This window comes from Sinorhizobium glycinis (genome assembly GCF_001651865.1).
Taxonomy (GTDB): Bacteria; Pseudomonadota; Alphaproteobacteria; order Rhizobiales; family Rhizobiaceae; genus Sinorhizobium; species Sinorhizobium glycinis.
The window spans coordinates 340,622-454,990 of sequence record NZ_LPUX01000061.1; the positions used below are offsets into that span (position 1 = coordinate 340,622).

At 59.7% G+C, this 114,369-nt stretch carries 103 protein-coding genes, 1 other RNA gene and 4 pseudogenes (2 of these 108 only partly in view); 64 read left to right on the forward strand and 44 right to left on the reverse strand.

Translation table 11 applies throughout. The features are described 5' to 3' along the window. A protein-coding gene (locus AU381_RS17150) for a hypothetical protein (protein ID WP_064242945.1) crosses the window boundary here: on the forward strand, positions 1-13 show its end. 227 nt of this gene lie to the left of the window's left edge; only the last 13 of its 240 coding nucleotides appear in the window; its start codon lies off the left edge, out of view; it ends in the stop codon at positions 11-13. Positions 14-340: 327 nt separating this feature from the next. Here the strand turns inward: AU381_RS17150 and AU381_RS17155 are convergent, their stop codons facing one another. The 4 genes from AU381_RS17155 to AU381_RS30330 all read right to left on the reverse strand — a co-directional run bounded on the left by AU381_RS17155 (position 341) and on the right by AU381_RS30330 (position 4,612). After that, on the reverse strand, positions 341-2,176 hold the full coding sequence (locus AU381_RS17155; protein ID WP_064242946.1) for an aminopeptidase P family protein: 1,836 nt from the start codon (positions 2,174-2,176) through the stop codon (positions 341-343). A 527-nt stretch (positions 2,177-2,703) separates the two neighbouring features. After that, positions 2,704-3,579, reverse strand: a complete 876-nt coding sequence (locus AU381_RS17160) for a 50S ribosomal protein L11 methyltransferase (protein ID WP_064242947.1) — start codon at positions 3,577-3,579, stop codon at positions 2,704-2,706. Between the two features lie 136 nt (positions 3,580-3,715). Beyond that, on the reverse strand, positions 3,716-4,315 hold the full coding sequence (locus AU381_RS17165) for an SCO family protein (RefSeq protein WP_064242948.1): 600 nt from the start codon (positions 4,313-4,315) through the stop codon (positions 3,716-3,718). Between the two features lie 138 nt (positions 4,316-4,453). Further along, the gene (locus tag AU381_RS30330) at positions 4,454-4,612 is read right to left on the reverse strand and encodes a hypothetical protein (protein WP_082910104.1); all 159 of its coding nucleotides are present in this window, start codon (positions 4,610-4,612) and stop codon (positions 4,454-4,456) included. 245 nt (positions 4,613-4,857) lie between these two features. On the opposite strand from AU381_RS30330, the gene AU381_RS17170 reads away from it, so the two are divergent. The 4 genes from AU381_RS17170 (at position 4,858) to AU381_RS17185 (ending at position 8,661) form a co-directional block, all read left to right on the forward strand. Further along, positions 4,858-6,927, forward strand: a complete 2,070-nt coding sequence (locus tag AU381_RS17170; protein WP_064242949.1) for a methyl-accepting chemotaxis protein — start codon at positions 4,858-4,860, stop codon at positions 6,925-6,927. Positions 6,928-6,929: 2 nt separating this feature from the next. Then, on the forward strand, positions 6,930-7,394 hold the full coding sequence (locus AU381_RS17175) for a chemotaxis protein CheW (RefSeq protein WP_037415530.1): 465 nt from the start codon (positions 6,930-6,932) through the stop codon (positions 7,392-7,394). A 287-nt stretch (positions 7,395-7,681) separates the two neighbouring features. Then, on the forward strand, positions 7,682-8,065 hold the full coding sequence (locus AU381_RS17180) for a hypothetical protein (protein ID WP_064242950.1): 384 nt from the start codon (positions 7,682-7,684) through the stop codon (positions 8,063-8,065). Between the two features lie 293 nt (positions 8,066-8,358). Next, positions 8,359-8,661, forward strand: coding sequence for a hypothetical protein (locus AU381_RS17185; RefSeq protein WP_064242951.1), 303 nt, complete (start codon positions 8,359-8,361; stop codon positions 8,659-8,661). Between the two features lie 66 nt (positions 8,662-8,727). On the opposite strand, the gene AU381_RS17190 is transcribed toward AU381_RS17185, so the two are convergent. Together AU381_RS17190 and AU381_RS17195 are read right to left on the reverse strand one after the other, a co-directional pair. Further along, the gene (locus tag AU381_RS17190; RefSeq protein ID WP_064242952.1) at positions 8,728-9,228 is read right to left on the reverse strand and encodes a CreA family protein; all 501 of its coding nucleotides are present in this window, start codon (positions 9,226-9,228) and stop codon (positions 8,728-8,730) included. 187 nt (positions 9,229-9,415) lie between these two features. Then, positions 9,416-10,654, reverse strand: coding sequence for a GGDEF domain-containing protein (locus AU381_RS17195; protein ID WP_064242953.1), 1,239 nt, complete (start codon positions 10,652-10,654; stop codon positions 9,416-9,418). Positions 10,655-11,081: 427 nt separating this feature from the next. Between AU381_RS17195 and AU381_RS17200 the strand changes: the two genes are divergently transcribed. Further along, positions 11,082-11,543 (forward strand): GNAT family N-acetyltransferase, encoded by a 462-nt coding sequence (locus AU381_RS17200; protein WP_064243133.1) that lies wholly within the window; start codon positions 11,082-11,084, stop codon positions 11,541-11,543. Between the two features lie 9 nt (positions 11,544-11,552). Here AU381_RS17200 and AU381_RS17205 read toward each other — a convergent pair whose 3' ends face one another. The 3 genes from AU381_RS17205 to AU381_RS17215 all read right to left on the reverse strand — a co-directional run bounded on the left by AU381_RS17205 (position 11,553) and on the right by AU381_RS17215 (position 15,598). Next, positions 11,553-14,216 (reverse strand): ATP-dependent helicase, encoded by a 2,664-nt coding sequence (locus AU381_RS17205; RefSeq protein WP_064242954.1) that lies wholly within the window; start codon positions 14,214-14,216, stop codon positions 11,553-11,555. A 127-nt stretch (positions 14,217-14,343) separates the two neighbouring features. After that, a complete protein-coding gene (locus tag AU381_RS17210) occupies positions 14,344-14,754 on the reverse strand; it encodes a carboxymuconolactone decarboxylase family protein (protein WP_064242955.1) in 411 nt (136 codons plus the stop codon). A 22-nt stretch (positions 14,755-14,776) separates the two neighbouring features. Then, positions 14,777-15,598 (reverse strand): cyclase family protein, encoded by an 822-nt coding sequence (locus tag AU381_RS17215; protein ID WP_064242956.1) that lies wholly within the window; start codon positions 15,596-15,598, stop codon positions 14,777-14,779. Between the two features lie 272 nt (positions 15,599-15,870). Here AU381_RS17215 and AU381_RS17220 point away from each other — a divergent pair, with 272 nt between their 5' ends. Then, complete coding sequence (locus tag AU381_RS17220) at positions 15,871-17,067, forward strand: efflux RND transporter periplasmic adaptor subunit (RefSeq protein WP_064242957.1); 1,197 nt, start codon at positions 15,871-15,873, stop codon at positions 17,065-17,067. Further along, a complete protein-coding gene (locus AU381_RS17225) occupies positions 17,064-20,219 on the forward strand; it encodes an efflux RND transporter permease subunit (RefSeq protein WP_064242958.1) in 3,156 nt (1,051 codons plus the stop codon). Before AU381_RS17220 ends, AU381_RS17225 begins: the two co-directional genes overlap by 4 nt. A 34-nt stretch (positions 20,220-20,253) precedes the next feature. Here the strand turns inward: AU381_RS17225 and AU381_RS17230 are convergent, their stop codons facing one another. Further along, the gene (locus tag AU381_RS17230; protein ID WP_064242959.1) at positions 20,254-20,694 is read right to left on the reverse strand and encodes an anthrone oxygenase family protein; all 441 of its coding nucleotides are present in this window, start codon (positions 20,692-20,694) and stop codon (positions 20,254-20,256) included. A 422-nt stretch (positions 20,695-21,116) separates the two neighbouring features. Between AU381_RS17230 and AU381_RS17235 the strand changes: the two genes are divergently transcribed. Both AU381_RS17235 and AU381_RS17240 read left to right on the forward strand, forming a co-directional pair. After that, positions 21,117-22,523, forward strand: a complete 1,407-nt coding sequence (locus tag AU381_RS17235; protein WP_064242960.1) for an FAD-binding oxidoreductase — start codon at positions 21,117-21,119, stop codon at positions 22,521-22,523. A gap of 63 nt (positions 22,524-22,586) precedes the next feature. Then, positions 22,587-26,330, forward strand: a complete 3,744-nt coding sequence (locus AU381_RS17240) for an AsmA family protein (protein WP_064242961.1) — start codon at positions 22,587-22,589, stop codon at positions 26,328-26,330. A gap of 129 nt (positions 26,331-26,459) precedes the next feature. Here AU381_RS17240 and AU381_RS17245 read toward each other — a convergent pair whose 3' ends face one another. The 4 genes from AU381_RS17245 to ssrA form a co-directional block, all read right to left on the reverse strand. Next, positions 26,460-26,690 (reverse strand): ribbon-helix-helix domain-containing protein, encoded by a 231-nt coding sequence (locus AU381_RS17245; RefSeq protein WP_064242962.1) that lies wholly within the window; start codon positions 26,688-26,690, stop codon positions 26,460-26,462. Between the two features lie 97 nt (positions 26,691-26,787). Further along, positions 26,788-27,015 (reverse strand): DUF4169 family protein, encoded by a 228-nt coding sequence (locus AU381_RS17250; protein ID WP_064242963.1) that lies wholly within the window; start codon positions 27,013-27,015, stop codon positions 26,788-26,790. Between the two features lie 15 nt (positions 27,016-27,030). Continuing rightward, a complete protein-coding gene (locus tag AU381_RS17255) occupies positions 27,031-27,549 on the reverse strand; it encodes an SspB family protein (RefSeq protein ID WP_064242964.1) in 519 nt (172 codons plus the stop codon). Positions 27,550-27,748: 199 nt separating this feature from the next. Further along, positions 27,749-28,105: a transfer-messenger RNA gene (ssrA, locus tag AU381_RS17260) on the reverse strand. On the opposite strand from ssrA, the gene AU381_RS29795 reads away from it, so the two are divergent. The 4 genes from AU381_RS29795 to AU381_RS17275 are packed head-to-tail and all read left to right on the forward strand — an operon-like array spanning position 28,105 to position 29,136. After that, positions 28,105-28,407 (forward strand): hypothetical protein, encoded by a 303-nt coding sequence (locus AU381_RS29795; protein ID WP_064242965.1) that lies wholly within the window; start codon positions 28,105-28,107, stop codon positions 28,405-28,407. The two genes, ssrA and AU381_RS29795, sit on opposite strands and share 1 nt — an antisense overlap. Then, positions 28,404-28,610, forward strand: a complete 207-nt coding sequence (locus AU381_RS30760; RefSeq protein WP_082910106.1) for a hypothetical protein — start codon at positions 28,404-28,406, stop codon at positions 28,608-28,610. Before AU381_RS29795 ends, AU381_RS30760 begins: the two co-directional genes overlap by 4 nt. Before the next feature lie 19 nt (positions 28,611-28,629). Continuing rightward, entirely contained in the window at positions 28,630-28,872 is a 243-nt protein-coding gene (locus AU381_RS17270; protein WP_064242966.1) for a hypothetical protein, read from the forward strand. A gap of 45 nt (positions 28,873-28,917) precedes the next feature. Continuing rightward, positions 28,918-29,136, forward strand: coding sequence for a hypothetical protein (locus tag AU381_RS17275; protein WP_064242967.1), 219 nt, complete (start codon positions 28,918-28,920; stop codon positions 29,134-29,136). 26 nt (positions 29,137-29,162) lie between these two features. On the opposite strand, the gene AU381_RS17280 is transcribed toward AU381_RS17275, so the two are convergent. Continuing rightward, positions 29,163-29,594, reverse strand: a complete 432-nt coding sequence (locus AU381_RS17280; protein WP_244520083.1) for a gamma-glutamylcyclotransferase family protein — start codon at positions 29,592-29,594, stop codon at positions 29,163-29,165. A 179-nt stretch (positions 29,595-29,773) separates the two neighbouring features. Here AU381_RS17280 and AU381_RS17285 point away from each other — a divergent pair. From AU381_RS17285 to panD (AU381_RS17320), 7 genes and pseudogenes are all read left to right on the forward strand, one after another. Beyond that, positions 29,774-30,295, forward strand: a pseudogene (locus tag AU381_RS17285) (thymidylate synthase); the annotation flags it as partial. A 169-nt stretch (positions 30,296-30,464) separates the two neighbouring features. After that, positions 30,465-31,409 carry a thymidylate synthase gene (gene thyA / locus AU381_RS17290; protein WP_064242968.1) on the forward strand — a complete coding sequence of 315 codons (945 nt, stop codon included), beginning with the start codon at positions 30,465-30,467 and terminating at the stop codon, positions 31,407-31,409. A gap of 217 nt (positions 31,410-31,626) precedes the next feature. After that, a complete protein-coding gene (locus tag AU381_RS17300; protein ID WP_156528622.1) occupies positions 31,627-34,815 on the forward strand; it encodes a hypothetical protein in 3,189 nt (1,062 codons plus the stop codon). Continuing rightward, positions 34,815-36,797: a hypothetical protein gene (locus AU381_RS17305; protein WP_064242971.1), complete on the forward strand. Its 1,983-nt coding sequence runs from the start codon at positions 34,815-34,817 to the stop codon at positions 36,795-36,797. Before AU381_RS17300 ends, AU381_RS17305 begins: the two co-directional genes overlap by 1 nt. A 31-nt stretch (positions 36,798-36,828) precedes the next feature. Further along, complete coding sequence (locus AU381_RS17310; protein WP_064242972.1) at positions 36,829-37,377, forward strand: hypothetical protein; 549 nt, start codon at positions 36,829-36,831, stop codon at positions 37,375-37,377. A 4-nt stretch (positions 37,378-37,381) separates the two neighbouring features. Continuing rightward, a complete protein-coding gene (locus AU381_RS17315) occupies positions 37,382-39,094 on the forward strand; it encodes a tyrosine-type recombinase/integrase (RefSeq protein ID WP_064242973.1) in 1,713 nt (570 codons plus the stop codon). A gap of 140 nt (positions 39,095-39,234) precedes the next feature. Then, a pseudogene (gene panD / locus AU381_RS17320) lies at positions 39,235-39,655 on the forward strand (aspartate 1-decarboxylase). Here the strand turns inward: panD (AU381_RS17320) and AU381_RS17325 are convergent. Both AU381_RS17325 and AU381_RS17330 read right to left on the reverse strand, forming a co-directional pair. Beyond that, positions 39,613-41,676, reverse strand: coding sequence for an ATP-binding protein (locus tag AU381_RS17325; protein WP_064242974.1), 2,064 nt, complete (start codon positions 41,674-41,676; stop codon positions 39,613-39,615). The pseudogene panD (AU381_RS17320) and the gene AU381_RS17325 overlap by 43 nt on opposite strands. A gap of 483 nt (positions 41,677-42,159) precedes the next feature. Then, a complete protein-coding gene (locus tag AU381_RS17330) occupies positions 42,160-43,356 on the reverse strand; it encodes a Fic family protein (RefSeq protein ID WP_064242975.1) in 1,197 nt (398 codons plus the stop codon). A 163-nt stretch (positions 43,357-43,519) separates the two neighbouring features. Here AU381_RS17330 and AU381_RS28720 point away from each other — a divergent pair, with 163 nt between their 5' ends. Beyond that, entirely contained in the window at positions 43,520-43,759 is a 240-nt protein-coding gene (locus tag AU381_RS28720; protein ID WP_082910109.1) for a hypothetical protein, read from the forward strand. Between the two features lie 175 nt (positions 43,760-43,934). Here AU381_RS28720 and AU381_RS17335 read toward each other — a convergent pair whose 3' ends face one another. Both AU381_RS17335 and AU381_RS17340 read right to left on the reverse strand, forming a co-directional pair. Continuing rightward, complete coding sequence (locus tag AU381_RS17335; protein ID WP_064242976.1) at positions 43,935-44,618, reverse strand: nucleotidyltransferase domain-containing protein; 684 nt, start codon at positions 44,616-44,618, stop codon at positions 43,935-43,937. 28 nt (positions 44,619-44,646) lie between these two features. Further along, positions 44,647-45,564 carry a helix-turn-helix transcriptional regulator gene (locus AU381_RS17340; RefSeq protein ID WP_064242977.1) on the reverse strand — a complete coding sequence of 306 codons (918 nt, stop codon included), beginning with the start codon at positions 45,562-45,564 and terminating at the stop codon, positions 44,647-44,649. Between the two features lie 245 nt (positions 45,565-45,809). Here AU381_RS17340 and AU381_RS17345 point away from each other — a divergent pair, with 245 nt between their 5' ends. The 4 genes from AU381_RS17345 (at position 45,810) to AU381_RS17360 (ending at position 50,740) form a co-directional block, all read left to right on the forward strand. Beyond that, positions 45,810-47,378 (forward strand): adenylate/guanylate cyclase domain-containing protein, encoded by a 1,569-nt coding sequence (locus AU381_RS17345; RefSeq protein ID WP_064242978.1) that lies wholly within the window; start codon positions 45,810-45,812, stop codon positions 47,376-47,378. Beyond that, the gene (locus AU381_RS17350) at positions 47,371-49,212 is read left to right on the forward strand and encodes a ThiF family adenylyltransferase (protein ID WP_064242979.1); all 1,842 of its coding nucleotides are present in this window, start codon (positions 47,371-47,373) and stop codon (positions 49,210-49,212) included. The genes AU381_RS17345 and AU381_RS17350 overlap by 8 nt, the downstream gene beginning before the upstream one ends. Beyond that, complete coding sequence (locus tag AU381_RS17355) at positions 49,209-50,141, forward strand: TIR domain-containing protein (protein WP_064242980.1); 933 nt, start codon at positions 49,209-49,211, stop codon at positions 50,139-50,141. Before AU381_RS17350 ends, AU381_RS17355 begins: the two co-directional genes overlap by 4 nt. 140 nt (positions 50,142-50,281) lie before the next feature. Next, positions 50,282-50,740 carry a nucleoside 2-deoxyribosyltransferase gene (locus tag AU381_RS17360; RefSeq protein ID WP_064242981.1) on the forward strand — a complete coding sequence of 153 codons (459 nt, stop codon included), beginning with the start codon at positions 50,282-50,284 and terminating at the stop codon, positions 50,738-50,740. On the opposite strand, the gene AU381_RS17365 is transcribed toward AU381_RS17360, so the two are convergent. Together AU381_RS17365 and AU381_RS17370 are read right to left on the reverse strand one after the other, a co-directional pair. Beyond that, the gene (locus tag AU381_RS17365) at positions 50,737-51,978 is read right to left on the reverse strand and encodes a radical SAM family protein (protein ID WP_156528623.1); all 1,242 of its coding nucleotides are present in this window, start codon (positions 51,976-51,978) and stop codon (positions 50,737-50,739) included. The two genes, AU381_RS17360 and AU381_RS17365, sit on opposite strands and share 4 nt — an antisense overlap. Then, complete coding sequence (locus AU381_RS17370; RefSeq protein WP_156528624.1) at positions 51,979-52,806, reverse strand: hypothetical protein; 828 nt, start codon at positions 52,804-52,806, stop codon at positions 51,979-51,981. A gap of 214 nt (positions 52,807-53,020) precedes the next feature. Here AU381_RS17370 and AU381_RS17375 point away from each other — a divergent pair, with 214 nt between their 5' ends. Both AU381_RS17375 and AU381_RS17380 read left to right on the forward strand, forming a co-directional pair. Continuing rightward, positions 53,021-53,479, forward strand: a complete 459-nt coding sequence (locus AU381_RS17375; protein WP_156528625.1) for a hypothetical protein — start codon at positions 53,021-53,023, stop codon at positions 53,477-53,479. Between the two features lie 74 nt (positions 53,480-53,553). Next, positions 53,554-54,807, forward strand: coding sequence for a PDDEXK-like family protein (locus tag AU381_RS17380; protein WP_064242985.1), 1,254 nt, complete (start codon positions 53,554-53,556; stop codon positions 54,805-54,807). Positions 54,808-55,076: 269 nt separating this feature from the next. On the opposite strand, the gene AU381_RS17385 is transcribed toward AU381_RS17380, so the two are convergent. Further along, positions 55,077-55,670 carry a hypothetical protein gene (locus AU381_RS17385; RefSeq protein ID WP_064242986.1) on the reverse strand — a complete coding sequence of 198 codons (594 nt, stop codon included), beginning with the start codon at positions 55,668-55,670 and terminating at the stop codon, positions 55,077-55,079. 590 nt (positions 55,671-56,260) lie between these two features. On the opposite strand from AU381_RS17385, the gene AU381_RS17395 reads away from it, so the two are divergent. The 4 genes and pseudogenes from AU381_RS17395 (at position 56,261) to AU381_RS29800 (ending at position 59,449) form a co-directional block, all read left to right on the forward strand. After that, positions 56,261-57,100 carry a S1/P1 nuclease gene (locus AU381_RS17395; protein ID WP_064242988.1) on the forward strand — a complete coding sequence of 280 codons (840 nt, stop codon included), beginning with the start codon at positions 56,261-56,263 and terminating at the stop codon, positions 57,098-57,100. Positions 57,101-57,134: 34 nt separating this feature from the next. Next, complete coding sequence (locus AU381_RS17400; protein WP_162273433.1) at positions 57,135-57,932, forward strand: endonuclease; 798 nt, start codon at positions 57,135-57,137, stop codon at positions 57,930-57,932. Between the two features lie 115 nt (positions 57,933-58,047). Then, positions 58,048-58,499: pseudogene (gene panD / locus AU381_RS17405) on the forward strand (aspartate 1-decarboxylase). A gap of 791 nt (positions 58,500-59,290) precedes the next feature. Next, positions 59,291-59,449 (forward strand): hypothetical protein, encoded by a 159-nt coding sequence (locus AU381_RS29800; RefSeq protein ID WP_156528626.1) that lies wholly within the window; start codon positions 59,291-59,293, stop codon positions 59,447-59,449. A 326-nt stretch (positions 59,450-59,775) separates the two neighbouring features. Here the strand turns inward: AU381_RS29800 and AU381_RS17415 are convergent, their stop codons facing one another. Continuing rightward, positions 59,776-60,792 carry a chemotaxis protein CheB gene (locus tag AU381_RS17415; RefSeq protein ID WP_064242990.1) on the reverse strand — a complete coding sequence of 339 codons (1,017 nt, stop codon included), beginning with the start codon at positions 60,790-60,792 and terminating at the stop codon, positions 59,776-59,778. A 244-nt stretch (positions 60,793-61,036) separates the two neighbouring features. On the opposite strand from AU381_RS17415, the gene AU381_RS17420 reads away from it, so the two are divergent. After that, positions 61,037-64,531, forward strand: coding sequence for a chemotaxis protein CheB (locus tag AU381_RS17420; RefSeq protein ID WP_064242991.1), 3,495 nt, complete (start codon positions 61,037-61,039; stop codon positions 64,529-64,531). 518 nt (positions 64,532-65,049) lie between these two features. Here AU381_RS17420 and AU381_RS17430 read toward each other — a convergent pair. After that, on the reverse strand, positions 65,050-65,556 hold the full coding sequence (locus tag AU381_RS17430) for a ferritin-like domain-containing protein (protein ID WP_064242992.1): 507 nt from the start codon (positions 65,554-65,556) through the stop codon (positions 65,050-65,052). Positions 65,557-65,729: 173 nt separating this feature from the next. Here AU381_RS17430 and AU381_RS29805 point away from each other — a divergent pair, with 173 nt between their 5' ends. The 3 genes from AU381_RS29805 to AU381_RS28725 all read left to right on the forward strand — a co-directional run bounded on the left by AU381_RS29805 (position 65,730) and on the right by AU381_RS28725 (position 66,551). Then, positions 65,730-65,900, forward strand: a complete 171-nt coding sequence (locus AU381_RS29805; RefSeq protein ID WP_156528627.1) for a hypothetical protein — start codon at positions 65,730-65,732, stop codon at positions 65,898-65,900. A 41-nt stretch (positions 65,901-65,941) separates the two neighbouring features. Further along, positions 65,942-66,142: a DUF2934 domain-containing protein gene (locus AU381_RS17435; RefSeq protein ID WP_064242993.1), complete on the forward strand. Its 201-nt coding sequence runs from the start codon at positions 65,942-65,944 to the stop codon at positions 66,140-66,142. A gap of 115 nt (positions 66,143-66,257) precedes the next feature. Continuing rightward, positions 66,258-66,551 (forward strand): DUF982 domain-containing protein, encoded by a 294-nt coding sequence (locus AU381_RS28725; protein ID WP_082910112.1) that lies wholly within the window; start codon positions 66,258-66,260, stop codon positions 66,549-66,551. Positions 66,552-66,622: 71 nt separating this feature from the next. Here AU381_RS28725 and AU381_RS17440 read toward each other — a convergent pair whose 3' ends face one another. Then, a complete protein-coding gene (locus AU381_RS17440; RefSeq protein ID WP_244520084.1) occupies positions 66,623-67,201 on the reverse strand; it encodes a hypothetical protein in 579 nt (192 codons plus the stop codon). 105 nt (positions 67,202-67,306) lie between these two features. On the opposite strand from AU381_RS17440, the gene AU381_RS17445 reads away from it, so the two are divergent. From AU381_RS17445 to AU381_RS17455, 3 genes are all read left to right on the forward strand, one after another. Further along, positions 67,307-67,552: a hypothetical protein gene (locus tag AU381_RS17445; RefSeq protein WP_244520085.1), complete on the forward strand. Its 246-nt coding sequence runs from the start codon at positions 67,307-67,309 to the stop codon at positions 67,550-67,552. 423 nt (positions 67,553-67,975) lie between these two features. After that, positions 67,976-69,079: a sulfite oxidase gene (locus tag AU381_RS17450; RefSeq protein ID WP_244520086.1), complete on the forward strand. Its 1,104-nt coding sequence runs from the start codon at positions 67,976-67,978 to the stop codon at positions 69,077-69,079. A 373-nt stretch (positions 69,080-69,452) separates the two neighbouring features. After that, positions 69,453-70,433 (forward strand): winged helix-turn-helix transcriptional regulator, encoded by a 981-nt coding sequence (locus AU381_RS17455; RefSeq protein WP_064242996.1) that lies wholly within the window; start codon positions 69,453-69,455, stop codon positions 70,431-70,433. Here AU381_RS17455 and AU381_RS17460 read toward each other — a convergent pair. From AU381_RS17460 to AU381_RS17475, 4 genes are read right to left on the reverse strand one after another with little or no spacing between them, the layout of a single operon-like run. Next, on the reverse strand, positions 70,423-72,816 hold the full coding sequence (locus AU381_RS17460; RefSeq protein ID WP_064242997.1) for a xanthine dehydrogenase family protein molybdopterin-binding subunit: 2,394 nt from the start codon (positions 72,814-72,816) through the stop codon (positions 70,423-70,425). The genes AU381_RS17455 and AU381_RS17460 overlap by 11 nt on opposite strands. Next, complete coding sequence (locus tag AU381_RS17465) at positions 72,813-73,574, reverse strand: N-acyl homoserine lactonase family protein (protein ID WP_064242998.1); 762 nt, start codon at positions 73,572-73,574, stop codon at positions 72,813-72,815. Before AU381_RS17465 ends, AU381_RS17460 begins: the two co-directional genes overlap by 4 nt. Further along, positions 73,571-74,056: a (2Fe-2S)-binding protein gene (locus AU381_RS17470; RefSeq protein WP_064242999.1), complete on the reverse strand. Its 486-nt coding sequence runs from the start codon at positions 74,054-74,056 to the stop codon at positions 73,571-73,573. The genes AU381_RS17465 and AU381_RS17470 overlap by 4 nt, the downstream gene beginning before the upstream one ends. Next, positions 74,049-74,936, reverse strand: coding sequence for an FAD binding domain-containing protein (locus AU381_RS17475; protein ID WP_064243136.1), 888 nt, complete (start codon positions 74,934-74,936; stop codon positions 74,049-74,051). Before AU381_RS17475 ends, AU381_RS17470 begins: the two co-directional genes overlap by 8 nt. Positions 74,937-75,164: 228 nt before the next feature. On the opposite strand from AU381_RS17475, the gene AU381_RS17480 reads away from it, so the two are divergent. Next, on the forward strand, positions 75,165-75,971 hold the full coding sequence (locus AU381_RS17480) for an SRPBCC family protein (protein ID WP_064243000.1): 807 nt from the start codon (positions 75,165-75,167) through the stop codon (positions 75,969-75,971). Positions 75,972-76,032: 61 nt separating this feature from the next. On the opposite strand, the gene AU381_RS17485 is transcribed toward AU381_RS17480, so the two are convergent. Genes AU381_RS17485 through AU381_RS17500 form a run of 4 tightly spaced genes read right to left on the reverse strand, consistent with a single transcriptional unit; the run spans position 76,033 to position 79,394 of the window. Next, a complete protein-coding gene (locus AU381_RS17485) occupies positions 76,033-77,010 on the reverse strand; it encodes a branched-chain amino acid ABC transporter permease (protein ID WP_064243001.1) in 978 nt (325 codons plus the stop codon). A 2-nt stretch (positions 77,011-77,012) separates the two neighbouring features. After that, entirely contained in the window at positions 77,013-77,900 is an 888-nt protein-coding gene (locus AU381_RS17490; RefSeq protein WP_064243002.1) for a branched-chain amino acid ABC transporter permease, read from the reverse strand. 35 nt (positions 77,901-77,935) lie between these two features. Beyond that, positions 77,936-78,643, reverse strand: a complete 708-nt coding sequence (locus AU381_RS17495) for an ABC transporter ATP-binding protein (RefSeq protein ID WP_174552530.1) — start codon at positions 78,641-78,643, stop codon at positions 77,936-77,938. Further along, the gene (locus AU381_RS17500) at positions 78,636-79,394 is read right to left on the reverse strand and encodes an ABC transporter ATP-binding protein (RefSeq protein ID WP_064243003.1); all 759 of its coding nucleotides are present in this window, start codon (positions 79,392-79,394) and stop codon (positions 78,636-78,638) included. The genes AU381_RS17495 and AU381_RS17500 overlap by 8 nt, the downstream gene beginning before the upstream one ends. Before the next feature lie 260 nt (positions 79,395-79,654). Here AU381_RS17500 and AU381_RS17505 point away from each other — a divergent pair, with 260 nt between their 5' ends. The 8 genes and pseudogenes from AU381_RS17505 to AU381_RS17535 all read left to right on the forward strand — a co-directional run bounded on the left by AU381_RS17505 (position 79,655) and on the right by AU381_RS17535 (position 86,476). Further along, positions 79,655-80,863 (forward strand): ABC transporter substrate-binding protein, encoded by a 1,209-nt coding sequence (locus AU381_RS17505; protein WP_064243004.1) that lies wholly within the window; start codon positions 79,655-79,657, stop codon positions 80,861-80,863. Positions 80,864-80,957: 94 nt separating this feature from the next. Then, positions 80,958-81,725: an enoyl-CoA hydratase-related protein gene (locus AU381_RS17510; protein ID WP_064243005.1), complete on the forward strand. Its 768-nt coding sequence runs from the start codon at positions 80,958-80,960 to the stop codon at positions 81,723-81,725. A 79-nt stretch (positions 81,726-81,804) separates the two neighbouring features. Then, a complete protein-coding gene (locus AU381_RS17515; protein ID WP_064243006.1) occupies positions 81,805-82,560 on the forward strand; it encodes an SDR family NAD(P)-dependent oxidoreductase in 756 nt (251 codons plus the stop codon). A gap of 21 nt (positions 82,561-82,581) precedes the next feature. After that, complete coding sequence (locus AU381_RS17520; protein ID WP_064243007.1) at positions 82,582-84,108, forward strand: class I adenylate-forming enzyme family protein; 1,527 nt, start codon at positions 82,582-82,584, stop codon at positions 84,106-84,108. Positions 84,109-84,133: 25 nt separating this feature from the next. Beyond that, positions 84,134-85,294: an iron-containing alcohol dehydrogenase gene (locus AU381_RS17525; protein WP_064243008.1), complete on the forward strand. Its 1,161-nt coding sequence runs from the start codon at positions 84,134-84,136 to the stop codon at positions 85,292-85,294. Further along, the gene (locus tag AU381_RS17530; RefSeq protein WP_064243009.1) at positions 85,294-85,737 is read left to right on the forward strand and encodes an acyl-CoA thioesterase; all 444 of its coding nucleotides are present in this window, start codon (positions 85,294-85,296) and stop codon (positions 85,735-85,737) included. Before AU381_RS17525 ends, AU381_RS17530 begins: the two co-directional genes overlap by 1 nt. Before the next feature lie 26 nt (positions 85,738-85,763). Then, positions 85,764-85,889: pseudogene (locus AU381_RS28730) on the forward strand (aldehyde dehydrogenase family protein); the annotation flags it as partial. A gap of 2 nt (positions 85,890-85,891) precedes the next feature. Continuing rightward, positions 85,892-86,476, forward strand: coding sequence for an adenylate kinase (locus AU381_RS17535; RefSeq protein ID WP_082910116.1), 585 nt, complete (start codon positions 85,892-85,894; stop codon positions 86,474-86,476). 146 nt (positions 86,477-86,622) lie between these two features. Here AU381_RS17535 and otnC read toward each other — a convergent pair whose 3' ends face one another. Genes otnC through AU381_RS17590 form a run of 11 tightly spaced genes read right to left on the reverse strand, consistent with a single transcriptional unit; the run spans position 86,623 to position 97,564 of the window. After that, on the reverse strand, positions 86,623-87,264 hold the full coding sequence (otnC, locus tag AU381_RS17540) for a 3-oxo-tetronate 4-phosphate decarboxylase (protein WP_064243010.1): 642 nt from the start codon (positions 87,262-87,264) through the stop codon (positions 86,623-86,625). Then, a complete protein-coding gene (gene otnK, locus AU381_RS17545; RefSeq protein WP_064243011.1) occupies positions 87,264-88,538 on the reverse strand; it encodes a 3-oxo-tetronate kinase in 1,275 nt (424 codons plus the stop codon). The genes otnC and otnK overlap by 1 nt, the downstream gene beginning before the upstream one ends. A 4-nt stretch (positions 88,539-88,542) precedes the next feature. Further along, the gene (locus AU381_RS17550) at positions 88,543-90,021 is read right to left on the reverse strand and encodes an aldehyde dehydrogenase (protein ID WP_064243012.1); all 1,479 of its coding nucleotides are present in this window, start codon (positions 90,019-90,021) and stop codon (positions 88,543-88,545) included. A gap of 12 nt (positions 90,022-90,033) precedes the next feature. After that, positions 90,034-90,744 carry a haloacid dehalogenase type II gene (locus AU381_RS17555; protein ID WP_064243013.1) on the reverse strand — a complete coding sequence of 237 codons (711 nt, stop codon included), beginning with the start codon at positions 90,742-90,744 and terminating at the stop codon, positions 90,034-90,036. Then, entirely contained in the window at positions 90,744-91,070 is a 327-nt protein-coding gene (locus AU381_RS17560; RefSeq protein WP_064243014.1) for a putative quinol monooxygenase, read from the reverse strand. The genes AU381_RS17555 and AU381_RS17560 overlap by 1 nt, the downstream gene beginning before the upstream one ends. Next, positions 91,067-92,182 (reverse strand): isocitrate/isopropylmalate dehydrogenase family protein, encoded by a 1,116-nt coding sequence (locus AU381_RS17565; RefSeq protein ID WP_064243015.1) that lies wholly within the window; start codon positions 92,180-92,182, stop codon positions 91,067-91,069. Before AU381_RS17565 ends, AU381_RS17560 begins: the two co-directional genes overlap by 4 nt. 12 nt (positions 92,183-92,194) lie before the next feature. Then, positions 92,195-92,905 (reverse strand): GntR family transcriptional regulator, encoded by a 711-nt coding sequence (locus AU381_RS17570; RefSeq protein ID WP_064243016.1) that lies wholly within the window; start codon positions 92,903-92,905, stop codon positions 92,195-92,197. Positions 92,906-92,915: 10 nt separating this feature from the next. Beyond that, positions 92,916-93,785, reverse strand: a complete 870-nt coding sequence (locus tag AU381_RS17575) for an NAD-dependent epimerase/dehydratase family protein (protein WP_064243017.1) — start codon at positions 93,783-93,785, stop codon at positions 92,916-92,918. A 30-nt stretch (positions 93,786-93,815) separates the two neighbouring features. Further along, positions 93,816-94,796, reverse strand: a complete 981-nt coding sequence (locus AU381_RS17580) for an ABC transporter permease (protein ID WP_064243018.1) — start codon at positions 94,794-94,796, stop codon at positions 93,816-93,818. After that, positions 94,786-96,384: a sugar ABC transporter ATP-binding protein gene (locus AU381_RS17585; protein WP_082910117.1), complete on the reverse strand. Its 1,599-nt coding sequence runs from the start codon at positions 96,382-96,384 to the stop codon at positions 94,786-94,788. Before AU381_RS17585 ends, AU381_RS17580 begins: the two co-directional genes overlap by 11 nt. 49 nt (positions 96,385-96,433) lie before the next feature. Next, on the reverse strand, positions 96,434-97,564 hold the full coding sequence (locus tag AU381_RS17590) for a substrate-binding domain-containing protein (RefSeq protein ID WP_064243020.1): 1,131 nt from the start codon (positions 97,562-97,564) through the stop codon (positions 96,434-96,436). A 233-nt stretch (positions 97,565-97,797) separates the two neighbouring features. Here AU381_RS17590 and AU381_RS17595 point away from each other — a divergent pair, with 233 nt between their 5' ends. From AU381_RS17595 to AU381_RS17670, 16 genes are all read left to right on the forward strand, one after another. Next, the gene (locus AU381_RS17595; RefSeq protein WP_244520087.1) at positions 97,798-98,496 is read left to right on the forward strand and encodes a haloacid dehalogenase type II; all 699 of its coding nucleotides are present in this window, start codon (positions 97,798-97,800) and stop codon (positions 98,494-98,496) included. 30 nt (positions 98,497-98,526) lie between these two features. After that, the gene (locus AU381_RS17600) at positions 98,527-99,375 is read left to right on the forward strand and encodes an SDR family NAD(P)-dependent oxidoreductase (RefSeq protein WP_064243022.1); all 849 of its coding nucleotides are present in this window, start codon (positions 98,527-98,529) and stop codon (positions 99,373-99,375) included. A gap of 349 nt (positions 99,376-99,724) precedes the next feature. Next, complete coding sequence (locus AU381_RS17605; RefSeq protein WP_064243023.1) at positions 99,725-101,227, forward strand: aminoacyl-histidine dipeptidase; 1,503 nt, start codon at positions 99,725-99,727, stop codon at positions 101,225-101,227. A gap of 10 nt (positions 101,228-101,237) precedes the next feature. Then, complete coding sequence (locus tag AU381_RS17610; RefSeq protein WP_064243024.1) at positions 101,238-101,708, forward strand: cupin domain-containing protein; 471 nt, start codon at positions 101,238-101,240, stop codon at positions 101,706-101,708. Next, positions 101,705-102,109, forward strand: coding sequence for a cupin domain-containing protein (locus AU381_RS17615; protein ID WP_064243025.1), 405 nt, complete (start codon positions 101,705-101,707; stop codon positions 102,107-102,109). The genes AU381_RS17610 and AU381_RS17615 overlap by 4 nt, the downstream gene beginning before the upstream one ends. Positions 102,110-102,195: 86 nt before the next feature. Beyond that, positions 102,196-103,272, forward strand: coding sequence for a sugar ABC transporter substrate-binding protein (locus AU381_RS17620; protein ID WP_064243026.1), 1,077 nt, complete (start codon positions 102,196-102,198; stop codon positions 103,270-103,272). A 48-nt stretch (positions 103,273-103,320) separates the two neighbouring features. Next, entirely contained in the window at positions 103,321-104,856 is a 1,536-nt protein-coding gene (locus AU381_RS17625; RefSeq protein ID WP_064243027.1) for a sugar ABC transporter ATP-binding protein, read from the forward strand. Next, positions 104,849-105,823: an ABC transporter permease gene (locus AU381_RS17630; RefSeq protein WP_082910121.1), complete on the forward strand. Its 975-nt coding sequence runs from the start codon at positions 104,849-104,851 to the stop codon at positions 105,821-105,823. Before AU381_RS17625 ends, AU381_RS17630 begins: the two co-directional genes overlap by 8 nt. Before the next feature lie 10 nt (positions 105,824-105,833). Further along, entirely contained in the window at positions 105,834-106,544 is a 711-nt protein-coding gene (gene araD / locus AU381_RS17635; protein WP_064243028.1) for an L-ribulose-5-phosphate 4-epimerase AraD, read from the forward strand. A 2-nt stretch (positions 106,545-106,546) separates the two neighbouring features. Beyond that, on the forward strand, positions 106,547-108,163 hold the full coding sequence (locus tag AU381_RS17640; protein WP_064243139.1) for a ribulokinase: 1,617 nt from the start codon (positions 106,547-106,549) through the stop codon (positions 108,161-108,163). 46 nt (positions 108,164-108,209) lie between these two features. Further along, positions 108,210-109,163, forward strand: coding sequence for a LysR substrate-binding domain-containing protein (locus tag AU381_RS17645; RefSeq protein ID WP_064243029.1), 954 nt, complete (start codon positions 108,210-108,212; stop codon positions 109,161-109,163). Positions 109,164-109,549: 386 nt separating this feature from the next. Next, positions 109,550-110,647 (forward strand): TRAP transporter substrate-binding protein, encoded by a 1,098-nt coding sequence (locus AU381_RS17650; RefSeq protein WP_082910123.1) that lies wholly within the window; start codon positions 109,550-109,552, stop codon positions 110,645-110,647. A 55-nt stretch (positions 110,648-110,702) separates the two neighbouring features. Further along, positions 110,703-111,266 (forward strand): TRAP transporter small permease subunit, encoded by a 564-nt coding sequence (locus AU381_RS17655; RefSeq protein WP_064243030.1) that lies wholly within the window; start codon positions 110,703-110,705, stop codon positions 111,264-111,266. Positions 111,267-111,278: 12 nt separating this feature from the next. Beyond that, positions 111,279-112,616, forward strand: a complete 1,338-nt coding sequence (locus tag AU381_RS17660; RefSeq protein WP_064243031.1) for a TRAP transporter large permease — start codon at positions 111,279-111,281, stop codon at positions 112,614-112,616. A 333-nt stretch (positions 112,617-112,949) separates the two neighbouring features. Next, positions 112,950-113,951, forward strand: coding sequence for a helix-turn-helix domain-containing protein (locus tag AU381_RS17665; RefSeq protein WP_064243032.1), 1,002 nt, complete (start codon positions 112,950-112,952; stop codon positions 113,949-113,951). 417 nt (positions 113,952-114,368) lie between these two features. Next, position 114,369: a 1-nt sliver of a FadR/GntR family transcriptional regulator gene (locus AU381_RS17670; RefSeq protein ID WP_064243033.1), read on the forward strand. The gene runs 722 nt beyond the window's last position; only 1 of the gene's 723 nt is visible here; its start codon straddles the right edge of the window (only 1 of its three bases is visible, at position 114,369); its stop codon lies off the right edge, out of view.

Consider the following 114,369-nt stretch of genomic DNA (forward strand, 5'->3'; position numbering starts at 1 on the left):
GCTCGGAATTTGAATGGAGAAGCCGGGCTTCGTCCCGGCTTTTCACCCTTCCTCTACTGCGCGTTTCCTTAAATCGTGGCCAATTCAAGGATAAGACATGCAGCGCTCAACAGTGCTAGAGCGATCTTTGCGCGTCTTATAGACGCCCGCGTTGCCGAGAGGAAAAAACGGAGATTTGTGTGTAATCCAGTAAAATTCTCGGGTTACACAGGAGCGCCGGGGTGCATATAACGGCGTCGTTGGTAGAGACATCGAACCTCCCAACGGAGGCCCGGCTGCCCCCTGTAGCCCCAGCCCACGCCGCCGGGCCTCCCTGCCAACCACCACACGCCAAGCTGACTCAGCGTGAAACCGGTTCCGTTGCGGCCTTCAGCCATTTGCGCGTTTCGTCGCCAGCGATGAGCGGCATCAGCTTGTCCCGCGTTTGGGCGTGATACTCGTTCAACCAGGTGAGTTCCTCGTCGGTCAAGAGGGACGGCAGAATGAGCCGGCGATCGATCGGGCAGTAGGTCAGCGTGTCGAAGCCGAGCATCGGCTGGTCGCCGCCTTCGATTTCCGAAGCTTCCCGGACGACGACGAGGTTTTCGATGCGAATGCCGAAGGCGCCGGGTCGATAGTAGCCGGGCTCGTTGGAAAGAAACATGCCGGGCAGCAGTTCCTGGGTAGCAAGCCGGGCGATCCGTTGCGGGCCTTCATGGACCGAGAGGTAGGAGCCGACCCCGTGGCCGGTGCCGTGCGCATAGTCGGCGCCCGCCTTCCAGAGCGCGATGCGAGCCAGCGGGTCGAGATCGACGCCGCGCGTGCCCTTGGGGAAGCGGGCCGTGCTGATCGCGATCATGCCCTTCAGCACAAGCGTGAAAAAGCGCTTCTGCTCCTCCGGCACGCTGCCGATTGCGACTGTGCGGGTGATGTCGGTCGTGCCGTTGATGTATTGCGCGCCCGAATCGATCAGGAACATGGTCCCCGCTTCGATCGGCCGGTCGGTGTCCGTCGTCACTCGGTAATGCATGATCGCGGCGTGTGAGCCGGCGCCGGCGATCGTGTCGAAGGAAATGTCCTTCAACGGGTTCTGCATGCGCTCGCCGGCCGTGGCGCGCACCGCCTCCAGCTTCTGCGCCGCGCCGATCTCCGTCACACTGCCGGGCTCGCTCTTGTCGAGCCAGGCGAGGAATTCGACCATCGCCGCGCCGTCCTGCAAATGCGCGCGCAGCGAACCGGCGATCTCTGCAGCGTTCTTGCGGGCGCGGGGCAGGCGGGCGGGATCGGCGGCCTCGATGACGGCGCCGCCCCCCGAGCGGATCAGTTCGCCGATCGCGAAGGGTGCGAGATCCGGATCGATCATGATTGCAGCGCCGGTCGACGCGAGGGACTCGAGCCGATCGTCGAAATCCCCGGGGGGTGCGAGATCCGCAAGCTGCGTCAGGTAAGCCTCCTGTTCGATGCCGGTCTTGCGCTTGTCGAGGAAGAGCTCGGCGCGACCATCCGCATGAATGATGGCGCGCGCCAATGGATGCGGCGTGTGCGGCACGTCGCTACCACGGATGTTGAAAGTCCAGGCGACGGAGGAGGGGTCGGTCAACACCACCGCGGCCGCCTTGGTCTTTTCAACCGTCGCGGCAATCGCGGCGATCTTGTCCTTCGCCAGTCGACCCGCATGCTCGAGCGGCTGGATGGTCACGCGGCCGAGCGGAGCCGCAGGCCTGTCGGTCCAGAGCCGGTCCAGCGGATTGTGGTCGAGGAAAACCAGCGCGCCGCCGATTGTCGCGAGGGCCTTTTCGAGCCGGCGGACCTCCGCCGCTGTGTGCAGCCAGGGATCGAGGCCGAGACGGAAACCCTTCGGCGCCTGCGCCTCCAGCCAGGCATGCGGCGGCGCGCCAACGAGGTCACCGCCGGCAAAAACGCTGCCATCCACCTGTTCCGTCAATTGGGTCACGTAGCGGCCGTCGACGAACACGATCGCTTCACGCAGCGTGACGAGCGCCACGCCAGCCGAGCCGGTAAAGCCGGTCAGCCACGAAAGCCGTTCCGATGAGGCCGGTACATATTCGCCCTGAAACTCGTCGGCACGCGGCACGAGAAAGCCGTCAATGCCGAGCGGCGCGAAAGCGGCGCGCAGGGCGGTGGTCCGCTCCTTGCCGAACTGGGGCGTGGAGGTGACATCGAAGGACTGAAACATCATTAATTCCAATAGGCTTGGCGGAGAACCGCAGGGAAGGGTGGCGCCATGTTAACGGAAATGGCGCTTGGGGGGGAAGAGGCGACATCCTGCCATGAGCACCCGGCAAAGGCGGCCCTCCGCTTTGTCCATTTATCATACATATGCGCATCATGCATGGCTCCCATGCGGCAATGCACCTTTCTCTATTGAAATAATAGGGTATAAGGGCGCCAACGAACACGGACGAACGTCCGGCAGTTCAAAAGACTGCAGTTCCGAGATCATTGGTCATCTGTTCTCCTCCTCCCTCAGGGTGGCCAATTTCGGAACGGTAGAGCCCGCTTGAGCGCTCCTCCTCCTCAAGCTCGCGGGCATGGTCGGTCACAAGCCGGCCAGCAGGCGATGCTCCGGCATCGCCTTTGTTTCGGAAAGGCCGCCCGCCATGATGGCTCGGGCGGCCTTTTCGTTTCCGGGCTATCGAGCGGAGTTGCACGGCGGCATGAAAAAGCGCCACTCGGCGGCGCTTCCTGCAAGAGGACAGGAGCCTATTTCGTCAGGTGGATCGTCACCCAGCCATTTCTCCAGATCGTGCGCACATGCTTGAGCCGTTGGCCGTTATAAGCCGCGAGCACTTTCCAGCGCTGTTCGGCGAGGATTCCGGAAAGGATGACCGAGCCGCCGAGAGCGAGATTGGCGACGAGCTCAGGGGCCATCTTCATCAGCGGCCGCGCCAGGATATTGGCAATGATGAGGTCGAAGGGGGCGTGTGCGCCGAAGGCTGTCGAATGAAAGCCGGGCGCGGTCGCGAAGGTCAGGCCGGCGACGACGCCGTTGCGGCGCGCATTCTCGCTTGCAACACGGGTTGCGACCGGATCGATGTCCGTCGCCAGCCCCCGCACATGCAGGAGCTTCCAGGCGGCAATCGCCAGCACGCCGCTTCCAGTGCCTAGGTCGAGGACGTTGCCGACGCGCCGCGAGCGCGCGACCGAGGCAAGCATCTCCAGGCAGCCGGCGGTCGTGCCGTGATGGCCGGTGCCAAAGGCCTGCCCGGCATCGATTTCGATGGCGATCTCGCCCGTCCGCACCTTGTCGCGATCATGGGAGCCATGGACGACGAAACGGCCGGCACGCACGGGGGCGAGACCCTCCAGCGACTTGGCGATCCAGTCAATATCCGGGAGGACCTCGCGCTCCATCGGAAGGTGGCTGAAATCGGCGGCGAGCGCATCGGCAAGGCGGGATTTCACGCTCTCCTCTTCGTCCGCCATCATATAGACAGAGGCTTCCCAGACGTCGCGCTTCTCGTCGATTTCCATCGTCGCCACGGCGTAACCTTCTTCTTCGAAGGTCACGCTCATGACGTCGAGAATGGCTGCCGCCTGTGTCTCGGTGGTGGTGACGAAAAGACGTATCTCGCTCAAGGTTCTTTCCTTCGGCTGCCTACTGTAGCGGCAATTGGGCGTCTCAATCAGGCGCGCGAGGGTCGCCGCTATCATGATTGGCTCACAAACGCAAAGCGCCGGATTGACCGGCGCTTTGGACGGAATGGAGCCGCGATCAGCCCCTTACGAGGTTTTCAAGCTTCTTGACGGCGGTTTCGGGGTTTTCGCCATAGGAGATCGTGCCGCTGAATCTTCCATCGGCGTCGAGCAGGAAGACCGAAGCCGTATGGTCCATGGTGTAGTCGCCATCGGGCTTCGCTTCGTCGACCGGAACCTTCTTGTAGTAGACGCGGTAGCCCTTGACCATTTCGAGAACCTTGTCCGGCGGGCCGGAAATGCCGGTGATGCGCTTCGACACGTTGGAGACGTACTGGCCGAGGATTTCCGGCGTATCCCGTTCCGGGTCGACCGTGATGAAATAGGCCTGCAGTGTCTTGCCCTCCGGATCGACCTTTTCGAGCCAGGCGTTCAGTTCGAACAGCGTCGTCGGGCAGACTTCGGGGCAATGAGTGAAGCCAAAGAAGAGCGCGGTCGGCTTACCGGTGAACGCCTTCTCGGTGATCGGCTGGCCGTCCTGGGCGACCAGCGTGAAGGGCACGCCGAAGGGGCCGGACGACGCCTGTTGCTTCGACTGGGTCATGTCGTAGGTGAGCCAGCCCAGAAGGGCCATCATCACGAGGATGGCTGCCCAAAGGGCAATGCGTATCGACTTCATCATTGCCACCGTCTGCTGTGGCCGCATGCCGGCCGCCGAGTGAACACGAGACTCTGATAGCGTTTCGCCCTCGGCGGCGCAAAGGCACAATTGCCGCAGGCTTACGCTCCGTCAGCGGTTAGGAATTGCTCCCGCCCTTCAGAAGCACCATGAAACGCCCGTTTGGGCGAGCGCGAGGAAGATATCCGCCCCATGGGCGAGCCAGCCCTGGAAGGCGAACAGGCCGACAACCGCGAGCGCGCCCGTGAGAAGGGCGAGGACGAGAGGAGAAAGCGATCTATTCGTGTCCGTGCGCATGCCGCGATCATAGCATCATGGAACGGCAAGGAAAGAGGTGCTACCCGACCGAGACATCATGGAAAGGGGGGACGTGTATTAGCGAATGTTTAAGGTCTCTTTGACACTGTCGACGAACGCGGAGAAGTACACCACTTCAATATGACATGAGGTCATCCGGTTGATCGGGCCCGGCTATCCGCATCGATCGCAACGGAGGACCACGCTCGCGCCGGGCAGGTCCATATGTCACGGACTGCCACTCGATGACGACCTCTCCTTCTGAAAAGCGCACCCTCTCGGTCAGCCAGCGGCTGGCGACGCTCGCGGCTGCGGCCTTTCTTGGTTTTGGCTCCCTGATCGGGGTCGGCTTTTACCAGAATAGCCTCTCGGAAGCGGCCCTCGAGAAGGCGATCCTCGCAGAGCACGGCATGAAAGTAGCCGATGAGATGCGGTATGCGAGCATAGAACTGGTGCTGATCGCCATGGATACGATCATCGACCGCCAGGAACGCAAGATCCAGCCGGAACGCGCCGCACAAATAAAGGCGTCACTCGAACTTCTCGACGCGCACATGCCGGATCTCGAGGCCCTGGCGCGCCTGCTTGGCAAATCTGAACGTCTCGCGAGTTTCGAATCCGACCTCGCTGAACTCCGAAAGGCGATCGAAGTCGACCTGAAGGCACTGGTGGAGTCCGGTGCTCCGGCGGAGGATTTTGCTCGCCTCGATGATGCGATAGACGGCGGCGGCGAGCGCATGGGCGTCCTCCTTACCGAAGTCACGGACGCTTCGGCCAAGCTTGCCTCGGTGCGCACCGAGGAGGCGCGTGCCGCATCGACGAACGCGCTCCTGATGCAGGCGGTGGTCGGTGTCCTTGCCATGGGGAGCATGCTAGCGCTGATCTGGTTCCACGGAAACGCGCTTCGCCGCGGTATCCTCGGGCTGCGCGACAGCATGCAGCGCATCCATTCGGGCGATCTCACCTCGAGCGTCGCAGCCCTCGAGCGTGGCGACGAAATCGGCGAGATGGCCCGGTCGGTGGACCTGTTCCGGACCGCCGCAATCGAGAAGCGTTCGCTCGAACGGAATGCCGCCGCGAGCCGAGACGAAATGGAACAGGAGCGCGAGCGCAGGGCTGGCGAGCGCGAGCAGGCGGTCGGGCGCATCAAGGGCGCGGTGGATGCCCTCGGGCGGGCACTCAACCAACTCGCCGAAGGCAATCTCGCAGTCGCCATTCACGAGCCCTTCGAGGAGGGGCTGGACACGTTGCGCCGCGACTTCAACAACACGGTCGAACGGCTGAGCCATGTCCTGGGCAACGTAAAGGAGAACGTGGTCTCGATCGACTCCAACGGCCGACAGATGCGCAGCGCCGCCGACGACCTGGCACGGCGGACGGAAAGGCAGGCAGCTTCGCTCGAGCAGACGTCGGCAGCCCTGGAGGAGATCACCGTTACCGTCAAAACGGCGACCAACCGCGCCGAAGAGGCAAGCCGCATGGTCGGCGAGACGCGCGTCAAGGCCGAGGAATCGGGCCGCATCGTCGGCGAGGCCATCTCCGCAATGGCTCGTATCGAGGGGGCCTCCAACGAAATCGGCAAGATCATCAACGTCATCGACGAGATTGCCTTCCAGACCAATCTTCTGGCGCTCAACGCCGGTGTTGAGGCGGCGCGGGCCGGCGAGGCCGGCAAAGGCTTTGCCGTCGTCGCTCAGGAAGTCCGCGAGCTCGCGCAGCGTGCCGCCGGGGCAGCGAAGGACATCAAGGCGCTGGTTACGCGCTCGGGTGACGAGGTCGAAACCGGCGTCAAGCTGGTACAGGCGACCGGCGACGCGCTTGGACGTATCGGTGCAAATGTTGTGCTCATCAATGAACACATGAGCTCAATCGTGCTGGCGGCGCGCGAGCAGTCGACCGGGCTCAACGAGATCAATGCCGCGGTCAGCCAGCTCGACCAGATGACGCAGCAGAATGCCGCAATGGTCGAACAGACCAATGCGGCGAGCCACACCCTCGCTCAGGACGCGGAGAACCTCAGCGATCTCCTGAGCCAATTCCGCAACGGCCAGGTACGCGAAACGACGATGCGGGCCGCCGCTCCGGCAGCGGCGGCGCCATCGATCAAGACAAGCCCGGCAAGGCCCAACACCCAGCCCGGCGCAAGCAAGGCTGCGGCAAAGCCGGTCGCACTCCGCCAGCCGACGGCCGCGCAGGCATCCGCCCGTCCGGCTCCATCTCCCGCCAAGGCGCTCATGGGCAAGCTGGCGGGCGCTTTCGGAAACACATCGGCCGCGGTGCCCTCGGCCTCCGGTGACAATTGGGAAGAATTCTGATCATGAGCAACGCAATCAAGCAGTCCGGCGCCTACCTCGAAATCGTCTCCTTCCACCTGGGCGACCAGGAATTCTGCATCGACATCATGGCGATCCGCGAAATTCGGGGCTGGGCACCGGTGACGCCGATGCCGCACACGCCGCCCTATGTGCTCGGTCTCATCAACCTGCGCGGCGCGGTGATTCCCGTCATCGATATGGCGTGCCGGCTCGGCATGAAGATGACCGAGCCGTCGGAGCGGTCGGCGATCATCGTCACCGACATCAACGGCAAGCTCGTCGGCCTGCTGGTCGAGCAGGTTTCGGACATGATGACGATCCGCAGCGAAGACCTCCAGCCGGCGCCGGAAATCATCCCGGAAGCCCAGCGTGCTTTCTGCCGCGGCATCGTCGCGCTCGAGAAGTCGATGGTCTGCTTCCTCAACCTCGATACCGTCATTGCCGACGAATTGGCCCAGGCCGCATAGCTTCACACGGTCGTTGTGCCGAATGCCTGCAGGGCCCGCGAGAGCGGGCCCTTTTGCGTGGTGCGACGAGGAAGCGGCGGTTCGAAAGGATGAATAGGAGCTGCCCATCAGGTTGCCGCGGCGTGATCCGAATTACAGGGGAGTGAGCCAACGTGACGAGTTGTCGAAGGCTGGCGAGGAACACCTGCACTGGAATCGAGTTATGGCACATGCAGCATCGGTGAGGAGCCCTTACAGTCGCAGCGTCCGTTGAAACTGGATGCTGAAACGGACACAGGAGCAATGCCATGAGAGTTTCCTTGAGAACATCACTCGCCGCATTCGTCCTCTCAGCCGCTTTTGCCGGAGCCGCCGCGCCGTCATTTGCGAATGGCTTTTACCAGGGCATCGACTCGCATCACCCGCCGGGGACGCAGAACACAGGGTCGATGTTCGTTCCGATGGTTGAGCGCCCCTACTACGTCGATCGCAGCGTCTATGTCGATCCGGCGCCGACCGGCAGTATCTACGTCCACCCGGCGCCGATGGGCACCATCTATGTTGAGCCGGTGCCGATGCGCCGATTCAGCGGATCGCCTTCTCAGCTCCGCGAGCGCTACGAGAACGAGTACCAGGGTGGCGGCCAAGGCGATTACTACCAGGGCATTATCCCTCCCGCTCCGGTTCCCTGAGCGACAAGTGGCCGGCAAACCAGCCGGCCTGTTCTATCGACGTGAGCGCTCGCGCGGTTTCGCCGGTCGAGGACAGCACCTCGCGCATCGAAGCCCGCCACGGCGTCAAGTTAAAGTTGCTTAATCTCCATCACGGTTGCAGGAGCAATCGTGACGAAACATTGACTGCGCTGAGGAAGCCAGGGCTCCGAAAGGTGTTATGCTGGTAACTGCAGCATTCGCAGGAGGCCGTATGCTGCCATTGTTGCATCCGTCAGAGGCGAGGATGCTGAACGGAGATAGGAGCTAACGTTATGAGATTCTCTCTAAGAACATCATTCGCCGCATTCGTCCTCTCGTCCGCGCTTGCCGGTGTTGCCGCACCGGCATACGCGGACAGCTATTACCAGGGGATCGATTCGAATAATCCTCCGGGAACGCAGAACCGTACCCGCGTGCTGATGCCCCGCAGTGCCGCCCCGTCGAACGTCGACGTCATGCCCACGGGCAGCATCGACGGCCAGCGCGTTTTCCCGGCTGGACGTGGTATCTACCGGGAAAGATACGAGGCAGGCGAGGGCCAATATTATCGCGGCATCATTCCGCCGACACCCTGAGGCCTGGAGGTCAAGTCCAGGTGCGAGGGGAATTTCTGCCGCCGCGATTGATCGCGGCGGCAGCATCTATTGGGGCCGGCCCTTTTCCCAAGTGACGGTCTGGCCGAACAGCGGAACGGTGGTGATCGACATCTTGGCGGACCCGTCGGTCAGTTGGCGCGAATGCGCAAGATAGATCAACGTGTCATTGGCCTTGTCGTAGATGCGGGTCACGAGCAGATCCTTCCAGATCAGCGACAGGCCGGAACGGAAGACTTCCTCTCCCTCGCTGGACAGATCGATATCGCCGATGGAGATTGGCCCGGTTTGGCGGCAGGCGATCGAATTGTTCGAGGGATCCTCGAACCAGTTGCCGTTCTTCAGCCGATCGATGACGCTGCGGTCGAAATAGGTGACGTGGCAGGTGACGCCGCCAATCTTCGGATCGCGCACGGCATCGATCTTGATATCGTTGCCGAGCCAGTCGACGCCGACCTTGCCCACCGTCTCGGCGTTGGCAGGCTGGGTGGCCGCGGCGGTCAGGGCGAGCGAAGCGGCGAGAAGCAGTGAGCGGGTGCGGCGGGACATGGGTATCCTCCATTACAGCGCCGCGCGTCTTGTCAGACGCGCAAAGGTCGCTGTAGCACTTTGATTTGCTGCATGTCTTTGTCCTTAAATCGAGGTCGATTCAAGGAGACATGCAGTAGGCAGCACCGTTCACATAGGTGGCAGCGCCGGCAATGCAAGACGGCAGGGCCCGTGCTGCTTCGGCCTCTCATGCGCTATGGCGCAATTGATCCCGATGGGTGGCGTCACCCTGTCGTAGTTGCGCGGCAGCCGCTGCCAGTACCCGGGCGCTGGCATCGATTTGGCGGTGCTTGGCGATCGAACAGCGATCACGTCCATCGGCCTTGGAATCATAGAGTGCCATGTCCGCGCGGATCATCACGTCCATGATCGTGTCGCCGGGCGCCGCGGCGGCAATGCCGATGCTGACCGTCAAGCGGATGCGCTGATGCGCCCGACCGACCGGCGTGTCGCGCACGGCGAGGCAGATCGCCTCGGCGACGGCGGCGGCCTGTTCTTCCGTATGGTCCGGCAGCACGATCCCGAATTCCTCGCCGCCGATGCGCCCGAAAATACCGCGTCCATCGAGGAATGCGGAAACGGTCTCGACGAAATGGGCGAGCGCCATGTCGCCGCAAGCATGGCCGTAATGGTCGTTGATCTGCTTGAAATAGTCGAGGTCGAGCTGAAGGAAGGCAGCCGGACGATGGTGCGTGAGACAGGCGGCGATCGTTTGTTCTCCGTCTTCGATCAGCGCTCTGCGCGACAGGGCGCCCGTCAAGGGATCGCGTGCGAGCATCGTCCTCAGACCGGCAATGACGCGATTCTCGATCGTAAGGATCACCGCGACGAAAAGAGCGGGAAGGAAGAAGACCTGCAGGAAGGCGAGGGAGTAGTCGAAGATGGGCGATGCGGGCGAGGCGGGGAGGTCAAGGGAGGTTTCGGAAGCGGAACCTATGCTGCGAACGAGCCCCGCAAAGGCGATCGCCAGCAAGCCGGCGGCCCCGGCTCGGAGCGCCGGCTTGCCTCTCGCCTGTCCATCAAGAATTGGGAGGCCGATGACGGCGAGGAAAGCCGCGCCGCAGCCGGCGATGATGATCATGTGTGCGCCGAAGCCGTCTTGATCGCCCGGATCGATGAGAAGGCCGGCCGTGCCGGCCGCAAATGCGAGCGTGGCACAGAAGCCAATCGAGACCGATTGGTCGACGAGCCGGCGAAAGCCGAGAAAAATGCCGAAGATGGCAAGGATCATCGCCGCATAGCCGGCAATTGCGGCGAGCGGAACGCTGAACGATGTCGCCGCCATCAACAGAGCCGTTGCAATCGCCGATAGTGCGCAGGCGATCGAGAATTCTCGGACGCCTGCCGTCTCGGAGCTTCGCAGTCGTAGAAGGGCGGGCAGGAGTATCAAATGCGCAGTGATCGATATGGCAGGGAAAAGGCTCATTTCGAAACGGCCTGTCGTGCTAAAATAAAGGGGGTGGCTCTCTGGCCAGCGGTATGCGTAGTCAAATTCGTAGCCGCGCCGTGTTAACGAAGGTCGGCGAAATTTGCTGCAATTTGAACGTTTCGGCTTTCTCGCATTGGTTGCGGATGAGAATTTTGGGCGGCGGCAATGGATCCGGATCCCCGGGGGTGGATTCTCGGCCGATGCATTGAGTCTGAATGGCCGATCACCCTCGCGACGTGCATCGGTTCGACCCGTCAGATGATGGTCCAGAGTGGGCCGGGAGAGCGGACGAAACAAAGTGGGAAGTGCTTCTCCGGGTTCAGGTGACAATGAGTGATGAGCGTCACGCGGCTGCCACATGGACCGCGCCGATCTCTCGGTTTATGCTGTCGCCCCCGTAACGGCCTTTCCGGTGGGTTCGACAATGAGCGAAAACCTTTCCATCCGCCCGGTCGTCCGGAGCGACTACGACCAGTGGCTGCTGCTCTGGGAAGGCTACAATGCCTTTTACGGACGCTCGGGCGAAAGCGCGCTCGCTCCCGATATCACCCACATGACCTGGTCGCGCTTTTTCGATGCCTATGAACCGGTGCATGCCCTGGTTGCCGAGAACAAGGGCCGGCTGGTCGGGCTCACGCACTTCATCTTTCACCGCACCACCACCGCGATCCAGCCGAATTGCTATCTCCAGGACCTCTTCATCAACGAGGCGGCCCGCGGCATAGGGGTTGGCGAGGCGCTGATCAACGGTGTCTTCGAAGCGGCACGACGGGCAGGCACCTCGCGCGTCTACTGGCTGACGCACGAGACGAACCTCAAGGCGATGCGGCTCTACGACAAGGTGGCCGAGAAATCCGGCTTCGTGATGTACCGGATGGCGATTTGAGGGCGCCCCTCACACCCTTTCCACAAATCCATCCAGGACGCGCTTCTGACCGGCGCGGTCGAAATCGATCGTCAGCTTGTTGCCTTCGATCGCGGCAATGTTGCCGTTGCCGAATTTCAGGTGGAAGACGCGGTCGCCGACATTGAAGCGTGAGGGTTCCGCGGTCGTCGACTTGGCGACAAGTTCGCCCTCGATCATACGGGTGCGGGGGCCGGACTCGCCGTAGCCGATGCGCTCGACGGCGTGGCCGGAGCGGGTGCCCCAATTCTCGCGGGTGGCTTCCGAGCGGTGCTGCTGGGCGCGCTTCCAGCCCGGCGTCTGGTAAGTGTTCTCGAAGGGATCGGCCTTATCGAAGCGCGATTGGCCGTAGCCGCCGCGATTGTAGCCGCCATAGGAGACATCCTGTTCGGCGACTTCGACATGATCGACCGGCAATTCGTCGAGGAAGCGCGAAGGCATTGTCGTTTGCCAGAGGCCGTGGATGCGGCGGTTCGAGACGAACCAGATGTGGCAGCGGCGCTTGGCGCGGGTGATGCCGACATAGGCGAGGCGGCGCTCCTCCTCGAGACCGGCGCGGCCGCCCTCGTCCAGCGCCCGCTGATGTGGGAACAGCCCTTCCTCCCAGCCCGGCAGGAAGACGGTGTCGAACTCCAGGCCCTTGGCCGAATGCAGCGTCATGATCGACACGGCATCCATGTCCTCGTTCTGCTCGGCATCCATGACCAGTGCGACATGCTCGAGAAAGCCGCGCATCGATTCGAAGGCTTCCATCGAGCGGATCAGTTCCTTGAGGTTTTCGAGACGCCCCGGCGCTTCGGCGGACTTGTCGGCCTGCCACATCGCTGTGTAGCCGCTCTCGTCGAGGATCTGCTCGGCAAGCTCGGTGTGCGGCGTCGTCTCGAGCAATGTCTGCCAGCGGCGGAAATCGGTGACGACGTCGAACAGCGCCTTGCGTGCCTTCGGCTTCAATTCGTCGGTCTCGATGATCTCGGCCGCGGCGGCAAGCATCGGGATGTCGCGGGCGCGCGCATAATCGTGCAGGGTGCGAACGGTGGTGTCGCCCAGTCCGCGCTTCGGCGTGTTGACGATGCGTTCGAAGGCGAGGTCGTCGGCCGGTTGGCAGACGAGGCGAAAATAAGCCATGGCGTCGCGGATTTCGAGCCGTTCGTAGAAACGCGGGCCGCCGATGACGCGGTAGTTGAGGCCGAGGGTGACGAAGCGATCTTCGAATTCACGCATCTGGAAGGAGGCGCGCACCAGGATCGCGATGTCGTTCAGATTGTGTTTCTTGCGCTGGAGCTGCTCGATCTCCTCGCCGACGGCGCGGGCTTCCTCTTCGGAGTCCCAGGCGGCGTGGACATGCACCTTCTCGTCGTCCGGATGGCTGCGGTCGGTGAAGAGCGTCTTGCCGAGGCGGCCCTCGTTATGGGCGATCAGATGCGCGGCGGCGCCGAGAATATGCTCGGTCGAGCGGTAGTTGCGCTCCAGCTTGATGACCTTGGCCCCGGGGAAGTCCTTCTCGAAGCGCAGGATGTTGTCGACCTCGGCGCCGCGCCAGCCGTAGATCGACTGGTCGTCATCGCCGACGCAGCAGATGTTGACGTGGGGCTTTGCCTCGGTCGTGCCGTGGGATTTCCCCCTAGTGCCGTGGGATTTCCCCTCCCCAAGCCCTCCCCACAAGGGGGAGGGGCTACCTTGCCGCGCCGCCGTGTCCTCATCCCTCACGTGCAATGTGGAAACGGAGGCGGCCGCACCGCCTTGCCCCTCCCCCTTGTGGGGAGGGGTTGGGGAGGGGTTTTCTTGAGGAGCTTGGTTTTTTCCCTGCTTTCCCTGCGGCCGCTGTGCCAAGAGCCGCAGCCACATATATTGCGCCGTGTTGGTGTCCTGGTACTCGTCGACGAGGATGTATCTAAACTTGTCGTGATAGTCCTTGAGCACGTCCGGATTGGCGCGGAACATGCGGATCGGATGCAGCAGCAGGTCGCCGAAGTCGCAGGCGTTGAGCGTCACCAGCCGGTTCTGATAGGCGGCATAGAGCTCACGGCCCTTGCCGTTGGCGAAGGCGCGGGCGTCGCCCTCCGGGATATGCGCCGGGTCGAGGCCCTTGTTCTTCCATGTGTCGATCATGCCGGCGAATTGCTTGGCCGGCCAGCGCTTGTCGTCGAGGCCTTCCGCCTGGATGAGCTGCTTGATGAGGCGCACCACGTCGTCGGTATCGAGAATGGTGAAATCGGACCTCAAGCCGACGAGCTCGGCATGGCGGCGCAAGAGCTTGACGCCGATCGAATGGAAGGTGCCGAGCCAGGGCATGCCTTCGACCGCATGGCCGACGAGCACGCCGATGCGCTCCTTCATCTCGCGCGCCGCCTTGTTGGTGAAGGTCACCGCGAGGATCTGCGAGGGGTAGGCGCGGCCGGTCGAAAGGATATGGGCGATACGGGTGGTGAGAACCCGCGTCTTGCCGGTGCCGGCGCCGGCGAGCACCAGGACCGGGCCTTCGAGCGTTTCAACGGCCTCGCGCTGTTCCGGGTTGAGCCCGGAGAGATAGTCCGGTCGCTGTGCCTTGTCGCGGGCGGCCATGGCGCGCGCGGCGATGCCGCCGGCGGCAGGCGGGGGTTTGCGCGGCGCCGGCTCCTCGTCGAAGAAGGGAATGTCGTCGAAACCTTTGCTCATGCGGCCCAATGTAGTGATTCGGGACCGAAAGGCCAGAAAGGATGTTCTTCTTTTATTCCGGAATCTCGGCGGAACTCGTCAAGCCTGTGGAAAGACTGGCGTTTTCAGCGCCTGTGTTTCGATGTCGCTATCGTTCGGCCGCGGCGTCGAAGGCCGGATCGACCGGAACCTGCAGTGCGGTTGCCAGCTGGTTGGTCTTGGCGGCGAGCGAGATGACGCGCAGCAGATCGGCGTGTTCAGCCTCGCTCATGCCTTTCGCCTTTGCGGCGACCGTGTGCGAGTGGATGCAATAACCGCAGCCATTCGTGACGGAAACGGCGATATAGAGCATCTCCTTGACCAGCGGGTCGAGCGCCGAGGGCATCGCCATGACGGCCTTGACCTCCGCCCAGGTGCGCTCCAGCAGATCCGGATCGAAGGCGAGCCAGAGCCACATATTGTTGATGAAGTCCGACTTGCGCGTCGCGCGAATGTCGTCGAAAACCGCCTTGACTCGCGGGTTCGATTCCGGGTCGGACGGCGGGGCGACGGTGCTCATGCTCTTTTCCTTCCCGCGCTGCTCACACGAGGGCGAAGACGCGCGCCGGGCCGCCGGTGCCGCCACGGTGCTTCGGCGCGCCGAGAACGAGCGTCGCGCCCTTGGCCGGCAGCTTGTCGAGATTGGCTGTGGCTTCCAGGCCCCAGCGGCCTTCCGGCAGCCAGGCGCGATGCGTGGCGAAGTCAGGCGAAATGCCATGGTCGAGCGACAGCGTGTCGACAGCGATCCCAGCGGCGTTCGCCTCCTCGAGCAGAAACCTGGCGGCTTCGACATGGAAGCCGGGGAAATGCAGCTTGCCCCCGCTATCGGCATTGCGGAACTCGTCGGTGCCGAGATGAGCCGCCCAACCGGAGAGCATGGCGACGCAGGCGTTTTCCGGGATATCGCCATTGGCGGCGATCCATGCCTTGATATCCTCGGGTGTGACTTGCGCGTCCGGATTGGAAGCCGCTTTCTCGCGGATATCCACGACGCAGAGCGGCACGACGAGTTTTGCCACCGGCAGCTCGGCGACCGAGAGGCCATCGGCGGAGAAATGCAGCGGCGCGTCGACATGGGTGCCGGTATGTTCGTTCACCCGGAGTTCGAACAGATTGAAAGTGTGTTCGGCGAAGTTGAACTTCTGATCGCGGAAAAATTGCTGCTGGCCGAAGAAGGTCGGAAACTCCTCATGGAGTTCATGAGTGAGGTCGGTGACGTTTGCGTGGCCGGCAGCGAGCGCCGGCGGCGCGATCCCCGTGCCGGCGGCCGCGATGCCCGCCGACGCGACAGCTGCGGCGCGGAAGAAGCTGCGTCGCGACAACATCTCCTGCTTTACGGACTCGATAACGCATGCATCGCACATGTGCTTACTCCCGTTCCTCAACGTGCGGTTTCAATGAGGCAGAATAGCCGAGCCGCGGCGGCTGTAAACATCGATAGTTCAGCGAAACGGTGTCATTATTCGAGGGGTGCGAGCGCCATGATCCGGTCAACAAATTCTGCTTTCATTACAAATGCGTAATGATGGCGTTCCGAGATTGCCCGAAGGCGCCCAAATAACGATACTCTTGACAAATTCGGGACGCTCCGCCGGTACGCGCCGCGCTGGAGCGCGTATCTTATTCGGAGACATGAATGCGCTTCTTGAAGCAACTGGCGGTCAGCCTCGTCGTTCTCGTCGTCGGGGGCGCTGCCTGGGTGCGCTTTGCCCCCGGAGCGGGAGAAACTCTGGCGGCCATCGGTGTTTCGCATCCGCTGATCGATGCGCTGTCGGGATCGCAGAGTGGTGAAGGAACGGGTGGCGGACAGCGCAATGGCGGGCGCGGAGAGGGTGGTCGCGGCGGCTTCTCGGATGCGGCGCTCGTGGTCGTAAGGCCCGCTGAAAGCGCGATCGTCAACAACAGGCTGAACGCGATCGGCAACGGCGAGGCAATCCGTTCCGTCACCGTGACGCCGGCCTCCACGGGCAATCTTACGGAAATCCTGGTAAAATCGGGCGATCGCATCGAGGAAGGCCAGGTGATCGCGCGGCTTGACAGCGACGAGCAGATGATTGCCGCCGAGCACGCCCGGCTGACGCGCGACAGCGCCCGGGAGAAGGTCGAGCGCTACCGCAATCTCGGAACGGCCCGCGCGGTGACGGCGGTCGAGGTCCGCGATGCGGAGATCGCCATGCAGGCGGCCGAACTGGCGCTCAGAACGGCCGAGCTCGATCTCAGACGGCGCGACATCGTCGCACCGTCGAAAGGCATCGTCGGCATCATCACCGTCAATGTCGGCGACTACGTCACGACGTCTACGCCGATCGCGGTCGTTGACGACCGGTCGCAGATCCTCGTCGATTTCTGGGTGCCGGAGCGCTTTGCCAGCAGGATCTCCGTGGGGCAGCCGGTCACCGCGAATGCCGTAGCGCAGCCCGGCCGGCAGTTGGATGGTGCCATCCATGCGATCGACAACCGTCTCGACCAGGCAAGCCGGACGCTGAGGGTGCGGGCGCGGATCGAGAATCCGGACGACATGCTGCGCGCCGGCATGTCCTTCTCCGTTACAATGGCCTTCGACGGCGACCGATACCCGACCGTCGATCCGCTGGCGATCCAGTGGAGTTCGGAAGGTTCCTATATCTGGCGCGTCGACGGCGACAAGAGCGAACGGGTGCCGATCAAGATCATCCAGCGCAATCCGGACAAGGTGCTGGTCGAGGCAGAGATCGCCGAGGGCGACCGCATCGTGACGGAGGGCGTGCAGCGGTTGCGTGATGGCGGCGCTGTCCGCATCGCCGGCGAAACAAGCCCCGAACGCGAGCAGAAGGTGGCGGGGGACGCGCAATGAACATCGGGATTGGCGGTCACCCCGGCAGTTCGCCAGGCGGGCGGGGCGGAAAGACCGGCTTCACCGCACTCTTCATCCGCCGGCCGATCTTCGCGCTCGTCGTCAACATGCTGATCGTCGTCGCGGGTCTTGCCGCCTGGAACGGCATCGAAATCCGCGAGCTGCCGCAGGTCGACCAGCCGGTCATATCGGTCACGACGGAGTTCGAGGGCGCAGCGCCCGAGACGATCGACCGCGAGGTGACCTCGGTCATCGAAGGCGCGGTGTCACGCGTCCAGGGCATTAAGGGGATTTCCTCGTCATCGTCTTTCGGCCGCAGCCGCGTGACGCTCGAATTTTCCGACACCACCGACATCGGCCAGGCGGCAAACGATATCCGCGATGCGCTCGGCCGGATCACCGGCCAACTCCCGGATGACGCGGAGGAGCCGCGCATCGTCAAGGCCGATTCCGACAGCCAGCCGATCATGCGCCTGGCGCTGACCTCCGACACCATGTCGATGGAAGACATGACGCTGCTTGTCGAGAACGAGATCAGCGACCGTTTGGCGGCGGTCGAGGGCGTCGCCGATGTCACCGTCTACGGCGACCAGGAGAAGATTTTCCGCATCGACCTCAACCAGGCCAAGCTCGCCGGGCGCGGCGTCACCGTCGCCAACCTGCGCGAGGCGCTGGCCAATGCGTCCTACGACGTGCCGGCCGGGTCTCTGACGAGCGCCAGCCAGGACATTTCGGTGCGCGCGACGGCGGACCTGCAGACGCCCGAGCAGTTCGAGAACCTGATCCTCGGCAACAATGTCCGGCTTCGCGACGTGGCCACGGTGACGCTCGGCCCGGACACGGGGAGTTCGGCGCTCCGTTCCAACGGCCGCCAGGGCATCGGCCTCGGCATCATCCGCCAGGCGCAGTCGAACACGGTCGATATTTCCGAAGGCGTGCGCAAAGTGGTGGATACGATCTCCACCGACATCCTGCCGCCCGGCACCGAGCTCAAGATCACCAGCGACGATGCCGTGTTCATCAATGGCGCGATCCACGAGGTGGAGATTGCGCTCGTCGTCGCCGTCTTCATCGTCACGCTGGTGATCTATCTATTCCTGCTCGATTGGCGCGCGACTCTGGTCCCGACGATCAGCATGCCGATCGCCCTCATCGGAACGGTGGCGGCAATCTATCTCGCCGGTTTTTCGATCAACATCCTGACGCTGCTTGCGATCGTGCTGGCGACCGGCCTCGTCGTCGACGACGCGATCGTGGTGCTCGAGAACATCGTGCGACGACGGGCGGAGGGGCTGGGCCCCCGCGCGGCCGCGGTGCATGGCACGCTCGAGGTCTTCTTCGCCGTTCTGGCGACGACGGCGACGCTGGCGGCCGTCTTCGTGCCGCTCTCCTTCCTGCCCGGGCAGACCGGCGGCCTGTTCCGCGAGTTCGGCTTCGTGCTCGCCTTCTCGATCCTGCTGTCCTCCTTCGTCTCGCTGACGCTCTGCCCGATGCTCGCCTCGCGCATGCTGACCAGCGAGGCGCATGCGCATCAGGGCCCGATGGCGCGCTTCGGCCAGCGCGCCGCAGCCTTCTACCGCGTCACGCTCCGGGCCTGCCTCAATGCGCCGCTCGTCGTCTTCACCGTCGCCGCGTTCTTCACCGTGGCCGGGGCGGCGGGGTTCCTGACGCTGAAGTCGGAGCTGACGCCGAACGAGGACCGCTCGCAGGTGATGCTGAGGATCAACGCGCCGCAGGGCGTCTCACTCGAATATACGCAGGCGCAGATGCGCCGGATCGAGGACGGCCTGCAGCCGCTCGTCAAGGCAGGTGAGATCACCAACGTGTTCTCGATTTCCGGCCAGGGCGGTTCGGCCAATAGCGGCTTCATGGTGCTGACGCTCGCCCCCTGGGAACAGCGTGACCGGACCCAGCAGCAGATCGTCGCCGACATCAACAAGGTGACCGCCAAGGTTCCTTCGGTGCGCGCCTCCACCATCCAGGCCAACAGCCTCGGTATTCGAGGCGCGGGCAGCGGTCTCCAGGTGGCACTGGTCGGCAACGACTACACGAAACTCGGCGATGCGGCGGCGAAGCTCGTGCGGGCGATGGAAGATACCGGCCGCTTCGAAAACGTGCGGCTGAACTACGAGGCCAATCAGGCGCAGCTGTCCGTGACGATCGACCGCGAGCGCGCCTCCGACCTCGGCGTCGACATTAGTGCTCTTTCCTGGGCGATGCAGGCGATGCTCGACGGCAGCAGCGTCGTCGACATCTTCGTCGAGGGCGAGGCCTATCCGGTCAAGCTGCTCTCCTCGACGACGCCGCTCAACGACCCGACGGACCTCCAGAACATCTTCGTCAAGGCCGGCGACGGCCGGATCGTGCCCATGTCGTCGATAGCGACGATCGAGGAAAAGGCCGTTGCGCCGCAGCTTGCGCGCGAATCCCAGCTTCGCGCCGTCTCGCTCTCGGCCGGCTTGAAATCGGATCTGGCGCTGGGCGAGGCGCTGTCGATGGTCGAAGAAATGGCCGAGCCGCTGCTGCCGCCGGGGTCGCGGGTCATGCCGCTCGCCGAAGCCGCGACGCTTGACGAGAACGCCAGCGGCCTTTTCATCACCTTCGGCTTCGCGATCGTCATCATCTTCCTGGTGCTTGCGGCGCAGTTCGAAAGCTTCGTCAGCGGCATCATCATCATGTCGACGGTGCCGCTCGGCCTGGCCTGCGCCGTCTTTGCGATGATCATGACCGGCAACACGCTGAACATCTATAGCCAGATCGGTCTTGTCATGCTCGTCGGCATCATGGCGAAGAACGGCATCCTGGTCGTCGAATTCGCCAACCAGCTGCGCGACCGCGGTCAGGACGTGCGCAGCGCCATCGAGAACGCCGCCAATATCCGCTTGAGGCCGGTGATGATGACGATGATCGCGACGATCGTCGGCGCCGTGCCTTTGGTGCTGGCGAGCGGGGCAGGGGCGGAGGCGCGCATCGCTCTCGGCTGGGTGCTCGTCGGCGGTCTCGGGCTTGCTGTGATCGTGACCTTGTATCTGACCCCGGTTGCCTATCTCGTCATTGCCCGCTTCACCAGCCCGCACGCGGACGAGGAGCGCAAGCTGCGCGAGGAAATGGATGCGGTTGTGGTGCTCGAAGGGTCGCCAAAAGCCGGTTGAGGGGCGAGGCGGCTCCTGCGGCGACGACCTGACCTCAGCCGGGCATTCCGTCGAAAGCGGCAATCAGGTAGATCACCGCCGCGACGGCGCCAAGGGCGCTGCGCCCGGCGTGGAGCTTGCCCCAGCGCATGATGAGCTCGCGAGTCTCCTCGCTCGCCTGGTCGGGCGGCGTTGTTTCCAGCCGATTGTTGATCGGCATGATCAGCATGAGCGTATAGGGCCAGTTCAGGATGATCACGGCCGCCCCCAGGCCCCACAGCGGATTGCCGCTCTGCCACCAGGCGGCCGCGCCGAGGAGGCCGGATATGATCGCGAGGGAGGCCTGCATCTCGAAGCCGCGGCGATAGGCCGGTCCCCACTCCGCCAGCAAGGCGCGGTGGTCGAGACGAAGCCGCGCGGGCTGTTCTGCAACGTTGATATAGATGGCGGCCCCGAAGAAGACGGATGCCGTGAGCAAAGCGAGCAGGCCGAACATCAGACGTTCCCCCCGTTTCCAGACATGATACCCGAAGGGCACGCAAACAAAAGCTGCATTGTAGGCGGATGGCCGGCCTCCATTGCCCGCCCTGCGCGAGAGCTGCGGAGGCTGTGACAAGCCGGTATCAGCCCGGATGATTTGATGTGCGCGAACCGCATGGAATGACGTAACTTCTGGACAAACCGATTCCGATTTGCACAGTAGCGCCTTGAAATGAAAGCGCTTCGCCATCGGCGCTCGGCTGACCGGGTCGTCGCGATCACTCGTCGCTGGCCAGGAAGTACGGCGGGAGGCTTTCCGCATTCGCTCGACCGCATAATTCCTTAATTCGGCATCGAATTGAGGATAGATTGTGTGGGCGTTCATAACGTTGCGACGATCTGCGTTGTCAGGGCACGTCGCATGGGAAGGGACATGCCGTGGCGTTGAAAGCGATCAAGGCGGGATCGAGAAACGAGAGTGGGATCGCTGCGGCCAAGACACTCCTCGGCGGACGGTTCGGCGATCGGTTCCAGACCGGAGAGGCAATCCGGGCCCAGCACGCCAACACGACGACCTACATCCCGGCGCAGCTCCCGGACGCGGTCGTCTTTCCCGAAAGTGCTGCTGAAGTACGCGAGATCATCGAGGTCGCCTCGGCCCATCGCGTGCCGCTCATCGCCTTCGGCGCCGGCTCGTCGCTCGAAGGCCATGTCAATGCGCCTTATGGCGGGATATCGGTCGATCTGACGCGGATGAACCGTGTTCTTTCGGTCAATGCCGAGGACCTTGACTGCACGGTCGAGCCAGGCGTCACGCGTGAGGAATTGAACATCTATCTGCGCGACACGGGCCTCTTCTTCCCGATCGATCCGGGCGCGAACGCTTCGATCGGCGGGATGGCCTCGACGCGCGCCTCCGGCACCAATGCGGTGCGCTACGGCACCATGAAGGAGAACGTGCTTGCGGTCACTGCGGTCGTTGCCGGCGGGCGAGAGATCAGAACCGCGCAGCGAGCCCGCAAGTCCTCGGCCGGCTATGATCTGACGCGGCTGTTCGTCGGGGCGGAAGGAACCCTCGGCATCATCACCTCGATCACCCTGCGCCTGCAAGGCATCCCGGAGGTGATATCGGGCGGCGTCTGCCCGTTCCCGACGATCGCGGACGCCTGCAACGCGGTTATCCTGACGATCCAGTCCGGCATACCCGTTGCCCGCATCGAGCTCCTCGACGCAGTGCAAATGCAGGCCTGCAACGCTTATTCCGGACTGAACTATACCGAAACGCCGACGCTCTTCGTCGAATTTCACGGCAGCGCCGGGAGCGTCGAGCTGCAGTCGCGCCAGTTCGCCGAAATAGCGTCGGAATTCGGTTCTACAGGGTTTGTCTGGACCATTAATCCGGAAGAGCGGGCGCGCCTCTGGAGGGCCCGGCACAATGCCTACTGGGCGCAGAAGAGCCTCAAGCCCGGGGCCGCCATCCTGGCGACCGATGTCTGCGTGCCGATTTCGCGTCTCGCCGACTGCGTCGCGGCGACACACGAGGATATTGCTGCGCATGGGTTGATCGCGCCGATCGTCGGCCATGCGGGCGACGGCAATTTCCACGTCGGCGTGCTGTTCGACGACAAGGATCCTGCCGATGTGGCGCGGGTCGAGGCCTTCGTCGAACGGCTGAATGGCCGGGCACTGTCGATGGATGGTACTTGTACGGGAGAGCACGGCATCGGACAGGGCAAGATGCCGTTCCTGGAGGCCGAGCTCGGGGGGGCGGTCGATCTGATGCGGCAGATCAAGCATTCGCTCGACCCGGACAACATCTTCAACCCAGGCAAGATTTTCACGTGATCCCGGCGCATCGGATGAAACTCGCAAGAGGGGCGCGAACGGAACAGATGGGAATGTGACACGGTGCTGGCGCGAATCTTCGTAATCATCGGCGGCCTGTTGGTTGTCGCGCTCTTCGTGGCGCTGATCGCACCATTGTTCATAAACTGGACCGATTTCCGCACCGATTTCGAGCGTGAGGCGAGCCGCATAATGGGCAAGCCCGTGGTCGTGCACGGAAGCGTCGATGCGCGGCTCATTCCCTTCCCGACGGTGACGCTCAACGACGTGCGCGTCGGGGCCGAAGACGGCGGCGAGCCGTTGATCCAGGTCGCCCAGTTCTCGATGAGTGCCGAGCTCGCACCCTTTTTGAGCGGCGAGGCGCTGATCTTCGACATGCGCCTCGACCGGCCGAAGGCGAGACTTAGGCTACAGCCGGACGGCACGCTCGATTGGGCGCGCGGCCCCAGCGCGGTGATCCCGGCCAACACCGTGGTGCTGGAAAATGTCGAGATCGCCGACGGCGAGATCGAATTCGTCGACGAGCAGACCGGGCGATCGCGCCGCGTCAGTGACCTTTCGGCCGATGTCTCGGCGCGTTCGCTGGCGGGGCCTTGGAAGGTCGAGGGCCGCGCGGCGCTCGATGGTGAGGCGGGCAGCTTCTCCTTGATGAGCAATGCGGTAGACGAGGAGGGAGCGCTAAGCCTTCGGGCGCGGCTGACGCCGGACGAGCGACCCTTCGGCGTCGAGCTCGACGGTGAACTCAAGGTCGTCGATTTCAAACCGGTCTATGCGGGTCGGTTCACGCTGACGGAAAATCGGCCGACCGACGAGGTCAGGGCCGGTGGCGCGCTGCGCATCAATGGCGAGTTCCAACTCACCAATGAAAGCATCCGTGTGCCCGAATATCACTTCGAGGTCGGTCCGCCGGACGACCCCTATATCGTCACCGGCGAGGCAACGCTCGACACCGGCAAGGAGCAGAAATTCCTGTTGATCGCCGACGGGCAGCAGATCGACGTCAGCCGCATCGGCAATTCCGGCCGGGGCGGCAAGACCGGTCGCGACCCGGCAGTTTCCCTGCGGCAGCGGGTGGAAACGATGATGGCGATTGCGGCGGATATTCCCATACCGCAGGTGCCGGGCCGTGCAAGCCTGAAACTTCCCGCGATCGTGATCGGCGACACCACCGTGCGGGACATACGTCTCGATGTCAGACCCGACGGCGCCGGCTGGATCGTCGACAACGCGGTTGCGCTCTTGCCCGGCCGCACGCAGCTCGAAGCCAAGGGGCGGCTGAACCTCAAGGGACAGCGCGCCTTTCGCGGCGACATCGTCGTAGCCTCCAACCAACCATCGGGGCTCGCCAACTGGCTGGCCGGCTCGGTCGATCCCGCCATCCGCAAGCTGAAGACGGCGGGCTTTGCCGCGACGGTCAATCTTACCGACACACTGCAGCAATTCGAAAAGCTCGAAGTGGCGGCCGGCCCGGCGACGCTCAAGGGAAGGCTGGAGCGCCAATCCTTTGCCGAGCAGCAGCCCTCGCTGTCGCTGCAGCTCAGGGGCAACCGCATCGATCTGGAGGCGCTGCAGGCGCTGGCCGGTCTCGTCGCCGGAGATGCTTCGACCGCAACCTTGCTCAACCACGCCATCGCCGCCGAACTTTCCGCCGAGACGTTCTCCGCCTTCGGCGAGAAGGCGCAGGACGTGCAGGCGGTCCTGACGGTCAAGAACGGCCAGCTGCAGGCCGAGCGGGTGGCAATCGGTGATCTTTCGGGCGCCCAGCTCGCTTTTTCCGGTCGCATGAGCGGCGGCTTCGAGAAGCCTGTGATTTCGGCGAAGATGAAGCTCGCCGCAGAAGAATTGACGCCATTCCTGGCACTCGTCGGACGACACACGATCGCCCACCCGGCCTTGGCGCGGCTGATCAAGGCCGGGCCCTACTATTCCGGCGCGGCCCTCGACATGACGTTGACGGCGGGCAGCAACGAGGGGAACGCGCCCTTTACCTTCGGGGTGATCGGCACCGCCAATGGCGGCAAGATAGCCGCCAGCTACCAGGCGCCGGACGTTGCCCAGGCCCTTGCCGGCAAAGGCATCCTGCTGGAAGCAACGCTTGAGAATCCGCAGACCCCCGTTCTTCTCGGCCAAGCCGGACTCGACCCGCTGCCGTTCGACGCGGATGCCAACGGTATTCTCGCCGTCAAGCTGCAGAGCACGGAGGGTTCCCAGGCGAATGGTTCGCTGACCTTCACGACCGAGAAGACGCAGATCGCCGCCAAGGGTACCGTCGATCTTTCGCGCGATCATTATCTCGAAGGGCAGGGCAAGCTGACGTTGCAGACGGAGGATTTCGAGCCCTACCTGTTGCTCCAAGGCATTGCATTGCCGCAGATGGGCAGCGGCCTGCCGGTGAAGCTGTCGGCAGACATCACTGCCGATCCGGAGAAGATCGCTTTCTCGGCCATCGAAGGCAGGGCCGATCAGAATGGATTTGCAGGGGCTCTGACGATCGACCGCAAGGCTCGGGCCATGGCACGAGGCGAACTGGCGCTCGATACGATCGATCTCGGCTGGCTGGGCGAGGGGATAGTCGGACAGGTCTATGACACTACGGCCGGCGGATTGTCGATGGCTCCGGTGGCACAACCGGCCTGGACGGGCCTCGATGTCGCGCTCGACGTCACGGCAAAGCGCTTTTGGCCTGGCCTCTATGGAGACGTTACCGGCTTCAGCGGAAAGCTCGAATGGAAGGGCGACGAGCTTTCCTTGACCGACGCGGCGGGAGATTGGTTGGGTGGCAAGCTCGCGGGGCGGCTGCAGGTCGGCAACGCAAACGGCTCGGGTTTCCTTCGCTCGCGGTTCGACCTGAAGGGCGGCGATCTGGCTGCGGCCGGATGGGCGCGGCAGAACGGGCCCGTGGCGACCGGTCGTTTCGACCTTTCCGTCGCGATGGAAGCCTCCGGTGGCACGCCGAAGGCAATGGCAAGTTCGATCAGCGGTTCGGGAACGGCGACCTTCAATGGCGTGACCCTCAACGGCATCAACACGGCGGCGCTGCCGCAGCTGATGGCGGCGGCCGATGCAATGAAAACGGAGATTTCGGCGGATGCCGTCCGCAAAGCTGCTGGAGAAGTCCTCTTCAGCGGGCAATCGGTCGTCGGTGCGGTCAAGGTGCCCTTCAGCATCGCGGGCGGAACGGTCAGAGCGCAGAACGTGACGGCGGCGGACGGCAACGCTGCCTTCTCCGGAGAAGTCTCCTTCGACCTTCCGGCCGAACGCATGAGCGGCGCGATCGATCTTACCTTCCGGCCCGGCGAAGAGGCTCTTGCCGGGGCTGAACCGCGCGTGCGTTTCGGTTATGCGGGGCTCCTTGCGGCGCCGGGTGTCAGCGTGGACGTTACAGACCTTGCCAATTTCCTGTCGCTTCGTGCTTACGAACGCGAGCGCCGTCGGGTGGAAACGCTGCAGGCGAACGTACTTGAAAAACAGCGCCTGCGCCGAGAAGTCGCGCTTTACAAGGCGCGAGCTGTCGAGCGCGAGCTCCAGCGGCGGCGGACGATAATCGAAGAACGCCGGCGCCAGGCCGCGGCGGTGGAAGCGGCGCGGATGAGGGCCGAGGCCATGGCGCGGGCAGCCGCCGGGCGCCGGGCGGCCGAGGAGGAGCGCCAGCGCTTGCTGCAGCTTCCGCCGCGCGCTACGCAGCCTCAAGGGCCGCCGGTGCAGGATGTTCAGCGAAACGCACCGCCGCCTCCCGGGCAGAACGCGGGCCCGCCAGCGGGGCAGGGGCTGAACTTCGACATGCTGCCCGACATCACCGTGCGGTAGGACGAGAAATCGCCTGCAGCGCCGTGCGTCTTATCAGACGCGCAAAGGTCGCTGTAGTACTTTGAAATCTGCATGTTTTTATCCTTGAATCGGCTCCGCTTTAAGGAAACATGCAGTAGTTGCTGGCGCTCAAAGGGAGTCCGCGGCTTTTGCCTGAGCCTTGACCCAGGCAAGCACGTAAAGCCGTAATGCGGAAGACAGGTTTCCCTCGGGGCTTCGTCCGTCGTCGATTTCCGCGATCAATCGCGCCAGCGGCATGCCGCGGCGTTTGGCGATCGACTTCAACTCCTGCCAAAACGGCTCCTCAAGCGTGAAACTGGTGCGGTGTCCGTGCAGCGTCGCCGAATGCTTGGCGATCATTCCCTGGCCTCACAAATCGATTCAGCGCGTTGGCAATCCGATTCCGGAATCGCTCTCAAGTCCTTGTGTGGGAATCGCATTTCCGCCGGCGGGGGGCTCAGGCCTCTTCCCCGTCCTCGGCAGACCGGTCTGGGATTCCGGGCCGTGCCCCCTCCAATCGGCCGTGGTCAAGCGCCTTCGTTGCCTTTTCGTTCAAGGCCGTTGTCAGGGACTTTTCCGTTTTCGTTCGGCCGAAGGAGATCCGGTTCTGTTCGGCCTGCTTCTCCCGCTCGGTTCGGGCCTGACGCTTGCGGAATTGACGCAGGTTGACGACGTCGCCGGTCATGACCACGCTCCAGGGTCAGTTCTTCTTGCGGAAAGAATCGAGCGAGACGACCGAGCCGCCGCCGCCCTTCGGGCCGTCGCCCGGCTTTTCCGGGCTTTTCTGCGAAAGCGTCTCGTCGGCTTCGCTGACCGGATAGGCGGTGATCTCTGCCGACTCCGATTCGTCTTCCTCGCCGGCCGCTACATCGAACTCGAGCTCGAAATTCACGGATGGATCGTAGAAACCGCGGACAGCATTAAAGGGAATCACCAGCTTCTCCGGCGTGTCGGAGAAGGAGAGGCCGATTTCGAAACCGGTCTCGGAGACCTTCAGGTCCCAGAACTGATGCTGGACGACGATCGTCATCTGTTCCGGGTACTTCGCCTTGAGATGCTGCGACAGGCGCACGCCGGGAGCCCCGGTCAGGAAGGTGATGAAGAAATGGTGGTCACCAGGCAAATGACCGGTAGCGGCAACTTCCGTCAGGACCTTGCGGATGACGCCGCGAAGCGCGTCCTGCGCTAGAATGTCGTAGCGGATGTGGTCCTGGCCCATGTGATCCCCGTCTTTCTTCAAACTCACTTTACCGCATGATGGCTCGGATCGAAATCGCGTTTCATACAGCAATTCAAGGCCCTATTCGGGCTGCCGGCGTTGAGACGCTTGCCCCTCGCCAATGTCTCGTCTCATTGCCCGTCCAATCGGACGAGTCAATTACCGAGGCATCTATAGACCATTTCAGCACGGGGGAGAAGGTGAAGGCTTCTGTTGCCAGGTGCCTTCGGACCCCGCCTTACGGTGCTACCCGGAAGGACTTGATTTGAAGTGCCGCACCGCCGTTAGGCAGCGAGACGTGCTTCAGCATAGTTGTCGTTTGCAACTATAAGTTTAGCCCGATAACGGTGGTACAATGCCGAGCAAAAAGTCGATCTTTACGCCCTTGTCGATCCTATTTCGCCCCCATCAAAAGCCGGTCAACCGACCGGTTTTTGGTGGAGGCGCCGGGTACCGCCCCCGGGTCCAATGGGTTTATTGCATCGCCCGTTTATTGCCATAGCCGCCCGAAGACGGCTCTTGTCATATAGGTCTTTCCGGTGCCCAAGAAAAGGGGTGGAAGAAGCGAAAAAAGGCGCCGACGCTGTCGGCTTTTCCATGATCTTCCCGAGTGAGGCATTCGTCGCCGGCAGTGTTTTGTCGAGGCGTCAGACCGATCTCGCCCGTCTTCACTCTTCTCAGCTCTACGTTCTCTTCAGAAGCTGCCGCAACTGGACGGGAATGTTTCCGCGCTTGCTTCAATTCCGCGAGGCCGCGGCATTCTCGGAACATTCGCTGCCGGCCCCGGTTAACAACGGAGACCGGCCAGAACACCGCTGGCGCGGCAGGATCGGCAGGAACGGAAGGGCACTCCGATGACATCTTCCAAACACCCGAAAACACAACGGCCGAGCGACAAGGACCTCAAACAGGATCCTGGAATCGGTCAGTCCAGAGGCATTCGCCGACCGTCGGATCACGAAAGCCTCAAGCGAGACAACACGATCGAAGGCGATGTGGCGAACGACCCGACGCCCCAGGGCGGCGCGGACCCCGGCCACCGGGGTCGAACGAACAAATGAGCAATCAGGAGATCCGATCATGGTCGGCAGGAAGACACACGAACAGCAGCAACGCATAATTCAAGGCCGCGAGAAGACATCGAATGCCGGCAAGGACTTCAAAGCCGAAGCAGAGCTCAAACGCTCCGATGCGCTCCGCAAGGCCGAGCGCAAGGGGCAGAAGCTCGACACGGCGCATGCCGATGCGCGCGAGGAGAATGATCGCAGCATCCGGCGAGGGGAAAATCAGGAAAGCAGGCATCACAAGGACGCCGGCCGATAGACGCCTGAGTTCGTTCAATTCGAAATACTGCGAAAGGAGATGGCCATGGCTAATGCCAGTCGCAAGAACATGGGAAAACCGGATAACGGAAAGGGCTCCGGCAGCGGCGCACGAACCAACGTGAAAGAGGGGATGCTCGGCGAAAACGACGTTCTGTCCAACCGCGACAAGGCACAGAACTCTGAAGCCAGGGGCCTGGACCAGAACGCCACGAAGACAGAACAATACCAGGACCATGCCGGCAACCGGCGTCCTGCGAAATAGGCGGCCTGTCGGGAAAGGCCTGCGCTTCATCCATCGATATTACAGGCGGTGCCAGGGCGGGACGAAGCGCCTGTCCTTGTAAGATCGCAGATATCCGGTGTGGACGGGAACGGCCAGGATCCTTGCCTTGAAATAGGCGCCTCGCAGCTGCGGCCCGGCCGCAGCGGCACGACACGAATACTGCGTCGAAAATTGCCCGGCTCACCGATCGACTCCATGCGATCGAGACGCTCGAGCGTAGCGGGATCGACCTGGTAGAGCTCCCCGCTGACATGCAACCCGCTGCCCGGTTCATAGAACATCATCGGGGCGAACCAGGGTCCAGCGACAAGCATCGGGTAGTTCGTGGCGGTGCGATAAAGCCCAAGGCAGGTGGCATGGGACAGGCCGCGCCTATGCAGCGGAAAGCCTTTCTTCAACGTGCCGAAGACGAAGACGAGCTGAGCTGTGGCTATCAAGCGAAAGATCCGATTGCAGTGGTCCTCCCAACGTCCAAGGCTACCGGGTGTTCCCCGGCCTACGCCTGGCGCCACATGCGATAGATAGCCAAATTGCGGGAAAACGTCGCCGCGCCATTGGTTCGCCGGTCGCTTCGTCCTATTTTCAGGACAAGAACGAATCGGCGGTGCGAAGGACCATGCGGCAGTATCTCGAGCTTCTCGACCATGTGATGAGCAACGGAACCGACCGCGGAGACCGGACGGGCACCGGCACGCGTTCCGTCTTCGGCTATCAGATGCGCTTCGATCTCTCGGAAGGTTTTCCGGCGCTGACGACCAAGAAGCTGCATCTGCGTTCGATCATCCACGAACTTCTATGGTTCCTGAAGGGCGAGACCAATATCGCCTATCTGAAGGAGAACGGCGTCAGCATCTGGGACGAGTGGGCGGATGAAAGGGGCGAACTCGGACCCGTCTACGGATATCAGTGGCGATCCTGGCCGACGCCCGCCGGCGGCCACATCGACCAGATCGCCGGGCTGATCGAGAGCCTGAAAACCAACCCGAATTCCCGTCGGCACATCGTGTCGGCCTGGAACCCGGCGCTTGTCGACGAGATGGCGCTGCCGCCCTGCCATTGCCTGTTCCAGTTCTATGTGGCGGACGGCAAGCTCTCCTGCCAGCTGTATCAGCGCTCCGGCGACATCTTCCTGGGCGTGAAGGACTTTTCCTGCATAGGTTTCATACCTTTTGTACTAACTAGCTGGTTTAGAAGGATAAAGCGGGTTTTTGAACCGGTACCGGTACCATCTGCAATCTGATAAGCTGCCGCCGGTTTGAGCCGTATTTGCCTCGCCGATATCACAATGTCTTCCACGGGTAGAAGAAATGCGCCGCCATCCCGAATATCAGTACCTCGACCTCATTCAGCATCTGCTCGACAACGGTGATCGACGCATCGATCGTACCGGCGTCGGCACGCTGTCGATGTTCGGCGCGATGATGCGGTTCGATCTCTCGGATGCAACATTTCCTGTCTACACAACAAAACGAGTTTTCTGGAAGACAGCGGTCAAGGAGATGCTTTGGTTCCTGACTGGTCAGACGAACATTCAGTCGCTTCTGAAGGAAAACGTACGCATTTGGACCGACTGGCCGTTGGACAAATACAGGAAGTCGACCGGCGACATGATCTCGCAAGACGCATTCGAGAGTAAAATTCTTTCGGACGATGGTTTCGCAGCGACTTGGGGCGATCTTGGGCCGGTTTACGGAAAACAATGGAGAAAGTGGGTCGATTCAACCGGCAAGGAGCACGACCAGATAGCCACGCTGATCCATACGTTAAAAACAAACCCAGCAAGTCGCCGTATGCTCTTTCACGCTTGGAATGTGGGAGAGCTAGATCAAATGGCTTTGAATCCTTGCCACATGACATATCAATTCTACGCCAGTGAACTTTCGGATAGTAGTTCGGGCGATGGATCAGTGGGTGAGGGTACTCGGGGAAAGCTATCGCTGATGGTTGGACAGAGGTCCTGCGATATTGCGCTGGGGAATCCCTTCAATATCGCCCAGGAAGCCGCTCTATTGCATATGGTCGCGCAGCAGGTCGATATGACACCTGGCCAATTGATTTGGGTTGGCGGTGATGTTCACCTCTACCTAAATCACCTTGAGTACGCTCACACTATCCTCGCTCGTGAGCCGCGACCTTTTCCCAAACTTCGTTTGGCAAGGCGTCCTGAATCGATCGATCAATATAAGATCGAAGATTTCGAAGTGACGGGATATGATCCGCACGCCTCGATTGATGCGCCTGTTGCTGTCTGAGGTCGGCGCGGAGGATAGAAAAAAGTAACCCTTTGCAAACCGTATTCATATATTAGTGTTCGCTAACGGAATAGTCCCTGACTGGTTGGCTCGATCAACCGTCTCCGAGCGACGTGTCTATGAAAACCAATTGTAAATAAATGAAACCTACTCCGGAAGCATCGCTCACCGGAGGGTTCATACTTTGTGTGAAGATACTGTGCACGACGAGGGGGCGTTGGAAGCCAGTCACCTCTCCTCGGTGGAAAGTTTTGATGAGGCGAAGGCTGTACTCGCGACTGTTAGAATAGAGGTCAAAAAAACGGGCCCAGCCGACGATGGCCATCGCGTTCTGTCTCCGATGTACATCGGTGCCGCTGACGATACTTTGGACGCGCCTGTTGATAGAAGCGCCCCATTGAGTGACATCCAAGCGGAGGTAGTTTCCCGTTTCCCGTCGCTTGTCCGCCATCAATTCTACGCACCAGGCACCAGCAGTGCGAGAATCGTTTCCTTCCTCAACGAGAGCTTGTTGAAAGGATCGGTGCCCCGTAAGCCGAAGTCCCGCGCCAAGATAAGCCGATTGAGGGTAGCTAGTTCGGTTGGACTTCACCGTGCGACAGTATCAAAGCGCTCTAGTAGCGGCATCTTCTCAGATTACGAAGCGGTTCTTGAACCGGTACATCCAGCAAGTTCGGCTCAAACTACAGAAAACTACGAGACTATTGGTCCGATTGAAAGTTTGACCGGTGCGGCTCACTATGTTGCGGTGAATTTTCCGTCGCTGCTGAAACATCAATTCTATGCAGTGGGCTCAAGCTACCGAGCTGTAGCTGATGTGCTGAACGAACAAATAGTGAGCGGAACAGTTGAGCGGGTACGTGGTGGGAAAATAAGCCGGGCACGCGTTGCAGAGAAACTCGGTTTCACAAAAAGCGCAATGACGCACTATCTGGCAATGTTCCATGACTACGAGGACGCTCTCGGCGGCCGGGAGTCAGAGGTAGAGGGAAAAATCCCAGCATTTCGTGCTTGGCTTCGTGAAAAGCTGAATTGCGGGCAGCTGGAAGTGCGGGATGGCAGAATAAACCGGCAGGTGGTGGGGGACCAGTTCGGAATACCAAAGCTTTCTTCCGCCGCTGGGCGCTATCCACGCCTTGGTGAGCTTTTAGCCGAGTTAGACGAAGAGGTTACTGCCACCGGATATAAGGGGCGGGGTGTAGATTCTAAATTGTTGGAGCTGCGGACTCTGCTAGCGCAGCATCCTCCGCTTCTTAATGACAAGCTGACGATCAATCGAAAAGCGCTCTCAGCCGCCACTGGTATAACGATCAGTGTACTACGCCGCCCTCCGTATTCGGAGGAAATCAAAGCGGCCGAAGCATTGATTAGGGAGAATTGTGAGCGAGACCCGCTCGTGATCTTGGTGGGCGGACGGGTCCTGGAGTTTCATGACCTTCTTAGGAAGGGGTGGCCCAGAGAATATGTTCTCCGACTCAAAATCCGGTTTCTTAAGATATTCGGGAAAGGACGCAAAGATAGGGCATCAGGGCACCTATCAGCGCTGATGGAACTACTCGATTACATTGCGAGCAATCAGTCTCCTGCTTGCCAAACGATTTTCAACGGCCTTTCAAGCGGAACATCGGTCAAGCTGATCGAACGTGATTTTGACCGCGCTGTTATAGAATACGCTAGTCACCTCTCGGAGAGATATTTGGACCCGGCCTATTGTAGGACGCGGGTATCGATGACGAACGTCGCGATCCGTCACATGAGCGCCGATGGATTGCTGCCAAACCTTTCACTTCGGCTTAAAACAGTAGGGAGGCGCGGGTCGTCCCATATTCCAACCATCGTAGAGGCGAAGGAGGGCACATCGCTTGAACCCAGAAAAGCCAGTGTCGACGACTATCTGATTTTCGCAACCTCAATGCTCAAGCAAGCTTCTGAGCTAAGGCAAATCGAGTTGGAGCGAGGTGAACAAAGCGCGTTCAACGAAATTCTGAGAAAGGAGTTGGAGAATGAGCCGTACACAGCGATTGATAACCCCGCGACTCTCATTCTGCGGATTCTTAACCGCCGTTTGGACCTGATCAAACGCGCCGCCGTCAGTGTTGTGGACAATGCGATCCAGGTTTGGAAACGAGGTCAGCAGCTACTTGAGATTGGGGTTGATCCTGGCGACGTTTTCGACACACTGCTAGCAATCCCTCCAAGAGGACCAGGTTACGTCCAACTACTGAATGAAGCCTTCCCAGACGGCGACCGAACGGATCAGGGCCTCGCGAACCTGCTAAAGATCGTCGCGACGCGCTACAATTACGTCTATCCTGCGGATAAAGTCGACTGGCGACCGACAACAAATTTCTTCAGGAGACGCGCATATCAATACGGAGGTTCGCGAACGCTCCAATCGTATCTGACGCCATCTCAGGAGGCTGTCTCCGCCGTACTAACGCTGTATCTGCTGGAATCAGGCAGTAATGTTTCCGTCGGTCGAACTCTCTTTTTTGAGTGTATTGAGGTCACGGAGGAACCTCATCATAGCAAAGTCACGGGTTTCAAGGCTCGGGCTCGGGGCAAGCCCATCTTCGCTGTAATGCAGGACCGATGTGACGCGCTTCGCGCGATGAGGTGGGTCCAGGAAGCGGTTAGCAAAATTCCGAACCTCGATCGCGAAACGAAGCGCTTTTTATTTATCGCCAAAAGTCACGGTGAAGCATTCAAGCTGATCGAGGACTTTAGCTTTCGTGCCAACTTTAAATCGCTCATCGCCTCGATACCAGAACTAGCCAACCTTAATCTCTCTCCAAGGATGTTGCGGCCGTCGATCTTGTTGAAGGCAGCCTTGGAATCGGATCGACGTGTCGGTCTTTCGCAGGCCATCGGGCAGCACGGCAGAACGGTCCACGAAGGCTACATTTACAGATACCCGACACGCTTCTTGCGAGACGCTGAGGTCCGGCATTTTCAGCACTCACTAGAAACGGTCGTTATCAGAAATATAGCAGAGGCTCACTCGTTCTTGGGCGTCGACCATGACAGCTTGGGCGAGCGGATTGAAGGCTTGATGAAAACTGGCCTGGGCACGTTCTGCAAAGACCGAAATGGCAGGCCCGGGAACGAGGGGAGTACATGCAAGTCCTTGGACTGTTGGGACGATTGTCCCCAATTGATTGTCATCGCAGAAAAGAACGAAATCGCCATTCTCCAAATTTGGCAACACTCCCTTCGGATCGTTGAGGGGGACTGGGTGCGTGACCAGCCAGAACGTTGGGAAATGCTCTGGCTCCCATGGCTGTGCTTCCTCGATGCCGTTGAAGTGAAAATGCGTCAGTCCTTTGGACCGGTTTGGCGCGATGCCACAGCTATCTCGCAAGCGTTGATTAACTCCCCAAATTTCGAGCCAAGGAGACCACTCTAATGCCCGTCGCGTTGAGCGCGCGTCCGCTTAAAAGGGGCCAAGGCATCGATCCAACATCACGCAGGCGTGACTGGTTGGATGGCTACGAGTTCTCGAAGTGGACCATCATCGATACAATCGGATCAGGCAAAGCAGAAACTGTGGACTTTGATGTTCGCATGGCTGATGGACGTTCGCTGCTACAGCACGATGATCTCTATCGAACCGCGAAGGAGTTCAGTTTCTGGATACGCGCGAGCACGTATTCGGACATCAGGGATGCGATCAATCACAAGTGGTATTGCGAGTACATGCTACGGCTGTGCTACGGACTGACCGCAAGAGGTTTCGCGTCATTCGCCTCTCTTCGCTCCGTCGACATAGACTTGATCTGCGAGGAAGCGGCCTTTGGAATCGACGGCCTGACCTCGGCGTCAAGACGCATGAAAGCTATGCTCGCTGAATTCAAATCGTGGGAGGAGGTGCCGGAAAACCTGATGAAAGGAAAGGCGTTTGACGTCATGGCAGTGGGGAACGTTCTTTATCTGCCGTTGAATTGGAATGTGCGTGAACTCAGGTCTGAAGCGTACGCCGCAACGCAGAGACTGAACGGAAATCAGTATTCTTCAGTCGCTGACCTCAAAGAAGAGCCCGTTAACGCTAACCAGATTGCCAAAGTAACAAGGATATTCGATGCGCTCTTCGCGCTGCGTCACGTTATGGAATGTACGTGCATTTCGTTCCGGCCTTTCCCGGAAGGGCCATCGAAGCGTGCGACGGAACTGGGTAAAGCGGCCACTCGAACGCCAATTCCGCCGCCAGAACTTGCTCTCCGTCTAATGGAGAACTCCACGCGCTATCTCATCGAGCATAGCGATCATGTAATCGCAAGCTATCACGACATACTAGCCCTAATTCGGTCAGGGGTTCACGCACGCAAACGAGCGGAAGCTGTGCGGCGGTATATAAACGCGATTAGCGTAGCTTGCTACATCTTAATTGCCACGTTCACCGCGAGGAGAACCGAAGAGATCAAGATGCTTGAGCGTGATTGCGTCGCCGGGAACGACAGCGATGGCTGGTGGATGAAGGTCTACATTGAGAAGACCGAACGCGAACGTACTTGGATACCCGTACCTAATCTTGTTGCGAAAGCGGTGAAGATTCTCAGGCAGTTGTCGGGCAGCGGCGAGGGCAATCCAGCTGGGCTGTTGTTCGACTATGTCGATCCCGTTCTCAAGCGCAATGTCACTCTGGCACCTGAAGAACATCTGAACGCTTTCGCAGATTCGGTAGGTGCTGTGGAGTATGTTCATCACGACACGGGGGAAACTCGAAGCTGGAGCTGGCTTACCCGTCAGTTCCGCCGGTTCTTTGCAGTCCTTTTCCACTATCGGTACAAAGGAAAGCTTTCCACGCTTGCCCATCAGTTGCGGCATTTCGATTCACAGATGACCAACGACTACGTCACCCTTGATCCCGATAATTCGAAAATTTGGCTCCAGGAAGTCAGCAATTTCCAAGTTGATATTGCCCGCGATATCGTAACTGGCCGTACTACCTACACCGGCCCTATGGGCAAGCGATTGAACAATCTGGTCAAGCGACTCCGATCGTTGAAAGTCGATGTTGTTTCTGAGGTTGCAGGAAGAGCGTTAGTCCGCCAGTTGCGAAAAGGTCAGCACATTCTGTCGCCCAAGAGCTGGGTCACCTGTACCTGCCCAAACAACAAACAAGGCTGCATCAAAGCTGCATGCCGAAAGGTTGCCGGTTACGACGAGAACGATATCGGTCCGGACTTTTCAACCGCCGGTCCGTCCGTATGTCCTGAGTGTCCATTTGCGATGATCGGCCCAGAGAACCTTGCGTACATCGATGAGCAAATCACGCTCGCGTCCGCTCAGGTGGACGCAGCAGGCGGTGAGGCCACCATATTTGGAGAGCTTCAGGCTGCCAACCTTATCACGATCACAGGTTTTCGAGAGAAAGCCACCGCCGCGTGAAATCTTTCCGCGAAGCTGATTGGGGACTGTTATGTCGAAAATGCCGGAATTCGAGGCGATGAAAGCGCTTTTTGCCCGGTGGAACGAGACCGGTGTGCCTAAGGGGATCACATACCCCAAGTCTCAGAGCGATGCCGTAGGGTGGTCCTGTAAAGAGTTTGGTATCAAGGGGATCGGCTCCCGTCGGGAATTCAGAACAACCCACGAGACTTATGGACCAATCGTCAAGGAGATTAAGGAGCTGATAGCTGGGCTGAAGCCCGAAACCGCAGTGTATAAGCCGAACCCGAAGGTTGAGGCAGCGACCAACCCCGCTCGGAAAAAACGCACATACAAGACGCAAAAAGCACGACGGCGCGCCGCCGAGGTTAAGCAAGCCGAATACCAGGTGATTCTAGAAAGCGAACTAAAGAAGCACCAGGAGGATAGGGAGGAATTGTCTGCTGCCCGGCGGGACTTGATTGTTGAACAGCAGCTCTCGGAAAGGCTGCGGGGTGAAGTGGCGAAGCTTGAGGCTGAGGTCGCCCGATTGAAGCAGATGCTTGTGGGAAGAGGCAGTGTGCTTCAACTGGTGGATTGACGATATGGACACCGAATGGAGTCCGTTTGACATCGCGGTCGCAAAAGGGCCATCGACGTCAAACCAGTCGAAGAGTGATCTATTCTATGCTGCGCTGACCGCGATCCTGGAGGTCTGTGATCCGGCCGAGGTACCAGCATACAATGGGCGGTTCTCTCGCGAATGGTTTTCGGATCAGATTGGCTGCTCGACGTCTACACTCACGACCAGTACTCGGCTGAGGAAAGCGCTGTCGCTTTGGGAGGCAAAACATCGCTTAAAGATGGTCAGCACAACGCCCAGACTGGAGGATGACGACACGAACGTCGCTGACCTATCCACACATCGTTCAGCTGGCATTATTCTCAAAATACCGGTCACCATTGCTCGCGCGAAACGGCCGCAAACCAAAGACGTCCCGACACTTGTCTGGCTGGACGGAATGGACGATTGGGTCGCCGATTATGCTCGGTACCTTGTGTTCAAAGGCAGGAAGGCGGTTTCGAGCGTCGAGGAGACCGTGAAAAAGCTACGGCCATTCCGTCGCTTTCAGCGGAAATTCAAGGTTCCGTACGATCAGGTGAATGATGACTTCCTTGTTGCTTGGCAAGCAGAGATGGCCTCACACGCGAGGTCAACAGTCAAACGTCAGAACGAGTGCCTATCGGCCGTGCACGATTTTTTGAAGTGGGCACAGTCCGTGGGTTTCCTCAAGAACCACGTCCAAGTTGCCGCAAAGCAGGACTATCCGGGCCTAAGTCAGGACTACGTGTTTCCCATATCGAGCGAGGAGGTTCTGGTCGCTGGCAAGTATGGCAAGACATACTCAAAATGGGTGTCCACGCTGACGGGTGGGGGTCAGGAAAGCACATATGGCAGGCGCAACACGCCCACCTCGGAGCAAGTGCTGCGACTAGGGGAGGTTGTGGAAGCCCATAAACGCAACAGCGTTCGTAACAAGCTAATGATGGACTGGGCACTTTTCACGGGAGCGCGAGTTAGCGAGTTGCTTCAGATTAAGGAGTCCCATCTTCCGCCATTCCATGACATTCAGTCTTTTTTTGATGATACGGGACAACTAAAGGTCTTCGAAATATGGGTCGAGCGAAAGAATCGCGGCATGGCACGCCTGCGTGTACCTGGCGATCTCGCGCTTCGAACGGCGGAGTACATAGCCGAGGACTCTGAGCGGCTCCAGATTATCGCCAATGAACTCTCCGGAGAAAGGCGTAACGATCGTTTCGTATTCTTATCTGAGCGCGGCGACGTACTCCATCCGGACAGCGTCACACGTATTTTCGGAAAGTTTTTCCGGCTTGCAGGAATCAAAAAGGGAAACATTCATCGCCTTCGGGCTAAGTACATCACTGAGGTAATCGAGTTTCAGCTCGACCGCCTAGCCGAACGTGGAATCGAATGTGATCCTACATCTAGTTGGGCGAATACGGTCCTAATTACTGCCGCGCAATTGATGGGGCATTCCCACCCCATTTCGCTAATGCCGTACCTAAACGAGATTCTTCAGAAACGCATGACGACAGATGGCAAAATCGAACCTCGTTCGGTCGAAGTCCGTGAGCGATCGCTCAATAATCTAATTCAACAATTGGACAGGAGATTGACGCATCATAGGGGCCTCGCCGAGGCAGCAAGGCTGATGCAGGAGAAGCGCTATGTAGAAGCCAGAGAAATCGTCGGGGATATCTTCGACCAGCTGAGCGACCTTGCGAACGTATAGCCCCACCAACATGGTGTCCGCGCTCGGAGCCGGATGCGTTTTCCGAGAGGGCGGTGCGGCGCTTTGTGGCAGCTCAACGCCTTCCGATGGGTCCATCACTCCTCTAATAAAGCCCTCGATGAAATGTGAGGCGAGGGAATATGAGAAAATTGGTCGCCGGCAAGCTGCACGGAATCTACGTAACCGAAGCCAACCTCAACTATCATGGCTCGATCACACTGGATCCTGACCATTGTGAGGAAGCTGGCATACTGCCGATGGAGTTCGTCGAGATCTGGAACAAGAACTCCCGGTGCCAGAATTTCGACCTACGTCATCCTTGGTGAGCGTGGTTCGAGGTGCTGCATTCTCAATGGCGCTGCGGCGCGTACCTGCCAGCCAGGTGACCAGGTCATCATCTGCAACTCGGTCTATCTGGATGAGAATCGGATTACGTCGCTGAAGCCAAAGATTCTGACGTTCGATGAGAACAATCACATTCGGGATCGCATGAGCTTCCCAAAGAACGGGGGGCCAATTTATGGCTTCGATTTCTGCGATCGGCTGAGCCCCGCCGCATGAAGCGTTGCTACGTTTCGAGCCCAAGCGTCATTCACCAGATCTTGCCATTGGATGACCTCAATGGTCGAGCCCTTGAACTCATTGTCCAGGCTTCGAATGCGACCTTCGCCGTTTGCCGTGGTTGACCAGCCATCCAACTGATCTTTCAGGTCGCCCCTGATGTCCGCCACGACGTAGCAATGGAAGATGCAGTCTTTGGCGATGCGGACGTTTTGGCGATTGAACGTCTCAATCTCCCCGTTCTTCAGCTGACGCAGATATTTCGTGATCTGCAGCTCCAGAAGGTCCTCGACCTTCTTGTACTGCGTCCGGCCAGGTCGTTTGAATTCAACGATCATAGCCTTGCGCAGCGGCTCCGACGCGTCGAATTCCTCGTTATCATCAGACGGATCTACTACGCCAAGTCCATGGGCAAGGTTCCAGACCAGAAGGTCAGGTCGAATGTCAGTCCCTCCGCTCTTCAAGGTCTCAGCCAATCGCTGGTCAGAGGAGAAGGAGCGCGTGAAAGCCAGCCGCTCGTCCACAATCCAGAGGTCGTGGGCGCTTGCTTCTACCTTGCTGGGATCGCTGCCGTTAAGACGCATCGGGACGATCAGCGAGTGTAGAGTGCTTTCCAGATGGAAATCCTCCTCCTTGTCCCCGCGATCCCTTATCCTTCTTATGAGCCTCTCCAGCAACTCCAACACCAGTTTTCGGCGCACGACATGCTGTGCCAGGGCCAACCGCTCCGAATTCTGGACCTCCTGCGCAGCCTTGATGACGGTCTCTGCAAACTTCTCGGAAACACTCTGCCCCTCTTCGAGGAGCTTGATAACCTTTTCGATATCGTTCTGCCGGGCCTCGTCCCGGCGGATTTGATACTTGACCAAGCCGGTGGCGAATTCCTCAGCACTGCGGGCACCGAAAGGCACGCGATCCAACTGCGTATCCTCGTCCGCGAAATCGTAGATGGGATATCGCTGAACGAAGTCGCGATAGTCCTCGCGCCGAGCGTCGGAATACTCCGCAATCTGTTCAGTCAGGAAGTTTTCCTTGATGAATTCAGTGCAGAACCGGATCAGCTCCTTCACCTTGGAATCGGCCAAATTGAAGGCCGTCCGACCCTCATTAACATGCCGGTTCAGGTATTCGCCCGTGATGCACCCGTGGAAGACTAGGTCCGTGTGACCATCACGCCGAACCCGGTGGATACCCAAGAGCTTGTCAATCTTGCGGGGTTCAACATTCCGCCCATCGGCAAGGAGGTGAAGTTGATGCATCCCGTCCAGACCCGTGCTGGCTTCGGGCTTGCAGGTGAAGCCGATGATATTTAGGACGCCAAATTCCTTGTGCTCGTCGGTGCTTGCCTCGAACGCTTTTCCGACCACCAGATCGGACACCGCTTCCGGGTACCGGGTGTCCTCGCCGTCGATATCGAGACGAACCTTCGGCCCTCTCGCCATTAGGAAATCGGCTATGAAATGAGCGCTGAAATATCGTTTGAACAGTTCCGCGCTCGCAGGAAATTGCTTGCGATAGTTCTCCTCGCGGAGACCCTTGAAGGCGACGACTGTGCCGGTGTTCCTTACACGAGATAGATACAGCCGTTGATCGTCCTCGCGAAGCTGTTCGTCGTTGCTCAAGAGGAAGGCAAATCCACGGTCGTGGAATGCGTCGGCATCGAGATATTTGCTTTCGATCCGGACATCACTGAACGAATCGAGCCAGAATAGTCTTCCGACGCCTTTGCCACCCCGTTCTTTCTTGAAGTCAGTATCCAGCTGACAGAAGGCATCATAGCGTTTCCCATCCAGACCAATTCCATTGTCGATGACTTCGACATCGATTTTGTCGGGGTTGCTCAGGCCCTTGACGTAAATATCGACAATGCCGTCGTGCTTGGGGTGCAAATTCTGACTATCTTCTATCGCGAATATGGCGTTGCTCACCGCCTCGAAGAGTGGCTGCATAGCTTGGGCAGTATTCGAAGGCTTTGGGAGCTTATCGACGCGATTGATCACGTTAGGTGCAAGTGTCGGCATGTATCCCCCCAAAGTTCTCAATTAGCGATAGCCCAACGTCTTGCGGTCTTCAACGGCAGGGATGGAGGCAAAACACTGCGAGGTTTAACGAACTTTAAGACAGGATTGCCAGTTAACCCGGTGTGCGCCACGGCGACTTCAATGAGAGCGCCTTCGACAAAGGGGTCGCCGCATTCGGGGTAAGCCAGAGAGCATCAAGCTTTATAAAGGTTAGGAAGAGCAGTCGTTTTTGTCGGCTCAGCCGCCGCGAACTGACTTCGAGAACCTGACAGCGCGTGCGGCTTGGACGGACACTTTAATGTGAGTGAACCACCGAAACTGGTTTGGTCGCGGACTCATCCCTGGGGCGTTCCATTTATTTCAGGAAGCTCACGGGAGAACAACTTCCCCCTTTGTCCATCAAGCAGGTGAGCGAGGTTGGGGCTCGAACACGCGAACGAGATAACGGGAAGGAAGCGCAAGTGAATCGAGCTGCTTATTGACTCACCTAGCGGAAAGGACCGCCTTTCTAATGAGAGAGACCAGGTCATCGAAGTTGCTATCATCCGCAGCTCTAAGCGCTTGGTAGTAAGGAACGCCCTTATCGATCAACACGTCCTCTTGGAGGTTCAAAAGCTCTCGGCATTGAAGCGCTAGAAGTTGTCGAGCTACACGTCCGTTCCCATCTAAGAACGGATGGATGAAGATCAGTTCCCGAAAGAATTTAGCGATAGCTAGTAACTTTTCATCATCAGGACGAGTTTTGACCTGATCGTATTCCCTATTCCAGCTTTCAGTAAGCTTCAAAAGAAGCGATGGAATTTGGTCCCATGACGGGGGTTCGAAACGGGCAGCTAGCTTTCCAACTGGATCTACAAGCCAAACCTGGGATGCTCGATATCGTCCGGCTATAGGAAGTTCGCCCAGAAGTATACGGTGCACTAGGCAGATGAGAGCGGGTGATAGGGATGAGGAAATACTTTCGTTGGTCTCGGCGCTAACTGCAATGATACCGTCGGCGATCGAGCGAACATCTGTTGCCTCCCCATTCATCACAGCTGCAACCGCATAAAGCGATTCCGCCACGATCTTGGCTTGCTGCGAGCCGAGACGACCAATCCTTTGGGTAAGATCTCTGATTGCTTTTGTGTTCGCATCGATGGCAATAGCGACTCGGTCACTGTCGGCAGAAAAATAAGCTAGCTGCTCGTTCTCGCTCATCGGAATGCCAAGATACTGCACTCGTATTCCGTAGCCTTGTGGCGAGTCGAGGACGATTCGAATTCGCTCACGATGATAGATCAAGCAAACCTTGTCATTTGTGAACGCTATTTCCTCAAGCTCTTTGCGGTTTTTCGGTGTCAAGTGTTGGTTCGTGACGAAGATAAAGCCCCGTCGCTTGTGCGCTAAAGATGCCTTAAGATCGCTGGTGAATTTTCTTTTCGTTTTCGAGAAGGATACATCGCCTTTTGGGAAGTACACGGCAGTAACGAACTCGATTTGATTTTTATAGCAAAGGATGTCTTTTCCTCCGTCACCTCCACCGAACGGTGATTGTGGATCAAGTCCTTCAAACTTTTCGAGATGTAAAATAGCTGCAGCAAGCTGTTCGGCTGTTGTTTTCTGAATCGTTGAAGCAGATAACGCTAAGTCGGTAGTGAGTTTAAGAGAGGACATACTGTTTGCCTGTTCGAAAGGCATTCCCTATCTCACCAGCCCCTAACAATTATTTAGCAACGTTTTTTTGGGGCGGCTGGCGATTGACAAGCGGCTGAACTGTGCATTTCCGTCAGATCAGGTGCTGCGGACCGATACGGGCCCATCCATCATTGCTAATACACAGCCTCTAAGGAGGAGATTGCCTATGCTTGCCGCCCAATCGTTGCCGGAAGAAATCATTGATCCGATTGAAGAAGCACTGTCATTTCACGAGGGCAATGCACGTGTCACGATCGCCACGCTCCTTGCGGATTGCGGCCATCTCAGACAGCAGCTCCGGACAGCGAAAGCTTGCATAAGCCGTGGCTTTACTCGCGGGTGGAGGCGGGGGATAGAAAAACAAGATTCAATCGTTGCACTTGGAGATCGTTCATCGGCGGCTTGATCGCCTCTGGAATGGTCAACGCACGAGGACTCTGGCTTTGTATTTTCGACAGCATTGATGCCTTTCACGTCGGCCCGCGCCTCTCCGGAGTGTTGAATCTGTTGGGTGGCTATGGGATCGCGATGACTGCTTCGACTTCCACCATGGCATTCTTGAGCGGGGTCAACGCCTCAAGTCAGCCGTAGGGCGAGGACAAAACCTGCTCGCTAAGCCTCTTTAATAGCTGGACGCCGACAAAGTTCTTGGTTTGCGCGAAGTGATGCCGCCAAACATTTTCACTGGCCGGTGGACCGAGAGGATCGCGAAGCCCCTCGAATTCGAGGAAAGATTGTAAGGCGCCTATGGTCTCCTCCGAGAAGCTTCCGTGCCTGGTCGCGATCAGCAGTTCTGTTCCGTTAAAACCCGAAAACGCTGCGAGTTTACCCGGGGCGAATACTGGACGACCTCTCATTGCTGATTTTGCGATGAGGATCGTCCGAACCGACCACGCTATCCGCTTTGCGGCCAAACCCTCGGATAGAGAATGGTGGTGGTGGACAAGGAACCACCCCATATCCGCTCCGTGTGCAATCTCAGCTTGATAGCTCGCCTTTGGTTTGAATAGACCGCGAAGAAGCCCCAAGACGTCGTTGGGATCTAGGACGCTCTTCGCTTCCAAGACGATGTGGTAGACAAAGAGGTCTCCGAGAACCGCTTTTTCTTTAAGCGTCGACAAAGGATAGTAGGTCATCGAATGGTGGCCATCTGTTACATGGTAACCACGCGCTTCGTTGGTCACCATCAACAAATCTTTGTCGGACTTTTCACCTTGATCGCCTCTGGCCCAACTGCCGTACAGAAAAATCGCTTCGATACTCATTTAGGAGGCACAACTCCGAGGCGACGGGTCATTTTCCCAAAGCCCGTTTGATAGCTTGCTTCGACAACTGACGGAATGATTTTCGAGCTTGATCGACATCCGGTCGGTTTAGGAGAACAATTTGTTGTTTGGCGGCTGGCAGCACACCCACGTCCACGTCCAGGTTGTGCTCCGACATCAGATAGAATGCCATCGAGAGGCGAACTGGTAGGAGCAACTTGTTATCAGTCATTCCATATTCGGCCGCGACGCCCTCCTGTTGGATCGGCGGCAATTCGGGGTTGGGGCCGATCTCCAGATCGACGGTATGGACCCATTCATAATCAAAATCGCTGTCCGCTGGGATTCCTCCCACCTTGCGGACTGTTCCTATGCGGTTGAGATTGTAATCTCGGAAGTCCTCATGATCGGCAGAATAGGCTCGGGCATACCAACGACTCGAATTATAAAAGAGCGCGTGCGGCGCTATGGTTCGAGTTGCGTCGGCGGTTTCGGTCAAAGAACGGTAACCGATCTCGACTTGGGTGTGATTGCGAATAGCATCCAGGATTTCAAGCAGGACGCGGGAACCCGTAGGACGCCTTTTTAACGTGGTCACATCAACCGGAGGCAACTGGTCGAACCACGTCTCTTCACGCTGCATCCACCCGCTATCAATCGCGACAAGCTGAAGGAGGAAGCGTTCGGAACTGCGTTCGATCAGTGCCGGATGATATGTGTCGGTCCTGACGTATGTCTTTTGCCCTCTATCGTAGACCATATTTCGAGGGGCAAGCCGCTCATAATGGGCGAGGTCTGACGAAGCCTGCTGAACAGAGATGTCAAAAGTGTCCCGGATATCGCCGCGATTCACGCGGCCGTTCCAAAAAAGGCGGAAGTCGATAAACTCCAAACGCTTTCGAAGCGGCCACTTCTGAGGCGCGTCATCCGAGTTTTCCACAGCCATTCTCACAATTTTTTGTCTAATTTGAATTTTATGCGTCGTATTTCTTGACGTATCGACGCGTAATACCCACTATAAGGCGCAGCATACAGCTGGGTCAATGTGTCGACGTCGCTGAGCCGTTAGGTCGAGCGACGAAGCACGGCATTATCCGACGCCCATATCGACACCAAAAGTATTTTAGTGGACTGCTTCGCCAAGGGCGGTGCAGGCAAGATCGTGTTGTCGCTGAACGACGGGGGACTGACATGGCATGGAACCGCATTCGCTCGACTGATCGCATCCGCAAAGCACTCCAATCCGTGCCTGTAGCTGGAGTAGGCGTCGAGGACTACGAGGTGCGCGCGAAACAGTTCCGTGATCCTCTTCTGCGCATCCCCCAAAATGCGGCCGTTTTGGTCCATGGTGCTCATGTTTATATACAGCTGACCGAGTACAACGGTGTTCTGCAGGACGCCAAGCGGGAAACAGTGGCTCGCAACCGTCGTGCGCTGCAGTTTCTGCACATCCACTATGCAGCTTGCGACCGCATTATCCGTGATTTCGAGGCGCAGCGCGTCGATTTCCACGGATCGCGTCTTCATGCGGTCGTCGTCACACCCACCGGGCCGGAGAATGAAGCCCTTCGTGTTGTGAAGGCTGTGGAGATGGCGCAGGCCATCGCTCGAATGGTGGAGGTCACGGGGCAGCGTGTCCATCAGGGGGAATTCAAGACCGACACCCGTATTGGCATCGACACCGGAAGAGCGATTGCCGTAAATTCGGGTCGCGGTTCTGAGCCTGAGCCGCTGTTCTTAGGTGATCCGGCAAACTACGCGGCGAAGCTGGCAGCCGGTAGCGAGCCTGGCATTTACCTGAGCGACCGTGCACGTGCTCTTCTCGGTCTTCACGCGTTGGGCACACTCGATCTTCAGAAGAACAGGGTGTTTGATGTCCGCAATGCGAAGTTCGGCCTCAGCCCCAACGCGCCCATCACGGTTTCGGATGCCCGCATCCAGACGCTATCCAACGAAGTTAAGAATACCGCCGAAGCGTATTTCCGTGACGCCGACTTCGTCTTCCACCAGCATACGCCACCGCTCTGGACGATCGATTACTCGGTTCTCGTTCCGTCAAACACCATTCATATGCCTCTTGTCTCGGTTTTCGCGGACATCGATGGTTTCACGGATTATGTTCGTCACTGCATGGCGACTGGGCAGGTTCGTCAGCTCGTCTCGAACCTGCACGCCATTCGCTATGAGTCTGCCGCCACATTGAAGCACGACTTTAAAGGGAAGAAGGTCCGCTTTATCGGCGATTGTCTTCACGGCATCGTGGCGGAAGGGACCGCGCACGAGACGGACGACCCGCGTTCGGTCTTGAGCAGCCTTCACCTTGCTGCTGGTCTGCGGTCCAGCTTCGAGCTCTGCAAAGAACTGCTTCCAGGCATTCATCAACTCGGCTTGGCCATTGGTGTGGAACTCGGACCTACGCCTGTCACCCGCCTCGGGCTACGTGGCGATATGTCTGTCAGGTGCGTAACGAGCAAGGCGGTATCAGATTCTGAAGACCTCCAGTCGGATTGTGGTGGTCGCGAAACGATGGTCGGCCAGAAGGCATTGGCCCTGCTGCCCAGCGCTCTCCGGAACCAGTTCTCCCCCAAGGGGAAGATCGCCGACCTCGATGTCGAAGAGCTTGAGAGGCTGTTGAGCGCAGGCGGCAACACGACTCACAAGGCAGTGCCTGCTGCCACAGCTTCCTCCACCGCTTGGGCCGCGAGCGCTACCATAAGCGCTGCTGCAGTTCGCAACAGCGGAGGCAACCGCCATGCGTGACAAAGCGGCGGAGTTCATGAACAGCTACGATCAAAGCGTTTTGGCCAACATTGAGACTCGGCTGGCGATTAGATGTGGGAGTGTGCCTAGTCGTCTTTGCGACGACGACCTGAAAGGCTACATCGACCGGCCGTTTGTTGCGGGGTGGCGTGTACCGGTCGTCTTCAAGGACAATGTGACCAGGCGCATCGACGTGCTTCTGTCGCCATGGTTCCCGAGCGTTGCGGCCAGGACCGCGCTGGTTGACCATCCCGGTCGGTTGACTTGGCCACATGTGGAGAGTGATGGCGTCCTTTGTCTGCTGTCGAACTCGCATGACATGGACGTCACAGATCCTGTGAACATCATCGACAATTTGATGGCTCGTTCTTGCGACTTGATTGATCAACTGCTCGACGGGGCGATTATTGAGCGCGACTTCAAAGAAGAATTTCTGACCTACTGGAACTACGACCTCAACGATCCCCGCCGAGTTCACAGCCTCCTGGATCCAAAAGGGCCAACCAGAGAGATTTATGTATGGCACGGAACTTCCATGACCGTCGTCGGAGAAAGCGAAGATCAGCTTCGTGCCTGGTTGAAGCATCGCTTCGATGGCATCAGTGAGCGGCAGCTCAACTTCGAAAGGGCCTGCTTTCTGTGGCTCGATAGTCCGCCCCTCCCGTCTGAGTATCCGCAAAACGGAAACGGGTTGCGGGAATTGGCGACGAAAGCCGGTTCTTCAGGTCTGACCACGCTTCACAGGTCTGGCAACGGTGATCATTCGTCGTTGACGGTAATTATCGGTGCTGAAGGTCGCGCCGGGCCGGGGCTGGTCGCCGTTCGGGTCGTCGGCTCGACGGCAAAAGTCGACAAGCGGACGCGCGAGAGAGGCTTCCGTAGGGGCAATGTGCCCGACGAGATAGCATTTGATCGCCTCCTGGCAACGGCCATCATCTATAGAAGAAAAGTCCTCCGCGCGGATGCGCCGTGGGTTCATGGTCGGGGCAGAGACCACCGGTCCGTTCAGCTCTCTGCTGCATCGGCCGTGGTGTTCGGATGCGGCTCAGTTGGCAGTACTGTGGCGGTAATGCTTCTGAAGGCTGGCGTCGGCGATGTCTCCGTCGTTGATACCGATGATCTTGAATGGGCGAATGTCTCTCGTCACGAGTTGGGTGGCGCTGCAGTCGGTCTGAAGAAGTCGGTCGAGCTGGCACGGCGGCTTCAGCGGGATTTTCCACATGCGACTGTCAGAGGGCACATCCACACAGTCGAAAGCGCAATCGACGACAAGGCAGAATGGCTCACCCACGCCGACCTAATCGTGTCGGCGACGGGCAGTGGCCAAGCGGACAAGGCCCTGAACGGATGGCATAAGGCGACGGGCCGCAAAGTTCCGATCGTGTATGGGTGGGCAGAACCCTTTGGGGTGGCCGGGCATGCCGTCGCCATCGGCTCTTCGGGCGGCTGCCTTAGCTCCGTTGTGAACAATGTCGGCCTATCGACCTTCGAACTGACGAAGTTCGATGAGACTGCGGCCGTCGAGGAGCCTGCATGCGGAATGCACTACGCTCCATACGGCGCAATCGAACTTGCGTTCACTAATAGTCTCATCGCGGAACTCGCGGTCGATTGTTTGCTCGGGCGTGCCGCTAACTCGACGCATCGAATGTGGGCAGGGCGGCACGAGATGCTGGAAGAAAACCACGGCGAGTGGACAATCGAAGCCCAGCAATTGTTGCGCGGGCAAACCCAAGGCGGCGCGCTTCTCACCCGCGATTGGCCTGCGTGCAAATGCTGCTCGCCACAGCTGGCCAGCACCCCAACGCCGTCGTTCCCAGGGGGAAAGTCATGAATCCGACGAGAATTATTCAGCCGGATGTCTTCGGTCGATTTGGGGGTGATCGAGGAAGGGACAAGGCGATCGACGCCCTGAAGGGCCAGCGCATTGTCCTTGGCAATGGAGCTGCTGCCGAGGAGCTATTCGTCCGGGGCGAACTGATGAATTTTATGCCCGGTGAGGTTCTCATCAAGGAGGACGATTGGTCGGATTCACTTTTCCTCCTCTTGGCGGGCGCAGTGAATATTTCCATGAAAGGTAATGACATCAACAATCGCGTCGCCGGGCAGCACGTAGGTGAAATGGCGATGATTGATCCAAGCAGGCCGCGTTCGGCCCAGGTTACAGCGACTGCACCGACCGTGGCCTTGATGATCAACGAAGAAGACTTTGCCGCCGTCGCCACCAACCACCCTGATCTGTGGCGTCAGATTGCAAAGGAACTGGCGGAAAGGCTGCGCGAGCGCTCGAAAAAGCTCCGCCAAGCGAACACGGTCCCCCATGTTTTTATCGCCTGCGCTTCCGAATCCGTTTCAGTGGCGAAAGCTATAAAACGAAAGCTCGCTGCCGACGGCGCGGAGGTGACCATTTGGACCGAGGGGGTCTTCAAACCCAACGACCACACGATGGAAAGCCTCGAAGTCCAGTTGGAATTGATGGACTTCGCCGTCGCGATCTTCAGCCCTGACGACAAAGTAAGAAGTAGAGGCAAGGAGAGATCCGCGCCGAGGGACAATACGGTCTTTGAACTCGGCCTGTTTGCTGGGAAGATTGGCCGATCGCGGTCCTTCTTTGCGGTGCCAAAGGGACAATACGTGAAAATCCCTTCAGATTTGGCTGGAATCACCTCCGTTCGATATGTTGTGGATCAGGGCACCGATTTTGACGTGGATGAGGCCTGCTCGCAGATAACCGAGAGGATCAAAGAAGAAGGGTGCCGGTAGGTGGGGTTGATCCCCACATAAAACATCAACACATATTTTCCCTGCAGCGCCTGCATTTACTTCTGGCCGCATGTGCACCATGTTAGAACGATCCTGCTCGCAAGTGAGCTTCGTGAGCCTTGAGGCAGATAGCGGATAAAATGAGGATATACCTCGTAGGTCCCTTGACCGGTCAATCACCTGAGCGGATCACCGATTGGCGATCATTAGCCAAATCTTCCATTGCTGAAGCCGAGTTCATCGACCCCGCGAGCTGGGCAATCGATACACAGGAAGCCTACATCGCTAAGGAAAGACCTACGCGTGCCATTCGACGGCGCAACCACGGGCGATTGGTCGTTGACCGCAACAAGCTACTGATCAAGAGCGCCGATGTCGTTTTCGCGAATTTGCTTGGTGCTGGAGAGAAGGCTTCCGTCGGTTCGGTAGGGGAGCTTTTCATGGCATACAGCTTTGGCAAGCCCATCGTTATAGTTCGCGAAGCCATTGGAAATGTGCACGATCATGCAATGGTGAATGCTATCGCAAGTCGCATTTGTAGCAGCCTTGAAGAGGGGCTTGCTGTCATTCAGGAATTCGCTGTTACTCGTGTCGCTTAGCGCAGTGCGGCGGCGAGTTGTTTTGCGTCATAAACTGTGAAGCCAAGCTCGTCCTTTTCATCTGTAGAACTGATTCCGTGAAAGAACGCGGGAGAGTAAGGGCTTTTCCCGCCATTCCACCGCCGCTGGAGCATAACAAGCCAGTCCGAGGAACCTTCAACGAAAGCTTTGGGAACTCGTGATCGGTAATCCATGTAGTTGCCGACCGAGAATGTCGGTATCCATCGTTCGGCAAGACTCTGGAAGCGAACGGCCTTGTCAGGCGATGCGGTCGCTTGCCTTATAGCGCCAACAAAGTTTGCATCGAATTGCTTTCCGTCGAGAACCAAGTCGGAGCTTCCACAGCAACCGTTTCCATCGCTCCATGGGATGAACTCCGTATCGCCAGCTCCGAATTTAATTCCCAACCGATGGCAGTGTTTTCTGGCTCGAACAACGAATGGCTCCTTGGCCGCAGGCTTTAATGACCAATCCGGCCCCACTTTCTTTAGGCCTAGCTCCGACATCCATTCTATTAGGTTTCCGCCCGAGCTGGTTTTCATCCCCGCCATCGCGTGACGTATTTCCTCGGACGGAAGCTTTAAGTACTCGAACGAAACTTGATGCACACCGGCGTTGGCCGCCTGGCTGGCCATATCCAATGCGACCTCCTCAAAGGAGGGGATTACGGGCTGGATCCTAAGAGCAACTTTGATCCCAGTGCTTCTTAAAATGCTGATTTTCTCCAGGACGCGAGGGAAACTATCTGCTCGTCGGTCAATTTTTGGTCTCAGATGCTCGCTCACCCCAGAGGCGGACAACCGGAAAACGAGGTTCATCTTGGTCAATTGATCAAGGTACTCGTCCTGTAAGAAGATATCACCTTTGGTGCTGATCAATGTTGGGTAGTTCTCCTCTGCAAGGACTTTGAGGATTTGCAATGTGACACCATTCTCGCGCTCAAGTGGTGTGAACGGGTCCTGCAGACCGCCCAGTTGAATTGGTATCCGCCTAAGCAAGAACTCATCCAAGGCGGATTGTATGACACCTTCTCGAATTCGATGAAATCGCTTCTGTAGACTCGCGGCATTTGCCGCGTGAACACCATTGAGTGATGCTCGTCGGGCCCGGCTTCGTGAGAAGCAATACACACAAGAAAATTGACACGTATCGTAGGAGTCGATGCGGATCGGGGCCGAGCAAAAGTAGAGCTGACTGGTAACAGAGATCGAGTGTTTATAGGTAAGCAGGTCGGACATTCAGACACCAAGCAGCACAAAGATGGCTTTCGCGATACGGGCTTGAAGTGAAAGAGGCGCTTCTGCAGATCTGACAAACGGTTGAGCCATATTTATCACGAGAGCTACTATAAAAAGACCGGCTGTGATGACATACAGCAGCCAAATGAGAAACCTCGATTTCGGCCTGCTCGATAGCAAGCGCGAGGAGATTATCCAAAATAACTCCCGCTCCTTTGCAGTTGCTTTTGGATCGTCTTCTTGGATTGTCATAATGTGTGGCTGGCCGCCGACCCAAAACGGCACGTAAAGGTCTCGATTGATGTTCACCGGCTTGGTGATCGTTATGTTCCCTACGGCAGGAGATTTTACTATCGGAGCAGCGCAGTAGACCAAGGGCTCTCTGATCGATGCTGTCGGAAAGCTAATTCCTTTATCAATCGTCTCCTTGAGCACTCTCTCCATTTCAGAGTGACCGCTAAAATTGTGATATAACTCCCAGAGTATCCATCGCGGTGAGTGGCCTTTTTTCTGGTAGGCATCAAAATTCTCGTAGCTCTTGATAAACTCCGGGCACATAACCCACGTGAGCGCGAAAGCAACGAGAGAAGTTACGCTTCCAGACCAGAGAAACCAAAACCCTGGGGAAGATAGCGGTGCGACTAACGAAATGTTTGCGATCAGAGGAGCCGTCGCCAGAACGATTGCTACTGGCTTGAATGCCGGTAGACGCCCGGTAGAGAGGACATTCTGCCAATGAAAAAAGGGCCTGCCACAGAATCTGGTGATCACTTGCCACAGGTTACGCGCGCCACTTACTCGGGCAATCTCGCAGAAAAGTCTCTTCACGCTTGTTGTTCCCCGGTATCGCTCACCCGCGCCCGATTCGGCCCACGGTTATGTTTGTATCTGTGATTGGTTTTTCGCAAAAAACGAAGGCGATTTTCAACCTGCAGGTCTGACAGTTCGCGACATTATTTGTGATGCCAAAAAAACTACGCTGACATCAGGCACCTCTTTCGTGGCGAAAGGAGGCCACCTTTTTTGCGTCGGAGGGTGCTGAATGAAAAGAGAAGCCCCAGCACGTACCGGGGCAATACTGATGTCTAGGCTACGACCGGGTGGCTTGCCGATCGGCCTGCTCCGCCAGATGGATAACGTGATGAACGAGGAAGGCCTCGGCCCGTTCGGAGTCGCGCCGATCAGTGGAGACCGAGAGATATATCGGATAGATGAGGCGAGGACGCTTCTACCCCGTGCCCCAACTCTTGCAATTGGTATCAATCTTAAAGCAATTTTAGAACCGGGAGCGTTCGAGCCTTGGATCGCAGAAGCCGGGATTGTGACGGCGGAGGGCTTTGCGCTGTTCGATTTTGCCCAAGTGAAAATAGAAAACGCTTTACCGGGGCGAATCTCGGCTTTTGGGTTGCGTCCCGCCTCTTCCGTCTCTCGACGGTGGGGGAAAACCCGAGGCGGACCGAACCAATCGCTTGCGCAAATGTACTTGTTCGCACAAGTCTAAGAGGAGGTTCCCATTGACGCACGTCGCCGCGTCCTTGGATGCAATCGTTTTATCGACAATAAGCGCGGTGGCACGTGGACAAAAGTTTTGACGGGGCGCAACGCCGAGAGTTAAGCAACTTCGTTGCTGACTTCCGCCATACGATCCCTCGACTCGACGCAATGAGGGAAGGAATCGAACTTTATGGCGCGACGAGATTTTCTGCTTTCGATCTCTTCGCTCCCAACGAGAATACGCTCAGCCGAGTGATCATCGAACTGTTTGACCCCCTCGGATCACATGGACAGGGCGTGTTGTTTCTCAATGCGCTCCTGCGGGCGATCGGATTTCCTCGACTGCGGCAGAATGATCCCGTGAGGGTAAGGCGTGAGGCGATGACCCGCGCTCGCCGTCGCATCGACATGGTGATCGAGACACCGCAATACATAATCGGGATCGAAAACAAACCTTGGGCAGTCCAGCAGGTGAACCAACTCGCTGACTATCGGGATGAGTTAAAAGCCGATCCACGAGGTCGCACCCCAATACTCGTCTTTCTGTCGGATCAAAAAGAGCGCAGCGCCCATGGCGATGTCGTCCGTGTCCCCTATTACTCATCCCATGGCGAGATATCGCTTCGCGAACTGCTCGCGTCTGTCAAAGATCAGATAAAGGCTCTTAAGCCGAAAGCGTTTGTGCAGGACTTCATACAATACATCGATGCAGAGTTCGGGAGTGGTTACGTGGACGACGAAGCGTATAGGCCATACGTGGATGCCGTTAATGCGGAGTTTGACGATCCTTCGAAACGAAAAGCAATAGCCACCATACTCTTGGCGCAGAACTCATTACATACCCGCGTTTTGTCTGACGTCGGAGACTACGTCCTAGCCCAAGTCCGAGCGAAAGTTCGAGACGATTTCGAAACGTATTCAGAGTATAAGCTGGGCGATTCCGTATGCGAAAAGTACTACCCTTGGGGGCTGAGGCGAACAACGTGGCCAGCAAATTGCCTGGTTGCACTAGAAGCACAGGCAGATGGCTACGACCACGTAATGTTTGGAGTGAGAGCGCCCGACATTAAACGCCTGCCAGAGAAAGAGCGCGACGGGGCGAGTCCCGCACGCAAGAAGCTGGAGGATATGGCGCGCTCCATCCCAGGCGGAAAGAAGACGGCCTATTGGCCCTGGATGCAGGAGGTTCCTGAGCCCTATTGGGGCCCAGAATTTGCAGCTCGTCTCATTATTGAGTCCGCGACAGGAGAGATTGAGGCCCACCCTGAAGTCCAGGAGTTGGGGCGGCAATTTGTGGAGATGGCCGCTACCGTCGACCGGCTACTTAGTGAATAAGCATTGACTGGTCCGAGGCGGGTCACCGATCGTTCCACTAGTTGCTTACTAGCGGTGCAGATCATGAAGAAACAACTCATCCCTATGACTCGCCCTGAAGAGAGCTATATGAGCACGACAACGTCATTATGTTCGAACGGCAGAAGCCAAAGACCGAAAGCAAGATAGTCGGCAAACTGCGGCGAAAAAGATCTTTTGCTGGCGCTGATGTTGGTGGTGGGCTTACCACCAGCTCGTCGCACCGCCAAGCCGACCGCATTTCATACGGCCTAACGTGGAAGGCTGATGATGAAGTCCCACACGCGTTTATCAAGGAAATTTTCCGCCCCGTGCTCTTGAGAGCTGAGGCCGAGCATTTCGATCAGATCGCGATTAGACAGAAGGATGAGCAGCTTTCCTGACTCTCGCATCGCGCCTTGAGCTGCTCTTATTGCGGCTGGACTAGGGCCCAATCTCGAAATGAGCACACCTACGGTGCGGAGCGCCGTCGAAAACAGGTAGCGCTCTGTGGAGTAGATTTGATCTGCGCCGATTTGTTCTTCGTAGTTTTTGCATTCGAACAAGATTGCCCGGGTTCGAAAGTCGTGCCGTAGCCCATCCCAAAAAGGACTTCCGGACGAAATTCTGCAGATGAAATCATATCGATTTCCGCCATCCGTAGTCTCCGCCTGTTTTTCGAACCCATATAAATGAGGATCAAACAGTTTAACAAAGACAGACATGCACAGCGTTTCGTACTCGCTGGGTGTTAAGGCGTTCTTGTTAACCGAGTGTTGCTTGAGCTTGCCAATGAGCGCTTCAGTTTCCTCATCGGTGTCGTGTTCGATTGTCCGTGCTTGCTCTGTTTCCAGTAGCTCGCGCAATCTATGAGAAATGGCTGGAAATGGAGCTGCCTTGCGAAGCAGCTGGTCTAGGTCCCAGATGTCGATCGTATAGGCGCTTCTAGCCCAGACCAGTGCTTCGGGGCTGACATGGGTGCCAACTATGATGATTGGATTGGCGAGGGCGGCTTCGGTCGCAAGTAGCGAGTGAGCCGCTCAGCTGCCACGCGAATCCTGCTCATTGCGTTATCGGCGGAAGGCAACAACACTTCGACGGGAACCGGTGGCCCCCCTAGATTGACGACGAAGTCAAGCCGCATCTGCCCCAAGCGCACCTGCGCCCTGACTTGGTATCCCAAATTTGCGAAAAGGTCCCCTACGGCCGCTTCGAACTCACGCGCTCGGTGCTTAATTAGTTCGTTTGTTTGCAAGCTTGTTTCCATCATCGGTGGTTGTCCATAGTTCCAGCTCTTTGCTAATGCAGCGTTACCAAACAATGCTGTTGCTTTCGACGGTACAGTTGTTCGGGAGGGGCCGTGACGATTTATGAAGTTGTCTCCTTCGGTCCTCGTCTTGAGATTGTTGAACTTCGATGTGATACTCCCGCATGCTCTGGTTGAGGGGATACAGCCATGCGCATCGCTTTTACATCGCTGATGGCCATCGCCATCATGCCGGTCAGTGCCTTCGCGTGGGGGCAGGAGGGGCACTCGATCGTTGCCGAGATCGCGCAACGTCGCCTGACCGCTTCAGCGGCAGAAATGGTTTCGACACTGCTGGGCTCCGGTGTCTCTTTGGGTTCGATCTCCACGTGGGCTGATGACGTTCGCGGAGAAAGGCCGAAAACCTACAACTGGCATTTCGTGCCGATGCCGATCGGACAATCCGATTACGATCCTCAACGTGATTGCAAACTCGATCCTGAAAAGGGCGACTGCGTCATCGCCGAGATCGCGCGTGCTCAGAAGGAAATGTACTGTGCATCAGAGGATCTTGCCCGCACAGAGGCGCTAAAATTCCTTGTTCATTTCGTCGGCGACTTGCATCAACCGTCCCATACCGTCCTCGAAGACCTGGGCATGAACCGTCATGCCGTAACCACGCGGATCGGTGGTGAGACCTGCGGAAATGCCTGTGAGTTTCACCGGCTTAAGTCGGAAGACGAGAACCTACACACAGTTTGGGACAGCACTCTGATAAAAAGGCAGGTCTACTCTTGGGGCGCTTATGTAGACCGGCTTGAAGCAAGCTGGCTCAAGACGGCTGATGTCACCGCCGAGCAAGCGGGAAATCCAGCATCATGGGCGGTCGAAACTCACAAGATCGCTCAGACGGTGTTCGCAGAGACGCCAGCGAACCACTTCCTCGACGATCCATACTTCGACAAGCAGATCCCGGTGATCGATAAGCAGCTCGGACGGGCAGGTCTGCGTCTCGCACGGCTGCTGAATGAGCCTGTCTCATGTCCTTAGATCTGGCCGGAAACCGTTTCAGGAGATGAGCGTAATGCTTCTGCGCATCGTAGCTCTCTTTGTACTTGTGTTTGCAAGTCCCGTCCGGGCGTACGCTCAGGAAGCTGAAGACCCGAATTTCGATTACCTCGAACCTGATATCGGTTTGCTTTCGACTTGGAGCCGTATTCAAGAGAGTCTGTTTAGAAGAGCGGCTCATCCGGGGTCATACAACGAGGCGAAGAGGCTGCTGTATAACCAACTCGACGACAGCGCGTCGCTCTATTGCGGCTGCACATTGGACCTTCGAGCCAGGACGTTTGACGCCACTGATTGCGGCTACGTGCCTCGCAACGACAATGACCGTGCCAAGAGGGTTGAGGTCGAACACGTCGTTCCGGCGTTCTGGCTCGACAAGTTTCATACTGGGCCAACCTGTTGGATAAAGGCTGATGCTTGTGGTTCTGCTCGTGAATGCTGCCTTGCGAACGACGCCAGGTTTCGAGACGCTCACAACGATTTGGTGAACCTGTATCCGGCTATCGGCGAATTGAATGGCGATCGAAGCAACTTGCCATACGGTCAAATCGACGGTGAGGCGCGTGTCTATGGCCAATGCGACTTCGAAATCGATGCAAATTTAGACCTCGCAGAACCGAGAGACGACGTTCGTGGGGATATTGCGAGGGTCTATTTTTACATGTCCGCGGCGTACGGGCTGACTTTTCCTGCCGACCTGAAAGCCATGCTTGATGAGTGGAACGCTTCAGATCCGGTCAGTCCTAGCGAGGTGACACGCAATGATAATATCCGCGCCGTCCAAGGCCATGCGAACGACCTTGTTTCGAAATAGATGACTTGGCGATCGGATCCCAAATGCCGGTGCGGCGCTTTGTGGCACCTCAACGCCTTCCGACAGATCCATGACTCCGCTAATAAAGCTCTCGATGAAATTGAGGGGTGGGATTATGAGAAAACTGGTCGCTGGCAAGCTGCATGAATCTTTGTAACCGAGGCAAACCTTAACTATCATGGGTCGATCCCATTGGACCCAGACCACTGCGAGGAAGCTGGGATACTGCCCATGGAGTTTGTCGAGATATGGAATAAGAATTCGGGGGCCAGAATTTCGACCTACGTCATACTTGGTGAGCGTGGTTCGCGGTGCTGTATTCTCAATGGCGCTGCAGCGCGTACCTGCCAGCCAGGTGACCAGGTCATCATCTGCAACTCGGTCTATCTCGACGAAAATCAGATCACCTCGTTGAAACCAAAAGTACTCACGTTCGACGAAGACAACCACATCCGCGATCGACTGAGCTACTCGGTCGGCGTCAATGCTGAAGGACGCTACACGTTCGACATCTTGGAAGAGTCCGACAATGCTTTGCCTGTGCCCCTGCTTGTATCGGGAACCTGAGCGGTTGGCGCATCAGTGACAGTTAGAAACGGGTTCAGCATCGTCAATCACGCACTGATCCGGAAGGTGCGGTCAAAACACCGCTTACCGAGGACATGCTGCGCAATGTGGAGAATGCACGCGACGCCCTGGCCGTGATCGTGCAAAAGCTCAAAACCATGACCAGAGGTCTAAACGGAAGCCTTAAGACTTCCGAAATCCCCGCCAACTGCAAGTCTGTACCTTGGAATCGACTGAGCTCGGGCGACTACTGCCGATGGCGCCAATGCGGGCTTGTCGGGCGCTTGGGGACACCACGTCGAAAACGTCGTGAGTGGGGCCGGAAGCCGACCGTCCGCTGCTAGGAGGTGCAACACGAAAACCGGACACATGGCCGCCCGATGCCAAGGTCTTAAATTGGCGACAAGACGATCTTTTGCTCCGCGGCTCTCGACGGCGGTAGCGGGTGGGACTTTGCCCTTCACCTCATCTGCCGGAACGGCGTGATTGCGGACTTTCAAGACGTTCGGATGGGCGGCTGGTACGGACGAGATCGACCCGTTGCGGGCTTCGCCAGCATTTAATCAGAACGGCCGGATTCGAGTCGGAAGCTGCTATTGGCGCGACCAGCGCATGTGCCGAATTCGTTTATTAGCTTTGGCGGCTTGCATGACTTTTTCTCGAATGAGCCGATCGCGGTCGACGATATGCCACGCCAGCGTTTCCTCAAACGTTGAGAGCAACTGACGCGCCGTCGCAGTGTCACTGCCATTCCCCTCCAATTTGGAGACGATCTCGCGCTGAAGAGCTACATGGCGCTCGCCGTCTTCAACGTGCCTTTCCGCCGCTGCCAGGTGTTCCTCAATGAGGGCGAGGTGATCCATGCCCCCAATGTAGCACAAGCGCTCGCACTTTACGTTTCAGAACGCCGCAGACTGAAACTCGCGCGGAAAATCGTGACCTTGCAGTGATTGGAGTGTACAAACCGGGAGACAATCGAATGTCGGCCTTTGCGCGAGGTCCTGTGTCAGATAGCACCTTGTCCTCCGACCCGCGGCAGCAGTGCGCAGCCGAGGTCTGCCTCAAAAAGGCCTCGTATCAAATCGATGCTGGCAAATTCTCCGGCCCGCCTTGAGCGTATAGGCAGCGTTGCCGGGAGAGCCTCATCGAACACCTGTTTGCTGCCGCTTCACCTCCGTCGAAGAATCTCACGTCCCGCTGATGACGTGATTACCCGAGATGATGGCAAAAAGTACTCGCAACCGCGGAAGAGCGGAACTCTCACTACCCTTCGCATCTACTCCTTATCGTCGTCGACTTGGTCGGCGGGCACATCGGCTTTAGCGAGAATGGCGCCGCGCAAGGTTTCAGCGTGCGCTCGGATCTCGTCGGCCCGCCGCTTGTTTGCCCTAGCGGCCGCGTCCAAGCCGCTGCGCCAGGCGTCATCCGCCATCTTCTCGCAGAGCTTGACCCTTTCCTCGATGATCCGTAGGGCCACCCGCATTGCCTCGTCCACCGCGCCCTCCGTCTCCGTAGCGAGAGTCTCGGATGTGTAGGCGTGGCCAACTTGGCAGCGGAAACGGAGCGGCGGTCGGTTCCTGATCTCGGAAAGAACACCGCCGCAGGCCGGACATGAGAGGGGTACGGTGTCTGCGATCGCGTCGATCGCCCCAGGCGTGACTGGGCGACCGAGCGCTATGTCCACCTCCAGCTTGATATCAGGCGGTATCGGAACAGTCGGACCCGGCGCTTCGCCGGTGAGTTTGAGGAGCAGCGAGGCGAGGTCCGTGAGCGGAGCCCGATAGTCGACGTCGCTGGCCTCGAGTGCCCCCATCGGCATGTCGGGTGCAACCGCATCCAACGGATTTTGGACAACGGTCACGCCGCCGCATCGCTTCAGGTCGGCAAGGCCAGCCGCTCCGTCGTTCAACATGCCGGTCAGGACGACTCCAACCGCCTTTGGCCCGTAGCTCAGGCCGACGGATCGAAAGAGCGGATCGAGAGCCGGTCGAGAGAGGTTTTCCCGTGGCCCGCGGCCGAGCCGAATCTTATTGTCGAGGACGAGAAGATGATGGTCGGCCGGTGCAACATAAACGCAACCGCGCCGGACATGCTCGCCATCAACCGCCGTTTTGACGGCAATCTCCACATGATAGTTGAAAATATCAGCGAGCAGATCATTCCCGTGCGCGCCGACATGAATGACGACGAATACAGTGGCGGCGAAGTCGGAAGGAAGCTCGCGAAGCAGATGTTGCAAGGCGTCGATTGCTCCCATCGACCCCCCAATGGCGATTACATCGCGGCGGCCCATGGCATACTCCATTCTCGTACAACGCTCCGGGAGCGCATAGGTTCGATGCGCTGCCGCAGGGAAGATTTTCCCAATACTCTATTGGTGACCGCCCGCTCGCGGTTATAAGAAGTTGACGTCGGAACACGCCGTTCGGTGTAGAATAAACGCTGATCCGGCTCTGAGATTACGGAAAACTCCGCAAACGAGGCCATGATCGAGCACGCATCGTGGCCCCTCGGGCGGATTGCCGGGGAGGTGAAGAATGGGGCAGGAAGCGGATCCGCCGATCGTTGGCATCGGAGCTTCGGCAGGAGGTGTCCAGGCACTTCAGACCTTTTTTGACCATATGCCAACCGATACGAATGCGGCCTTCGTGGTCATTGTCCATCTCGATCCCGACGCCAGGAGCGAGCTTGCCAATATTCTGGCGTCACGCACGCAGATGCCGGTAACACAGGTCGAAGGTCAGGCCCGCCTCAAGAGAAACCACGTCTATGTCATCGCGCCGAACCGGCGGCTGAAGATTGCGGACGGCACCATCTCGGCACTCCCGTTTGAGGAGGCGCGGGCGCACCGGGCACCGATTGATTTGTTCTTTCGATCGCTGGCCGAGGAGCATGGGCCCGGTTTCGCCGTCATTCTGACCGGGGCGGGGGCGGATGGTGCGATCGGCGTCAAGGCCATAAAGGAGGCGGGCGGCATCGTGCTCGTCCAGGATCCGAATGAGGCGGAATATGCCTCGATGCCCCGCAATGCCATTGCCACCGAGGTTGCGGACTTCGTGCTGCCGGTCCAGGAGCTCCCGGAACGGCTGGCTGAGCTTCTGGTCCACCGGACGCCGCTGCCCACTGTTGAGGGGCGGCCGAGCGATGAAGATGTGCTCGCGCGGATTCTCGCGCATGTGCGCGTCAGAACCGGGCACGATTTTTCGCAATACAAGCGGGCGACCATTCTGCGCCGCATCGGTCGGCGGGCGCAGGTGACACGGAAGGAGTCGATCGCGGACTATTACGCCTATCTGCGCGAAAACGTGGAGGAGGCACAGGCTCTTTTCAGCGAGTTCCTGATCTCCGTGACGACGTTCTTTCGCGATCCGACCGCCTTCAAGTCTCTCGCGGACAATGTCATTCCGCAACTGTTCGACGGAAAGGAAACCGGTGACAGCATCAGGGTTTGGATTCCCGGCTGCGCCACCGGAGAAGAGACCTACACGATCGGCATCCTTCTCCTTGAGGAAGCCGCTCGTCGCGACCTTGCGCCGGAAATCCAGGTGTTCGGCTCCGACCTTGATGCCGGAGCGCTCGCGATTGCGCGCGAGGGCCGCTTTCCGGCGACGATCGAAGGGGATCTCTCGGAGGAGAGATTGCGCCGGTTCTTCCAGCGCGAGGGCGAACACTATCGGGTGCGCCGGGAACTGCGCGATGTGGTCCTGTTCGCTAGCCATAGCCTGCTGAGAGATCCGCCCTTCTCCCACCTGGACATGATTTCCTGTCGCAATCTCCTGATCTATCTCGACCGGCAGCTTCAGCAACAGGTATGCAGCACGTTTCACTACGCGCTCAGTCCGGGCGGGTTCCTTTTTCTTGGATCGTCGGAAAGCGCCGACCATCCGGCCGGACTCTTTCGCACGGTCGACCGTGAGGCGCGGATTTACCGCTCAATTGCGGGCGCTGGAGAGCGGCGTCCGACGCTGCCCGTGCTGCTCGGCCCGCACCAGACGGCGGAAAGAGCTCCGGTCGCCGCCCGCTCGCCGTCACCCTCCAGTAGCTTCAGCGATGCCGTCTTGCACCGCCAGATGCTCGAAAAGATCGCCCCGCCGAGCATGCTGGTAGACGAGAGCCACCGGGCGATTCATCTTTCCGAAAACGCCGGCCGTTTCCTGCAGCCGTCGGGCGGTCCGGTCAGCACGGATGCGACGGATCTTGTGCGCGAGGAGTTTCGCTTCGACCTCAGGGCGGCGCTGCATCGCGCCTTCGAACGAAACGAAGCCACCTTGAGCATGCCGATCCTCGCCCAGGTCGACGGGCACCCGCATCGCCTTTACCTGCAAGTGAAACCAGTTGTTCAGGGGAGCGACCCCACGCGGCACGCCCTCGTGCTCTTCATCGAAGGTGAGGCGGTCGACAAGAGCGAAAACGCCGTTTCCGACATAATGGACGGGCATGCGGCTACCAATCAGACGATCCGTCAACTGCAGGAGGAACTGCAACTTGCGCATAACCGGCTGCGGGTGACGCGGGAAGAATCCGAGGCGGCCAATGAGGAACTGCGCGCCGCAAACGAAGAACTCCAGTCGATGAACGAGGAGTACCGTTCGACTGCGGAGGAACTTGAGACGAGCAAGGAGGAGCTTCAGTCGATCAACGAAGAGCTGCAGACGGTCAACAACGAGTTGAAGCTGAAGCTGGAAAGCGTCTCCCGTGCCCACAGCGATTTGCAGAACCTCATGGCGGCGACCGATGTCGCGACGCTTTTCCTCAATCCATCGCTCCGCATCAAGCGTTTCACCCCGCGTTTGATGGAGATTTTCAACGTCACCGCCAATGACGAGGGGCGGCCGATCACCGACTTCACCCATCAGCTCGAATATGACACGCTGGCCGATGACGCGCGCGCGGTGCTGGACCACCTCTCGTCCGTAGAACACGAGGTCAAGGGCCGCAACGGTCGCTGGTATCTGGTGCGGATGCGGCCCTACCGCACGATAGACGACAAGATCGACGGCGTCGTAGCGACCTTCGTCGACATCACCGAACGGCGTCAGGCCGAAGAGACCGCCCGGCAGAGTAAGCAGCGTCTCGAGCAGGAAGCGCGACTGGTGGAGTTGTCGCGGTCACCGATATTCGTCTGGGATTTCGACGACGGCATCAAGCAATGGAACCGAGGCAGTGAGGAGCTCTACGGCTACTCGCGCGAAGAGGCCATCGGGAAACCAAAGGAAGAGCTGCTCAAGACAGAGGTGCCCGGCTCCTCCTTCGAGAACCTGCGGCAGGCCCTTTCGGAGAGCGGCCGCTGGAGCGGCGAACTGCACCACACGACAAAGGACGGGCAAGTCTTGACCGTGGAGAGCCACATCGAGCTCCTGCGGATGGGAGAGCGGCGCCTCGTTCTCGAAAGCACCCGCGACGTCACCGACCGCAAGCGATGGGAACGGCGACGGCAGCTTCTGCTGAACGAGCTGAGCCATCGCATCAAGAATACGCTGGCCGTCGTCCAATCACTCGCGCGCCAGACGATGCGCACCTCGGATTCGCAGGAGGACTTCGTCGAGCGTTTCGAAGGGCGCCTGACAGCCCTCGCAAGCGCGCACAAGCTGCTCGTCGAATCGGAATGGAGCGGCGCGGAGCTTGGCGCACTGGCGCGCAGCCAGCTTGAGGCTTATGCGAGCGGTGATCGGCACAGACTGCAGCTTGAGGGCGAGCCCGTGACGCTTCCGGCGGATACAGCGACGCCCTTCGGCCTCGTTCTCCACGAGCTTGCCACCAATGCCGCGAAATACGGAGCCTTCGCCACAGAAAACGGCCAGGTGAGGCTCAGTTGGAAGCGCGGGAACGATAATCGCCAACTGACCGTTACGTGGAAGGAAAGCGGTGGTCCGCCGGTCGAGCCGCCAAGCGAGCAGGGCTTTGGCGGCGTGTTGATCGAAAAGAGTTTGCCCGGAGCCACGGTTCGTCGTGATTTCCAGCCTAGTGGCGTCGTCTGCACGATCGTCATCGAGCTTCCGGAGATCGCGGAAAATGGTGCGGACCGCTGCTGACGAGAACCAACCTCTTTGTGGCGCGAGAATTCTGATCGCTGAAGACGAGATCTTGATCGCACTCGACATGGAGGCGACGTTTCGAGCCGCCGGTGCCGGTCCGTGTACGACACTCGCTGCGGCTTTGGACGCAGTCAGGAACGAAGTACTTTCGTTCGCCGTGCTCGACATCCGCCTTGGTCAGGCCACGACCCAATAATGTTGGCCAGTAGGCATCGTGGCACAACAGAGACCGTTGCAGCCCTGAAGTCCAGTGACCTGTCTATGGGAATCGTGCGGTGCCCGCAGAATGAGCGGACACCGCCTGGTGCACCGTAGGGAGGAGGACAACCGCATGCGCTCGGATAGGAGCCGTCATCTTAACCGGTGGCTCGAGAAATTGTTCCGACTCACGCCTGGTCGCTCGCTTCGCAACGGTCCAAACCACATCAGCGCGATAGCCGCTTCGAGCGGCAACGCCATGACGATTATGAAGACAACGGCTTGCATGTCGTTCTCCGGAGCACTGGAAGGCTCCGCTAGCGTTTGGCGGTCTTGCCCTGCTGATCACGTTCGAGAAACTTGCGGGTGATCTCGGCGGCGTGTTCGTCAAGCCACTGCGCCATGGCCACCTCCTGCTGCAGGATCGTCTCGCAGACGCGTTTCGTCTCCTGATCGCCGGCGTAGTCGGCGGCCACGATGAGGATCTTGTAGCTGGCGATCTCCATCTGCTCGAAGGTAAAGCTGGCGAGCGAGCCCTTGACGACTTCGTCATTGACGAACAATCCGCTCAAGCCCTGCCCGAAGGCGACTATCTTGCCGGTGATGTCCTTGATCCCGGAAGCGCCGCCGCCGGTGCGCTCAAGGCAACGGTCGAGCATGGCGACCTGATCGCGGGTTTCCTGAAGGTGTTTGTCGATTTGCGCCTTGAGCTCCGGATAATTCTTCAATCTTCCGGACTGGCTGGTGAGCATCGTGATCGCTTGTTCTTCCATGGCATGTGCATCCCTGAGCCAGGCATGCAGATGATCGGTTGGTGTTCCCATTGTCGCTTCCTCTCGCCCTTGTTCTTGCAAAGGTCGAACCAAAAGCATCCACAAAGGTTCCGGGTTCGTCGGAGCGTGATGTCCACCTGTGGGCAGGAGGAACATCTTCGTCTTTGCTTGGTTTGCACGGACCTGCTTTTCGCACCGTCATTTTAAGAGCCGGAGGAGCAAGCATGGCTGACAGCAACAAGCGGAGCGAAGACCCGGCCGAGGGCTCTCGGGAAACGATTGAACGAGAACTGACAAGGCGCGAGCAAGACAGCAAGCCGTCCGATTCGGCAAAGCCAGTAGACACTCCGGCCTCGAAAGATGAGCACCCTCCGGACGAGAAGCAACGGACGTGACGATCGCAGCAACCGCCGCGCGAGTAACAAGGAGGAAAACGATGGGAACCGACAACAAAATGGACGAGCATGTTCGTAGGCGCGCCTATGAGATTTGGGAGCGCGAAGGCCGGCTTGACGGAGACCATGAACGCCACTGGCACCAGGCTAGCAAAGAACTTGAAAACCAGGGCGACGTCGGCGCCGCTCCTCAGGAACGGTCGGGCAACGGAGCTGTCAGGAGTAGGAAGAGCCGCCAGTAAACTCAGGCGGGGGTTGCGGGCCTGAATGGTGACCACGGGCAAAGAATCATCGTAGTTTGGGGAACGAACAGGATGGGTTGGCGGTTCTAAGTACGACCTTTGAGGAGGTCCGAAAATGAGAGAAGTGCCTTGGCGTGGACCCCTGTGGGTGACGCTGCAAAACGGCATGAGACGCCAGTTCTGCGGGCTCTATGACGCCCTTGATTTCCTCGAGAATGAATGGCCCAGCCATGGACCGCTGCACGCACGTGCCGTCCGAGCCTGTCGTGCAGCATTGCATCACCCAGAATATGCGAGTTCGGCAAGGAACTGCTTCATGGCGGCATGCGTCGAGGCGTCATTTGCATGCAGCGAAGCTGGACATCTGCGCACTCGCGCTGAAGCGAAGATGGTGAGCCGGTACCGGTGACCGGCCTGAGTTAGAGCTGCTCCTTTAGAAATCAGAGCCGCCACGCTGTTGGTCGGCGCCGGTCACGAATTTCATTCGGCGCCATGATTCGGATGTTGCGATCTCCGTGACACCATGGCTCCCGCCGCCAGACCGAGCGCCAGTGCGGCGTAGGTCATTCCGATCGATCTCTTCGAGAGAACCCTCTCCCATCCGGGTGTCAGCCGCTTCGGAACCAGGTGGTAATCGACCACATACGCAACGGCGGCGGTCAGCGCCGCCTTCCGCAGTGTGGCGGTCGGTTCCCTGGAGCGGCCGGCCACCAGCCATGCTTCGAAGGGCAGAGCCCAGAAGATCGCGGACAGATGATGCGTGCAATAGCCGAGCAATGTGTGCTTCGCGTCCGCGACCCTGACGTTGCCGGCATCCTCGCCATGAAGCCAATGGCTCGTGGCATTGGTTGGCTGGAAAATGCTCCGTCCCTCCAATCCGCCCAGCAGCGCCAATGCCGCCGTCGTGAAAAGGCTTGCGATCGTACCGGTGGTGACGGCCGACATGAACAGGCTGCTGCTCTGGCTTTGCAGCGACCGCCGTTCAAGGCCTGCCGCACGGATCCGCCGGTCGGAGGAGAAGGTTCTTTCCGAAACAGGATCGCGTGCAATGGTCGACATTCGATTGTCTCCCGGTTTGTACCCCCAATCGCTGCGCCGTCGCTATGTTCCGCGCGCGCTTCGGTCAGCTTCGGGGGGCGTTACTGAAACGTGAAGCGGGCCCGCTTGTGCTATATTGCGGTCATGGATCACCTTGCCCTCATTGAGGAACACCTGGCAGCGGCAGAAAGGCACGTCGCGGATGGTGAGCGTCATGTAGCGCATCAGCGCGAGATTGTCGCCAAATTGGAGGGGAATGGCAGTGACACTGCGACGGCGCGTCAGTTGCTTTCAACGTTTGAGGAAGCGCTTGCGTGGCATATCGCCGATCGCGATCGGCTCATCCGAGAAAAATTGGATGCCATCCGATAAAACTGCGAAACGAATCCGGCAAATGCGCGGTTGCGTCAACAGCCGCTTCCGACTGGGGATCCGGCCGTTCTGATTAAATGCCGGCGAAGTCCGCAACGGGTCGAAACGCGTCGATCCGCAGCTTCCGAGGTAAGGTCTGGAAGTGGTGCAAACCTGCAGCTCGGCGGCATGTATGCATGCCCGCTTCTGGGATACCACCATGCTCTGCTCAGTGTCCGACTTGGGGGTGCGAAGAGACGTGGGCCTATAGCAGCATTCGGGCCCTTTGCTGCCGTTCGAGGTCGATCCGAAAACGTGCGGTATGTGCTAGAATGCAACCGAAGGGCGGAACGCGATAGACGCACTGCGAGGGGCGGTGTGATCGAACCGGAATTCGCGCGACCGAGTGCCAACGTTGTGCCCTTGGAAGGGGAGACGAGGACGATGCCAGAGCAACCCGGTCTAATAGTTCGACAGAAATCCCCACAGAACATCGAGTTTCCGTTTGCGTCGCTCTCCGATTGGCTGATCCCAACCGAGCTGTTCTTCGTGCGAAACCATTTCGCGTCGCCGGACCTCGATGCGCGAGACTGGAGATTGCGCGTTGGCGGGGCGGTGGAGCGGCCAATCGAACTTGACCTCGACAGCATCAAGGCGATGCGGAGCACGACTTTCACCGCCGTCGTCGAGTGCGCAGGAAACGGGCGCGTCTACTATGTGCCGCCGAAGGAGGGGTTGCAGTGGCAGAACGGAGCCGTCGGCAATGCCGCGTGGACAGGTGTTCTTCTGCGCGAGATTTTGGAAATGGCGGGCGTTAAGCGAACCGCACGTGAGGTTCTGCTCGTAGGCGCAGACAGCGGCGTCGTCGACACGAACAAGAAAACGGCTTCTCCCGGCCCCATCGCTTTTGCGCGCAGTTTACCGCTTGAGAAGGCAATGGCTCACAGCACGATCCTTGCCTATTCGATGAACGAGGAGGCGTTGACGCGCGATCACGGCTACCCGCTACGCGCGGTCGTGGGTGGCTGGTTCGGCATGGCTTGGGTCAAGTGGATCACGCATATCACGGTTGTGGAGCAACCGTTCCTTGGCTACTGGCAGGCGCGCGACTATTTCCGTTGGGAGCGCAGCCTCGGGGAACCCAGGCTGGTCCCGCTTGCGGAGATGGAGGTCAAAGCGCAGATCGCGCGTCCCGTGCAGGGGGCGCATCTCATCGCCGGCCAACCGTATCGGATTTTCGGAGCCGCCTGGAGCGGAGAGGCTGCTATTCGGCAGGTGCAGGTCTGCACCGGAGATGGCAGGGGCTGGCGCGAGGGAAGGCTCCTCGAAACAGAACGTCCCTTTGCATGGCGCTTGTGGGAGTACGTGTGGACCCCTGAAGAAGTCGGGCGATATATACTGCGATGTCGCGCGATCGATGGGGCGGGGTGCGTGCAGCCCGAGCTCCCGCGTTCCGACTGCGAGAGCTACGCGGCCAATTGGATCGTTCCGGTGGAGGTTACGGTCGTTCCCGAGCCACAGACATACGAGGAGGAATTCGTGATCTAATCACCCGCACGGGGCGGAATGGCGACTTGGCGCAACTGCGACCCGCGTTGTCACTGCGTCATGTCCGCTTTGCGGCGACAGCGACCGGTGGCTCGATGACCATTATGGGGCGCGCAGCGGTCGTTCGTGAACCGCGGCTGGAAAGTCGTTTTCGGGTCCAGAATTCGCCTTCATCAGTGTCGTGGGTGGGTGGACCGAAGTTCAGACGCCCCGCGGCGCGGTCTGGTTCGGGGTGGAGAGGAGCCGTCGCAGCATCTTGGGGAATGCTCTCTCCTGTTAGCAGTTGCCTAGTCCCTCGTCGTGGTACTTTCATTGTTAGACTTTTTGACCTAAGTTATAGCGGGAATGGATGACGGCTTTCTGATGATGCGAAATGTTGAATAAAGACACGCTGGCCTCTGAGCCCTCCAAGGGATTGTCGAAGCCGATACCGCTACAGCGGCAGTCATCGGTCCGCCGTACGATGGAGATCGTCCTCGATACGTGGAACTTCCTCATTCTTCGGGAAGCGTATTTCGGGGTTCGTCGGTTCGACAAGTTCCAGCAGAGACTGGGCATTCCCCGGCAAACCTTGTCGTCGCGCTTGTCCGCACTTGTCGCAAACGAGATCATGAGCGTGGGACGGCGGCCCAACGAGCCGGGGCAACAGTATTTCCTGACCGAACGAGGAAAGGATCTCTTTCCGACCATGCTGTCGTTGATGGAGTTCGGCGACAAATGGTTGACGGGCGGCAAGGAACCGCCCCTGCAACTGATCCACAAGAGCTGCGGCTGCGCATGCCACCCGGTGACTGTATGCAGCGAGTGCCTGGAGCCGTTCACGGCGCGAGAGGTTGCGCCCCGCGATGGGCCGGGGGCGGGCTACGCTCCCGTCGATACGCGCCCGACGTCGCGCCGGAGTTCCGATCCCACGCTTCTGGAGCGGGTGCGGCCATGCTCCGTTGCACGGACGCTCGGCATCATCGGCGACAGATGGAGCTTCCTGATCCTGCGGGAAGGCTGGTTTGGTGTCCGCCGCTTCGAGGAGATGCGGGAGAACCTTGGCATCGCCACGAACATCCTTGCCGATCGTCTCGCGCGCCTCGTGCAGGCGGAGGTGTTTCGCAAGGTTCCGTATGGTTCAAGCGAACGGTTCGAGTATCGCTTCACCGAAATGGGGCTCGATCTCTACAAGCCGATGCTGGTGATGATGGCCTGGGGAGACCGCTGGCTTGCGGAGGGCAAACCTCCGATGCGCCTGCGACACAAGACCTGCGGGCAGGACTTTTCGGCGATCGTCGTTTGCTCCGAATGCAGGAAGCAGATTACGGTGAAGGATACGGATTACATTCTGCGTTACCCGTTCAATCTGTGACGGCAGCGGCCGGATCGCGGCGCGCCTGCAGCATCCGGAATATCCGCTCCGGTGTGACGGGAAGCGTTTCCACCGAGACACTGAGGTGGGAAAGCGCGTCGGATACGGCGTTTGCGATCGTCGCCGGCGCGCCGATCGTGCCGCCTTCGCCCATGCCGCGGAACCCGCCTACATTGTTGGGCAAATCCGCCTCGATATGCACGATGCCGATATCGGGCACATTGGTCGCCACCGGAACGAGGTAGTCCGCAAGGCTTGCCGCGACGGTCTGGCCCTGGTCGTCGTGCACGATCTCCTCCAGAAGAGCCGCGCCGATGCCCTGCGCCACCGCGCCCTGCACCTGGCCATCGACGATCATCGGATTGATGATCTTGCCGCAATCCTCAGCCACCACGTAACGCAGGACCTTGACGCCGTAGGTCTCCGGATCGACTTCGACCATGGCGAGATGGGTGGATGAACAGGCGGTGCCGAGATAGGGATCATAGGTCTCCGATGCGGCAAGATCCTCGCGCTGATCGCGCGGAATGCGCCCCATCTGCGAATAGACGGCCGATGCGATCTCCTTGAGCGTCATCGTGCAGTTCGAGTTTCGGCTGGTGACGATGCCGTCATGCATGTCGAGGTCGTCGATGCTCTGCTCCATCAGATAGGCGGCTGCGCGCAACACCTTGCCCTTGACGACGCGTGCGGCAAGGGTTGCCGCGCCACCGCCGAGAACGGCCGAGCGGCTGGCATAGGTGCCGCTGGACATCGGCACCAGCGCGCTGTCGCCATGCTTGACCTCGATATCCTCGAGCTTGCAGCCGAGTTCGTCGACAATCACCTGGGCAAGCGTGGTCTCAAGACCCTGTCCGTGCGAGGCGATGCCGAAGGCGGCGGTGATCGCACCCGTCGCATCGATCTCGATTTTCGCGGTTTCCGTGCCGGTGTTAATGGGCATGCCGGGAGCGACGGAGATGCGCGAGCCGATGCCGGTCAGTTCCGCATAGCTTGCAAGGCCGATACCGACCCAGCGTCCATCTCGGCGTGCCTCATCCCTTTCGAGCAGGAGGTTGGGATAATTGACATGCGCGCAGGCGCCTGCCAGGCACTCCTGAAACGCCGACTTGTCCCAGATGATGCCGGAGGCGGTCCGATAGGGGAACTCGTCGGCGTTGACGAGGTTCTTGCGGCGAAACGCGACCGGGTCCATGCCCAGCTTGCGGGCCGCCATTTCGATCAAGCGTTCCATCGCGAATGTCGAGGATGGCCGGCCGACGCCGCGATAGGGTCCGGTAGGCGGCTTGGGAGTGAGAACACCTCGGATACGGCCCCGGTAATGCTCCATCCTGTAAGGGCCTGGCAGGAAACTCACCACCTGCACGGTTTCGAGGGCAGCGGTCCAGGGATAGATCGAATAGGCGCCGACATCGCCGATGACGTCGGCCCTGAGCCCGATGAGCATCCCGTCCTCCGTGACGGCGAGCTCGGCTTCTATCAGCTCATCGAACGCCTGGCTGGTCGCGGACAGGTCTTCCAGGCGATCGCTGACAAACTTCACCGGGCGCTTGAGCTTGCGAGCAAGGGCGCAGACAAGGATCTCCTCTCCGTACAATGATCCCTTCCCGCCAAAACTGCCGCCGACGTCCGGCGCGACGACCCGCAGGCGCGTGCCGGGCAAGTCGAGGCATCCGGACAGGACATCCCGGATGACGCCGGGGATATTCGACGAGGTGTAAAGCGTCAGCGCCTGCTTTCGCGCATCCCATTCGGCAAGGTAGGATCGGTTTTCCATCGCGACGGCCGTCTTGCGCGTCATCCGGAACCGGCCCTTGACGGTCACCGCGGCGCTCTCGAATGCGGCATCGACATCGCCGCGCTTGAATTCCCGCCGGATGATCGTGTTCGTGCCGGCTTCCTCGTGGAGCAGCGGGGCGTCGTCCTTGACCGCGTCGACCTGCCGGATCGCGAATGGTAAGGGTTCGTAGTCGATGGTGATATGCTCCAGCGCGTCCTCGGCAGCGTAGCGGCTTTCCGCGACGACGGCGACGACGGGTTCGCCGACATAGCGCACCTTGTGGCGCGCCAGTGGCCAGATGGGCGTGGCGTAATAGTCGGGCATGCGGGAGGTGGGGATCGCCGGCCTGACCTCGTTTTCCAGATCTGTTGCGTCGTAGATGGCGATGACCCCGGGAACGGAGAATGCCTCGCCGACATCGATGTTGAGGATGCGGGCATGCGGCTGGTCGGAGCGGAGCAGCGCGACATGCATCATTCCGGCCGGCGCCATGTCGTCCACATATTGGCCTACGCCTGCAAGCAGCCGCGGGTCTTCGGTGCGCTTTACTCGTTTGCCGACAAGCTTGGGGCGGAGTTCGACGGAATGGTCGTGCAGGCTCATTCGTAAAACTCCCGGCCCTTCCGCAGGGCCTGCCACTGCGCCTCGTCATGTCCGGAGACGATGGTCGCGCCCTTGTCGCGGAAGACCTTCAAGCGCGCGAGCGCCGCCGCGGCGAGCTCCATGTTCCAGGTGTTCCGCGGCGCGACACCGGCATCGATATTGGCCTGAAGGGGCGCGGCATCGGAGGCGAGGACGAAGGTGCCGCTGTCCCGCAGCGATACGTGCGCGACAGTCATGCCGGGCGTATGGCCGGGCATGGGAAGGAGGACGATGTGCCCGTCACCGAAGACGTCGTGCTCCGCGCTGAAGGTCTGAAAGCCTTGCGGCTGGTCCCATTCTGGTTTCAGATAGCCCTGGTTTTCGGCAGCGTCGGTTTTCGCCGCCGCGACTTCCGCCTCATGGCACAGGATCGTCGCGCGGCCAAAATACTGGTTGCACCCGCAATGGTCGGGATGCAGGTGCGAGCAGATCACGACGTCGATGTCGCCAGCCTCAAGGCCGAGCGCTGCCAGTTGCCGGACAACCGTCTGCTCCGGATCAAATATCGGCGTCATCACCTTGGCCAACCCGCCCCAGCGGGCTTGCGGATCGGTGGCGGCCTCAGGGTTGCAGCCGGTGTCGAACAGCACGTTGCCTTGGCGGTGCCGTATCAGGGTAGCGTGGACAGGCAGTTCGATCGTCTCCTCCTTCGCCACACCGGGAACGAAGACGGATCGGCGCATGCGAACCCGGCCGCCGGCAAGGAAATGCATCTTCATGTCAGAGGTCCTCTTTCCCTCGCCAGTTCCCGGACGGCGTTGACGATGTGTTCGTAGCCTGTGCAGCGACAGATATTGCCGGACAGCGCCTCGCGGATCTGCTCGTCGCTTTCGAGGGGGTGGTGGCGCAGCATGTCGGTGATCGCCATGATGAAGCCGGGCGTGCAGAAGCCGCATTGCAGGGCGTGGTGCTGGCGGAACGCTTCCTGAATCCGGCCGAGCTGATCGACGCTCCCCTGTCCCTCGACCGTCTCGATCTCCACGCCTTCGGCCTGGACGGCGAGCGTCAGACAGGACCTTGCGCTCCGGCCGTCGAGAAGGACGGTGCATGCACCGCAGACACCGTGCTCGCAGCCGACATGCGTTCCCGTGAGGCCAAGCTCGTGGCGCAGGAAATCGCTGAGCAGCATGCGCGGTTCGATGGTCGCGGTGTGGGCCACGCCGTTCACGCTGACGCTGAGGGTGATCTTCTTTTCAGGCATCTGGGCCGTCCTTGCGAAAGGTTGCCCGCTTCCAGGCATCGCGCAGTGCACGCCGCGCAAGTACGCCGGCAAGGTGTCTGCGATAGTCGGCGGACGCGTGGATATCCGTGTTGGGTTGGAGGAGCCCCTTCAGCGCCTCCGACACGTCCTGCAACAGCCTCTCCGAGATCGCCTGGCCCTCGACGAGCGTTTCGATGTCCGGCAGGCGCAACGGCGTCTCGCCGACGCCCATCATGCCGAAACGGACGTCGCATGCGACGCCGTCGACGATGCGCATCGTGGTCGCTACGCAGGCGAGGGCAAAATCGCCGTGCCGCCTGGAGAATTCCTCGAAGCCCCAGCCCGTCTCGGGCGGCAGCGTGTCGATGTCGATCCAGGTGACGAACTCGTCCGGTTCGAGCGACGTCATCAGCGAGCCGACGAAGAATTCCGAGGCGGCGATCTGCCGCTCTCCCCGGATCGAGAGGGCGGCAATCGTCCCGTCGAGGAGAAGCGTCATCATCGGCATTTCCGCTGCCGGGTCCGCATGACAGACGCTGCCGCAGAAGGTACCGCGATTGCGCACCGTCAGATGCGCCACGTGATGCATGGCGTCGTGCAGGATCGGGATGTGCCGGTGCACGAGCGCATCCGTCGCGGTCATGCGGTGCCGCACCGTGGCCCCGATGCGCAGCCGTTCACCGTGCTTTTCGATGCGATCGAGGCCGGCAATGCGGTTGATGTCGATCAGGATCGTGGGCTTCACCAGACGGAAGTTGATCATCGGCATAAGGCTCTGGCCGCCCGCGATTATCTTGCCGTCGCCGTTCGCAGCGGCGAGGGCCTCGGCAGCCTCGGCTGCCGATGTCGCGGCGAGGTATTCGAAGGGGGCCGGTTTCATTTCGCCGCCGTCGATAGGAAAGGCACTCTCCGGCATCGTACGGCCGTGCGCGCCAGAGTGTTCCGATATATCGCGGAAAGCCTTGTCATCGCGGCTCCTCCCAGCCTCGCCAATCCCATGGCGCATTTTCAAAATTAACTTGCATTATTAGACTTAAAATAGGATTGTCAAGCAATACCAGAGCCCCGGGAAAGGGGAGATTTTCGATTGGGACGAGGAGGATATTCCATGGACATGACTGGCCAGCAGCACATTCCCGCGAGCAAAGAGGAGGTGTGGAGCGCCCTGAACGATGCCGACGTTCTGAAAGTCTGTATCCCCGGATGCCAGGAGCTAACGAAGTCTTCCGAGACCGAAATGTCGGCTGTTGCCGTCATGAAGGTGGGTCCGGTGAAGGCCCGGTTCCAGGGTGCCGTGACGCTATCGGACCTCGATCCGCCGAACGGCTATCGGATCACTGGCGAAGGGCAGGGCGGCGTCGCCGGATTCGCAAAGGGAGTGGCGGTCGTTCGTCTGGAAGCGGTCGAGGATGGAACCGTCCTGCATTATACCGTCGATGCCCAGATCGGCGGCAAGCTGTCACAGCTTGGCGGGCGGCTTATCGATGCAACCGCAAAACAAATGTCGTGGCAGTTTTTCAAGCGGTTTGCCGAAGAGATCCACGCCCGCCAAGGTGCCAGACAGTCATTGGCGACATCAACCGCCAGTGATGCCCTCGCGCAACCCGGCCTAGTAAGGCAGTCGGTCGCCGTCGCGTCGTCCAGCGAGAATGCCTCCGCCTTGCCGCGTGCGCGCGCCGTGCAAGTTTCCGCGTCGCCCACCGGCACTTCGCTCAGCCTGCCGGTTCTCGCGGCTGTCGTCTTCGCCGCCGTCGTGGTGGCGACGTGGGCGCTCCATGGGGGCTTGCTGCCGAGCCTTGCGCCGCCGGCGGACGGTCCGGCGCGCATTTCGCCGGATTTGGCGAGCATCGTTCAGCTCATCATGGCCGCAGCCATCGGCTACCTGTTCGGGTCTCGTGCAAGGCGCGCCGGCTGAAGTCAAAAACCGGGGCCGAAAACCGGCCCCGGTAAAGGTCACTTGCATAAGAAGACTTAAGTCAAGATCTTGAACGCTCGAGCAGCGCCTTCAGTTCACCGAACAAACCCCGCCTGAACATCATCACGCATACGACGAAGAACAGGCCGATGATGAATGTGATCGGCAGGCCGCTGGTCGACAGAAAATGCTCCAGCCCGACGACGATGCTGGCGCCGGCGATCGGGCCGATCAGCGTGCCCATTCCGCCGAGAAGGGTCATGAGAATGACTTCGCCAGACATGTGCCAGGTAACGTCCACAAGCGAGGCGAGCTGGAACGCGATCGCCTTCAGCGCGCCGGCGAAGCCTGAAAGCGCGGCGGAGAGGGTGAAGGCGATCAGCTTGTAGCGTTCCGGCTTGAGGCCCAGCGAGGTGACGCGGGTTTCATTCTCGCGAATGGCCGAGAGGATATGGCCGAAGGGCGAGTTGACGGTCCTCCAGATGATCACAAGGCCAAGAATCGTTCCGCCGAGGACGGTGTAATACATGGCGGTGATGTCGCGGAGATCGATGATCCCGAGAAGATAGCCCCGCGGCACGGCCTGAATGCCGTCCTCCCCGCCGGTGAAGGGCATCTGCACCGCCATAAAATAGACCATCTGCGCGAGGGCGAGCGTAATCATGGCGAAGTAGATGCCATGGCGGCGGATGGCCAGCGTGCCGAAGGCAAGGCCGAGAAGCGCCGCAAAGGCCGTTCCCGCAAGCACGGCGAGTTCAAAGGGAAGCTGCCAGACCTTGGCGGCGTGGGCGGTGATGTAGGCCGCGCCGCCAAAAAAGGCCGCGTGACCGAACGACAGGAGCCCTGCATATCCCAGAACGAGGTTGAACGCCGCCGCGAAGAGCGCGAAACAGAGGATCTTGATGAGGAACAGCGGATAGATCGCCAGCGGCGCGCATATCATCAGCATGGCCACAAGGGCGAGAAGAAGGCCTCCGGTCGTCCGGAGCCGGCGCGTGCGCGGGGCCTCAAGGGAAGAAACCATGGTTGTACTGTTCATGATCAAGCCTCGCGGGAGAACAGGCCGGATGGCCGGATGAGAATGACAAGGACCATCACCACGAAAACCGCTATGGAGGATGCCGCAGGATAGAATGTCTTCGTCAGCCCCTCGATGATGCCCAGCGCCAGGGCGGTGACGATTGCGCCGCCGATCGATCCCATGCCGCCGATGACGACCACCGCGAAGACTACGATGATGACGCTGGACCCCATGCCGGGGCTGACCTGATAGAGCGGCGCGGCCAGTGCGCCTGCAAAGCCGGCAAGGCCCACGCAGAAGGCGTAGGTCGCAGTCAGCATGAACGGGACATTGATTCCGAATGCCTGGACCAGGCCCGGATTTTCCGTCGCAGCCCGCAGGTAGGCGCCGAGCTTGGTCCGCTCAATCGCCAGCCACGTGGCGATGCAGACTGCGAGAGAGGCGACTATCACCCAGGCGCGATACATCGGCAGGAACATGAAGCCGAGATTGATGCCGCCCGTCAGAGACGGGGGTATCGGATAAGGCTTGCCGGCGGCGCCGTAGACATGCCGGAAGAGCCCTTCGAGCATCAAGGCAATGCCGAATGTGAGAAGCAGGCTGTAGAGGTGGTCGACCCTGTAGAGGCGCTTGAGAAATAACCGCTCCACGACGGCGCCCAGCGCCCCGACCATCAGGGGTGCGGCGATGAGTGTTTCCCAATAGCCGATACCGAGGGCCGACAGCAGCAGCCAGGCGGCGAAGCCGCCGAGCATGTAGAAGGCGCCATGAGCGAAGTTGATCACGTTCAGCATGCCGAAGATAATGGCGAGGCCGAGGCTTAGGAGAGCGTAGAAGGAGCCGTTGATCAAGCCGAGCAGCAGTTGCCCGAGTAAAACGACAATTGGAACCCCGAAGATATCAGTCATCGGTTTCTACCTATTTGAAGGGAGCGCGTCATGGATCAGACTCCGAGATATCTGTTCAGCCGGTCCATGTTGGCGTCGAGTGCGTTGTTGGAGATTTCGTCGACGACCTTTCCTTGGTCGAGCACGTAGTGGCGATCCGCGATGGATGCCGCAAAACGAAGGTTCTGCTCGACCAGGATGATCGTCATGCCGCGGTCCTTGAGAATGCGCAGCGCCGCGCCGATCTCTTCGATGATCACGGGGGCGATGCCTTCGGTCGGCTCATCGAGCAGGATGAAATCGGCGCCCGTCCGAAGAATCCGGCCGATGGCCAGCATCTGCTGTTCGCCGCCGGACAGGCGGGTTCCCGATGTGCTGTCCCGCCCTTTCAGGTTCGGAAAGAGGCCGTATATTTCGTCGACGGCCATGCCGCCCGCCTGCCATGCCGGCGGAAACAGGAGATTTTCCAGCACAGTGAGTGAGGAGAAGATGCCGCGTTCTTCCGGCACATAGCCGATGCCGAGGCGCGCAACCTTATGCGGCGCGACCTTCAGGAGGTCGGCGCCCTTATAGCTGCAGGCGCCGCGTCTCTTTCCAACGACGCCGATGAGGCTGCGCAACGTCGTCGTCTTGCCGGCGCCGTTGCGGCCAATGAGCGTCACGACTTCGCCCTTTCGCACATCGAAATCGATGCCATGCAGCACATGGCTTTCGCCATACCAGGCCTCCAGGCCTTTAACGTCGAGGAGGGGAGCCTCAGCCATGGCTGCCTCCCATATACGCCTTGCGGACTTCGCTATCGGCGGAAACGTCGGCATAGCTTCCTTCCGCGATGACCTCTCCGCGGCGCAGCACGGTGATCCGGTCCGACAGGTCGGAGACGACGCCGAGATTGTGCTCGACCATCAGTACCGTTCGCCCCTTTCCGACGCTGCGGATCAGGGCGGCCGTCCGGCCGATATCCTCCGTGCCCATTCCCGCCATCGGCTCATCGAGAAGCAGGACTTCGGGGTCGAGCGCCAATGTGGTGGCCAGTTCAAGGGCGCGCTTTCGCCCGTAGGACAGCTCGGCGGCTTTCGTCTGCGCCCGGTCGGTAAGGCCGACGCTGTCGAGCAGCCTGGTCGCTTCCTCGTTGAAGCGGCGGAGCGTCGCGTTCGATTTCCAGAATGCGAATGTTTCTTTCGCGCGGGCCTGCAGAGCGACCCGGACATTCTCATGCGCGCTGAGATGCGGGAACACAGATGAAATCTGAAACGACCGCACGAGGCCCAGGCGCGCGATGTCGGCGGGCGCCATTTGCGTTATGTCGCGATCCTTGAACAGGATCTGCCCGCTGCTCGGCGACAGGAATTTGGTCAAGAGATTGAACAGAGTGCTCTTGCCGGCGCCGTTCGGCCCGATCAGGGCGTGGATCGTGCCGGCACGAATCTTCAGGTCGACATTCTTGACGGCAATGAAGCCGCTGAACGAGCGCGTCAATGCACGCGCTTCGATGATGGGTGCGCTATCCGGCACGGTTCCTCCTCTGCCGACTTGGTTTTCCCAGGGGGCCGCATCAACCGGCCCGCCTCCCATTGTGATGTCGGCACGGTCAGAAAAACACATAAAGTCTAATAATGCAAGCTTGCGCTTTCTCGCAAAACCTGCTTACCTAGCCCCATAAGGCCTACTGTAGCGCCACAAATGAAGCGGCCTGCTTCATATAAGTATGATAACGCAAGTGTATTATCTGGTGTCTGGGAGGAGCTCAGGTGCCAAATTCGGGAGGAAGAGCGATGAAAAATAAGCTTATGCTGTTGTCCTGCGTCGCGGCCGTCGGTGCCATGACCATGTCTGCCGGGGCGCAGGATGCCGCACCTGTTCGCATCGGCGTGCTGACCGATGTCAGTGGTCAGTTCTCGCATGAGGCGGGCGAGGGGGCGATCACCGCCGTGAAGATGGCGGTCGAGGATTTCGGTGGCAAGGTTCTCGACCGGCCGCTCGAAGTCGTCGTGGCCGACCACCAAAACAAGCCGGAGGTGGCGGTGTCCACGGCGCGCGAGTGGTATGAATCGCAAGGCGTGACGATGATCAACAACCTGATCAATTCCGGCATTGCGCTGGCTGTCACCCAGGTCGCCAAGGACGAGGACAGGATCGCGATCGTCAACGGCTCCGGCTCGTCCCGCCTGACGAACGACGGCTGCACGCCGAACAGCATCCACTACTCCTACGACACCTACGCGCTTGCGAACGGAACCGCCAACCAGCTGATCTTGCAGGGCATGAAGAACTGGTTCTTCCTGACAGCCGATTACGCATTCGGCCATGCGCTGGAGGCTGATGCGACAGAGATCGTCAAGGACAATGGCGGCGAGGTCTCCGGCTCCGTGCGCTATCCGATCGAGACTTCCGACCACAGCGCGTTCATGCTGCAGGCGCAGGCTTCGCCGGCGCAGGTCGTTGCCATGGCGGGATCCGGCACGTCCTTCATCAATGCAGTGAAGTCCGCAGCCGAGTTCGGTCTTGCCGCATCCGGCAAAACGGTTGCGGGCTTGCTCGTCTGGGATACCGACGTTCATTCGCTCGGCCTCGAGACCGCGCAGGGCATGATCCTGACGAACGCCTTCTACTGGGATCGCGATGATGCGACGCGGGCGTTCTCTAAGCGCTTCGAAGAGCGCGTCGGCCGCCCGCCGCATATGGGCGATGCGGGGGATTACTCTTCGACCATGCACTATCTGAAGGCCGTTGAGGCGGCCGGCACGACCGATGCCCAGAAAGTCATGGCAAAGATGCGCGAAACACCGATCAACGACTTCTTCGCCAAGAACGGCAAGATCCGTGAGGATGGCCGGATGGTGCACGACATGTACGTCTATCAGGTCAAGACGCCGGCCGAATCCACGGGTGAGTGGGACATTCTGAAGCTCGTCACCACCATATCAGGCGACAACGCTTTCCGTCCGCTTTCGGAAAGCCAGTGCCCGCTCGTGAAGAACTGACTCAACGGCGCCCGGCGACGGAGCCGGGCGCCTCTTCGTGCAAGGGACTGGACTGCGCATATCACCATCTGAACGGTAGTCCGAGGGCAGGCGAATGAGCGATATTCTCGTTGAAAACACGGATGGGGTTGCGGTGGTCACATTGAGCCGCCCCGGGCACAGGAATGCCGTTACCTATGCGATGTGGCGGCAGCTCGCGGAGCTGTTCCGCGCCTTCGACCGGGACCCGTCGGTTCGGTCGATCATCCTGACGGGGGCCGGCGATGACTTTTCGGCTGGCGCCGACATCAGCGAGTTTGACGTGGTTCGCGGCGGGCTCGAGGACAGCAAATCCTATGAGTTGGCGGTCGATGCCGCAGGGGATGCGATCTACCAGGTGTCCAAGCCGACGATCGCCGCCCTGCGGGGATATTGCCTCGGCGGCGCGGCGCATCTGGCCATGTCATGCGATTTCCGCGTTGCTGAGAACAATGCGGTCTTCGGAATTCCTGCCGCCCGATTGTCGATCGTCTATGGCGTCTCCGCGACCCGCAAACTTTACGCGCTCGTGGGTGTGACGCAAGCGAAGCGCATCCTCTTCTCGGCCAGTCGCTTCGATGCTGGGCAGGCTCTCGAAATCGGCTTCATCGATCAGGTTGCGGAGAATGCTCTTGCTGCCGCGCATTACCGGGCCGCGGAGCTGGCTGAAAACGCACCCCTCACGATTGCGGGCGCGAAGTTCATTCTCAACGGCTGCGCACGCGGGGCGCTGGATCACGCCGCGGCTGGCAGGCTGATCGACGAGGCCAGCGCGAGCGAGGACTACATCGAAGGCCGGCAGGCTTTCAAAGACAGGCGTCCGCCCCGGTTTCTGGGGAAGTGACCCGACTTCGGCCCCATGGAAGGGGCCGCAATAGATCGCGCTGCGCTGCAGCCGTCAGACCTATCAAGGAGATCGTGAAATGCAGACCAATCTGAATGGCAAGGTGGCGCTGGTGACCGGCGGCGGAAGAGATGTCGGCGGAGATATCGCCCGGTCTCTCGCGGCGGAAGGCGCCATCGTTGCAGTGAATTACAGCCGTTCGCAGGCCGAGGCGGATTCGGTGGTTGCCTCGATCGAAGCAGCGGGCGGAAAGGCCAAGGCCTACAAGGCCGATATCGGTGAAAACGATCAGGTCAAGGCGATGATCGCCGCCGTCAAAGCGGATTTTGGAACCATTGATGTGCTGGTCAATAACGCCGGATATGTCAAATATCAGCGGTTCGTCGACTCGACCCCTGAAGAATGGAAGAAGCAGATCGACGTATGCCTCTACGGCGCGATCAATTGCTGCCACGCCGTTGCGCCGCTGATGATCGAGCAGAACTTCGGCCGCATCATCAACCTTGTTGGTGACAGCTCCCGTATTGGCGAAGCCAATCTCGCACTGGCCGCGGCCGCGCGTGGCGGCACGATCGCGCTCGGCAAATCGCTGGCCCGTGAATTCGGCCGAAATAACATCACGGTCAACTCGGTATCGCTCGGCCTGATCGAGACGTCCCATTCCGATCCAGAGTTTCTCGAGAAGAACCGTGAGAAGATCGTGAAGGCCTATCCTTTGCGCCGCATCGGCAGGCCCGATGACGTGGCGCCGATGGTGACCTTCCTGGCGTCCGAGGCATCGTCCTGGGTGACAGGCCAGGTCATCAGTGTCAACGGCGGTTTCTGCATGGTCTAACCGGAGGAGCGGGAGGATAACATGATACACTTCGAGCTTATCGCGCCGGTTGGAGCAATCCTTCGACGGAATGCGCGCCTGTATCCCGGGAAAATGGCCTTCGAGGACAGGAGGCGGTCAGTTTCCTATGACGCCCTGGACCGGGAGACAGAGGACCTCGCGTCCCGCCTCGTTGCGCTGGGTCTCAGGAAAGGCCAGGCCGTCGCGATCTTTCTGCCGAACTCAGTAAATTGGGTCGTCGCTTGCCTTGCCGTCGTGCGGGCGGGCGGAACCGCCGTTCCGGTGAGCATCGAGGCGACCGAGGCCGAAATCGCCTACCGAATCAGCGATGCGGAATGCGTTTTCCTGATCATGCCGCCGGAAAAGCAGCCTGTCGTGGACACGTTGCTGCAGCGCTCCGAGAAACCGCCCGTCGTGATTGCCGTGAACGAGGAGATCGGCTTTGACGCGTCGGGGCAGACGGCTGCATTCGAGGATGATCAGGATATCGATCGCCCGGCATTCATCGTCTACACATCCGGCACGACAGGCCAGCCCAAGGGCGTCCTGCTATCGATGCGCTCCATGCTCTGGGTGACGGCGGCGTGCTGGGCGCCGATCGCGGGGTTGAACGAGAATGACATCGTTCTCAACACCCTACCTCTCTACCACTCCTATGCTCTGAATATCGCGGTTCTCTCCATCATCGCGACGGGCGCGAGCGAATACATCATGGAGAAGTTCTCGACCTCTCAGGCGACGGAACTTCTTCGGACAGGTCGCTTCACCTTCATGCCCGGGGTTCCGACGGTCTTCCACTATTTCCTGTCGGCCTGCCAGGCCAGCGGAGAAAGGCTGCTTTCGTCCGTCCGCCTTTGCGTCTCCGCTGGGGCGATCATGCCGGGAACGCTGAACAGCGACTTTGAAGCGTTTTTCGACGTTCCGCTTCTGGATGGTTACGGTATCACCGAAACATCGACGATGGTGACCATGAACTGGCCTGGGAAATGGCGTGTTCCTGGTTCCTGTGGGCTACCGGTTCCGGGCCTCACGGTCCGCCTGGTGGATCCGAAAACGGGTCTCGACGTGCCGGTGGGCGTCGAGGGCGAATTGATCTGCAAAGGCCCGAACCTGATGCAGGGCTACCATAACAAGCCGCTGGAGACCGAAAAAGCCGTCGTCGACGGATGGTATCATACCGGCGATCTAGCGAAGTCCGACCTCAACGGCTTCCTCACGATCACCGGCCGCCTCAAGGAACTGATCATCCGCGGCGGGCAGAATATCGCACCAGCGGAGGTCGAGGAGGCGATCCTCCTGTTGCACGACACAGTCATGGACTGCGCGGTGGTCGGGATGCCTCACAGCATGCTGGGAGAGGTCCCCGTCGCCTGCATCGTCGTCAAGGAAGGGCAGGCCTTCGACCAGGAGGATCTGATGCGGCACTGCAAGGCGCGTCTCTCTGCCTACAAAGTTCCTGACCGCGTCTATGTCGTGGCTGAGATCCCGCGCACGGGATCGGGAAAAATCCTGCGGGTCAAACTTCGCGAAAGCCTCCCTGCGGCGTGACGCGGGAAAGGCACAGGAGAAAATCATGAATCCCTTTGTGTTCAGTACGACAGGCCACCTCGTCTTCCGTCCCGGCGCGGCGGCGCAGATTGGCGGACTCCTCGATCCCAGGTTTGGCGAGCGCATCCTGTTCGTCACCGATGGCGGTCTTAGAAAGCTTGGCCTGTGCGACCCCGCGCTCGCCTCCCTCTCGGGATCGGGTATTGCGGTCACCGTATTCGACGCGGTCGAGGCCGACCCGTCGCTGACGATGGTAGAGGCCGCGATCGAGGTGGCGAAAACCGCGGGTGTGACAGGCGTGATCGGCTTCGGCGGCGGTTCCTCGCTGGATGTAGCGAAGGTCGTGGCGCTTCTCTGCGGTTCGGGCGAAGATATGGATGGCGCATGGGGCGTCGGCAACGCCAAGGGACCTCGGCTGCCGTTGGCGCTCGTGCCCACGACGGCGGGAACGGGTTCGGAGGTGACGCCGGTCTCGATCATTACGGTGGGTGGTGATGAGAAACGCGGCATTTCATCGCCGATCATCCTGCCTGACGTTGCGATCCTCGATGCGGACCTGACGCTCGGCCTTCCGCCGTCGACCACTGCCGCCACCGGCATCGACGCGATGGTGCATGCCATCGAAGCTTATGCTTCCAGAAGCGCGAACAACAATCCGCTCTCCAGGATGCTGGCCCGGCAAGCGCTCCAGTTGCTGGGCGAGAATATCGAGAAGGCTGTGTTTGAAGGGGAGGATCGGGCGGCGCGGGGCGCGATGCTCCTCGGGTCCATGCTGGCGGGCCAGGCCTTCGCCAATTCGCCGGTCGCCGCCGTGCATGCGCTCGCCTATCCGATCGGCGGGACCTTCCATATTCCGCACGGGCTTTCCAACGCGCTCGTGCTTCCGCATGTCTTGCGCTTCAATGCGCCGGTGGCCGCCTCCGTCTACGCCGAAATCGCCGCTGATGCCTTTCCGGATCTCGCGTGCGAACAGGACGCCGGGCAGCGTTGCGCGGCCTTTATCGAGCGTCTAGCCGAACTGTCGACGAGGCTCGGGCTGCAGCCTCGGTTGCGGGACGTGGGCATCGGCGAAGAGCACCTCGCCGGAATGGCGGGGGACGCGATGAAGCAGACCAGGCTCCTCGTGAACAATCCCCGAGATGTGAACGAGGCGGACGCCCTCTCTATCTACAAGGCGGCTTGGTGATGATGGAACGCGAGGGACCCGGCAAGCGCTCTTACTACGAGGTGTTTCGGACGATTGGAACGCGCTGGTCGGACAATGACACATACGGGCATATGAACAATGTCATCCATTACAGCCTGTTTGATACGGCGGTGAATGGCTTCCTCATCGAAAGCGGCGTGCTGGACATCAAGGGTGGAGCGGAGATCTTCCTCGTTGTCGAAACAGGGTGCCGCTACTACGCGGAAATGACCTTCCCGGACGTGGTCACGGCTGGAATCCGCGTTGCGAAACTCGGAAATTCGTCCGTCCGGTATGAAATCGGGCTCTTTCGCAACGACGACGAGACCGCCGCGGCCGAGGGCTTTTTCATCCATGTGAATATCGATCGCCTGTCGAGGCGCGCGGTGCCTTTCGGGCATGCCGTAAGGCGTCTGCTCGAGCCGCTGTTGGTTACGAGCTAGGAGGATTCCTGATGACGATGCCGAGCGAGGGTCTCATTTCAACGGAAGTCGCGCCGTTCGGAGGTATGAAAGAAAGTGGCAACGGCCGCGAAGGGGCGAAGTACGGCGTGGATGATTACCTGGAAATCAAATACATCTGCATGGGGATTTGAGGATGGTGAACCTCGTTCTTCTAGGGCCTCCCGGTGCGGGTAAAGGTACGCAGGCCGAGCGACTCGTGCGGGATTATGATCTCCTGCACATCTCCACTGGTGATCTCCTGCGCGATGCGATCAAAGCCCAGAGCCCGCTTGGCCGGACAGCGAAAATGGCGGTCGATGAGGGAAGACTTGTTCCAGACGAAGTAGTTGTCGGCCTGGTGGAGGAGCGGCTAACCGATAAGGAGCCTGGCCAAGGGTTCATTCTGGACGGATTTCCCCGAACAATTGCACAGGCAGGTGCACTAGAACAGCTGCTCGAGAGCATGCAGGTTCCGCTCGATCACGTTATCCTGTTCGATATTCCTATACGCCTTCTCGAAGAGCGAATTGCCAAAAGAGCCGAACAGACGCGCTCCGCAGGCGCGCAGCCACGTACGGATGACAGCCCAGAGGTCCTGAAGAAACGAATTGAAGAGTTTGCGCGTGCGACGGCGGCATTGTCACCATTCTACGAGCAAAACGGACTTCTTCGTCGCGTCGATGCATCGGAAGACATCGAACGCGTTGCGACTCAGATCCGCGACTTTTTGCAGCCGTAGTCAAGGCCCAATCATGGTCAATTCAGAACGCTAAGCCGATTGAGATGGAAATCATGCGATAAATCCAGACCCTACAGGTAATGCGCCGCCTTCCCAAAAGGAAATGTCCTCAACGCGCCGATAAGCCGCCCTCAACGCCCGAGTATCTAAATGAACTTGGTGAGTTCTTCGCGCTGAGCCGGACTCAACGGTCTCAGTTCCCGGCCATGAAGCATCAGGAACAGTTTCGCGGTTTCCTCCAGTTCCTCAGTCGCGTACTGCGCCTCCTCAAGCGACCTCCCAGCCACGACGGGTCCGTGGTTCGCCATGAGGACGGCGTTGCTTGTCGCGGCGGCCTCCTGTACCGCCGTGGCCAGCTTCTCGTCTCCGGGACGGAAGTAGGGCACTAATGGCAGGGTGCCGACCCGCATCACGTAATAGGCGGTCAGGGGAGGCAGCACATCCTTTTCATCGACGTCTTTCAGTATACTGACCGCCACCGAGTATGTTGAGTGGAGGTGGACAACGGCCTTGCCGTGCGGCCGCGCGCAATACATGCAGCGGTGAAGGAAGGCCTCTTTGGTGGGCTTGTCTCCGCCGAGGTGAACGCCCTCCGCGGAGAAGAGCGAAAGTCGTTCAGGCACGAGGCTTCCGAGCGAAGCATTCGTGGGCGTCATCAACATCCGTCCATCCGACATCTTCACGCTTATGTTGCCAGTCGAACCGAATGTCAGGCCGCGGTCGAAAATCGATTTTCCGGCCCGCACGATATCGTCGCGGGTCCTGGTTTCCTCGGACAGTGCAGCCATCAGAGTTTGTCCCAGGCTTGGACGAAGAAGTCGGGCGCCCCAAAGTTCCCCGACTTCAGCGCAAGCGAAATTCGGCCTGCCGCCGTCGGTGAGCTGACCCACGGAACTCCGGGTGCGATCTCGTTTCCAATATCCAGTTGTTTGATCCCAAGAGATTTCACGACGGCACCCGACGTTTCGCCACCCGCTACGATCAACTCGGAGACGCCCCTATCGATGAGTTGCTTGGCGATCTTGGACAGTGCACCTTCGACCATGGTCCCTGCCTCAGCCACCCCGAATTTCACCTGGTTCGCCTTCACCTGGTCGGGCGCAGCCGTGGCGTAGAATAGGACGGGCTTTTGCCCAAGTCGGCCCTTGGCCCAATCGAGCGCTTCCTTGACGACGTCTTGGCCTGTGGCGAGTTGCTCGACGTCAATGCGAAAGCCCTCATGGTCCTGCAGCATCTTTTCCACCTGGCCATTGGTCGCGGTAGAGCAGCTTCCGGAGATCACGGCGCGGGAGCCTCCCGGGAGGGTTGAGGGTTCCGGCTCCCGCGCCGCCGCCGCACCACCTTCGAACATCGTCCTCGCAAGTCCATATGCGAGACCGGAAGCGCCTGTGAGGAGGGGCGCGTCGTCGAACGCGGCGGCGATAACCTCAAGGTCGGCGTCTTCCATGGCGTCGAGGACCGCAACCCCGTATCCGCTCGCGCGCGCCTTCGACACCCAGGCACGCACCGCGTCGACGCCTTGCTTGACCGTCTCGTGATAACACCCAGCGACTTTCTGCGAGGTCTGCGGCGCGAGAACCCGCACCAGGTTCGAATCCGTCATCGGAGTGAGCGGATGGTTCTTCATGCCGGATTCGCTGAGCGGGATGTCGCCGACGAAGAGATTGCTCTTGTAAATAGTGCGGGCGTTCGCCGGGAACGCCGGGCAAGCGGTCGTGAAGTCGCCCCCCAGCTCAGCGAGCATCGCGTCCAATACCGGACCGATGTTGCCCCGCTCGGTGGAGTCGAATGTGGAGCAGTATTTGAAGTAGAACTTCGCCGCTCCCCGATGTTGAAGCCAGCGCAAGGCCGCGAGGGATTGCGCGACGGCGTCGGAAGGATCGATGGTCCTCGTCTTGAGAGCCACCACGATCGCGTCAGCATCGATTTCAAGTCCCTCATCGGGAACGTCGATGAGCACCGTGGTCTTCATTCCGCTTTTGGCGAAAATGCCCGCGACGTCGGTCGCTCCGGTAAAGTCGTCCGCCACGCAGCCGATCAGCAGCTTACGATTCTTCGCCATCCCATCACCTCATGATGAACGGGTTGGCGACACTCTCGGCTGTGGAGACCATGACGCTCTTGGTCTGCAGGTAGTTCTGAATGGACGCCATGCCGTTCTCCCGGCCGATGCCCGAGTGTTTGTAGCCACCGAGCGGTGACATGTAGCTGATGGTCCGGTAGGTGTTGACCCAAACCGTGCCCGCCTGGACGGCAGCCGAGACCCGCAGCATGCGACGCATGTCCTGAGTCCAAAAGCCCGCGGCCAAACCGTAATTCGTGTCGTTCGCGATCTGAATCGCCTCTTCCTCGGTATCGAACGGAATGACGGCGAGGACAGGACCGAAGACTTCCTCCTGCGCGATGCGCATAGAATTCCGGACGCCGGCGAAAATCGTGGGCTCCACGAACCAGCCATTGCCGAGCTCGGGATTGGACGGGCGTGCGCCGCCGAGGAGGCACTCCGCGCCTTCGCCCTTGGCGATGTCGATGTAGCTCAGGATTTTCTCGAGTTGGGGGGGCGTCGTAACCGGACCGACCTGCGTCGAGGTCGAGAGCGGATCTCCCATCCGGGCCGTCTTAGCGAGCGCTATGACTTTCTCCAGAACTTGATCATGGATTTTGCTTTCGACGAGGAGGCGCGAGCCCGCGATGCAGGTCTGGCCGGTGGCGGCGAAGATGCCCGAAATGACGCCGTTGACGGCATTGTCTATCTCGGCGTCCGCGAAGACGATGTGCGGGCTCTTTCCGCCCAACTCGAGCGTGACCTTCTTGAAGTTCCGGGCGGCCAACTCTCCGATCTTGCGCCCCGTGCCTTCGCTTCCGGTGAACGCGATCTTCGCGACGTGTTTATGGGTCGTCAGCGTCTCGCCCACGTCGGCCCCGAAGCCCGTGACGACATTGAAGACGCCCGGGGGGAATCCGGCCTGCTCAACGAGCTTGGCAAATTCCAGCGTCGAGGCCGACGTGAACTCCGAGGGCTTTGCGACGAAGGTGTTTCCCGCCGCGAGAGCGGGAGCCAACTTGTAGGAGAGAAGCAAGAGAGGGGAGTTCCAGGGCGTGATGCCGACACAGACGCCCAGCGGCTCGTTGCGGGTGTAGTTGAAGGTCTCGGGCTTGTCGATAGGGATGACCGCGCCCTCGATCTTGTCCGCCAAGCCGCCGAAGTAATAGTACCACTGCGGGATATACTTGAGCTGGAACAGCATCTCGTTGATGAGTTTGCCGTTGTCCGTCACCTCGATGCGGGCGAGGCGCTCGGCGTTCTCCGCGATCAAGTCGCCCAGGCGGCGGAGGAGGTGGCCACGGTCGCTCGCGGTGAGCTTGGGCCAAGGCCCGCCGGTGAAAGCCTTATGCGCCGCCTCGACCGCCCGTTCAGCGTCTTCCTTTGTTCCCTTTGGTATGGCTGCCCAGACGTCCCCAGTATAGGGATTGCGGGTCTCGAACGTCTCGCCGAGCGCCGCGTCGACCCACTGGCCGTCGATCAACATCTTGTAGGTTTGCATTTCCATTTCCCTTTAGCAGCCAAGCCGGAGCGCCAGGTCTTCGAGGTCGTTGGCGACGTAGTCCCAATCTTGCTCCGCCTCGAGGTCCGTGATCTGACCCGGACCGTATTCGTTGGGGCGCGCGATGAAGGCGGTTCTGAGGCCAAGCGCGCGCGCGGCCGCGAGGTCGTAATTGTGGGCGGCGCACATCATCACCGCGGACGGTTCGAGGTAGAGCAGTTTGCAAACCCCTAGATAGGTTTCGGGGTCGGGCTTGTAGTGTTGGAAAAGCTCGCACGAGAACACGTTGTCCCACGGGAGGTCCGCATGCTTGGCCATGTTCACCAGGATCGCGACGTTCGCGTTCGACAGCGGGCCGATGATGAACTTCGCCTTGAGGCGGTGAAGCCCACGAGAAGCGTCCGGCCAGCCGTTCAGACGGTGCCAGACCTTGTTGATGTGCATCATCCGCGCCTCGTCGAGAAGCGGCAGGCCCATCTCCTCGAATACAGACTTCAACGCGTCGAAGTGCAGCTCGTCGAGGTTCGTCCAAGGCAGCTCTCCCGAGCGGACCCGGGATTTCTGCGGATTATAGCGGTCGCGCCAGCGGTCGACCACATCGGCCCAGTCGACGTTCAGACCTTGCTCCACGCCCCAGGACGTGAGGTCCGAAATGATAGAGCCACGCCAGTCAACGACCGTGCCGAACGTGTCGAAGACGATCGCTTTGATACTGTCCGCCATCAATGGCCCCCGCTCGCTGCCGCGATGCGCTCAAAGGTCTGAACCTTCTTCTCAAGCACCCATGGTTGGCTGGCTTCGTTGAAGCTAAGAAAGTGCGCCGACTTGAGATGGAAGTCGAAATCCGCCCGGCTCCCGTAAACCTCGTACAGATGGATGCGTTCGGGCTGTTCGGAGTCCTGGCAGACGTCGAACACTGAGCAGCCAGGCTCGTCGCGCAGGGATGTCGCGGCATTCTCCACCATCGCCTCGCGGAATTGGTTCAGGAAATCGCCGCGGACGAGGAATTCCACCACGACGACATAGCCATCGGTCTGCGGTCGGGTCATGCGACCTCCTTTCGGGCCGCGGAGAGCGAGGAGATAACCGAGCGGGTCATCTCGGCGCAGTTCGCGTTGCCGCCGTACTCCATGGGGATTGCCAGCTTGGTCGAGAGCGTGTGCTCCACCGCGCCTTCCATGAGGCGAGCAGCGTCCGCGAGTGTCGGTTGGCCGAACTTCGCCGCCAGCCAATCGAGCATCATCGCAGCCGAAAGGAACATGGCGCTGGGATTCGCGCAGCCCTTGCCTGCAATGTCCGGTGCCGTGCCATGCGCGGGCTGGAACAGCCCGTGTTTGTCACCGATGTCGGCCGAAGGAGCCATGCCCATGCCGCCGATCAGTCCCGCGGCGAGATCGGAGAGGATGTCGCCGAACATGTTCTCGGTTACGAGTACATCGAAGGTCCAGGGCTTCTTGACCATGTTGAGGGCCAGAGCGTCGACATAGGCATGATCCTTTGTGAGATCTGAATGGCGGTCGGCCACTTCGTCGAACACCTTGCGGAAGAAAGCCATCGACTGGAAGACGTTCGCCTTGTCAACGCAGGTGACGTTGCCCGGCTTGCCGCGGCGCTTGCGCTGCCGCGCGATGTCGAAGGCGAACTCGGTCACGCGCTCCGTTCCCGACCGCGTGATCTGCATGGTGTCGTAGGCTTCTTCGTCGTTCCGGATTTCCCCCCGCCCGCGGGCGTAGAACAACCCTTCGGTCTGCTCGCGCACCAATACGAAGTCGATCTGCTCGGCCCGGGGATCGGTCAGGACCCGAGGCAATCCCGGAAACCAGCGGATTGGCCGAACGCCGGCGAAGAGACCAAGCTCCATGCGCAGGTCGAGCTGCGGAATGATTTCCGTACCGTCGGGGAAGCGGATGTCGGGCCAGCCCATCGCCCCGAACAGAATCGCGTCTGACTTACGGCAGGCCTCGAGCGTCGAGGCAGGAAGGGCGTCGCCGCTTTCGGCATAGTACTGCGCACCCGCGTTGTGGGTTTCGAACGCGAGGGCGGGAGCGCCAGCCATTGTAGTGGCGGCGTTCACGAGCTCCAGGCATGCGGGCATGACTTCCCTGCCGATGCCGTCGCCTGGAAGCACGGCGATCGTTAGCGTGTCATTCTTCATAGTCATTTTTCGATCCAATCAGAGATGGTTGAGGCCGAGGCGCTCGAGGAGGTCCAAGAGCTCGCGGCCGGCGCGCCGCCTGTGCTCGCGATGAATGGTGCCCGCCTTCTCGACGTCGCCAGCTCGTATGGCGTTGACGAGCTCCGCGTGGTCGCGCGTGGAGTTCACGGGTTTCGGCCGCATCTTGAGGGTCAGCATCCGGACGCGATGGGCGCGGTCGATGAAGTTGAGCACCACCGACTTGAGCATCTTGTTGCCGCTCAGTTCGAGTAGTTGCTCGTGGAACCGGGCGTCCGCTTGCGCCCACCTGTCGAGATCGTCGCGTTCGAGCGCCTTGTCCATGTCGGCCGTCGCGCGCTCCAAGCCCTTGAGCTGTTCCTCGGTCAGGTGGCGCGCCGCGGCCAGCTCGGCGGCGGTGCTTTCGAGGGATGTCAGGATGTCGTAGATTTCCTTCATGTCCGACGGCGAGATGGGCAGGACACGCATGCCGTGCCGGGGGACGACGGAGACCAGGCCGTCCTGCTGGAGGCGCATCAATGCCTCCCGGACCGGGGTGCGGCTCATTCCCAACATGGACGCCACCTCCTGCTCGGTCGCCTGGTACCCCGGCGGCCATTTGTTATCCAGGATCAGCTGACGGATTTTCAGATGAGCCGTAGCAGTCATCGTCTTGGCAGCGACCTCGTCCTTGATCTCTGCGCTCACTTCGATCGCCTTCTCAGCGGCCATTTCGTCCACCTCAGTACCGCATCGAGCTGACGTACCGACGCCAGCCGTGCTCCGGTTTATAACCCAGCACAGATTTCGCCTTTTCAATAGAGAGCAACGTCTCGTTCGGGCCGATCTCCCGCTTGAACGGCACGCCGGGATAGAAGCGTTCGACCAGGTTTTTGTTGGGAGTGGTCATCACGCCGTCTTCGTTGGCGATGATGAACACCTCGGCCCCCTTGGCGTCCCATTCCAACGATTTGCGGATCGCCTGTGCGCCGTCGCGCGAGTCGATGTAGGTCCACAGGTTGAAGCGGCGGCTGCCGGGATCGTTCTCGAAATCAGGGAAGGCCGCATACTCGCTTTCGTCCATCACGTTCGAGAAGCGCAGGCAGACGATCTTAAGGTCCTTGTCCCAACGGCAGTATTGCTTCGCCATCTCCTCACCGAGGTGTTTCGAGAGCGAGTATGAGGTCTCGGGGCGGGACTCGTATTCCTCGTCGGCGGGGAAATAATCCGGCTTGATGGTGTATGGGATCCCAAGCAGGGTCTCGCTAGAGGCCCAGACCACGTTCTTGATGCCGAGAAGTCTGCACGACTCGAAGACGTTATAGGTCGACATTGTGTTGATCCGGAAGACGTCGGCCGGTGGCACCCGGCCAGGCATCGGAATCGCCGCGAGATGCACCACGGCTTCGGTCTTGCGGTTGTGATCCCAATCGTAGCCAGTGATCGCTTCAAGCGTCGCCTTCATATCCTCGAAATCGACTTTCACGAACGGGCAGAGGGCGTCCGTAGGCTCGACAGTATCGGCATTGATGACGTCATGTCCGTTTTCGAGAAGGTCCTTTATCGTAGCGCGACCCAACTTGCCGCTTCCACCAGTGACCAGAACTCTCATGTGCATTCTCCTTGCCAATTGCTTTAAATCTCAGCGTCCGCGCCCGATGGCGACGGCGAGTATGATGAGCATCCCGCGGGCTATCAGCTGCTGGCTGTATTCCAGGCCGCCGAGGATGAGTCCGTTGTTAATGATGCCGATGAGGAGCGCGCCCACGATTGAGCCGACGACCGTCCCCCGTCCTCCGAAGAGGCTGGTGCCGCCCAGCACGACGGCCGCGATCACCGAGAGCTCATCGCCTTCGCCGAGCTGGAAGCGGCCGGACTGCAGTCGGCCAGCGTAGAGCATCCCCGCGATGGCCGCAGCCACGCCCGTGATCATCAGCACCTGGAACTTCACGCGCCTCACATTGACGCCGCTGTAAAGTGCGGCGACGGGATTGCCGCCCGCGGCCATGACCTTGCGGCCGAAGGGGGTCTTGCGGATCGCGAGATGCGCGACGGTGCCGAGAACGATGACCCAGATCACGAGGACCGGGATGGGTCCGATGTTCCCGGAGCCAAAAGCGTAGGTGAAGGTGTCGTCGATCACGGGGACGGGGGAGGTGCCGCTCACCCACATGCCGACACCTCTGGCGATGCCCATCATTCCGAGCGTGACCAGGAACGAGGGTATGTTTAGGTAGGCCGTCAGCGCTCCGTTGAAGGCTCCAACGACAAGTCCGAGGCAGAGTCCCGCGACGATGCCGAACACAAGGCCATATTGCATCAGGACCATGCCCGCGACCACCGAGGTGAGGCCCGCGATCGCGCCGACCGAAAGATCGATTTCGCCCGCCGAGAGCACGAAGGACATGGCCATAGCCATGATGGCGATGATCGCCGTCTGGCGCAGGACATTCAGCAGGTTGTTCGGAGACAGGAACCCGCGATCATGGAGCAGGATGGCGAAGACAATGAAAATCGCCACGAAGCCAATATAGACGACGTAGTCGCGCCAGTTGCCGTACCAAGGCTTCGATGAAGTGGCCATGAGCGGCTCCGCTTTCACGATGGTTGTTTCAATGGACATTTTGGCTAGCCTTCTGGATGGCGACCTGAAGGCCGAGTTCCACGCGGATCATGCTCGACTGCGATTCGTCGCCCTCCGTGGTTGCCCAGGCGTCGATCTCCGATCGGCTGATCTCCCGCGCGAGGCGACCGTTGCTGAGCACCAGTATCCGGTCGCTGGTCGCCAACAGCTCGGCGGGCTCCGACGAGATCACGATCACGGATTTTCCGCCGCTCGCGATGCTCCTGATCAACTCGACGATCTCCGCTTTGGAGCCGATGTCGACGCCCGCAGTCGGCTCGTCGAGGATGACGACGGATGGGTCGGTCGCAAGCCACTTGGCGATGACGATCTTCTGTTGGTTTCCGCCCGAAAGGTTACGGACCTTGTTATCGGCGTCCGGGGTCTTGATGCGCAAGCGCGAGATCAATTCCGAGGAGAGATCATGCTCCCTCCGCCGATCGAGGAACGGGCCGCTGGCGAGTTGGGCCAATTGCGGAAGGCTGAGGTTGTGTCCGACGGTATGTTCGATGACAAGACCCTGGTCATGACGGCTTTCCGGCACGAGCACGATACCGGCTTCGATGGCTTCGGCGGGCGACCGAAACTCGAGAACCTTGCCGTCGAGTTCGACCGTGCCGTCGGCCTTGGCATCGACTCCGAACAGCACCCGCGCCAGTTCGGTCCGTCCGGCCCCCATGAGCCCGGCGATACCGAGAACCTCGCCTCTGTAGAGATCGAATGAGACGTCATTCGGCTTCCCGTGCTTGCCCGAGAGGGAACGCACCTTCAGCGCGGGCTGGGTGCCGCGGTCGATCTCGTGGGGTTTGTACTCGAATCCCGTCACCCGCTTTCCGACCATGTTCTGGACGATGGTATCGAGCGTGAAATCCGCGATGTTGCCCGACGTGACGTTCTGTCCGTCGCGCAGGATGGTGATCTCGTCCGCGATCGTCATGATCTCGGTCATGCGGTGGGAGACGTAGACGATCGCAGTGCCGTCCGCGGTCAATTTGCGCAGCATCTTGAAAAGGATGTCGACCTCCTGCGCGCTCAATGCCGACGTCGGCTCGTCGAGGATGAGGACGCGCGCCTTCTGGGAGATGGCTTTCGCGATCTCGGTAAGCTGCGCCTGCCCGGGGCTCAACTCCAAGACGCGCGTCCTCGGATCGACGTTCAGGTTCAGTTCGCCGATGATCTTGGCCGCGTCCTCGACTTCCCGCCGCTCATCGACTAACAGGGACATGCGGCGGGGTTCGCGGTTCAGGAAGATGTTCTGCGCGATCGTCAGCGTGGGGATGAGGCTCAGGTCCTGGAAGATCATCCCGATTCCAAGCCTGCGGGAGTTCTCCGGAGAGACTGCCGTCAGATGCTCGCCGAAGACCTCTATCGAACCTTCCGTGGGAATTACCACCCCCTGCAAGATTTTGAGCAGCGTGGATTTGCCCGCGCCATTTTCACCAATCAGGGCGTGGATCGTGCCAGGGCGGATCGTCAGGCTCACGCCCTTGAGTGCGTGGACGCCGCCGTAGGATTTCTTGATGTCGGTCATTTTCACCGCGGCGACATCTCGCGGGTCCGTGATCGGCGTTTGCATGGGCTGTGTCATGGGCTCGCCTCCAAAGTGGACGGCCGAACGGCCGTCCACTCCTTTTGGATCAGTTCATCGCCTTCACAAGGATGTCGGGAGCCTGGTCGCCGTTCGACTGGGGCCAAGCGTCGATGAGATTGTCGCGCGTCACCGCGAGCGCGGGGAGGACGACATAGGGAGGCGCTTCCTTCCCAAGCAGGGCGTAGCCCGCCAGGATGCCTTCTGCATAGCCCGCGCCGAACGGCCGCTGCGAACCCGTCCCCTTGACGTAGCCGTTCTTGGCCATGTCGAGGGAGATGTTGACGCCGAGGTCGCAGGTGGTGATCACGAGATCTGTGGATGCTCCGGCGGCGCGCGCCGCGGCGAGCACGCCCTCGGTTGGGACGTCCCACACAGCCCATAGGCCGTTGAGGGTGGGATGGCCCGTCAGCATCGCGGAGGCGATGCGCTCGGATTCGCCAGCGAAGTCGGGGCCGCCGACGCCGCTTTCGTCCACCACCTTGATGTCGGGGAACGCGGCGATTGCTTCCTTGAAGCCCACCACGCGCTCTTTGGTCGCGAACAGGTCGGAAGCGTGCGGGATAAGAGCGATCTCACCCTTGCCGTTGAGGGCTTTGGCCATGAGGAGCGCCGCGACCTTGCCCATGCCCCGGTTGTCGGAGGACACGAGACTCACATAGTCGGTACCCGGTTTCATTCCGGCGGCCGCCTGGTCGAGGAACACTATCTTGATCCCCGCGGCGGCGGCTTTCTTGTAGGCCGCGGCCGTCGCAGACTGCTCCGCGGGGACAGAGATGATGATGTCGGGTTTTAGCGCCATCACGCTCTCGATGTCGGCCACCTGCTGTTCGGCCTTGTAGCCGGCGTCGGTGGTCGCGATGATCTTGATGCCGAGTTCGTCGAGAGCCTTCTTCTGACCCGCCATCTGGGCTTTGGCCCAATCCGACGCCGTATAGTGCATGACGATCGCGGCCGTCGCGTTCTTGGCCTTGATCTGCTCGATCTCTTCGGGCGTCAGCTTGAGGTCGCTCGCCAGGACCGCCTTCTCGCCGTTCGGGCCATCCGCGGGACTATTCTCGATTTCCTTGATCTGCTGGGTGACGTCGATTGCGTAGGCGTTCGGCGCGAAAGGCGCGCTCAGCGCCACAGCGGCGACCATCATGAGACTGCGAATCGACGTTGAAATTTCAATGCTCATATCAATCCTCCCGAAATCGAAATGCGTGATGTTGCATTCGATAATGAATACGTTAATGTATTGCTTGTCGATGTCAACAGAATTTGTGGGAGGGCGTTTTGGCGGGTGAGTGAACGGCGGTCGTCGTTCAACGGAGGGGAACTCAACAATGCTCGCTGTTTCTCCGGCTACGGAGGCGGGATAGCGACGAACGAGGGTGTGAAGCCATGGAGCGAGATTTCAGCGAAGTGAAAATGTTGGGCTTCGACGTGTTCGGCACAGTGGTCGACTGGAGGTCCGGTGTCGCGCGGGCGGTCGCGCCTTTTCTCGAGGCCCGCCACATCGTAATTCCTCCGGCGGAATTCGCCGACCGATGGCGAGCACTTTACGAGCCAGCAATGGAATCGGTGAGGTCGGGAAAGCGGCCTTGGGTGCCTTTGAACGAGTTGAACCTTGAGAACCTTGTGGCCGCCCTCGCGGAGGTCGGGCTCGACGTCGCGGCTCTCCCCATGGAGGAACTTGAAGAAATCAACAAGGCTTGGGAGCGGCTCGATCCCTGGCCGGATTCAATCGAGGGTCTGACGAGACTGAAGTCGAAATACAAGCTGGCCCCAATCTCCAACGGCGACATCGGCGGCATGACAAACCTGGCCAGGTTCGCCGGGCTGCCGTGGGACATGATGCTCGGGGCTGAGGTGACGCGGACCTACAAGCCCCAGCTCGCGACTTACATCGGCTCGGCACGCAAGGCGGGTCTCGAGCCGGGGCAGGTGGCGATGGTGGCGGCCCACAACTACGACCTCGCCGCCGCCCGGCGCGCGGGGCTCAAGACAGTCTTCATCACGCGGGCCACGGAACACGGACCGGGTCAGAAAACCGACTTGCAGGCGGATAGCGACTGGGATGTTGTCGGCAATGACCTCGTCGCGGTCGCCCAGGCGCTCGGCTGCTGAGCGAACAACGCAAGAACGAAAGGATCATTGATGAACGATACAGCCAACGAGATCATCGCCGCCGGACGGGTCGCCGTCATAACGGGTGCGGCCAAGGGACTCGGGGCGGCGATGGCCCGTCGTGTCGCCGCGGAGGGGATGCGTCTGGCGCTCTTCGACAACGACGAAGACGCCTTGAAGGCCTTTGCGTCAACCTTGAGTGCCGATCACGTGGTCGTCGTAGGCGACGTTTCGAACGCCTCGGACCTGCAGCGGCTAAGGGATGAGACGCGGGACCGTTTTGAAGACGTCGCGCTTCTGGTCAATAACGCGGGGATCACGAAGGGTGCAGGGCCGTGGGACGATCCGGCGCTCTGGAGGCGGCAGCTCGAAGTCAACTTTTTTGCCGTGGTGACCGCGCAGCATCTGTTCGTGCCGGGCATGATCGAGCAGTCGCTTCCCTCGGCAGTCGTGAACCTTGGGTCGAAGGAAGGAATCACGACACCTCCTGGCAACGCGGCCTACTCGGTCAGCAAGGCGGGTATCAAAGTACTCACCGAGCAGCTGTCCCACGAGCTTCGCAAGGTGACGCTCGGCCGGGTCTCGGCGCACCTTCTGGTGCCTGGCTATACTTGGACTCCCATGAACTTCCCCGGTTCGGATTTCGCGCCCGGCAGCAAGCCCGACGAACCATGGACCGCCGAGCAAGTGATCGAGCTTTTCATCGAGCGCTTCCGAAACGGCGACTTCTACATCATCTGCCCGGACAACGCCGTGACCCCGGCCTTGGACGCCAAACGCATCCGTTGGGCGGCGGAAGACATGGTGCGCAACAGGCCCGCGCTCTCGCGCTGGCACCCCGACTACAAGGACGACTTCGCCCGCTGGCTGGCGGAGTGATTGAGGATCGGAAGACGGAGGAGTCCGACAAGGCGACGGTCACGAGCGTGCCCCAAGGGTCGGGCGCTTCAATCGGCCCACGGCGCAAGTGGTATTGGTGTGGGTTCTAGTCAAACGGGACGTCGCGTCACGGTGACGAAATTGAGATGAATTTTTCTCACCTATTTCGACAAATAATGCGTTTGAAATGTCGCACGGAAGGTAAGATGTTTCATCGTGCCGAGGGTCGCGATGGAGTTGCCCCGAGGCGATTATAGAGTAAAGAGCACTACATCCAAGTATTGTTGTCGCGGGCTGGCTTCCGCGGACGAGGAGGTATTGCCGTTTGACATCATGGGAGGAGAAGTAGATGAGCGTGTCTGCCAACAAAGTTTCGCACCCTCAAAGTAGTTCTGTTCTGGCTGGGCTGGAGCCTGCCATCTTCTTCGGTTTCTTCGAAGAGCTGAGCGCCATCCCGAGAGGTTCCTACAACGAGAAGCAGGTCAGCGATCACATCGCAGCCTTCGCTCGCGCCAGGGGCTTCGAAGTCTACCAGGACGATATCTGGAACCTGCTCATCAAAAAACCCGGCACGCCTGGTTATGAAAACGCGCCGACCCTGATCCTCCACGGCCACACAGACATCGTCTGCGAGAGCGACGAGGGCGTCGAGCATGACTTCGTCAACGAGGGGATCAAGCTGCGCATCGACGGCGACTTCATCCACGGAACCGGAACGACCCTCGGCGCGGACAACACTGTGGGCGTGGCGCTCGCAATGTCGCTGCTCGCCTCCGATGACATCCCGCATCCGCCGCTCGAGGTCGTCCTGACGGTGCAGGAAGAAGTTGGGAAAGGCGGTGCCCAGCATTTTGACGGTTCCAAGCTGACTGGCAAGCGCCTGCTCGACATGAACTGGCACGATCCCAAGTCGCTGTTCGCCGGATGCGCGGGAGACATTTCCGCCAAATTCCAGATTCCGCTCAAGTGGACCGACCGCGCGGCCGGACAGAAGGCGGCGCTGCTCCGCATTTCCGGACTCAGCAGCGGTCACTCTGAGTTCGACATCCACCTCGAGCGCGGCAACGCGGTCGTGCTGCTCGGCCGTCTGCTCCGCTTGGCGTCGAAGGAAACCGACATCGGCGTGATCGGTGTGAATGGCGGCGTAAACCGCTACGTCATTCCCGGCGAAGCCGAAGCTGTGATTTCTTTCGATCCGTCGCGGTTCGACGCGTTGAAGGCCGCCATCGAGAACGAAGGCAAGGCAATCGCCGCGGAGTACTCCGTGAGCGACCCGGGTCTGAAAGTCACCCTGACCGAAACCGACAGCCACGCCCGCTCGGTGTTCGCGCCCCCGGTCGCGAAGGCAATGGTCTCCGCTTTGAACCTTCTGCCGAACGGCGTGCAGAGCCGGAGTCTTGCCGTCGACAATCTGGTCGAGAGCTCGAACACCGTCGCGCTGATCTCTAACGATCAGGAACGCATCGAAATCGTGTCCACAGTGCCGAGCGCCGTCAGCTCACGTCGCTACAACATCGTCGACAAAATCCGCGAGCTCGCCGAAGTGGTCGGCAACGACGCGACCGTCGAGACTTTCGCCGATTGCCCGGAATGGCCCTACAATCCAAACTCGCGGATGCTGAATGCCGGCCGCGCCGCCTACGAAAAGGAATTCGGCGAGCAGCCACATGTGGAGGTCTCGCATTCGAGCCTCGAGCTCGGCCTTTTCCGCAAGAAGGTACCGGACATCGACATGCTTTCGATCGGACCGGAGGCCTTCGACGTCCACACTACGCGCGAGCGTTTGAACCACACCACCGTCGACTCCACTTGGCGTCTGCTCAAGGCGCTTCTTTCGGAACTCAGGACCTGAGGCTCTCCCGATGACCATACCTGCATACTTCGGCAACTTCCCGTTCCCGCCAGGGGAAAAGAAGCCGCACCACCTGACGGCGGACAAGTTCAAGATGTTCATCTATACCGGCAACAAGCCGTACTCGAGCGACTTGAACTACCTGCTGGCAAGCACGGACAAGATGACGACGGGCATCTATCAGCTCGCTCCAGGCAGCAACTTCGATCCCGCCGACATCCACGCCGGAGACGAGGTTTACTACGTCCTCGAGGGCGAGGTGCATCTTCTCAATCCGGAGACGGGCCATACCGAGCGAATGGGGCCTGGGGACTCGATCCTGATCCCCATGGGCGTCCCGCACCGCGGATACAATTTCACCGACAAGGCGGCCGTGATCCTGTTCTGCATCGCGCCGCGCATCTGGGACGAGAAGGGGCCGCCGACTGGATATTTCGGCGTGACGCGTCTCTTCAAATCCGAAAGGAGGGTCTCGGAATGAGCCTGGAGAAACTCGGCAAGTACCCCGTTGTCGGCGCTGAGGCGCGTTCGAAGGGCGACCTGGTGAAGGTTGCGAAGGAAAACCGTTTGAACCTGATCTTCGGCCAGGACCATCCGGTCCTCATGGAGCTCTGCATCTCCAACGACTACATGCATGTCGGCGAGATCGTCATCCCCGTGGGCGGTGTCGGTCCAAGGGCGAGCGAGCCCAACAGTCACGATGGCGACGCTGTCTTCTACGTGTTGAAAGGCCCGGCAACTTTTTATGTCGCGGACGGCGACGAGACGTTCCACATCCGGGACGGGGAGGTGTTCTTCCTGCCCGCGGGCGTCAGCTACCAGTGCCTGAACTACGGCTCCAGTCCCATCCGCATGGTTTTCACCATAGCGCCTGGCCTCTGAGCCTTCGATCAAACTTCGAAGAATTCCTCCTCGGGGCGATCCTGGGGACGGGAGGAGTGTGTCTTGTCACAACAAGGGAGGACCTCGTGACGACTTTCAAACGACGTACATTGCTCTGCGCAGCGGTCGCGTTCGCCGCTTCTGTCGGCTTCCAGCCCGCGCTCGCCGCTGAGCCGGACTACAACGCCGTGTTTCCCGGCATTCTGATGAACAAGGACATAGAGCAGACCGGGCAAGAGATGAAGCCAGTAAAGAAGGACAACCGTCCTCTCAAGCTCGGCTTCCTGCCAACGGCGATGGACACCTACTATCAGCGCGTCCTGGCTGGTGTGAAGGAAGAGATCGACAAGCGCGGCGGTGCGGAAGCCATCGAACTTCTCGTCCAGGCCCCAAGCAGCCAGTCGGCTACCGACGACCAGATCAGGGCCATGGAAGCCTGGATCAACGACGGCGTCGACGCGATCGCGGTCGCTCTCTACAACGAAGGCGCTCTGTTGCCGTCGATCCGTCGCGCCACGGAAGCCGGCATTCCGGTGTTTCTGTTCAACTCTCCGGTCGCGGACAACCCGTACTACGTCAGCGACATCGGCTACGACCAGTCGGACGGCGGCCGCGCGCAGGCCCAGTGGCTCGTGGACACTTATGGCGACAAGGACGTCAAGATCGGCATCCTCGAAGGCCTGCCGGGTCCGCACACCAGCCAGCGTATGAAGGGCTTCAACGAGATCATCTCGAAGCATCCGAACTTCAAGATCGTTGCTCAGCAGCCCGCCGGCTGGGTCCGCGCACAAGGTCTCTCGGTGACCGAGAACATGTTCACCGCGAACCCGGACATCGAAGTCCTTGTCGCGCTCTATGACGAGATGGCTCTCGGTGGACTGCAGGCCCTTAAGGCCAAGGGTCTGAACGGGAAGGTCGCCATCGTCGGCTATGAGAACATGAAGGAGGCGAACGCCGCCATCCTGACGGGCGACTTCTCCGCGACGGTCGACACCGGAGCCAAGGAAGAGGGGCGCAACGTCGTGCGCGCCGTCGACGAGTTCCTGATGAAGGGAAATCCCCTTCCGAAGAAGATCTTCGTCGCCCCCAAGGTCTACGACGCCAAGAACATCAAGACGTTCGACCAGACCGACTACGACTACGTCCCCCAGCAGAAGATGTGAGGACGTTGCGGCCCTCTCCGGAGGGCCGCGCACCCGGAGGAGATTTAAATGGCCAACAGTCCGCTTCTCGAAATGAAGGGCATAGGCAAGCGCTTCGGCAACATGGTCGCTCTGCAGGGAATCGACCTGGCGCTCAACGGCGGCGAAGTCTTGGGCTTGGTCGGTGAAAACGGCGCCGGCAAATCCACGCTGATGAAAATTCTCGCGGGCGCTTATTCACGCGACGGCGGCACGATCGCCGTCCGAGGAAAGGAAATTGAGCTCGACAGCCCGAAGGCCGGAGCCGACGCCGGCATTGCGATCATCTACCAGGAACTCAGCCTGTTCCCCGACTTCGACTCGGCCGAGAACATTTTCGCGGGACGCGAGTTGCGGCGCAGCGGCTTCTCGCTCGCCCCGCTGAGCCACGGGCAGATGCGCAGGGAAGCGCGCCGGCTTCTTTCCAAAGAGCTTGGCGTGGAGGTCGCCATCGACCGTCCGGTCCGGGAACTGAGCCTTTCCGACCGCCAGATGATCGAGATCGCCAAGGCGCTGAACAGCAACGCCGACATCATCATCATGGACGAGCCGACCGAGGCGCTCGAGGAGGTCGAACGCAGACAGCTTTTCGCCATCATCAAGCGTCTGCAGGCTGCCGGAAAGGCCATCATCTACGTTTCGCACCGGATCAAGGAACTGCTCGGCATCTGCAGCCGCGTAATGGTGCTTCGCGACGGCCGCACGGTGGCCGACCTTCCGGTCGCCGACCTCGACGTCGACAAAGTCGTCGCCGCGATGATCGGCGGTGCCCTTTCCAAACAGTTTCCTCCCCGCGTCCCTCCGAGGTCCGATCCCTCGGTGGAAGTGCGCGGCCTGTCGAGAGCGGGAGCTTTCGACGACATCTCCTTTTCGCTTGCGAAGGGAGAGATTTTTGGGATCGCTGGCCTGGAGGGCTCGGGCAAGAGCGCGCTTCTCCGAGCCCTGTTCGGCCAGCGGGCTTATGAACGCGGTACCGTGAAGGTCGACGGCAAGGATGTCCAGCTGACGGACATCACCGACGCCATCAGAGAGCGCTTCGCATTTCTGCCCGCCGAACGGAAGGTCGAGGGCATCTTCCCCGAGCATTCAGTCGGATGGAATCTATCGATCGCCAACTTGGGCGTCCTCGGGAAGATCACCCTGCGGCCCTCCAAGGAGAAGGAAGTCGCGGCGAGCTACATCTCGAAACTCGGCGTGAAGTGCGACGGGCCGCAGGCGGAGATCAGCTCTCTCAGCGGTGGCAACCAACAGAAGGTCATGCTGGCTCGTTGGCTGCTCACCCAACCCAAGGTGCTCCTGCTCGAGGAGCCGACGCGAGGCGTCGACGTCCGCGCCAAATCCGAGGTCTACGCCTTGGTTCAGGCCGCCGCCCAGGACGGGTGCACCGTCATCGTGGTGTCGGCCGACAATGCCGAGTTGCTCGGCCTTTGCCACCGCGTCGCGGTGATGTTCGAAGGCAAAATCACAACGGTGGTCGATGCCGCCACATCCAAGGAAGAGACGTTGGCGCTCCATTCGGTGAGGCCTCCGGAAACCCTTCATCCAGTGGGAGGAATCAATGGCTGAAGTTGCAGTCACGCGTCCACGGCACGCCTTCAAGTTTGGCCTCGCCAGCGGCAACGCGGGTGTCTATATAGCATTCGTCGTGTTGCTCATCGCGCTTGGCTTGGCGGCCCCGCGGTTCTTCACGGTCGGGAACCTGACGGACGTGTTGAGGCAGGCGGTGCCGATCGCCGTCATCGCGTTCGGCGCGACGTTCGTCATCGGGATGCGCGGCATCGACCTGTCGGTCGGCTCCACGCTTGCGCTTACCGGACTCGTTACCGCGAACCTCCTGGTTCTCGGATATTCGGTGCCCGTAGCCTGCCTCGCGGGTCTCGCTCTGGGCGCGTTCATAGGAGTCATCAACGGACTTCTTATCACGAAAATCGGTATCACGGACTTCATAGCCACGATGGCCATAATGGTGGTCAGCCGCGGCGTCGTGATGGTTTACACGCAAGGCATACCGATCACTGGCGCATCCGATCCGGCGTTCCGAATGATCGGCCAGAGTTATTTGGCCGGGGTCCCGGTTCCGGTGGTCCTAACCGTCATCGTGTTCGCAGCCGCCTTCTATCTTCTTTACTACACCCGTTTCGGCCGCTTCGTGCTGTCCATCGGTAGCAATCCCGACGCCGCCCGTCTCGTCGGTATCCCGACCGACAAGGTCAAGATCGCGGTCTATGTGTTGGCCGGAGTGTTGTCCGCCTTCGCCGGGATCATGCTGACCTCGCGACTTGAGTCCGCGATGCCGGAAGCCGGGCAAGGCTATGAGCTGGACGTCATCGCCGCGGTGGTGATCGGTGGAACCGGACTGTCGGGCGGCAGGGCCACGCTGTTCGGAACCGTTGTAGGCGCGGTGCTTATGGCGGTGGTTCGCAACGGGCTCAATCTGCTCAATGTGAACACGTTCTGGCACCAGGTCGTCATCGGCACCATCATTCTTGTCGCCGTCACCGCCGACCGCTTCAACCGCAGCCGCAAGACGTGAGGGGGCGACCGTGAAGCACTCAGCACTGCGTCAAGCCGTCCTGGACGCGAACTTCAAACTCTACGAGAGCGGCCTCGTCATCTCGACCTTCGGCAACGTGAGCGCCATCGATCGCGCCAATGGAGTGGTCGCCATCAAACCCAGCGGCGTCTCATACAAGGCCATGGAAACGGGCGACATCGTCATCACCGATCTCGACGGCCGCGTTGTAGACGGTGACTTGCGCCCTTCTAGCGACCTCGACACGCACATCGAGCTCTACAAGAGCTTCCCGACGATCGGCGCGGTAGTCCATACGCACTCGTACTTCGCGACAGCTTGGGCGCAGTCCGGTCAGCCGATCCCGGTGATGGGCACGACTCACGCCGACTACTTCAACGGAACCATCCCGGTGACGCGTCAGCTGACTGACTGCGAAATCCGAGACGACTACGTGCGAAACACTGGCAGGGTGATCGCCGAGGCGCTCGGGAACCGCGACCCGCTGTCGATTCCTGCCGCTCTCGTCAACGACCATGGCCCCTTCTGCTGGGGCAAGGACGCGGCCGACGCGGTCCACAACGCCGAGATGCTCGAGGCGGTGGCCAAGATCGCGCTCCATTCGCGCCAGATCAGCTTGGAGAGCCCCGAAATTTCGACGGCTCTGCTCGATCGGCACTTTCAACGAAAGCACGGTAGCTCGGCGACCTACGGACAGACCGAGCGATCAAAACAGGTATGACGATGTCGATAGTAGCTGGCGTTGATTTCGGAACTTTGAGCGTTCGGGTGACCTTGGCGGACACTCTGACCGGGCCGCTTGGCACGGCGATAGCCGAATACCCTCTTCGACGGACGCGGTCCGACCCCGATCTGGCGACACAGGCGCACGCCGACCACATGGACGGCCTCGTGCTCGCCATGGAGCGGGCGATCAAGGAGTGCGGCGTCGATCCAAAGGCCGTACGGGCCATAGCAGTGGATACGACAGGTTCTTCCGTGATCCCGGTCGACAGGAACCTCAATCCTTTGAGCGACTATTACCTCTGGTGTGACCACCGGGCGAAGTCCGAGGCGGAGGAGATCACCGCCATGGCGCACGAGACCCATCTCGAGGCGATCGAGTGGTGTGGCGGCACCTATTCCCACGAGTGGGGTTTCGCCAAGCTCCTTCATTGGCTCCGGCACAATCCAAACCTCCGGGGCCGCTTCGGCACCGCGCTCGAGCATTGCGACATGGCGGCGGCAGTGCTCACCGGGGTGACCGACAGCTCCGCGGTCGTCCGCAGCGTCTGCGCGATGGGGCACAAGTGGATGTGGAACCCGAAGTGGGGCGGTTTGCCCTCGCAAGCTTTCCTCTCGCGTGTCGATCCGCTCTTCGATGGCGTCAGGGAGAAAATCGGAGGCACGTACCAGACCTCCGCCAAGGTTGCTGGGGGTCTCAGCTCAGAGTGGGCCGCGAAGCTCGGTTTGCAGGAGGGCATCCCGGTCCCGGTGGGAGCCTTCGACGCGCACTGGGACGCAATCGGAGCGGGTTGTCGACTGGGCGATGTGGTGAACGTTATCGGCACGTCCACATGCATCATCGCGGTGAGCGAGCGCGTCAAGTTAATTCCGGGCGTCTGCGGCGTTGTGCCGGGGAGTGCCCATCCCGGTCTCGTGGGAGTCGAGGCGGGTCTCTCGGCGACCGGCGACATTTTCGACGCGATCGCCCGCCGGGCCTCCACCACGGTCTCGAAATTGTCCGAAGGCCTGGAGACGATCGAGGGCGGCAAGACAGGGCTGATGCGCTTCTCGTGGGACAACGGGGATCGAACCGTGCTGGTGCGTTCCGATCTTGGCGGCATGACCATTGGTTGGCACCTCGGCCACACCGCACAGGACGAACTTTATGCGGCGATCGAGGGAACGGCGTTTCACACGCGAATCATATTGGAGCGTATGGAACAGCATGGCGTCCCTGTGAACAGAGTGATTAATGGCGGCGGCGTTCCCCAGAAGAACCCCGTGCTCAATCAGATTTATGCGAACGTCCTGGGGAAGCCAATCTTAGTTCCTGACGGCCTTCCCACCGGCCTTGGGTCGGGCATCTTCGCTAGCCTCGCGTCGAAGGACCACGCCACCATAGAGGCCGCGCAGGCGGCGATGTGCGTGGGTTTCAAGAAATTCGACCCCGATCCGTCGACGCGTTCCCGGTATGAGATGCTCTACCAGCTCTACAAACAGGTCTACATGGGCTTCGGCACGTCGAGTCTGGGCGATTTCTCACAGGTTCTCGGAGACATCAAGCGCATCGCGGCCGGAGAGGCCGTACGGTCCGACGTCGGCCACCGCGTGCCTCGGAAAGTCGCTTCGCTATGAACCGGCCGCGTTTCGACAAGGCCCGCTTTAAGGGATCGCAGGCGCCATGACGTCGATTCCGTCCATCCGGGCCATCCTGTCCTTCGTTGCGGCGGGGAGGAGGGGTTCTTTCCTGGAGGCCGCGGCCCAGCTGCAGCTTACGCCGTCGGCCGTCAGCCATCAGATCAGGCTGATGGAAGAGGACCTCGGAGAAAAGCTCTTTCACCGCATCGGGCGGAACGTCACCCTCACCGAGATCGGCGAACGGTATCACCGTGACTTGTCCGAAGCGCTGTCGTTGATCGAGCGCGCCACCGACGAAGTTTCCAGGCGAAACAGCGTCGACGTCCTGAGCGTCGGCTGCGCTCCGAGCCTGGCGTCGCTATGGCTGATGCCCCGACTTCCGCAATTCGAGTCGCTCCATCCCTCGCTCGAAATCCGGCTGATTTCCTCATCGGAGCCAACCAAACTGAGCGACGGTTCCGTGGACGTCGACATTTGCTACGGCAGCGTGCCCCGTCTCGGCTCCATCGCGACCGAGGAGTTTCCCCTCGAGACGATCGTGGTCGCGTGCGCTCCCGAGGTCGCGAACGGGGAGAGGCCGATACGGCGGCCTTCGGACCTCGTCGGCCATACGCTCATCAAGTCGGAGCAAACCCTCTATAGCTGGCGTCAATGGGCGAAGGATCACGGTCTCGAGATCGATCTGAACCGGGGATCGCGTTTCCGCGACGCGTTCATGTCGATCGCCACAGCGGTCGAGGGTCGCGGCGTCTGCTTGGAAAGCTATCGGTTGCTGCAGCGCGACGTCGAGAGGGGGAACCTCGTCCTTCCGTTCGGAATGACCGGACCCAATCTGCGTTGCCACACGCTCACTTATGTCAGGTCGCGGCTGAGGTCGCAAAAGGTGAGCGCCTTCAAGCAGTGGCTCGAGAGGGCTTGGCTCGAGGACGCCGCGGCTCTCGAGATGGGTTCACGAGCAGTTGGTGATCGTCACCAAGAGCGTCCCTTCGGGCTTTGACATCCGAATCTCCGCCTGTCGCCGCCCTCGCGTTCTAGCTGGCAGTTTTCGGCCGCGCCGCGCTGTTTCTTATGATGAACTTGTGCGGCAGGATTTCGTTGCGCAGGGGGGTTCTACCCTCGAGCTGGTCCACAATCATCTGCATTCTGGTTTGAATTCGCTCGATTAACGTTCCGGGGCGAAGCCATATTCAGATCAAAGCCTATTCAGATCGTCGAGAAAATCCACGCGGAGCGAGTGCTCCTGCGCAAGGGCCTTGGCGGCTCCTCTCAACGAAGTTCTTGACAGCCGTGAGGCTACCTGTTTCTTTGGATAATGGTATGAGGTCATACCATCAAAGCTCAAGAAGCCGAGGAGGGCGGAAGGAGCGCTAGAGGGAGGATTCTATGAGAATTGGATCGCTTATTTGCGGTGGCATTGCCGCGTTGATCGTCGCAATGACCACTTCGGCTCAGGCCGAGACGAGAACGCTACGCTTTCAATCGGCATATCCGGCATCCAGCACGATCTACATGTCCGCGGAGACGTGGGCGAAGCGCGTCGAAGAACTCTCGGGCGGCAGGCTGAAAATCGAATTCATGCCCGCGGGCACGATCGTCCCTGCATTCGAGGTGCTGGACGCGGTCAACAAAAACGTGATCGATGGCGGCCATTCCACTGTCGCTTATTGGGTCGGCAAACATAGGGCAGGAACACTCTTCGGCGACGCTGCCGGGGGGCCGTTCGGCATGGACATCCTCGACTACGTCGGCTGGCTTTACGAAGGAGGCGGTATTGAGCTTTACCGCGACTACTATCGCGTAGAGCTGAAGACCAACATCGAAGTAATTCCGTCCGTCACGAGCGCAAATCAGGCGCTGGGATGGTTTGCACGCCCGGTTGAGAGTTGGGCGGACCTTAAAGGCCGCAAATGCCGCCAGACTGGCGTGACAGCTGAAGTTTTCGCCTCCTCGGGTATGTCTACGGTGAACATGCCCGGCGGCGAGATCGTCCCGGCAGGTGAGCGAGGTGTAATTGAATGCGCTGAATTCGTCGGCCCGGCAGAAGATATGGGCATCGGGTTCCAGACGATCTGGAAACATTTCTATCCGATGTCGACACACAATCCCGCGACGATCGTCGATTTCCTTGTGAATGGTGACATCTGGAACTCGCTGGCTCCGGATCTCCAGGCTATCATGCAGGCTGCCGCGAGCGAAGCGACCCTGAGGTCGCATATCCGGAAAGGCAAGCTCGACGCCGATGCGCTTGACAAGATGCGCAACGAAGACGGCGTGACCGTTCACCGTACGCCAGACGACGTTCTACAGAACATTCTCGCCTCTTGGGACGAAATCGCGAAGAAGGAAAGCGAGAACAACGCCTTCTTCAAGAAGGTATATGACTCCCAACGCGACTACGCGTCGAAAGTCGTCCCCGCAAAGCGGCTAATCCAGGCTCCCTACAACCTCGGTGCGGACCATTACTGGCCCGAAGCTAAGTAGGATTTACAAGGCGCGGCTAAGCCGCGCCTTCTTCTCGATTGCCTGGAGATAATTCGTGAGCAAACCTGCACCCCCATTCTCGCCCGCGGCACTCAGGGCGATCAAAATCATCGATGGCTTCACCGAGAAGTTCGTGCTTCTCGTCGCTGTCCTCACTATGCCGTTGGTCCTGTCCAACACAGTGGAAGTCGTCTCGCGCTATCTATTTTCGTCTCCGACGATCTGGGCAGCTGACGCGACAGTGATGTCATATGGCGCGATGTTCATGCTCGGGTCATCATACGCCCTGCTGAAGGGCGCACATGTGAGAACCGACATATTCTGGGAAAGCTTCAGCGATAGAAAGAAGGGCGCGATCGACGCCGTCTGCTATGTCGCCCTGTTTCTTCCGGTGATGGCCATCATCTTCTATATGTCGCTGGACGACTTCCTCTACTCATACGAAATCAACGAGAAATCCACCCTGAGTCTATGGATGCCAGTTATCTGGCCGCTGCGAGGCGTCATCCCACTGACCGCGGTTCTTCTCTTTTTCCAGGGAATTTCGGAACTGCTCAAGTCACTGTTCGCAGTGACCACCGGGCGGGCGTTCGAGACTCACGAAAAGATCGAGATCTGAGGGGTCAACACAATGAGTTTCAACGACATTCTCAGCGTCGCCATGCTCGGCGGCATGCTCGCTTTCATTTTCGTCGGCTTTCCGATCGCGTTCACGCTTCTCTTTATCGCACTTGTCTTCGGCTCGACCGGGATCGGTGTGAACATAACCTTCAGCCTCGCCTATCTACAGATTTTCGGGACGATGAAGGACGACATTCTTCCGGCGGTCCCACTCTTCATATTCATGGGTTACATGACCGAGCAGGCGGGCCTGATGAACCGACTGTTCGGCTCCATGCGGCAAATCATGGCTCCCTTGAGCGGTTCCCTATTTCTTGCCGTGCTTGTCACGGCGACGATCTTCGCGATGGCCACGGGTATCGTGGGAGCCGCGGTGACCGTCCTCGGCATCATGGCCGGGCCGATGATGATAAAGGCGGGCTATGATGCGAAGTTGTCAGCGGGCGCCATCGCAGCCGGTGGCACGCTCGGGATCCTCATTCCGCCGAGCGTGATGCTCGTTGTAATGGGACCGACTCTCGGAGTGCCCGTGAACCAGCTGTACGGAGCCGCGATGGCACCCGGCTTCATGCTTGCTGTTTGCTATGCGATCTACTGCGTCGCACGAAGCTATATAAATCCCCGCGTTGGTCCGATTCTACCAATCGAGGAGCGGGTAGGTAGCGCGATCGAGATCACGCGCGAGTTTGTTGTCGGCGTTCTACCGCTGTGCCTGCTTATCGTCGCAACTCTCGGCTCCATTCTGTCCGGATTGGCCACCCCTACGGAGGCCGCGTCTTGCGGAGCGGTGGGGGCAACAATCTTGGCACTCGCTTACCGCAAGCTTAGTTTTTGGACGCTGAAGAATGCCGCAGTGGCCACGGTAGTTACCTCGAGCATGGTTCTCCTCCTCGCGGTAGCGTCGAATGTATTCGGCGCTGTCTTCACTCAACTAGGTGGAGCGGCGATCATCACGGACGTCGTTACGAGCATTCCTGTCTCGGACATGTGGAAGCTCGTCATCATTATGGTCATCATATTCGCTCTTGGTTGGCCCTTTGAGTGGCCCGCCATTGTTCTGGTGTTTCTCCCGATCTTCACGCCGATCGTCCTCCAGCTCGACTTGGGAATGACCAAGCCGGAACTCCTGCTTTGGTTCGGTGTACTTGTCGCGGTTAATCTACAGACCGCATATTTGAGTCCGCCCGTGGCGATGTCGGCATATTTCTTGAGGAACGTCGTCCCCCAGTGGAGCTTGAAATTGATCTACAGGGGGATGGGGCAGTTCATGGTGATCCAGATTGTGTTCTTAATCGCCCTTCTGATGTGGCCGTCACTAGTACTTTGGCTTCCGTCCGTCCTTAAGTAAACCCAGCGAGTCTACTATTGCTCCACCCCGCCTTGGCCAGCGGCGGGGTGAGTTCGCGAAAGCGGAGTTCGCTACCTAAGCGCGTTGGAAGAAACAGTATCTTTGGCGCGCGGCCGATCGATCAATTCGGCGCGTCTTTGACGTGAAAGTCAGCTTCTAAGTGGCAGGTCAGCGAGGCCGTATTGGTTTCATGCCCAGGAGAGACGGTAGCTGCCAGCCAGGATGGGGTGCTTGTGGAGCTGTGAAAGTTTCATGCAATTCATCCAAGGCTGGCTCATCAGTTCCCCACCCGGGAAGGATCTAGGTTGCGAGCTTGGTTAGATGGAGCCTCAAATGCGTCGAGGAAATCTTGCAGGTAAAGAAGACTACGTCGTCGTCGAGTGCACCGATCCGGCTGAACTCTCATCAATCCTTTCCGGCTCTGAAACGAGAGTTACTGTGAAGCCCACTGCAAGATCTGGAATACAATTCAGGTGTGAGTACGCGGCCGCTGAGCTCTTAGGTCTGGCCCTCTGTCGCTACCAAGGAAGTGCTGTTTTCGAGCACGAGAGTGCAAATGAAAAATATCTGATTTTTCTCCCACGATATGGTTTCGCCGCAATCGATGTAAACGGCGCAAGGGTTCTGACCTCGCCGAGGCAAGGCGCAATAGTCGCCTGCCGGCAGGCCAAGAGCCTCACCTTGTCCGGCCCAATGGAGCATCTCGTTGTAGTGGTCGACCGGGCGACGCTCTCCAGCCGTTTGATGGACATGCTGGAGGTGCCGGTGTCGGGAGGATTTGATTTCTTTCCGGAGATCGACTTAACGGCTGGACCTGGTTTGATAATCGCCCAGACGGCCGCCGCGCTCCACTCTGGGCTGGCCGCAAGCGCGGCGTTGCGCAACGCGCCGGTCGCTCGTACCAGCTTCGCCAACGCCCTGGTTGAACTGCTGCTGGAGAGTTTGCCACACCGTCATACAGCGGAACTAAATCGGCGGACGTCGCCCATGCCTCGTCACGTCAAGCGGGCGGTTGAGTTTATGAGAGCGAACCTTTCGAAACCCCTGACCATTCAAGAGATCGCGCTGGTATCGGGATCCGGAATAAGAAGCCTTCAAGATGGCTTTCGACGTTTCAAACAAACAACTCCGAGTTCTTATCTGCAGTATTTGAGGCTTGACGCCGTTCACCAAGAACTCTTGCAGGCTAAGTCCTCGCAAACGGTATGCGACATCGCTCGAAAATGGGGTTTCTCGCATTCCGGCCGCTTCGCCGCTGACTACCGAAAGCGTTTCGGGCAAGCACCTTCACAGACTTTGCAGTCGTCAAGTTTTCGCATCCGACCACCGGGTTAGATCTGAGGTCTGCGGTAGGACCGCGTAGGACATTGGGAAGCCCCGCCGAAACGTAGCGCCCCGTCCCATTTTGGCGGAGGTATCCGCGACAAGCATACAGCGGAAGGAGCGAGGCGTGCCACCGACTGGTGCAGAAGCGCCGTCATGCGCGGGAGGAAATAGCCGATGCAGCCGTCTCTCGAGTCAGCGGCGCGGCCCTGCTGCAGACCGGGAACACGTTAAATGTCGACGGTAGGTTTTGCTGCCGGGCTGCTGTCCCCCTTTCAGGCAAGGCGCGAAAACGAAAAATGGGTACCGGCTCGCCAACTCTGCCGCGTTTGTTTGATCGTTTATGCGACTTCCGGTTCCAGTATCTTTCCTTATGGTATAACGTAATACCATCAGTACCACACCGGCTGATGTGAAAGATTGGAAGGGA

Excerpts from the sequence above, each read along its gene's own strand:
- AU381_RS17595 (WP_244520087.1), top strand. The coding sequence starts at position 97,798 with ATGTTGGGCTTCGACGTGTTCGGCACAGTGGTCGACTGGAGGTCCGGT.
- AU381_RS17630 (WP_082910121.1), top strand. The coding sequence starts at position 104,849 with ATGGCTGAAGTTGCAGTCACGCGTCCACGGCACGCCTTCAAGTTTGGC.
- AU381_RS17645 (WP_064243029.1), top strand. The coding sequence starts at position 108,210 with ATGACGTCGATTCCGTCCATCCGGGCCATCCTGTCCTTCGTTGCGGCG.
- AU381_RS17210 (WP_064242955.1), bottom strand. The coding sequence starts at position 14,754 with ATGAGCACCGTCGCCCCGCCGTCCGACCCGGAATCGAACCCGCGAGTC.
- AU381_RS17665 (WP_064243032.1), top strand. The coding sequence starts at position 112,950 with ATGCGTCGAGGAAATCTTGCAGGTAAAGAAGACTACGTCGTCGTCGAG.
- AU381_RS17185 (WP_064242951.1), top strand. The coding sequence starts at position 8,359 with ATGAGATTCTCTCTAAGAACATCATTCGCCGCATTCGTCCTCTCGTCC.
- AU381_RS17230 (WP_064242959.1), bottom strand. The coding sequence starts at position 20,694 with ATGTTCGGCCTGCTCGCTTTGCTCACGGCATCCGTCTTCTTCGGGGCC.
- AU381_RS17490 (WP_064243002.1), bottom strand. The coding sequence starts at position 77,900 with ATGACTGATATCTTCGGGGTTCCAATTGTCGTTTTACTCGGGCAACTG.
- AU381_RS17155 (WP_064242946.1), bottom strand. The coding sequence starts at position 2,176 with ATGTTTCAGTCCTTCGATGTCACCTCCACGCCCCAGTTCGGCAAGGAG.
- AU381_RS17460 (WP_064242997.1), bottom strand. The coding sequence starts at position 72,816 with ATGAGCCTGCACGACCATTCCGTCGAACTCCGCCCCAAGCTTGTCGGC.
- AU381_RS17600 (WP_064243022.1), top strand. The coding sequence starts at position 98,527 with ATGAACGATACAGCCAACGAGATCATCGCCGCCGGACGGGTCGCCGTC.
- AU381_RS17475 (WP_064243136.1), bottom strand. The coding sequence starts at position 74,936 with ATGAAACCGGCCCCCTTCGAATACCTCGCCGCGACATCGGCAGCCGAG.
- AU381_RS17420 (WP_064242991.1), top strand. The coding sequence starts at position 61,037 with ATGGGGCAGGAAGCGGATCCGCCGATCGTTGGCATCGGAGCTTCGGCA.
- AU381_RS17510 (WP_064243005.1), top strand. The coding sequence starts at position 80,958 with ATGAGCGATATTCTCGTTGAAAACACGGATGGGGTTGCGGTGGTCACA.
- AU381_RS28725 (WP_082910112.1), top strand. The coding sequence starts at position 66,258 with ATGAGAGAAGTGCCTTGGCGTGGACCCCTGTGGGTGACGCTGCAAAAC.
- AU381_RS17360 (WP_064242981.1), top strand. The coding sequence starts at position 50,282 with ATGAGGATATACCTCGTAGGTCCCTTGACCGGTCAATCACCTGAGCGG.
- AU381_RS17535 (WP_082910116.1), top strand. The coding sequence starts at position 85,892 with ATGGTGAACCTCGTTCTTCTAGGGCCTCCCGGTGCGGGTAAAGGTACG.
- AU381_RS29800 (WP_156528626.1), top strand. The coding sequence starts at position 59,291 with ATGGCGCTCGCCGTCTTCAACGTGCCTTTCCGCCGCTGCCAGGTGTTC.
- AU381_RS17615 (WP_064243025.1), top strand. The coding sequence starts at position 101,705 with ATGAGCCTGGAGAAACTCGGCAAGTACCCCGTTGTCGGCGCTGAGGCG.
- AU381_RS17225 (WP_064242958.1), top strand. The coding sequence starts at position 17,064 with ATGAACATCGGGATTGGCGGTCACCCCGGCAGTTCGCCAGGCGGGCGG.
- AU381_RS17195 (WP_064242953.1), bottom strand. The coding sequence starts at position 10,654 with ATGAGCCTTTTCCCTGCCATATCGATCACTGCGCATTTGATACTCCTG.
- AU381_RS17580 (WP_064243018.1), bottom strand. The coding sequence starts at position 94,796 with ATGTCCATTGAAACAACCATCGTGAAAGCGGAGCCGCTCATGGCCACT.
- AU381_RS17325 (WP_064242974.1), bottom strand. The coding sequence starts at position 41,676 with ATGCCGACACTTGCACCTAACGTGATCAATCGCGTCGATAAGCTCCCA.
- AU381_RS17495 (WP_174552530.1), bottom strand. The coding sequence starts at position 78,643 with ATGGCTGAGGCTCCCCTCCTCGACGTTAAAGGCCTGGAGGCCTGGTAT.
- AU381_RS17450 (WP_244520086.1), top strand. The coding sequence starts at position 67,976 with ATGCCAGAGCAACCCGGTCTAATAGTTCGACAGAAATCCCCACAGAAC.
- AU381_RS17530 (WP_064243009.1), top strand. The coding sequence starts at position 85,294 with ATGATGGAACGCGAGGGACCCGGCAAGCGCTCTTACTACGAGGTGTTT.
- AU381_RS17590 (WP_064243020.1), bottom strand. The coding sequence starts at position 97,564 with ATGAGCATTGAAATTTCAACGTCGATTCGCAGTCTCATGATGGTCGCC.
- AU381_RS17270 (WP_064242966.1), top strand. The coding sequence starts at position 28,630 with ATGGTCGGCAGGAAGACACACGAACAGCAGCAACGCATAATTCAAGGC.
- AU381_RS30330 (WP_082910104.1), bottom strand. The coding sequence starts at position 4,612 with ATGCGCACGGACACGAATAGATCGCTTTCTCCTCTCGTCCTCGCCCTT.
- AU381_RS17255 (WP_064242964.1), bottom strand. The coding sequence starts at position 27,549 with ATGGGCCAGGACCACATCCGCTACGACATTCTAGCGCAGGACGCGCTT.
- AU381_RS17245 (WP_064242962.1), bottom strand. The coding sequence starts at position 26,690 with ATGATCGCCAAGCATTCGGCGACGCTGCACGGACACCGCACCAGTTTC.
- AU381_RS17605 (WP_064243023.1), top strand. The coding sequence starts at position 99,725 with ATGAGCGTGTCTGCCAACAAAGTTTCGCACCCTCAAAGTAGTTCTGTT.
- AU381_RS17465 (WP_064242998.1), bottom strand. The coding sequence starts at position 73,574 with ATGAAGATGCATTTCCTTGCCGGCGGCCGGGTTCGCATGCGCCGATCC.
- AU381_RS17180 (WP_064242950.1), top strand. The coding sequence starts at position 7,682 with ATGAGAGTTTCCTTGAGAACATCACTCGCCGCATTCGTCCTCTCAGCC.
- AU381_RS17355 (WP_064242980.1), top strand. The coding sequence starts at position 49,209 with ATGAATCCGACGAGAATTATTCAGCCGGATGTCTTCGGTCGATTTGGG.
- AU381_RS17305 (WP_064242971.1), top strand. The coding sequence starts at position 34,815 with ATGCCCGTCGCGTTGAGCGCGCGTCCGCTTAAAAGGGGCCAAGGCATC.
- AU381_RS17640 (WP_064243139.1), top strand. The coding sequence starts at position 106,547 with ATGTCGATAGTAGCTGGCGTTGATTTCGGAACTTTGAGCGTTCGGGTG.
- AU381_RS17430 (WP_064242992.1), bottom strand. The coding sequence starts at position 65,556 with ATGGGAACACCAACCGATCATCTGCATGCCTGGCTCAGGGATGCACAT.
- AU381_RS17220 (WP_064242957.1), top strand. The coding sequence starts at position 15,871 with ATGCGCTTCTTGAAGCAACTGGCGGTCAGCCTCGTCGTTCTCGTCGTC.
- otnC (WP_064243010.1), bottom strand. The coding sequence starts at position 87,264 with ATGGCTGCACTGTCCGAGGAAACCAGGACCCGCGACGATATCGTGCGG.
- AU381_RS30760 (WP_082910106.1), top strand. The coding sequence starts at position 28,404 with ATGACATCTTCCAAACACCCGAAAACACAACGGCCGAGCGACAAGGAC.
- AU381_RS17575 (WP_064243017.1), bottom strand. The coding sequence starts at position 93,785 with ATGAGAGTTCTGGTCACTGGTGGAAGCGGCAAGTTGGGTCGCGCTACG.
- AU381_RS28720 (WP_082910109.1), top strand. The coding sequence starts at position 43,520 with ATGCTTGCCGCCCAATCGTTGCCGGAAGAAATCATTGATCCGATTGAA.
- AU381_RS17315 (WP_064242973.1), top strand. The coding sequence starts at position 37,382 with ATGGACACCGAATGGAGTCCGTTTGACATCGCGGTCGCAAAAGGGCCA.
- AU381_RS17455 (WP_064242996.1), top strand. The coding sequence starts at position 69,453 with ATGTTGAATAAAGACACGCTGGCCTCTGAGCCCTCCAAGGGATTGTCG.
- AU381_RS17330 (WP_064242975.1), bottom strand. The coding sequence starts at position 43,356 with ATGCCTTTCGAACAGGCAAACAGTATGTCCTCTCTTAAACTCACTACC.
- AU381_RS17515 (WP_064243006.1), top strand. The coding sequence starts at position 81,805 with ATGCAGACCAATCTGAATGGCAAGGTGGCGCTGGTGACCGGCGGCGGA.
- AU381_RS17200 (WP_064243133.1), top strand. The coding sequence starts at position 11,082 with ATGAGCGAAAACCTTTCCATCCGCCCGGTCGTCCGGAGCGACTACGAC.
- AU381_RS17585 (WP_082910117.1), bottom strand. The coding sequence starts at position 96,384 with ATGACACAGCCCATGCAAACGCCGATCACGGACCCGCGAGATGTCGCC.
- thyA (WP_064242968.1), top strand. The coding sequence starts at position 30,465 with ATGCGCCGCCATCCCGAATATCAGTACCTCGACCTCATTCAGCATCTG.
- AU381_RS17375 (WP_156528625.1), top strand. The coding sequence starts at position 53,021 with ATGAAAAGAGAAGCCCCAGCACGTACCGGGGCAATACTGATGTCTAGG.
- AU381_RS17310 (WP_064242972.1), top strand. The coding sequence starts at position 36,829 with ATGTCGAAAATGCCGGAATTCGAGGCGATGAAAGCGCTTTTTGCCCGG.
- AU381_RS17165 (WP_064242948.1), bottom strand. The coding sequence starts at position 4,315 with ATGAAGTCGATACGCATTGCCCTTTGGGCAGCCATCCTCGTGATGATG.
- AU381_RS17485 (WP_064243001.1), bottom strand. The coding sequence starts at position 77,010 with ATGAACAGTACAACCATGGTTTCTTCCCTTGAGGCCCCGCGCACGCGC.
- AU381_RS17345 (WP_064242978.1), top strand. The coding sequence starts at position 45,810 with ATGGCATGGAACCGCATTCGCTCGACTGATCGCATCCGCAAAGCACTC.
- AU381_RS17350 (WP_064242979.1), top strand. The coding sequence starts at position 47,371 with ATGCGTGACAAAGCGGCGGAGTTCATGAACAGCTACGATCAAAGCGTT.
- AU381_RS17190 (WP_064242952.1), bottom strand. The coding sequence starts at position 9,228 with ATGTCCCGCCGCACCCGCTCACTGCTTCTCGCCGCTTCGCTCGCCCTG.
- AU381_RS17565 (WP_064243015.1), bottom strand. The coding sequence starts at position 92,182 with ATGACTATGAAGAATGACACGCTAACGATCGCCGTGCTTCCAGGCGAC.
- AU381_RS17340 (WP_064242977.1), bottom strand. The coding sequence starts at position 45,564 with ATGGCTGTGGAAAACTCGGATGACGCGCCTCAGAAGTGGCCGCTTCGA.
- AU381_RS17505 (WP_064243004.1), top strand. The coding sequence starts at position 79,655 with ATGAAAAATAAGCTTATGCTGTTGTCCTGCGTCGCGGCCGTCGGTGCC.
- AU381_RS17625 (WP_064243027.1), top strand. The coding sequence starts at position 103,321 with ATGGCCAACAGTCCGCTTCTCGAAATGAAGGGCATAGGCAAGCGCTTC.
- AU381_RS17525 (WP_064243008.1), top strand. The coding sequence starts at position 84,134 with ATGAATCCCTTTGTGTTCAGTACGACAGGCCACCTCGTCTTCCGTCCC.
- AU381_RS17435 (WP_064242993.1), top strand. The coding sequence starts at position 65,942 with ATGGGAACCGACAACAAAATGGACGAGCATGTTCGTAGGCGCGCCTAT.
- AU381_RS17650 (WP_082910123.1), top strand. The coding sequence starts at position 109,550 with ATGAGAATTGGATCGCTTATTTGCGGTGGCATTGCCGCGTTGATCGTC.
- AU381_RS17275 (WP_064242967.1), top strand. The coding sequence starts at position 28,918 with ATGGCTAATGCCAGTCGCAAGAACATGGGAAAACCGGATAACGGAAAG.
- AU381_RS17170 (WP_064242949.1), top strand. The coding sequence starts at position 4,858 with ATGACGACCTCTCCTTCTGAAAAGCGCACCCTCTCGGTCAGCCAGCGG.
- AU381_RS17365 (WP_156528623.1), bottom strand. The coding sequence starts at position 51,978 with ATGTCCGACCTGCTTACCTATAAACACTCGATCTCTGTTACCAGTCAG.
- AU381_RS17400 (WP_162273433.1), top strand. The coding sequence starts at position 57,135 with ATGCTTCTGCGCATCGTAGCTCTCTTTGTACTTGTGTTTGCAAGTCCC.
- AU381_RS17570 (WP_064243016.1), bottom strand. The coding sequence starts at position 92,905 with ATGGCCGCTGAGAAGGCGATCGAAGTGAGCGCAGAGATCAAGGACGAG.
- AU381_RS17415 (WP_064242990.1), bottom strand. The coding sequence starts at position 60,792 with ATGGGCCGCCGCGATGTAATCGCCATTGGGGGGTCGATGGGAGCAATC.
- AU381_RS17205 (WP_064242954.1), bottom strand. The coding sequence starts at position 14,216 with ATGAGCAAAGGTTTCGACGACATTCCCTTCTTCGACGAGGAGCCGGCG.
- AU381_RS29805 (WP_156528627.1), top strand. The coding sequence starts at position 65,730 with ATGGCTGACAGCAACAAGCGGAGCGAAGACCCGGCCGAGGGCTCTCGG.
- AU381_RS17175 (WP_037415530.1), top strand. The coding sequence starts at position 6,930 with ATGAGCAACGCAATCAAGCAGTCCGGCGCCTACCTCGAAATCGTCTCC.
- AU381_RS17520 (WP_064243007.1), top strand. The coding sequence starts at position 82,582 with ATGATACACTTCGAGCTTATCGCGCCGGTTGGAGCAATCCTTCGACGG.
- AU381_RS17610 (WP_064243024.1), top strand. The coding sequence starts at position 101,238 with ATGACCATACCTGCATACTTCGGCAACTTCCCGTTCCCGCCAGGGGAA.
- AU381_RS17395 (WP_064242988.1), top strand. The coding sequence starts at position 56,261 with ATGCGCATCGCTTTTACATCGCTGATGGCCATCGCCATCATGCCGGTC.
- AU381_RS17660 (WP_064243031.1), top strand. The coding sequence starts at position 111,279 with ATGAGTTTCAACGACATTCTCAGCGTCGCCATGCTCGGCGGCATGCTC.
- AU381_RS17560 (WP_064243014.1), bottom strand. The coding sequence starts at position 91,070 with ATGACCCGACCGCAGACCGATGGCTATGTCGTCGTGGTGGAATTCCTC.
- AU381_RS17480 (WP_064243000.1), top strand. The coding sequence starts at position 75,165 with ATGGACATGACTGGCCAGCAGCACATTCCCGCGAGCAAAGAGGAGGTG.
- AU381_RS17215 (WP_064242956.1), bottom strand. The coding sequence starts at position 15,598 with ATGTGCGATGCATGCGTTATCGAGTCCGTAAAGCAGGAGATGTTGTCG.
- AU381_RS17470 (WP_064242999.1), bottom strand. The coding sequence starts at position 74,056 with ATGCCTGAAAAGAAGATCACCCTCAGCGTCAGCGTGAACGGCGTGGCC.
- AU381_RS17550 (WP_064243012.1), bottom strand. The coding sequence starts at position 90,021 with ATGCAAACCTACAAGATGTTGATCGACGGCCAGTGGGTCGACGCGGCG.
- AU381_RS17250 (WP_064242963.1), bottom strand. The coding sequence starts at position 27,015 with ATGACCGGCGACGTCGTCAACCTGCGTCAATTCCGCAAGCGTCAGGCC.
- AU381_RS17440 (WP_244520084.1), bottom strand. The coding sequence starts at position 67,201 with ATGTCGACCATTGCACGCGATCCTGTTTCGGAAAGAACCTTCTCCTCC.
- AU381_RS17335 (WP_064242976.1), bottom strand. The coding sequence starts at position 44,618 with ATGAGTATCGAAGCGATTTTTCTGTACGGCAGTTGGGCCAGAGGCGAT.
- AU381_RS17555 (WP_064243013.1), bottom strand. The coding sequence starts at position 90,744 with ATGGCGGACAGTATCAAAGCGATCGTCTTCGACACGTTCGGCACGGTC.
- otnK (WP_064243011.1), bottom strand. The coding sequence starts at position 88,538 with ATGGCGAAGAATCGTAAGCTGCTGATCGGCTGCGTGGCGGACGACTTT.